Source organism: Spirochaetia bacterium, assembly GCA_022482625.1.
Classification (GTDB): domain Bacteria; phylum Spirochaetota; class Spirochaetia; order Sphaerochaetales; family Sphaerochaetaceae; genus Pleomorphochaeta.
Genome location: JAKVOU010000001.1, coordinates 1,095,250 through 1,210,592 on the forward strand (window position 1 = coordinate 1,095,250; position 115,343 = coordinate 1,210,592).

The 115,343-nt window shown below is 44.0% G+C and carries 104 protein-coding genes, 5 tRNA genes and 1 pseudogene (2 of these 110 only partly in view); 44 read left to right on the top strand and 66 right to left on the bottom strand.

Annotated features, from left to right (window positions below; translation table 11 throughout):
• The 17 genes from LKE40_04935 to LKE40_05015 form a co-directional block, all read right to left on the bottom strand.
• A protein-coding gene (locus LKE40_04935) for a hypothetical protein (protein ID MCH3916801.1) crosses the window boundary here: on the bottom strand, positions 1-235 show its 5' portion. Its footprint begins 50 nt before the window's first position; the window shows 235 of its 285 coding nt (coding positions 1-235); the start codon lies at positions 233-235; the stop codon falls past the left edge of the window.
• A 139-nt stretch (positions 236-374) separates the two neighbouring features.
• A complete protein-coding gene (locus LKE40_04940) occupies positions 375-1,526 on the bottom strand; it encodes a leucine-rich repeat domain-containing protein (protein MCH3916802.1) in 1,152 nt (383 codons plus the stop codon).
• Between the two features lie 33 nt (positions 1,527-1,559).
• Positions 1,560-1,793 carry a hypothetical protein gene (locus LKE40_04945; GenBank protein MCH3916803.1) on the bottom strand — a complete coding sequence of 78 codons (234 nt, stop codon included), beginning with the start codon at positions 1,791-1,793 and terminating at the stop codon, positions 1,560-1,562.
• 75 nt (positions 1,794-1,868) lie between these two features.
• Complete coding sequence (locus LKE40_04950) at positions 1,869-2,321, bottom strand: PTS sugar transporter subunit IIA (protein ID MCH3916804.1); 453 nt, start codon at positions 2,319-2,321, stop codon at positions 1,869-1,871.
• Positions 2,322-2,342: 21 nt separating this feature from the next.
• A complete protein-coding gene (locus LKE40_04955; protein ID MCH3916805.1) occupies positions 2,343-2,825 on the bottom strand; it encodes a universal stress protein in 483 nt (160 codons plus the stop codon).
• Positions 2,822-3,526, bottom strand: coding sequence for a V-type ATP synthase subunit D (locus LKE40_04960; protein MCH3916806.1), 705 nt, complete (start codon positions 3,524-3,526; stop codon positions 2,822-2,824). Before LKE40_04960 ends, LKE40_04955 begins: the two co-directional genes overlap by 4 nt.
• Positions 3,527-4,942, bottom strand: coding sequence for a V-type ATP synthase subunit B (locus LKE40_04965; protein MCH3916807.1), 1,416 nt, complete (start codon positions 4,940-4,942; stop codon positions 3,527-3,529).
• Complete coding sequence (locus LKE40_04970; GenBank protein ID MCH3916808.1) at positions 4,929-6,710, bottom strand: V-type ATP synthase subunit A; 1,782 nt, start codon at positions 6,708-6,710, stop codon at positions 4,929-4,931. Before LKE40_04970 ends, LKE40_04965 begins: the two co-directional genes overlap by 14 nt.
• Positions 6,695-7,312, bottom strand: coding sequence for a V-type ATP synthase subunit E family protein (locus LKE40_04975; protein MCH3916809.1), 618 nt, complete (start codon positions 7,310-7,312; stop codon positions 6,695-6,697). The genes LKE40_04970 and LKE40_04975 overlap by 16 nt, the downstream gene beginning before the upstream one ends.
• Before the next feature lie 13 nt (positions 7,313-7,325).
• Positions 7,326-7,625 (bottom strand): V-type ATP synthase subunit F, encoded by a 300-nt coding sequence (locus tag LKE40_04980; protein ID MCH3916810.1) that lies wholly within the window; start codon positions 7,623-7,625, stop codon positions 7,326-7,328.
• Between the two features lie 5 nt (positions 7,626-7,630).
• Positions 7,631-7,975 (bottom strand): ATP synthase subunit C, encoded by a 345-nt coding sequence (locus LKE40_04985; protein MCH3916811.1) that lies wholly within the window; start codon positions 7,973-7,975, stop codon positions 7,631-7,633.
• Positions 7,976-7,995: 20 nt separating this feature from the next.
• On the bottom strand, positions 7,996-9,978 hold the full coding sequence (locus tag LKE40_04990) for an ATPase (protein ID MCH3916812.1): 1,983 nt from the start codon (positions 9,976-9,978) through the stop codon (positions 7,996-7,998).
• Positions 9,975-11,063 carry a V-type ATPase subunit gene (locus LKE40_04995; protein MCH3916813.1) on the bottom strand — a complete coding sequence of 363 codons (1,089 nt, stop codon included), beginning with the start codon at positions 11,061-11,063 and terminating at the stop codon, positions 9,975-9,977. Before LKE40_04995 ends, LKE40_04990 begins: the two co-directional genes overlap by 4 nt.
• 8 nt (positions 11,064-11,071) lie before the next feature.
• Complete coding sequence (locus LKE40_05000) at positions 11,072-11,383, bottom strand: hypothetical protein (protein MCH3916814.1); 312 nt, start codon at positions 11,381-11,383, stop codon at positions 11,072-11,074.
• Positions 11,384-11,546: 163 nt separating this feature from the next.
• The gene (locus tag LKE40_05005) at positions 11,547-14,840 is read right to left on the bottom strand and encodes a hypothetical protein (protein MCH3916815.1); all 3,294 of its coding nucleotides are present in this window, start codon (positions 14,838-14,840) and stop codon (positions 11,547-11,549) included.
• Positions 14,841-14,871: 31 nt separating this feature from the next.
• Positions 14,872-15,669, bottom strand: a complete 798-nt coding sequence (locus LKE40_05010) for a molecular chaperone (GenBank protein ID MCH3916816.1) — start codon at positions 15,667-15,669, stop codon at positions 14,872-14,874.
• A 250-nt stretch (positions 15,670-15,919) separates the two neighbouring features.
• Positions 15,920-16,516, bottom strand: coding sequence for a TetR/AcrR family transcriptional regulator C-terminal domain-containing protein (locus LKE40_05015; protein ID MCH3916817.1), 597 nt, complete (start codon positions 16,514-16,516; stop codon positions 15,920-15,922).
• Positions 16,517-16,688: 172 nt separating this feature from the next.
• Between LKE40_05015 and LKE40_05020 the strand changes: the two genes are divergently transcribed.
• The 4 genes from LKE40_05020 to LKE40_05035 all read left to right on the top strand — a co-directional run bounded on the left by LKE40_05020 (position 16,689) and on the right by LKE40_05035 (position 23,885).
• A tRNA-Pro gene (locus LKE40_05020) sits at positions 16,689-16,762 on the top strand.
• 619 nt (positions 16,763-17,381) lie between these two features.
• On the top strand, positions 17,382-18,383 hold the full coding sequence (locus LKE40_05025; protein ID MCH3916818.1) for a restriction endonuclease subunit M: 1,002 nt from the start codon (positions 17,382-17,384) through the stop codon (positions 18,381-18,383).
• A 4-nt stretch (positions 18,384-18,387) separates the two neighbouring features.
• The gene (locus LKE40_05030; protein ID MCH3916819.1) at positions 18,388-22,383 is read left to right on the top strand and encodes an Eco57I restriction-modification methylase domain-containing protein; all 3,996 of its coding nucleotides are present in this window, start codon (positions 18,388-18,390) and stop codon (positions 22,381-22,383) included.
• Positions 22,384-22,799: 416 nt separating this feature from the next.
• Positions 22,800-23,885: a glycerol dehydrogenase gene (locus tag LKE40_05035; protein MCH3916820.1), complete on the top strand. Its 1,086-nt coding sequence runs from the start codon at positions 22,800-22,802 to the stop codon at positions 23,883-23,885.
• A gap of 94 nt (positions 23,886-23,979) precedes the next feature.
• Here the strand turns inward: LKE40_05035 and LKE40_05040 are convergent, their stop codons facing one another.
• On the bottom strand, positions 23,980-24,483 hold the full coding sequence (locus LKE40_05040) for a hypothetical protein (protein ID MCH3916821.1): 504 nt from the start codon (positions 24,481-24,483) through the stop codon (positions 23,980-23,982).
• Between the two features lie 31 nt (positions 24,484-24,514).
• Positions 24,515-24,775: a hypothetical protein gene (locus tag LKE40_05045; GenBank protein MCH3916822.1), complete on the bottom strand. Its 261-nt coding sequence runs from the start codon at positions 24,773-24,775 to the stop codon at positions 24,515-24,517.
• Between the two features lie 198 nt (positions 24,776-24,973).
• On the opposite strand from LKE40_05045, the gene LKE40_05050 reads away from it, so the two are divergent.
• On the top strand, positions 24,974-25,927 hold the full coding sequence (locus LKE40_05050; protein ID MCH3916823.1) for an IS1595 family transposase: 954 nt from the start codon (positions 24,974-24,976) through the stop codon (positions 25,925-25,927).
• Positions 25,928-25,979: 52 nt separating this feature from the next.
• Here the strand turns inward: LKE40_05050 and LKE40_05055 are convergent, their stop codons facing one another.
• The gene (locus tag LKE40_05055) at positions 25,980-26,531 is read right to left on the bottom strand and encodes a TetR family transcriptional regulator (GenBank protein MCH3916824.1); all 552 of its coding nucleotides are present in this window, start codon (positions 26,529-26,531) and stop codon (positions 25,980-25,982) included.
• A gap of 132 nt (positions 26,532-26,663) precedes the next feature.
• Between LKE40_05055 and LKE40_05060 the strand changes: the two genes are divergently transcribed.
• Positions 26,664-27,155, top strand: a complete 492-nt coding sequence (locus LKE40_05060; protein MCH3916825.1) for an HD domain-containing protein — start codon at positions 26,664-26,666, stop codon at positions 27,153-27,155.
• Here LKE40_05060 and LKE40_05065 read toward each other — a convergent pair.
• The gene (locus tag LKE40_05065; GenBank protein MCH3916826.1) at positions 27,152-27,898 is read right to left on the bottom strand and encodes a hypothetical protein; all 747 of its coding nucleotides are present in this window, start codon (positions 27,896-27,898) and stop codon (positions 27,152-27,154) included. The two genes, LKE40_05060 and LKE40_05065, sit on opposite strands and share 4 nt — an antisense overlap.
• Before the next feature lie 160 nt (positions 27,899-28,058).
• Between LKE40_05065 and LKE40_05070 the strand changes: the two genes are divergently transcribed.
• The 3 genes from LKE40_05070 to LKE40_05080 all read left to right on the top strand — a co-directional run bounded on the left by LKE40_05070 (position 28,059) and on the right by LKE40_05080 (position 31,187).
• Positions 28,059-28,724 (top strand): TatD family hydrolase, encoded by a 666-nt coding sequence (locus LKE40_05070; GenBank protein MCH3916827.1) that lies wholly within the window; start codon positions 28,059-28,061, stop codon positions 28,722-28,724.
• A complete protein-coding gene (locus LKE40_05075; GenBank protein MCH3916828.1) occupies positions 28,678-29,625 on the top strand; it encodes a tRNA threonylcarbamoyladenosine dehydratase in 948 nt (315 codons plus the stop codon). The genes LKE40_05070 and LKE40_05075 overlap by 47 nt, the downstream gene beginning before the upstream one ends.
• A gap of 554 nt (positions 29,626-30,179) precedes the next feature.
• The gene (locus tag LKE40_05080; GenBank protein MCH3916829.1) at positions 30,180-31,187 is read left to right on the top strand and encodes a hypothetical protein; all 1,008 of its coding nucleotides are present in this window, start codon (positions 30,180-30,182) and stop codon (positions 31,185-31,187) included.
• A gap of 111 nt (positions 31,188-31,298) precedes the next feature.
• Here the strand turns inward: LKE40_05080 and LKE40_05085 are convergent, their stop codons facing one another.
• Genes LKE40_05085 through LKE40_05100 form a run of 4 tightly spaced genes read right to left on the bottom strand, consistent with a single transcriptional unit; the run spans position 31,299 to position 34,967 of the window.
• On the bottom strand, positions 31,299-31,835 hold the full coding sequence (locus LKE40_05085; GenBank protein ID MCH3916830.1) for a hypothetical protein: 537 nt from the start codon (positions 31,833-31,835) through the stop codon (positions 31,299-31,301).
• Entirely contained in the window at positions 31,813-32,649 is an 837-nt protein-coding gene (locus LKE40_05090; protein ID MCH3916831.1) for an acetyl-CoA hydrolase, read from the bottom strand. Before LKE40_05090 ends, LKE40_05085 begins: the two co-directional genes overlap by 23 nt.
• Positions 32,650-32,651: 2 nt before the next feature.
• Entirely contained in the window at positions 32,652-33,590 is a 939-nt protein-coding gene (locus LKE40_05095; GenBank protein ID MCH3916832.1) for a flavodoxin family protein, read from the bottom strand.
• 30 nt (positions 33,591-33,620) lie between these two features.
• A complete protein-coding gene (locus tag LKE40_05100; GenBank protein MCH3916833.1) occupies positions 33,621-34,967 on the bottom strand; it encodes a hypothetical protein in 1,347 nt (448 codons plus the stop codon).
• Between the two features lie 218 nt (positions 34,968-35,185).
• Here LKE40_05100 and LKE40_05105 point away from each other — a divergent pair, with 218 nt between their 5' ends.
• Positions 35,186-36,085, top strand: a complete 900-nt coding sequence (locus tag LKE40_05105) for a LysR family transcriptional regulator (GenBank protein MCH3916834.1) — start codon at positions 35,186-35,188, stop codon at positions 36,083-36,085.
• Positions 36,086-36,216: 131 nt separating this feature from the next.
• Here the strand turns inward: LKE40_05105 and buk are convergent, their stop codons facing one another.
• The 12 genes from buk to LKE40_05165 form a co-directional block, all read right to left on the bottom strand.
• A complete protein-coding gene (gene buk, locus LKE40_05110) occupies positions 36,217-37,296 on the bottom strand; it encodes a butyrate kinase (GenBank protein ID MCH3916835.1) in 1,080 nt (359 codons plus the stop codon).
• 9 nt (positions 37,297-37,305) lie between these two features.
• Complete coding sequence (locus tag LKE40_05115) at positions 37,306-38,205, bottom strand: phosphate butyryltransferase (GenBank protein ID MCH3916836.1); 900 nt, start codon at positions 38,203-38,205, stop codon at positions 37,306-37,308.
• A 12-nt stretch (positions 38,206-38,217) separates the two neighbouring features.
• Positions 38,218-38,796, bottom strand: coding sequence for an indolepyruvate oxidoreductase subunit beta (locus LKE40_05120; protein ID MCH3916837.1), 579 nt, complete (start codon positions 38,794-38,796; stop codon positions 38,218-38,220).
• Positions 38,797-38,798: 2 nt separating this feature from the next.
• A complete protein-coding gene (gene iorA, locus LKE40_05125) occupies positions 38,799-40,559 on the bottom strand; it encodes an indolepyruvate ferredoxin oxidoreductase subunit alpha (GenBank protein ID MCH3916838.1) in 1,761 nt (586 codons plus the stop codon).
• A 327-nt stretch (positions 40,560-40,886) separates the two neighbouring features.
• The gene (locus LKE40_05130) at positions 40,887-42,179 is read right to left on the bottom strand and encodes a hypothetical protein (GenBank protein MCH3916839.1); all 1,293 of its coding nucleotides are present in this window, start codon (positions 42,177-42,179) and stop codon (positions 40,887-40,889) included.
• 434 nt (positions 42,180-42,613) lie between these two features.
• Entirely contained in the window at positions 42,614-43,480 is an 867-nt protein-coding gene (locus tag LKE40_05135; GenBank protein ID MCH3916840.1) for a hypothetical protein, read from the bottom strand.
• The gene (locus LKE40_05140) at positions 43,473-43,889 is read right to left on the bottom strand and encodes a YbgC/FadM family acyl-CoA thioesterase (GenBank protein MCH3916841.1); all 417 of its coding nucleotides are present in this window, start codon (positions 43,887-43,889) and stop codon (positions 43,473-43,475) included. Before LKE40_05140 ends, LKE40_05135 begins: the two co-directional genes overlap by 8 nt.
• Positions 43,889-45,154, bottom strand: a complete 1,266-nt coding sequence (gene lysA, locus LKE40_05145) for a diaminopimelate decarboxylase (protein MCH3916842.1) — start codon at positions 45,152-45,154, stop codon at positions 43,889-43,891. The genes LKE40_05140 and lysA overlap by 1 nt, the downstream gene beginning before the upstream one ends.
• The gene (locus LKE40_05150; GenBank protein ID MCH3916843.1) at positions 45,151-46,380 is read right to left on the bottom strand and encodes an LL-diaminopimelate aminotransferase; all 1,230 of its coding nucleotides are present in this window, start codon (positions 46,378-46,380) and stop codon (positions 45,151-45,153) included. The genes lysA and LKE40_05150 overlap by 4 nt, the downstream gene beginning before the upstream one ends.
• Position 46,381: 1 nt before the next feature.
• Entirely contained in the window at positions 46,382-47,305 is a 924-nt protein-coding gene (dapA, locus tag LKE40_05155; GenBank protein ID MCH3916844.1) for a 4-hydroxy-tetrahydrodipicolinate synthase, read from the bottom strand.
• A 37-nt stretch (positions 47,306-47,342) separates the two neighbouring features.
• Positions 47,343-48,116 (bottom strand): 4-hydroxy-tetrahydrodipicolinate reductase, encoded by a 774-nt coding sequence (gene dapB / locus LKE40_05160; protein MCH3916845.1) that lies wholly within the window; start codon positions 48,114-48,116, stop codon positions 47,343-47,345.
• 98 nt (positions 48,117-48,214) lie between these two features.
• Positions 48,215-50,650 (bottom strand): DNA topoisomerase 3, encoded by a 2,436-nt coding sequence (locus LKE40_05165; protein MCH3916846.1) that lies wholly within the window; start codon positions 50,648-50,650, stop codon positions 48,215-48,217.
• Positions 50,651-50,803: 153 nt separating this feature from the next.
• Here LKE40_05165 and LKE40_05170 point away from each other — a divergent pair, with 153 nt between their 5' ends.
• The 6 genes from LKE40_05170 to purU all read left to right on the top strand — a co-directional run bounded on the left by LKE40_05170 (position 50,804) and on the right by purU (position 56,867).
• Positions 50,804-52,792: a sel1 repeat family protein gene (locus LKE40_05170; protein ID MCH3916847.1), complete on the top strand. Its 1,989-nt coding sequence runs from the start codon at positions 50,804-50,806 to the stop codon at positions 52,790-52,792.
• A gap of 84 nt (positions 52,793-52,876) precedes the next feature.
• Complete coding sequence (locus LKE40_05175; protein MCH3916848.1) at positions 52,877-53,047, top strand: 4Fe-4S binding protein; 171 nt, start codon at positions 52,877-52,879, stop codon at positions 53,045-53,047.
• Between the two features lie 193 nt (positions 53,048-53,240).
• Complete coding sequence (locus tag LKE40_05180) at positions 53,241-54,344, top strand: endonuclease (GenBank protein ID MCH3916849.1); 1,104 nt, start codon at positions 53,241-53,243, stop codon at positions 54,342-54,344.
• Between the two features lie 62 nt (positions 54,345-54,406).
• Positions 54,407-55,756 (top strand): exodeoxyribonuclease VII large subunit, encoded by a 1,350-nt coding sequence (gene xseA, locus LKE40_05185; protein ID MCH3916850.1) that lies wholly within the window; start codon positions 54,407-54,409, stop codon positions 55,754-55,756.
• The gene (xseB, locus tag LKE40_05190) at positions 55,757-56,014 is read left to right on the top strand and encodes an exodeoxyribonuclease VII small subunit (protein MCH3916851.1); all 258 of its coding nucleotides are present in this window, start codon (positions 55,757-55,759) and stop codon (positions 56,012-56,014) included. It abuts the gene before it with no gap.
• Entirely contained in the window at positions 55,989-56,867 is an 879-nt protein-coding gene (gene purU, locus LKE40_05195; protein MCH3916852.1) for a formyltetrahydrofolate deformylase, read from the top strand. The genes xseB and purU overlap by 26 nt, the downstream gene beginning before the upstream one ends.
• Here the strand turns inward: purU and LKE40_05200 are convergent.
• The 4 genes from LKE40_05200 to LKE40_05215 form a co-directional block, all read right to left on the bottom strand.
• Entirely contained in the window at positions 56,851-57,309 is a 459-nt protein-coding gene (locus tag LKE40_05200) for a DUF523 domain-containing protein (protein MCH3916853.1), read from the bottom strand. The two genes, purU and LKE40_05200, sit on opposite strands and share 17 nt — an antisense overlap.
• Before the next feature lie 128 nt (positions 57,310-57,437).
• On the bottom strand, positions 57,438-59,126 hold the full coding sequence (locus tag LKE40_05205; protein ID MCH3916854.1) for an ammonium transporter: 1,689 nt from the start codon (positions 59,124-59,126) through the stop codon (positions 57,438-57,440).
• Positions 59,127-59,460: 334 nt separating this feature from the next.
• Positions 59,461-60,171 carry a pseudouridine synthase gene (locus tag LKE40_05210; protein ID MCH3916855.1) on the bottom strand — a complete coding sequence of 237 codons (711 nt, stop codon included), beginning with the start codon at positions 60,169-60,171 and terminating at the stop codon, positions 59,461-59,463.
• 64 nt (positions 60,172-60,235) lie between these two features.
• Positions 60,236-60,913, bottom strand: a complete 678-nt coding sequence (locus LKE40_05215; GenBank protein MCH3916856.1) for a carboxymuconolactone decarboxylase family protein — start codon at positions 60,911-60,913, stop codon at positions 60,236-60,238.
• 29 nt (positions 60,914-60,942) lie between these two features.
• Here LKE40_05215 and LKE40_05220 point away from each other — a divergent pair, with 29 nt between their 5' ends.
• From LKE40_05220 to LKE40_05230, 3 genes are read left to right on the top strand one after another with little or no spacing between them, the layout of a single operon-like run.
• Complete coding sequence (locus tag LKE40_05220) at positions 60,943-61,884, top strand: CBS domain-containing protein (protein ID MCH3916857.1); 942 nt, start codon at positions 60,943-60,945, stop codon at positions 61,882-61,884.
• Between the two features lies 1 nt (position 61,885).
• Positions 61,886-62,218 carry an iron-sulfur binding hydrogenase gene (locus tag LKE40_05225; protein MCH3916858.1) on the top strand — a complete coding sequence of 111 codons (333 nt, stop codon included), beginning with the start codon at positions 61,886-61,888 and terminating at the stop codon, positions 62,216-62,218.
• On the top strand, positions 62,212-62,952 hold the full coding sequence (locus LKE40_05230; GenBank protein ID MCH3916859.1) for a PHP domain-containing protein: 741 nt from the start codon (positions 62,212-62,214) through the stop codon (positions 62,950-62,952). The genes LKE40_05225 and LKE40_05230 overlap by 7 nt, the downstream gene beginning before the upstream one ends.
• Before the next feature lie 150 nt (positions 62,953-63,102).
• On the opposite strand, the gene LKE40_05235 is transcribed toward LKE40_05230, so the two are convergent.
• Positions 63,103-63,816 (bottom strand): Bax inhibitor-1/YccA family protein, encoded by a 714-nt coding sequence (locus tag LKE40_05235; GenBank protein ID MCH3916860.1) that lies wholly within the window; start codon positions 63,814-63,816, stop codon positions 63,103-63,105.
• Positions 63,817-63,905: 89 nt separating this feature from the next.
• Positions 63,906-64,085 (bottom strand): 4Fe-4S binding protein, encoded by a 180-nt coding sequence (locus LKE40_05240; protein ID MCH3916861.1) that lies wholly within the window; start codon positions 64,083-64,085, stop codon positions 63,906-63,908.
• Between the two features lie 127 nt (positions 64,086-64,212).
• Between LKE40_05240 and LKE40_05245 the strand changes: the two genes are divergently transcribed.
• Both LKE40_05245 and LKE40_05250 read left to right on the top strand, forming a co-directional pair.
• A complete protein-coding gene (locus tag LKE40_05245) occupies positions 64,213-64,905 on the top strand; it encodes a hypothetical protein (GenBank protein ID MCH3916862.1) in 693 nt (230 codons plus the stop codon).
• 9 nt (positions 64,906-64,914) lie between these two features.
• A complete protein-coding gene (locus LKE40_05250; GenBank protein MCH3916863.1) occupies positions 64,915-67,185 on the top strand; it encodes an AAA family ATPase in 2,271 nt (756 codons plus the stop codon).
• Positions 67,186-67,339: 154 nt separating this feature from the next.
• Here the strand turns inward: LKE40_05250 and LKE40_05255 are convergent, their stop codons facing one another.
• Positions 67,340-69,211, bottom strand: coding sequence for an IS1634 family transposase (locus LKE40_05255; GenBank protein MCH3916864.1), 1,872 nt, complete (start codon positions 69,209-69,211; stop codon positions 67,340-67,342).
• A 345-nt stretch (positions 69,212-69,556) separates the two neighbouring features.
• Here LKE40_05255 and LKE40_05260 point away from each other — a divergent pair.
• The 3 genes from LKE40_05260 (at position 69,557) to LKE40_05270 (ending at position 69,825) form a co-directional block, all read left to right on the top strand.
• A tRNA-His gene (locus tag LKE40_05260) sits at positions 69,557-69,628 on the top strand.
• 42 nt (positions 69,629-69,670) lie between these two features.
• A tRNA-Lys gene (locus LKE40_05265) sits at positions 69,671-69,743 on the top strand.
• A gap of 10 nt (positions 69,744-69,753) precedes the next feature.
• Positions 69,754-69,825: transfer RNA gene (locus LKE40_05270), tRNA-Gly, on the top strand.
• 142 nt (positions 69,826-69,967) lie between these two features.
• On the opposite strand, the gene LKE40_05275 is transcribed toward LKE40_05270, so the two are convergent.
• The 3 genes and pseudogenes from LKE40_05275 to LKE40_05285 all read right to left on the bottom strand — a co-directional run bounded on the left by LKE40_05275 (position 69,968) and on the right by LKE40_05285 (position 71,578).
• A complete protein-coding gene (locus tag LKE40_05275; GenBank protein MCH3916865.1) occupies positions 69,968-70,318 on the bottom strand; it encodes a hypothetical protein in 351 nt (116 codons plus the stop codon).
• Positions 70,319-70,456: 138 nt separating this feature from the next.
• Positions 70,457-70,974, bottom strand: a pseudogene (locus LKE40_05280) (carotenoid 1,2-hydratase).
• 253 nt (positions 70,975-71,227) lie between these two features.
• Complete coding sequence (locus LKE40_05285; GenBank protein MCH3916866.1) at positions 71,228-71,578, bottom strand: hypothetical protein; 351 nt, start codon at positions 71,576-71,578, stop codon at positions 71,228-71,230.
• Between the two features lie 797 nt (positions 71,579-72,375).
• Here LKE40_05285 and LKE40_05290 point away from each other — a divergent pair.
• From LKE40_05290 to rpoN, 9 genes are all read left to right on the top strand, one after another.
• Positions 72,376-72,960 carry a hypothetical protein gene (locus LKE40_05290; protein ID MCH3916867.1) on the top strand — a complete coding sequence of 195 codons (585 nt, stop codon included), beginning with the start codon at positions 72,376-72,378 and terminating at the stop codon, positions 72,958-72,960.
• A 289-nt stretch (positions 72,961-73,249) separates the two neighbouring features.
• Positions 73,250-73,335: transfer RNA gene (locus LKE40_05295), tRNA-Leu, on the top strand.
• Between the two features lie 143 nt (positions 73,336-73,478).
• Positions 73,479-74,051: a manganese efflux pump MntP family protein gene (locus tag LKE40_05300; GenBank protein ID MCH3916868.1), complete on the top strand. Its 573-nt coding sequence runs from the start codon at positions 73,479-73,481 to the stop codon at positions 74,049-74,051.
• 76 nt (positions 74,052-74,127) lie between these two features.
• On the top strand, positions 74,128-74,934 hold the full coding sequence (locus tag LKE40_05305; protein ID MCH3916869.1) for a YmdB family metallophosphoesterase: 807 nt from the start codon (positions 74,128-74,130) through the stop codon (positions 74,932-74,934).
• A complete protein-coding gene (locus tag LKE40_05310) occupies positions 74,900-75,337 on the top strand; it encodes a SoxR reducing system RseC family protein (GenBank protein MCH3916870.1) in 438 nt (145 codons plus the stop codon). Before LKE40_05305 ends, LKE40_05310 begins: the two co-directional genes overlap by 35 nt.
• Positions 75,338-75,340: 3 nt before the next feature.
• Positions 75,341-75,904 (top strand): LPS export ABC transporter periplasmic protein LptC, encoded by a 564-nt coding sequence (gene lptC / locus LKE40_05315; GenBank protein MCH3916871.1) that lies wholly within the window; start codon positions 75,341-75,343, stop codon positions 75,902-75,904.
• Positions 75,894-76,520, top strand: a complete 627-nt coding sequence (locus LKE40_05320; GenBank protein ID MCH3916872.1) for a hypothetical protein — start codon at positions 75,894-75,896, stop codon at positions 76,518-76,520. Before lptC ends, LKE40_05320 begins: the two co-directional genes overlap by 11 nt.
• Positions 76,513-77,262, top strand: a complete 750-nt coding sequence (lptB, locus tag LKE40_05325) for an LPS export ABC transporter ATP-binding protein (protein ID MCH3916873.1) — start codon at positions 76,513-76,515, stop codon at positions 77,260-77,262. Before LKE40_05320 ends, lptB begins: the two co-directional genes overlap by 8 nt.
• A 2-nt stretch (positions 77,263-77,264) precedes the next feature.
• Positions 77,265-78,698, top strand: coding sequence for an RNA polymerase factor sigma-54 (rpoN, locus tag LKE40_05330; protein ID MCH3916874.1), 1,434 nt, complete (start codon positions 77,265-77,267; stop codon positions 78,696-78,698).
• On the opposite strand, the gene LKE40_05335 is transcribed toward rpoN, so the two are convergent.
• The 8 genes from LKE40_05335 to LKE40_05370 form a co-directional block, all read right to left on the bottom strand.
• The gene (locus tag LKE40_05335) at positions 78,679-82,020 is read right to left on the bottom strand and encodes an AAA domain-containing protein (GenBank protein ID MCH3916875.1); all 3,342 of its coding nucleotides are present in this window, start codon (positions 82,018-82,020) and stop codon (positions 78,679-78,681) included. The two genes, rpoN and LKE40_05335, sit on opposite strands and share 20 nt — an antisense overlap.
• A gap of 6 nt (positions 82,021-82,026) precedes the next feature.
• The gene (locus LKE40_05340) at positions 82,027-84,435 is read right to left on the bottom strand and encodes a hypothetical protein (GenBank protein ID MCH3916876.1); all 2,409 of its coding nucleotides are present in this window, start codon (positions 84,433-84,435) and stop codon (positions 82,027-82,029) included.
• Positions 84,435-85,733 carry a DUF2357 domain-containing protein gene (locus tag LKE40_05345; protein MCH3916877.1) on the bottom strand — a complete coding sequence of 433 codons (1,299 nt, stop codon included), beginning with the start codon at positions 85,731-85,733 and terminating at the stop codon, positions 84,435-84,437. Before LKE40_05345 ends, LKE40_05340 begins: the two co-directional genes overlap by 1 nt.
• Positions 85,734-87,704 (bottom strand): AAA family ATPase, encoded by a 1,971-nt coding sequence (locus tag LKE40_05350; GenBank protein MCH3916878.1) that lies wholly within the window; start codon positions 87,702-87,704, stop codon positions 85,734-85,736. It abuts the gene before it with no gap.
• Positions 87,704-88,969 (bottom strand): hypothetical protein, encoded by a 1,266-nt coding sequence (locus tag LKE40_05355; protein MCH3916879.1) that lies wholly within the window; start codon positions 88,967-88,969, stop codon positions 87,704-87,706. The genes LKE40_05350 and LKE40_05355 overlap by 1 nt, the downstream gene beginning before the upstream one ends.
• A 605-nt stretch (positions 88,970-89,574) precedes the next feature.
• On the bottom strand, positions 89,575-90,393 hold the full coding sequence (locus LKE40_05360; GenBank protein MCH3916880.1) for a TetR/AcrR family transcriptional regulator: 819 nt from the start codon (positions 90,391-90,393) through the stop codon (positions 89,575-89,577).
• Between the two features lie 220 nt (positions 90,394-90,613).
• Positions 90,614-90,979, bottom strand: coding sequence for an HPF/RaiA family ribosome-associated protein (locus tag LKE40_05365; protein ID MCH3916881.1), 366 nt, complete (start codon positions 90,977-90,979; stop codon positions 90,614-90,616).
• A gap of 153 nt (positions 90,980-91,132) precedes the next feature.
• Positions 91,133-91,288 carry a hypothetical protein gene (locus tag LKE40_05370; protein MCH3916882.1) on the bottom strand — a complete coding sequence of 52 codons (156 nt, stop codon included), beginning with the start codon at positions 91,286-91,288 and terminating at the stop codon, positions 91,133-91,135.
• Between the two features lie 107 nt (positions 91,289-91,395).
• On the opposite strand from LKE40_05370, the gene hprK reads away from it, so the two are divergent.
• From hprK to holA, 4 genes are read left to right on the top strand one after another with little or no spacing between them, the layout of a single operon-like run.
• A complete protein-coding gene (hprK, locus tag LKE40_05375; GenBank protein MCH3916883.1) occupies positions 91,396-92,379 on the top strand; it encodes an HPr(Ser) kinase/phosphatase in 984 nt (327 codons plus the stop codon).
• Between the two features lies 1 nt (position 92,380).
• Entirely contained in the window at positions 92,381-92,644 is a 264-nt protein-coding gene (locus LKE40_05380; GenBank protein ID MCH3916884.1) for an HPr family phosphocarrier protein, read from the top strand.
• 9 nt (positions 92,645-92,653) lie between these two features.
• Positions 92,654-93,271 (top strand): hypothetical protein, encoded by a 618-nt coding sequence (locus tag LKE40_05385; GenBank protein ID MCH3916885.1) that lies wholly within the window; start codon positions 92,654-92,656, stop codon positions 93,269-93,271.
• Positions 93,268-94,329, top strand: a complete 1,062-nt coding sequence (gene holA, locus LKE40_05390) for a DNA polymerase III subunit delta (GenBank protein ID MCH3916886.1) — start codon at positions 93,268-93,270, stop codon at positions 94,327-94,329. Before LKE40_05385 ends, holA begins: the two co-directional genes overlap by 4 nt.
• Positions 94,330-94,340: 11 nt before the next feature.
• Here holA and uvrC read toward each other — a convergent pair whose 3' ends face one another.
• Positions 94,341-96,179 (bottom strand): excinuclease ABC subunit UvrC, encoded by a 1,839-nt coding sequence (uvrC, locus tag LKE40_05395; GenBank protein ID MCH3916887.1) that lies wholly within the window; start codon positions 96,177-96,179, stop codon positions 94,341-94,343.
• A 54-nt stretch (positions 96,180-96,233) separates the two neighbouring features.
• Here uvrC and LKE40_05400 point away from each other — a divergent pair, with 54 nt between their 5' ends.
• Positions 96,234-97,505 (top strand): radical SAM protein, encoded by a 1,272-nt coding sequence (locus LKE40_05400; GenBank protein MCH3916888.1) that lies wholly within the window; start codon positions 96,234-96,236, stop codon positions 97,503-97,505.
• A 15-nt stretch (positions 97,506-97,520) separates the two neighbouring features.
• Here LKE40_05400 and thyX read toward each other — a convergent pair whose 3' ends face one another.
• Positions 97,521-98,342: an FAD-dependent thymidylate synthase gene (thyX, locus tag LKE40_05405; protein ID MCH3916889.1), complete on the bottom strand. Its 822-nt coding sequence runs from the start codon at positions 98,340-98,342 to the stop codon at positions 97,521-97,523.
• Positions 98,343-98,367: 25 nt separating this feature from the next.
• Positions 98,368-99,090 carry an RsmE family RNA methyltransferase gene (locus LKE40_05410; GenBank protein MCH3916890.1) on the bottom strand — a complete coding sequence of 241 codons (723 nt, stop codon included), beginning with the start codon at positions 99,088-99,090 and terminating at the stop codon, positions 98,368-98,370.
• A gap of 106 nt (positions 99,091-99,196) precedes the next feature.
• On the opposite strand from LKE40_05410, the gene udk reads away from it, so the two are divergent.
• Positions 99,197-99,811: a uridine kinase gene (udk, locus tag LKE40_05415; protein MCH3916891.1), complete on the top strand. Its 615-nt coding sequence runs from the start codon at positions 99,197-99,199 to the stop codon at positions 99,809-99,811.
• Positions 99,812-99,836: 25 nt separating this feature from the next.
• Here the strand turns inward: udk and malQ are convergent, their stop codons facing one another.
• Complete coding sequence (malQ, locus tag LKE40_05420; GenBank protein ID MCH3916892.1) at positions 99,837-101,369, bottom strand: 4-alpha-glucanotransferase; 1,533 nt, start codon at positions 101,367-101,369, stop codon at positions 99,837-99,839.
• Positions 101,370-101,504: 135 nt separating this feature from the next.
• Here malQ and LKE40_05425 point away from each other — a divergent pair, with 135 nt between their 5' ends.
• From LKE40_05425 to ispF, 3 genes are read left to right on the top strand one after another with little or no spacing between them, the layout of a single operon-like run.
• Positions 101,505-102,005 (top strand): CarD family transcriptional regulator, encoded by a 501-nt coding sequence (locus tag LKE40_05425; GenBank protein ID MCH3916893.1) that lies wholly within the window; start codon positions 101,505-101,507, stop codon positions 102,003-102,005.
• A 3-nt stretch (positions 102,006-102,008) separates the two neighbouring features.
• Positions 102,009-102,821 (top strand): 2-C-methyl-D-erythritol 4-phosphate cytidylyltransferase, encoded by an 813-nt coding sequence (locus LKE40_05430; protein MCH3916894.1) that lies wholly within the window; start codon positions 102,009-102,011, stop codon positions 102,819-102,821.
• On the top strand, positions 102,814-103,281 hold the full coding sequence (gene ispF, locus LKE40_05435) for a 2-C-methyl-D-erythritol 2,4-cyclodiphosphate synthase (protein ID MCH3916895.1): 468 nt from the start codon (positions 102,814-102,816) through the stop codon (positions 103,279-103,281). The genes LKE40_05430 and ispF overlap by 8 nt, the downstream gene beginning before the upstream one ends.
• Before the next feature lie 54 nt (positions 103,282-103,335).
• On the opposite strand, the gene LKE40_05440 is transcribed toward ispF, so the two are convergent.
• Together LKE40_05440 and fusA are read right to left on the bottom strand one after the other, a co-directional pair.
• Positions 103,336-104,043, bottom strand: a complete 708-nt coding sequence (locus tag LKE40_05440; protein MCH3916896.1) for a hypothetical protein — start codon at positions 104,041-104,043, stop codon at positions 103,336-103,338.
• Positions 104,044-104,282: 239 nt separating this feature from the next.
• Positions 104,283-106,394, bottom strand: coding sequence for an elongation factor G (fusA, locus tag LKE40_05445; protein MCH3916897.1), 2,112 nt, complete (start codon positions 106,392-106,394; stop codon positions 104,283-104,285).
• Positions 106,395-106,649: 255 nt separating this feature from the next.
• On the opposite strand from fusA, the gene LKE40_05450 reads away from it, so the two are divergent.
• Positions 106,650-107,051 (top strand): HIT family protein, encoded by a 402-nt coding sequence (locus LKE40_05450; GenBank protein MCH3916898.1) that lies wholly within the window; start codon positions 106,650-106,652, stop codon positions 107,049-107,051.
• A 70-nt stretch (positions 107,052-107,121) separates the two neighbouring features.
• On the opposite strand, the gene LKE40_05455 is transcribed toward LKE40_05450, so the two are convergent.
• The 3 genes from LKE40_05455 to LKE40_05465 all read right to left on the bottom strand — a co-directional run bounded on the left by LKE40_05455 (position 107,122) and on the right by LKE40_05465 (position 110,936).
• Positions 107,122-107,631 (bottom strand): flavin reductase family protein, encoded by a 510-nt coding sequence (locus tag LKE40_05455; protein MCH3916899.1) that lies wholly within the window; start codon positions 107,629-107,631, stop codon positions 107,122-107,124.
• 66 nt (positions 107,632-107,697) lie between these two features.
• The gene (pheT, locus tag LKE40_05460; GenBank protein MCH3916900.1) at positions 107,698-109,398 is read right to left on the bottom strand and encodes a phenylalanine--tRNA ligase subunit beta; all 1,701 of its coding nucleotides are present in this window, start codon (positions 109,396-109,398) and stop codon (positions 107,698-107,700) included.
• Positions 109,398-110,936: a phenylalanine--tRNA ligase subunit alpha gene (locus tag LKE40_05465; protein MCH3916901.1), complete on the bottom strand. Its 1,539-nt coding sequence runs from the start codon at positions 110,934-110,936 to the stop codon at positions 109,398-109,400. Before LKE40_05465 ends, pheT begins: the two co-directional genes overlap by 1 nt.
• A 245-nt stretch (positions 110,937-111,181) precedes the next feature.
• Between LKE40_05465 and LKE40_05470 the strand changes: the two genes are divergently transcribed.
• Positions 111,182-112,876 (top strand): alpha-glucosidase, encoded by a 1,695-nt coding sequence (locus LKE40_05470; protein MCH3916902.1) that lies wholly within the window; start codon positions 111,182-111,184, stop codon positions 112,874-112,876.
• Between the two features lie 59 nt (positions 112,877-112,935).
• Here the strand turns inward: LKE40_05470 and LKE40_05475 are convergent, their stop codons facing one another.
• Both LKE40_05475 and LKE40_05480 read right to left on the bottom strand, forming a co-directional pair.
• Positions 112,936-114,915: a dehydrogenase E1 component subunit alpha/beta gene (locus LKE40_05475; protein ID MCH3916903.1), complete on the bottom strand. Its 1,980-nt coding sequence runs from the start codon at positions 114,913-114,915 to the stop codon at positions 112,936-112,938.
• A gap of 250 nt (positions 114,916-115,165) precedes the next feature.
• Positions 115,166-115,343 carry the end of a flavin reductase gene (locus tag LKE40_05480; protein MCH3916904.1) on the bottom strand. Its footprint extends 329 nt past the window's final position, so the window shows 178 of its 507 coding nt (coding positions 330-507); the start codon falls outside the window, past its right edge; the stop codon is at positions 115,166-115,168.

Genomic DNA, 115,343 nt, shown 5'->3' on the forward strand with positions numbered 1-115,343 from the left:
GCGCAACCTCCTCAGCCAGCTGCCGCTGCGAATTCAAATTTGCAGAAGAATAGACGGAAAATGAATTACTGAACGGATTGACAAAGGCTTCAGGTTTTTTTTCTTCCTTGGTCACTTTCGATGCCTTCGCGTCTACGGTCTTGTTCAGTTCTTGAATTTCCTTTCCTGCGCAGGCTTCGAAGCAAACAGTTGATAATATAAGGACCACAAGCAAGCCAACCCATCTTACTTTCATGTTCCACTTCCTCCTGTCTAGATAGTACTCAAGATAACACTCAAAGGTCAAATCTCTTGCAGATATATTTTCCCTTATATCTCATCTTCACGTATCAACTATAGCACTCAGGAAACAGTCAGCCTGCTGACAAGGAAAACTACAGGTATTTTACCAGGTCCTTGTAGGGAGACTGACGTATATAGCTCTCACAAAAACTATCCTTCGACACAAAAACTGACTGAAGCCGTTCACATCCATCAAGAAAGTTACTGCCGATAGCTTTGACTGAAGCCGGCAAGGCTATGGTCTTCAAGCTTTTGCAGTTCTTGAGGGCTTTGTCACCGATTGATTCCACCCCTTCAGGCAGTTCAAGATTCTGCACGGAACTACATTCCATGAAAGCCCCCTCACCTATTGTCTTCAGACTCCCTGGCAACTTTAAATCACGCAAAGAGATGCAGGAAGAAAAAGCAAAGTTTCCAATTGATTCCAATTCAGGTGGCATGATAACGGACGCCAATGACGAACAACCATGGAAAGTCATTTCAGCAAGATCCCTCAGGTCATCAGGCAACCGTACTTCCGTAAGTGCAGCACAATCTGTAAACATATCATCACCCATCAGATGCAGTCCATCTGGCATACGTACCGACTTCAAGGTTGCACAGCCTCTGAAGGCTGCTTTTCCTATAGTCATACAGCCCTGCGGTATCTCAATTTCTTCAAGTGACAGACAATTTACAAAAGCCGTTTCGCCTATCGTGCGGAGAGTCGACGGCAATTTGAGTTTCTTCAGTTCCGTACACTCTGCGAAGCAACTCTCTCCTATTTCTTCCAATGTCTCAGGAAGGACAACTTGTTCAAGTTTAGAACAATAGGCAAACATCAAAGAAGAAAGCTGATGCAAGGAAGATGGTAAACTGATTTGGGAAAGAGATGTACATCCTGCAAATACGGAACTTCCGACCTCGGACAGCCCATCCTCCATATCCACCCGCTTGAGTTTCGTGCATTTTTCAAATGCAGCCTTTTCTATGCATTTCACTTCCTTGGGAATAATGATATTTTTCAGCTTTGATTTCTTGAATGCTTTCTCCTTTATGATATCCACACTTCCATTGAACTTTACTTCTTTAAGTGTCTTGTTTTTCTTGAAAGCACCGGGTTCAATGCTGGTAATATCAGGAGGAATAGTAAAGACCTTGTCATTTCCATCCTTAGGATATTTGACAAGTACCTGCATTGTCTTATCATAGACAACACCCTTGACCCGGACAAAGCAGACACCGTCTTTAAATACATATTTCAACTTATGCTCCTTGACCATATGATAGTCGAAAAATCATTCTTCATCATCCCAATAGGTATCAAACTGTCCCCAGAAGGGATCAAAAGAGGTCTCGACACAAGCAGAACAATAATAATCCGCCTGCCAATTCTCAGGGATCAGCCCATCTTTCGGATCATAGAAAGAAAGGACAGCTTTTTCACCCTTGCTTGTCCTGATACCTTGGGCATCCAGTTCCTGCTGTGTAAGACCACATTTTGCACAGCAACATTGCCGTTCGTCATTCATCTCTGGTACACCTAAAAAAACAGACATGAGGTAACGCTTTACCCTCATGTCTGTCCCTATATCTTACATACACAATTACTCTGAAAACAATTGCAAGACTTCTTTGGCACTCTTGCATTGCTCAAGCATACGTCTGAAGACCTGACTGGAACAACTACGTGCTATCGCAGCCAAAACTTCAACATGGGCAGAGGCAGCACTTACTGGCGCCACTACCAGAAAGAAGAGCCTGCTTTTCAGGTTGTCAGGAGAATCAAAGTCAATCGGCACCCTTGAGACCCCAACGGCAAGACAGATTGAATCAACTGCCTCACTCTGGGCATGTGGAATACAGATCCCTTTCCCAATGCCAGTAGAACCTAAGGATTCCCTATCCAATACCGATTGCAGGACAGCATCTTTCTGTTTTGCATCAAGACCCTTCCCTGCCGCAAGGACACCCACAAGTTCTTCAAGGACACCGGCCTTGTCAGTAGCTGAAAGAGGTACCTTGATCAAATCCTCTCTCAGAATATCCACCAAATTCATTTTGTATGCTCCTTCCCAGTCTTATTCGTCAAAGCTATTCCAGACATCTTCTTCATCCCTGACAAGCATGACAGGACACGTTACGGTCCTTACCATACGGTCAGTTTCACTATTGAGATCATCAAGTCGGCTACGGATAGTTGACATACCACCAAGGACCAGAAGATCTATTCCGTTTTCCTTGATATAATCACGGACAATCCTATGCGCCGACCCCTCTTCAGTGATACATGATATAGCAACATTCTTCATTTTTGCAAGCTTTGTTGCATGCTTCAGATATCTTTCTGCATCCTTATGCAAATCCCTTTGATAGGCAGATCGCTCTGAGTCAATAAAAATACCGGATTTAACCAGTTCTGACAATGCCCGAGTATTGACGACATACATGGCATCAAGCTTTGAGGCATCTTGCTTAGCTAGCAAAATGGCATACATGACAGCCGACAAGGAATCTTCGGATCCATCAACATAAACCATGATGTGCTTGAACGGTACGCTCATTTTCCAACCTCCCTTGGAACAGGTTCCACGACTTTTGCCATGGTCAGCTTCTTTCCGCTTTTTCTGCGATCGGCAGCCAGACGTTCCTTTTCCATCCGATCCTTGACATTCTTGAGAAGAATGAAACTTTCCCTCTCACTTTCCTCAATCCTACCCTTCATGTATTTGATGGTTTCTTCTGTCTCAGGAATTGAAATCTTGTCAAGCGCATTTACCTTCCTGATCGTCTTCTTGACTTCCCTGCTCAGCCGCATGATTGAGACCTTCAGTTCAGCAAGGCGTCCCATCAGTTCAAGGCTTTCAGAAAACCGCTGGATACCCAGTTCAGCAAGCAAAGTGGCACTCTCTTCGGAAAAATAGGGCCCATGATCCTCAAAAGTCGTATCCACGACAGGAACAGACACACCCATCACCTTGCGGCTTTTTACTTCAATGGTATATTCAATGTTGGTAGCACCACTGAGATTGCCTACTTTCAGCCTTCCCATCTCCATGATAGCCCGTCGTAAGGTATCCCACGCAGTATCAAGGGACTTGTCGACACGGGTCTGGTAGTCAACAGCTTGGTCAACCAGCGCCAGTAGTTCAGACACAAGAATCTGCCGTTTCTGGTCAAGCAACTCATAGCCGAGTTTTGCAAACTTCAGGTTACCTTCCAGTTTCATCAGATTGCTCCGAGTAGGAGCTAACTTGTTGTCCATCTACTCTTCTGCCTCCACCCAGTGTTCTTCGATCTCATCTTCACTCAATCGCTGCAATTCTTCAGCAGGCAAATAGCCAAGGGCCTTCCAGCCGATGTCCAGAGTTTCCTCAATCGAACGGTTTTCATCAAATCCCTGGTTGATGAAATGCTTCTCAAAATAATCACCGAACTTGATATACTGCTTGTCAATCGGAGTCAGTTCTTCTTCACCGATGACAGAAGCCAGGTTCCTGACATCCTGCACATGGGAATACGAGGCAAAGAGCTGGTTTGACAGATGGGGATGGTCAGCCCTAGTCATTCCTTCTCCGATACCGTCTTTCATAAGTCGAGAAAGTGACGGAAGAGGATTGATCGGCGGATAAATCTCTGCAGCATGCATCGATCTGTCAAATACGATCTGTCCCTCGGTAATATATCCGGTCAAATCGGGAATAGGATGCGAAATATCATCATTAGGCATGGAAAGGATAGGCAATTGGGTAATGGAACCGGTACTACCTTCTACCTTACCTGACCGTTCGTACAACTCAGCCAAATCAGAATACAAGTATCCGGGATAACCTTTCCTTGATGGGATTTCGCCTCTGAGTGTCGAAATTTCACGGATTGATTCACAGTAGTTCGTCATGTCGGTCATGATGACAAGCACCTGCTTGTTTTTCTCAAACGCAAGATACTCTGCCAATGTCAGAGCTGTACGTGGTGTAATTGTCCTTTCAATGGAAGGATCATCTGCCAGTGAAAGGAAAAGTGCCACATTACCGATTACCCCGCTATCCTCAAAGGAAGAAATGAAGTATCTGGCTACATCATACTTGACTCCCATGGCGGCAAAGACAATGGAAAAATCATTGTCACTGCCCCGTACGGTAGCTTGACGTACAATCTGAGCTGCAAGCTCATTGTGTTCCATGCCATTGCCACTGAAGATCGGCAGTTTCTGTCCCTGAATCAAAGTAGTCATACCATCAATGACAGAAATACCTGTCTGGATGAAATTCCTCGGATAGAGACGGGCCGTTGGGTTGATCGGCTCGCCGTTGACACTTCTGTCCTCGGCACCTTGGGGAATGGGAGAACCATCCCTGCTCTGTCCCAAGCCGTTCATGACTCTTCCAAGCATACCCTCTGACACCGGCAATGTAAGCGGATGTCCCATGAAATGCATGCCTGTCCCCGGCATGGTCAGTCCACTGGTCCCCTCAAACACCTGTACACATACTACATCATCACTGGTATCAAGTACTTGTCCTGACCTTCTTGACCCATCAGGAGCAATGACCTCAACAAGTTCCCCATATCCGATAGGATGGGTATTCCTCATATACACAAGGGGGCCGTCGATCTTACTGGCTCCCAGATACTCCCTGCCGGCCAGCAAAGCCTTATCAAGACTTTCATTCTTCTTCATAAATGCCTCCAAGCTTGTCAATGCTACGTTCAAGTTTCAGTTCCAACTTGTCTATCTGGGAAACATCATCATTGGGAACAACGGATTTCATCTTCTGGATATCCTGCACAGCCTGCAGTCTTCTCAGCTTGATCAAAGGAACACCCTTCTTGATGGCCTCACTGCCCTTCTCCCAGTACGTAACGATGCACTGCAGCATCTTGACCTGCTTCGCAACAACACAATACCGGTCAATCTTATCAAAGGCATTCTGCTGCAGGAAAGCATTCTTGAATACACTGCACACTTCAATGATGAAGTTCTGGGAATCCGGCAGGGCATCTGCACCGACCAGCTTGACGATCTGCTGCAGCCGGACTTCCCTCTGGAGCAATTCCATGATAATCTGACGGTTTTTCTGCCACGTATCATCACTGTGAGAATTCCACCAGTCTTTCACATCAAGCAGATATTCACTGTAGCTGTCAATCCAGCTGATAGCCGGATAATGCCTTGCAGAAGCCAAAGCACGGTCCAACCCCCAGAAACAACGCACAAAGCGCTTGGTATGCATAGTAACAGGTTCACTGAAATCACCGCCAGGAGGAGAGACTGCTCCAATTACGGAAACGGATCCCTCTTCTTCACCGAGCGTCTTCATCAGACCTGCACGTTCATAGAACTCTGCAATCCTCGTTGCAAGGTAAGCAGGGAAGCCTTCTTCTGCAGGCATCTCTTCCATACGTCCGGAAAGTTCACGGAGAGCTTCTGCCCATCGTGAGGTAGAATCTGCCATGACTGCCACGGCATAACCCATGTCCCTGTAGTATTCAGCCATGGTAATTCCCGTATAAATGGAAGCTTCACGTGCTGACACCGGCATATTGGATGTATTTGCTATAAGAATTGTGCGTTCCATCAGGCTTTTGCCATTTTTCGGATCAATAAGCTGTGGAAACTCACGCAGGACATCTGTCATTTCATTCCCGCGTTCTCCACAACCGATATATACGATGAGGTCAGCATCACACCACTGTGCAATAGCATGTTGGGTCATCGTTTTTCCAGTTCCGAATCCGCCGGGAATGGCGACCGTACCACCTTTTGCAAGCGGGAACAGGGTATCGATTACCCTTTGACCTGTTATCAACGGTGCATGGAACGGCAACCTATTCTTTACAGGCCTAGGCTTTCGTATGGGCCATTTCTGTATCATGGTTACCTTGAAATCGGTACCTTTGGTCTGAGAAATGGTAGCAATGATATCCTCGACGGTATAATCACCTTCTTCTACGATGTCGGTAACGATCCCATCAGATGCCGTAGGCGGTACCATGATCTTGTGGACAATCGTCGTAGTTTCCTGTACGGTTCCCAGCATATGTCCAGCAGCAATGGCATCACCAGGCTTGGCAACAGGTACAAAATGCCATTTTTTCTTATGGTCGATACCATCAAAGGAAAGTCCTCGGGAAATAAACGTACCGCTGGCTTCCTCAAGCTTCTCAAGTGGTCTCTGTATGCCATCATAGATTGAACCGATAATCCCAGGCCCGAGTTCTGCACACAGCGGCATACCTGAACCATAGACATTATCGCCGGGACAAATTCCCGTTGCATCTTCATATACTTGGATGGTTGCTTCAGTATCAAACAGCTTGACGACTTCACCGATCAAGCGTTGTTCACCGACCCTGACCAATTCAAGCATTTCAGCATCCGTAACGTCAGTAACAGTGATGACAGGACCATTGACGCGTTTAATGTGTCCAATTACTCTTGTGGGCATGAGCCCTCCTGCACGGCTACTTTCAGATCGCGGTCGAAGCGACGCATACGCACATCGACCTGGTTGTTGAACGAAATCTTGCCATTAAGGGAAGTAGCCACAACCCCTGGAGCAAGCAAACGTCGGGAATCAAGTTGCAATGCAATTGTCAGATCATATTTGTCCAAAGCCATTTTCTCAACTTTTCTGAGCATTTCCTCATTCACCGGTGTCGAGATACAAAAGGAAATCTTAGCCTTGTCAAGACCAAGGCCAAGTACTGCCTCCAGAATCCATGAGCAAAGCACTGCTTCGCCTTCTTTCCCTTGCAGCGTGCTGAGTACTTTTTCCCGCACATTTTCCAAAAGCTGGGTATACCTTCGATTGAGAATCTCAAGCTGCACTTTCCGGGCAATACTTCTTTTTGAAGCTTCAAGCTTCAACCCTTCGGTTGCAACTCTACCTGTATAGGACTTTTCTTCCAACATTACATCGTGCTTTGACTTTTCCACTGCATCTGCAATGATCTGGTCAGAGCGTACTTGGGCATTCTGTATGATTTTTTCAGCCTTTTTCTGGGCTTGTGCAGTTATGCCTCCCAACAATCCATTGTCCGTGTTCACAACATTTCTCCATTCATAAACTTATGCCAATTGCATCATTCACAAGCGAACGCAGATCTTTGCTCTTCTCCCCGCCAGGTCCCGGAATGACAACCACCAGAGGAAATGTCTCGGTAAAAAGATATTTGTCGACGATGGAACTGATCATATCCGCTACCGGTTGCGTAATGATGATTATCCCATTGTTCGTATCGCTGATGGCTTTGTCCCAAGCAGCCTTGGCCTGCGTAGGATCAGTCGCCTGCATGCCGAAGACTCCGACCAAAGAAAAGCCAAGTACGGTGTCTTCGTCACCGATGACAAAATACTGCATGGAAGTTATACGTGTCCCAGAATCATCAACGCAATGATGAAACCGAAGATGACAAGACCTTCGGCCAGTGCGATGAAGATCAAAGCCTGTGAGGCAATCTCAGGTTTCTCGCTGATTGCACCCATAGCAGCTGCTCCGACATGTGCAATGGCAAAACCTGCAGCAATAGCGCCACAGCCGAATGAAATAGCTGCAGCCAGACAGACTATACCGACACTGCTTGATGCAGCTGCGGTTGTAGTTCCAGCTGCAAACGCACCAGGGGCAAAGAGAAATCCTGATGCAATCAGCATAAGGAAAGTGGCAATGAATGAAAGTGAAACTTTTCTCTTAAAAGCAATTTTGGTCATGATTGACCCTCCTGTCATTACTATGATCGATCCTTGGACCGCAAGCTAACCGGTGAGTATGCAATCCCAGTACCGTTGAAAAACTTAGTAAAGAATTCGTAGTAGTTGAGCCTCAAGGCTTGAATGCCTGTGCTCAGCCCCTCCAAAGCGATGACCAGCGCATTGCCGGCCACCAATATGGCAATACCACCTATGGAATGAAGCCCTGGTATTTCTGCCAGGCTTTCAAAGGCACCCATCAGACTGACATGGGCAATACCTAGCCCTGCCACACGGAAAAACGAAAGGGTATTTGACAGATAGCCGGTAAATGTCTCCAGCAATTCGATGAGCCACATCATCAGGGCATTGGCAAGGAACGGCCCGAAGGGCTGTACTACCTTCCCAGCTTTCCTGTCAAGGATATATTCAAGAGGCCTTCTGGCCAACATACCCAAGGCTGCGGCAAGCAGAACCCATGCAATCCATGGATCTGATGGGAATGACTTGAAGCCACTGTAGGTATAACTGAAACCAATATAAAGCCCGACTATGTAGATAGCCACACCACTGAAGCCCTGACGGTCAAAGAAAAGTTTAATCCAATTCTTTTTCCTTATGAGATTGGTCCAGTTGATGCCTAATCCGACAAAAATGACAATAAGTCCATAGTAAATTGAAATTCCCAGGATATCATAGATATTCTGTACAGGTGTACCTGGCAAAGGATGTCCCATGACCACCGAATGGTAATTGAACCACAAGGCCGGGACCGGAAATCCGAAATTCGATCCAAAAAGTATTCCTCCGATAATAGAAGCAATACCGACATATTCAATCAGCGTACATACGCTGCGGGGGATGATACCATCCTTCATCTCAGGATGCTTGCTGTAGAGACGTCCGGTCAGCCACCCGATCAGCAGTATGACTATGCCTTGCCCGATATCAGCAAACATCAACAGGAACATCGTCATGTAGGCTACAGCAACGAAAGGTGTCGGATTGACCGTGCCATATTCCGGTGTACCATAGTTCCTTACAATTCTCTCAAACGGCCGAAGGACTGCAGGGCTTTTCATTGCAACAGGAACCGTTTCCCGAGGAACTTCATTCACTTCCGTCCAATCAATGATGCATTGTCCGTTGCTGGACGTCTCAATTGCAGCCTCAACCTTATCTGCCAGGTATGAAGGGACCCAGCCGGAAAAAAGAGTCGTATTCTTGGTATAGGAAAAATAAGAACGGATCTGGTCACTCAACTCATGCAGACGAAGGTTGCACCACATGACTGTCAGTTCCTGCTCATGCTCTCCGATCTTATCTGCGACCTGCTGTTCCAGTTCCGTTTTCTTTGCAATGGCATCCTCAATACGCTTGTCCAGATTGGCTTTGACCCTCTCATCGCCTTCCTGCTGCACAATGCGGTCAGCAGATTCAGTCCAACCGAAGACTTCCATGGCATCTGAAACATTCTGCGCATCCCGGCGTAAAGTCATCGTGGCAATATGTCCATCCTTTTCACTGATGACTGCCCCATATTCGCCCAGTCGTTTCTTCAAGGCATCAAGATTGCCAGTAATGGTTCCGACTCTGATATCAACATAATCATTCTGCCCTTCCTGGAGGTACCTGCGCATTTCCGTAAGGCTCTGCTCAAGTTGGCTGTACGTTTTCTGTTGGTCTTTCAATGTACCAAGTGAACGGGAAAGCTTGTCAAGCTGGGCACGGTAGTCCTTCAGATCCAATGATGTCATTTCCTTGACATCCAATTGGGAACTGCTCGGGACAGGCCGTCCTCCTTGCCTGAGCAGGTTGCCGATCCTGTGACGTGTATCAATGATACCAGCCTTGCTGACATTGGGATTCCTGTGAGAAAGCTTTGCCAGTTGACTGGGGGGAAGATTCTTTATCTGGACGAAATCCAAGGCACCCAGTTCCAACAGAGCCTTGATGACTTCGTCGCTACACTCTTCCAAAACCACAGCCGTAATCATCCGCATATCTTCGGTAAAGAGACTCATGATGCATTCCCCTTGTTGCCATCATCGGCAATGCCATAGTATTTTGCACCCAAAATGCCACAGACCATACTGTATTGTGCTTCCTTGAAGTAAAAATAGGCCAGTGCAACCCCAATGGTAAAAGGATTGCCTTCCAGGCATCTGATAGCCAAGGCTTTCCTCCTTTCTACAAGAAAATGCTCTACCATCCGTGTCTGCTCAATCAAAGGAACAAGCTTGTTGTCGACGACACCTTTTTCCTGGACAGTCTTTGCCAAATCAGGATAACGTCCCTGCAACAGAGCCTGGGCATCCCGTGCATCTTTCTTTTGATCTATATAGTTCTGCACACCCTTATCTCTGTAAACCGTGCCATAAGGATAAAGCAAACTACGCAATTTTTCAGCTTCCATCTGATGAAACCAACCATATCGGACAAGCATCAGCAAATTCTTCAAATCCACTTCCATATTGAACAATTGCACGGCAACGGTCTTGTCATTACCATCAAGGGCCTTGTCAGCTTTATTCATCTGGGCATACCATCCCCTGTCAAGAGCTGATTCCAAATCAAACAGGCCATCCCGTTCAATGATATCGAAATCATATTCCTTGAAAATAGGTTCATACCATGTATGTGCAACGCTTGCGACAATCTGGTCATAAGTCATTGCATTGACAATTCCCAGCAGGTTTATGTCATTGACGAATTTTTCCTTGATGAGATATGAGGTCCTGTATGTAATAGGACGATGGTGTACCGCCGATGAATACCACAACCTCATGGCATTCTTTATATTATCCAATTCCAGACGGGATATCATACAGAGAACTACATCCCTTGGCTTGTCACTTACTTGCCTACCGATATCCCTATAGTCTGCTACCAGTTGCTTGGCAAGTGCCAATTCAACCATCTGGAGATCTCCGGTTTTATCATATGCAGTAGCAGCTTCATCATAGCCATGGTCCTTGAGTACGCCTATTGCTTCCACCAATCCACCAGCCTTCTGCAGGTCACTTTCCAGACTACTCTGCCTGATAACACCAATACGTGCCCGAAGTTTTGCGTTGATATAACTATAGTTGTTTATTGCACTCTTCATACCTTGTCCTAGTACACTGATGAATTGCAGATTTTATCTGCCAGTTCACCAGAAAGCTTGTTGATCAAATCAGGTTCATCTACAATCTGCTTTTCCAGCTCTTTCTGATAAGCCGCAAGTTTCTCTGCATTGTCGTTCATCAAGATCTTAAGTGCTGCCTGGTTCTTCTCCCTTTCTTTTTTCAATGCGTCCTTGACCAATGCGGCAGCCTTAGCTTCTGCATCACTGACTATGCCACTGGCTTTCTTCTGTGCATCGTCGACAATTTTGTCTGCGTCGTCTTCAACCGAAAGGATCTCATTGATGATTTCACTTTGCATGGAAAACTCCTTACTGTCAAATTATTCTGCTTTAACCGTTTTATGTCAACAAATGTCACTCAAAACTTCTTACAACGACTTGTCCTGTATCATGGCAACTGCCCAAATGACCCTACATACATTATCTGTTTTTTTTAACAAATTCCTCCGTCTGCACATCAGCTCAGAACTTGCTCAGATCCAAATATTCGGGTACTGGCCCGAGATCACTTTCTGAAGCAGTCCCAGTCTCACTGGCAGCCGAAGCCCCCGATTGTCCTGCAGGATAAAGGAAATCCAAAAATGCCTGTTCGGTAGTTCTCTTGACTTCCTTAAGGACAAATGCCTTTTTGTAATCACTCACGGCAATATCACCGAATACCTTCAGATTGGCATTCTGAGTAGACAAATCCGAGGTCGTAACCATAGTATCAAGTGCGAGCAGATCCTTGCCTGTATCTTTGGGAATACTGAAAGATTCAAGTTCTATGACGGAATTGTCGTCAGGTTTCTTTTCCCTTACGGAGAAGCATACTGCATACCAACCATCCGTACCCTTTGCATCAAACATGTAGTCACCCACAGGTACGTCAGTAAGCATATATCTCCCATTGTCATCAGTAAAGAGATAGAGTTTCGCATCCTTGGTCATTGTCTTTTTACCGTCATCTCCGGTCTTGGCAAAGTAAACAGGAGCAGAATATTGCTTCAGTGGAGTTCCGTCACTGTTATTCAGCACGCCGCTGACGGTAAAGGAAACAGGAAGTGAAAGTTCAATATAATAACTTTCCCTCAGTTTCGGTTCAAGCTTATAAGCAAAAGTCCCACTACCGGTCATCAGCGAATCAGCATTTGCATAGATAATCAGATTATTAGCCGTATTTGCAGTAAGCGAAGTATAGGCAGAACGTCCAAGCAACGATGCCAGCTGCGCAGGAGAGGCCGTATTTGTCTTTCCCACAGAAACAGAATGTCCTGCAAGTTTCCCAGCAGGCTTTATCAACAAGAAATTGGAAGCTCCCGTCCTATTGATGGCAAAATGAGGACCAGCAACCAAGATAGCCGTACCGAGGGAAAGACTGGTTGCATGTGTACCGAAACTGTCACTCATGCTGTCTTTCAAAGCCAAGGAATAGAAATCACTTATATGTGACCAGGAAAGGCTCAGCGTCGGTGCAGTAGAATCAGCATCAAGCAATTGCAGGCCACCCAAGCTCATCTGGACGGAATCCTCTGTACGCGGAGTCCAGTTCACGGAAACAGCAGCGTCTCCACTTGAATTGTAACTGGCACTTGAAGACATCTTGTCACCGTATGACATTGACACACCGACCTGGAAGCTGATATCAGGAGACGACAGTTCAGGGGTCGAGGCTGACACTACCATTGAACCGACCAGGTCAAGGCCTGTCTGAGGAGTATACGAAACGTTCATGTTTCCTGTCCATGAAAACACGTCCGATTCATACGTAAAGGAAGCTGAGGTCGAAATCGGAGGGATGTTTCCATAGTCAAGGGTATAACTGAGGCTGCCATAATAGCTGACCGGGCTATAGACCTCCATGGTATCAAGATCATATATCGGCAACGTGACCTGCGCCGAAGCCAAGAGATTGCCGATCGGAGTCACGAACGTATGATTCAGATGCTGTTCGAATGTAGGAGTATAGCCATCCAGGATTTTCACTATCGTCGACCCCTGAAAAGAACCCGCGTAAGTAGCCAACAATTCAGAAAGATTTACCTGCATGATCCCGGACTTGAAAGCAAACGACGTATTAAGCGTAAACCAATGTGTCAATCCTGCATTGAGATAGAATCTTGCCTGGAAATCATCAGGATGGTATTCATACCATGTGCCGTCAAGATAGGGCAACTTAAGCAAAGAATCCGTACTGCTGGTTACCTCTGTCTTGTCTATTGCGGCACTGAATCCATATAGATAATCACCCCTTCCCAACAACCTTGTATCATACGGGATGGTATATTCGTCATATGTAGTCTCAAAGCTGTCATCGAGAGGTTCAAAAGTAAACTTGACATAGTTGTTGCCTGTAATGAGCGGCAGATCAATGAACTTGTACTCGCCTTTCTTCTTTACGGCCGAATAGACCTTTTTGCCATTGATTGTCACAGTCACTTTAGCATCATGCTTGAGAACAAAATCTTTTACGAATTGAGGCCCGAGGTCCCTTTCCTTACCATAGGAATAGGATTTCTCCACAGAGAAACCGATAGGAGTACCTGTTGTGGAAAGATAACCGCCTGTCTGTCCGAATGTAACCCGCAGAGATTTGTCCGGTATGTCGAAATATCCGACCCAATCACTGACCGATGCAGAGAAGGGACCTGAATCTTCCGAAAAGAATGTATAGACGAACTGATTGGAAAGATCAAAGGCAATACCCTTTATGCCGATTGCATGATGTACGTTCAGGTTTATATCCCATGGAGAATCAGCAAAGAGAGGCGAATCTTCGCTGATGTCCCTATATGTACTCAGATACAGGTTCATGGAATCACTGAAAGGCTCCGGTTTAAGTACCTTTGCATCATAGATACCAAAGGAATCGTTCCTAGTAAGCATATTGGATCTATTGGTAAGCGAGATTATCTGCAAAGGCATATCAGCAACATCAAAAGTCAAATGCACGGTAAACTGTATGACATCTATCTTCGCCTTGACACCGAGACCGGCAAGGCCGTCGACAGTAAAATAGGCATTGTCAAAAGCTGAAAGCCTCGCTGCGGCTTCGTCTGTTATCTTCCCAGAAATCAAGGCAAGCATGCCCTTTTTGTTTATGGATGCAACTGAATCAGCAACCTTTACTTCGACATCTCCGACATTCAGGTCGTTTACATAGAGAGCCATGTAATAGGTACCATCATCAATCAGCGGAGAGGTATCCTGACCTGCAACATAAAAATCATCAAAGAAACTGGCATCACGTTCAAACAAGCTGTTACGTACAGGATGCAACCTGTCGTATTCGGCTTGACTCTGTACACCAGCCTCCAACATGGTAGGAACATCAGGTATCCCAGAAGGTGCAGTATCACCGAAACTGAAATCAAAATCTGTATCCGATGACGGTGAAGCAGGAAAATTTCCTTCGACAGTTTTCTGTGAAGAAACTGCAGGTAATTCTTCCTGCACAACAGGTTCAGGTTCTTTTATCTTCTGTTCCGGAGGCATCTCTGGCACCACAACAGTCTTGGCAACAACCTGTTCTACAGTATTATCGGATCGGCTGAACTCAACCAATGGCAATGAAGATGGCCGCAACCTGTCATCAATATTTACATGACCATCAGTTCCAAAAGAACGTGATTCTGTAGGAAAAATAGGTTTTTCTGAAGGCGAAGCAATCGGTAGATACTTACTATATTGAACAGAAAGTACACCCATGGCTGTCAATAAACAAACAAGGAATATAGTTCTCCCGACGTGTCGTTTTTTGAATCGTCTCTTGGGCATGCTCCATGTACTACCTTATATCTGCGACCAATCAGTCTTCGCCATACTTGATATTCGAAAACTTATATGTTGTACCGGAGTCCCTAGACAAAACAATCGGCCAAGGTATCTGCAACGTAACAGTTTCTCCTGCAAGTATGTTAGAACCTGAAAGTCCCGCAGTCGCCTCATCTCCGGACAACAAGACCTTATTGCCCTTGCTATCCATAACTGCAAAAGTCGGATTAATCATTTTTTGATGCACGGTACCAAGGTTGGAAATCGTAATTGCCATGGTATTCTCAAGATGTTGAGAGGCCTTTCCATCTTTATCAGTAACTGTCACTTCTTTTGTAGACGGAGCTACTTTTCGCAAAGCAATACGTTCAATTTTCTGAGAGGGCTCGACATAAGCACTTGTTGAAAAGATATAAAGGAAATTGAACATACTCTGGTTATCAGCTGCCTTACCTTTTGAATATAATATCTGTTCCGCCTTGATCCTGAATGACAACTCTCTTGTTACCGTAGATGTACCACGATACTGGACTCTGACCACTTGGGATGTCTGTGGAGGAATCAGACACTTGTTAGGAGTAATGGAAAAATAGGCATCAGCCGGAGCATTGACTTCTTCTCCGTTGATATTATGGGAACGAGTCAATGCTGAAATCTGAACAGCTATCGTATCCTCACTGTCATTGACGATGGTATATGTCTTTGTGTTTCCTGCCCCCGTAGGCGAAAAAGTCTGTTCCATCGGAGAAAACTGAAACGCGGACAACATCACGCTTGAAACCAATGCCACGACTATCGTAGACACCAACCTTCTTACTATTCTTCTATCCATTGAATTTTCCATCCGTTTTTCTTTTATTCTAGTGGACAACCCGGTTTTTTACAAGAAAAATACCTGACATTCAGAATCCTAGGCACATAAATCATCTTGTAACTTATGACATATTTTATGCTTATTAAGAATATTATTCAAGTAAAAATAGTAAAAAAAGTTAAAAATCCTTTTTCCAATATTAAATTATTGGATTTTGCCCAAGAAAATAATATGCAACTGATGTCAAATCATATGTTTGGTCAAGTAACTATGCTTCACGCTTCGATTGGTAATGCCTATTGGATTGGAGTATTCCTTCCAGCCCTAAGACCTCCCTTCTCAAGGATTCACCGAGAAGCAATGCAATCTTATCTTTCGGCAGACTGGTATCGACCGTCATACCACAGCGAATCCATTCCAGGACATAACCGACATAAGCATGTTTATAGAATTGCACGACTCTTTCAACAACCGTAGCATCTATATCCCTTGCGTAACCTTGAAGAACGATATATCGCCTTAATATATCACTGGTCTTGTCCAGCAAGAAACGTTGTAACACATCCCTACTGAGACTGTAGTAGACATTCTGGATAGTCTTGCTGTTCTTGCTCATATAGGTTTCAAATACTAAAAAAATCTGGACGATATCAGCTTGGTCCTGTACTGATGCCAAAAGCTGTTCACTTTCATTATTGAGCATCCAATAGACCAGTTCATACATATCGTTGAAATGGTAGTAGAATGTCTGCCGATTGATTCCACAAGCCTTGGCGAGTGCGGTCACCTTGATCTTGTCCAGATACTCATTTTCCATCAGATTTACCAACGTATTCGCCAATAATTCCTTTGTTTTAGTACCCATAGTTTAGTTTCCCCCTAAGTCCTATAGTTGTTTGCTAACGGTAAGTATGGTAACACACAGATATCAGTATTGCAAGCTTACTTAGTAAAACCTTGCCTGCAAATTCGAACCGGACATTTTGTTTTGCCCGTTGACAAAAATCTCTGATTATGGTACTTCTCCATGAGTCGGACGGGCTGTAGCGCAGGGGTTTAGCGTACAAGTCTGGGGGACTTGGGGTCGGCGGTTCAAATCCGCCCAGCCCGACTTTGGTAGCCTTTTCAGCGAGGCTACTTTTTTATCCTTTCGTGACCAGATTTGTAAACATGAACCCAAATAGCAATCCCTGATTCAAATTATACTATTAGTACTTTTAGTTACCAAAATACAACTCTAGCTCTTATTCCTGTTGCGTAGACTTATATTATCCATATTCTTGATAACATCAACTCCAATCCAATATAAACCATTGTATGCATAGCAATCTCTTCTTGTATGTGTTAATTTGCCCATATCATATGAACTAACACTTGAAAACCAACAAAAAGATTTCTTCATATTGCCTGAAAGGACAGATTCATTATCTACTCCAACATAAAACGTAAAGTTAACGGAAAAAGGATGGGATTCCATGTTTAAAGTTCAGAAAGGTTATCTAAAATGGACAGAGAAAGAAAAAATGAAAATTGTACCATTTTGAATAATATGCAATGCTGGTTTTTCATGATATACTAGCAAAAGCTTAATACTAAAGCAGAAATCAGTCCTGCATCAATATGCAAAAAATCTTGTTGATTTGGAAATAGATTTTATACAACTATTTCTATTTCATAAAAGAAAAGGATATTTCTGAGTTACACTGAATAATGTTAAACAGGAATAGAGATTGAAAACGAAAATATTGGAACACCAACTAGGGGAAAATCCTGATATAAATGAAAACAGTATTCTAAGAATGAACCCAGAACTAATTTCTATCCTACTCAAGGATCGATCATCTGGAAAGAATATTCTGTGGATGACCAACAATTATGCAAGTCACGGAGCTGGGTATGAAGAAAATTCTGAGATAACAATACCATCGATAACTGGCAAAAACCACAACATAATTAAACCCCGAATTAGCAAATCCAAGCTGGAACAGTTCCATAGAATCAGGGATAAGGCTGAAGTTTTTACCCCATCTTGGATTTGCAATAAACAGAATAATCTTATTGATAATGCATGGTTTGGAAGATCAAATATTTTTAATATCGAAGATGATAATGGCTGGTCAGTTACCACAGTCCCTATACCATTTGCAACAGAAGGGGAAAAAACATGGAGAAATTATGTACTAGCTCCTAGACTTGAAGTTTCCTGTGGAGAAGCACCCTATCTAGTAAGCCGTTACGACACGACTACCGGCAAAATGATTCATGTAAAACAGCGGATCGGACTTTTGGACAGGAAGCTTCGGGTAGTATCTGAAAATACCACGAGACGTGATATTTGGCTTTTATGGTCAATGAAGGCTGTACAAAGCATTTATGGGTATGAATGGCAGGGAGATAATTTATTGCTTGCTCGTGAGAATATTGTTTTTACTTATATTGACTATTATAAAGCCCGTTTTGATGGGCAATTGCCTCCTTTGTCCATTCTCACAGAGGTAGCTGAAATCGTTTCATGGAATCTGTGGCAAATGGACGGCCTTAAATTCGTTATTCCTTGCTCATGCCATGAAAATGTTACAATTGAAATGGAACTCTTTGGTGAACGAGTAACTAAAACAGCCTGTGAAGGATGTACTTCCGGGGATATTCACAAACATAATGGTATATATTGCAAAATAAAGGATTGGCAAAAAAATGAAACCTTTTCTGCACTTTCCATGCTTAGGAGGTAGAATTATGGCAAAAGGATTTGAAGCTGCTTTCTCTTATCTACTTATCTATGTTTTTACAATTAATGATGAGAATCATAGAGGTTGCCTCAAAATAGGGAAAGCTTCTCTTAAACTTGATGATGATTCGCAATATGCATCCCTTCGTACTCCAAACTCTTCACTGCTCAATAAGGCTGCTAAACAGAGGATTAATTCCTATACAAAGACAGCAGGAATTAACTATCAATTACTCTATACTGAACTTGCTGAAAGGCAAATAAATGAGCATGATGGTATTTATTTGAAATACTTTGAGGATCATAAGGTTCACGAGGTATTGAAGAATTCAGGTATAAAAAATGCCCAATTCGATGGTAGTAAAGAGTGGTTCCGGACAGATCTTGATACAGTAAAGAACGCCATTAAGGCTGTAAAAGAAGGTCGAAAATCTCTCACAAGTGCTGAAATTACAACAGACCATATTCCAATTGAATTTCGTCCGGAACAAAAGGAAGCCATCAATATGACCATTGCTCGATTCAGAAAGGGGAATAAGATACTTTGGAACGCCAAAATGCGTTTTGGGAAAACGCTTAGTACCTTGGAGGTCATAAAAGAAGAAAATTTCAAGAAGACTTTAATTCTTACTCATAGGCCAGTTGTTGATGAAGGATGGCATGAAGATTTCAACAAAATATTTTGGGATTCAAATTATACTTATTTTGAAAAAGGAACTAAAGAAGCCTCCATTCAGCAGTACATATTGGAAGATGTTCCTTTTGTGCTTTTTGCTTCCATTCAGGATTTAAGAGGTTCTATGAAAGTTGGTGGAAAATTTGATAAGAATGATATTTTTTTTAAGACTAACTGGGATTGTGTTGTCATTGATGAAGCACATGAAGGGACCAAGACATTTCTTGGTGATGAAGTATTACAAGAAATAATTAAAGAAAAATCTTATGGCAAAACCAAGCAAATTTATCTTTCTGGTACTCCTTTCAATTTGGTCAATGACTTCAATGAGGATGAAGTATACACATGGGACTATGTCATGGAACAAAAGGCTAAGTCTGAGTGGGATATCATTCATTGCCTTGACTATAACCCTTATGAAGGACTTCCGAAACTCAGTATATTCACCTATGACATTGCTGATGCAATTCCAGGATACGAGGATATTGAGAATAAGGCTTTTAATTTTCGAGAATTCTTCCGTGTCTGGACAGGAATTGTTCAAGTTGATGGTAAACTTGTTCCGCAGGAATCTGCCATTGGGCGATTTATCCATGAAAATGATGTAAAGAGTTTTATAACTCTGTTGCGTTTGAAAAATGATAATTCTAACTATCCATTTTCCAAGGATACTTATCGGGAGTACTTCAGACATACTTTGTGGATGCTTCCCGGCGTGAAGGAAGCTTCTGCTATGGAACAATTGCTGAAGGAAGACAAGGTCTTTGGCAATTTCCAGATAGTGAATGTTGCAGGAAATTCTCCATCAGGAGAGAGCGAGAATGCCTTAGAGCGATTGAACAACGCAATCTCTGAACATCCAGAACAAACCAGAACGATTACTCTTTCTTGTGGTCGCCTTACTACAGGTGTTACTGTTAAACCGTGGACAGCAGTTTTAATGCTTTCAGGAACTACTTCTACAGCAGCTTCAATGTACCTTCAAACAATATTTAGGGTACAGTCTCCAGCTAATATCGATGGCAAAATTAAAGATCGTTGCTATGTATTCGACTTTGCACCGGACAGAACACTTCAGATGGTTGCAGAGGCGGGAAAACTTGGAACAAGGCCAGGTACCAATACCGACGAAGCAAAGATGCGGGAATTCCTTAATTTCTGTCCTGTAATCTCAATTCAGGGCTCAAAGATGAAGAACTATGATGTTAATTCTCTGCTTCGACAACTTAAACGATATTATGCGACTCGAGTTGTTCAGAATGGATTTGATGATATAAAGCTCTATAATGATAAGTTGCTCAAGATGACTGACTATGATAAAAACAAGTTCGAGGAACTTAAGAAAATAGTAGGTCAATCAAAAGCTACCGATATCAAAAAAACAATCATCATTTCTGAATCAGGCTTGGGCCCGGAGGAACAGGAAGCAGCGGAAGAAGCTGAAAAGAAAAAACGCCAAAAGAAGGAACTGACTGAAGAGGATAAAGAGGCTTTGAAGAAGCTTAAGGAGGCTAAAGAAGCAAAAAGTAAAGCTATATCGATTCTCAGAGCAATTTCCATTAGAATTCCTCTTCTTATCTATGGAACCGAAAAAGATATAGATGAAAATATTACCATAGACCAGTTTGCCGACTTTATCGATGAGGAGTCTTGGCAAGAATTCATGCCAAAGGATGTGACAAAAGAAAAATTTAATGGATTCTGTGAGTATTATGATAAGGATATTTTTATTGAAGCAGGAAACCAGATAAGAAGAAAGGTAAAGGCAGCTGATAAACTTAATCCAACTGAACGAGTAAAAAAACTTGCCCAGATATTTGCAACCTTCAAGAACCCTGACAAAGAAACGGTCCTTACTCCATGGCGTGTGGTCAACATGCACATAAGTGATTGCTTAGGTGGATATGATTTCTTTGATAATAAACATGTGGAAATGATTCCTGAACCTAGGTTCGTTGACCATGGTGAAATTACTACAAATACATTGAACAACACCAATGCACAGATTCTGGAAATTAATTCCAAATCTGGTCTTTATCCTTTGTATGTTGCTTATAGCATTTACAGGAAGCGATTAGAAAGTGTTTCAGAAAATGGGCGAACTGAAGAAATACAAGACAAGTTCTGGCGCCAAACAATAGAGGAAAATGTTTTTGTTATCTGCAAGACAGAGATGGCAAAATATATCACTAAAAGAACTCTCTTAGGATATAAAGAAGGAAAAATTAATGCTCACTACTTTGAAGATCTAGTTAATCAGTTCAAAAATAAATCAGATCATGCTACCAGGAAAATCATAAGCGCTACATACTGGGGAAAAGTATCAGGAGGGGAAATGAAATTTGATGCTATTGTAGGGAATCCACCGTATCAGGCATTTTTGGGAGGCGCAAGTCCTCTTCCAATTTATCATTATTTTGTAAACCAAGCAAAAAGGCTTAAACCACGATATATCTCAATGATTACACCTGCAAGATGGTTTAATGCAGGAACAGGTTTAGACGAATTTCGTAACGAAATGTTACATGATAATAGAATTATCGAATTATATGATTACATAGATGCAACATATTGTTTCCAAAATGTCGAAATTAAAGGAGGCATACAATATTTTTTATGGGATATTAATTATCATGGCGATTGCAATATTACTTCTCATTACACTGATGGAAAAGTGTTTAAATCGAAACGGCCTCTTCTTGAACCTGGAATAGACAGTTTCGTTCGTGATAGTAGAGTAATTCCAATACTTAAAAAAGTTAGAGAAAAGAAAGAAGATCCTTTTTCTTTGATTGTTAGTTCAAGGGATCCTTTTGGGTATGATATTCGACTTCCTGGAAGTTATAAAATTGCTGAGCATAAGTATTCTTTGCAAAAAGACTCAATCAATACAGTTGAGTTTTATTACAATGGTTGGCGAAATAATGGAGTAGGCTATGTCAGTCTCAATAGTATTGGATCAAACAGTCAATGGATTGATTTTTATAAAGTGCTAATTCCCAAAGCTTGGGGAACAGGAAACGAAAGAAAGGACTGGCTTCATCCCTTTGTTGTAGGACCGCATTCTGTTTGTACAGAAACATATCTTGTAGTTGGTCCATTCAAAGAAAAAATAGAAGCTGAAAATGCAGTATCATATATAAACACCAAGTTTTTTCATTTAATGGTATCAATTTTGAAAATTTCTCAGAATGCAGCAAAAGGAATATTTGAATTTGTGCCAGTACAAAATTTTTCTAATCCATGGACTGATAAAGACCTTTATAAAAAATATGGATTAACACAAGAGGAAATTGATTTTATTGAGTCAACAATAAAACCGATATAGGTAACACAAGTGGCACAATATTGAAAGTCATTAGACGGACAATATTCTCAGATTTGTTTTAACATCAAGACAAAGAAAGTACTGATACAAAAACCGTTGCCGTTAAATTTGTTATATTTCTGGCAAATTTATCGATACGTTCAGCTTAAATATTTTACCGCATTTTATAGAAATCCGCCCAGCCCGACTTTGGTAGCCTTTTCATTAAGGCTACTTTTTTTTGTCTTTTTACAAACTATCTGTTCATATGATTTTATCTATCCTCCAACGACCTGAATCATGTTCTCCTTATCTGTATATGTTTTTTTCTCTGATTTCCTTCAATTGAAAGGAAAATTACAAAAAAAGGATTGACTGACAGGAAAAATAAAGATATTTTTTTATCTATAAAAATTTAGTAAGAGGAGCATACCGATATGTTAAAACTGATGCGTGCACCATCAAAATACGTGCAGGGCAAGGATGCATTCCTTCATACTCATGAACTGACAAAAGACATGGGTTCATCTTTTCTTTTCATCTGCAGCCGCAGCGGCTACAAACAGGGAAAACCAAAAATTGAAAAGAGCTTCGAAGGCAGTGATGCAAAGCTTATCTTCGAAGTATTCCATGGAAAAAGTTCCATCGGCGAAATCAAGCGTATGCAGGAAATCGTCAAAAGCAACGGCATTGAGGTCGTTGCCGGTATCGGAGGTGGCAGTGCCATAGATACGGCAAAGGCAACTGCATACTATGAAAAACTTCCCGTACTGATCATGCCGACCGTCGCCGCAACTGATGCGCCTTGTACCGGCTTGTCAGTAATCTACAACGATGACGGTTCATTCCTGAAGTATATCTTCTACCCCAAGAATCCTGATGCAGTCATTGTTGATTCATCAATTATTTCACAAGCTCCTGTAAAGTTTCTGATCGCAGGTATGGGCGACGCGCTGGGAACTTACTTTGAAGCACGGGCATGCCTGCGTGCAAATGCCCCGAGCCTGGAAAACGGTGGCATTACAAAATCAGCTATGGCACTGTGCAAACTGTGTTACCAAACGCTATTGGAAGATGGTGTAAAAGCGAAATCAGCTGTTGAAAAACAGCTGCTCACTCCTGCCGTTGAAGCAATCATTGAAGCCAACACCTATCTGAGCGGTGTCGGTGCTGACAATGGAGGCCTCGCTGTCTCCCACTCTGTCTATAATGGTTTCACATCCTTGGAAGAATGTGAGCATACGATGCATGGCAACCTAGTAGCATTCGGTACCATTGCCCAACTGCTCATCGAAGATGCCCCGATGGAAGAAATAGATCAAGTGGTAAAGTTCTGCATTTCTGTAGGCCTTCCTGTGACCTTGGAAGAAGTCGGCGTTAAGGATGTAGCAAGAGTACACCTTGCAACACACAAGGCATGCGCTGCTGGGGAATCTATCCATAACATGCTTCCTGATGTAACGGAAGACCAGCTATATGATGCCCTGCTTGCAGCAGATGCATTGGGCAAGACTTATCTTTAAGCCTTCACTGCCATAGATCTAGGTCGGGTTCTCCGGATAACCGGAGAACCTTTCCTCTCACACCACCGTATGTACCGGCCTGGTATACGGTGGTTCAACCAGATTCGAATCCCAGCGTTAGCTGGCAACTTTCACGTACACGTCTGTCTGTCTCCATTCTCCTGGCATGCGCGGCTTCGATGTCAAGCAATCCGTACTCTTGGATTATCGTCGATTTCGGAATGAATGCATTGAGCACTGCCTTGCTGAAATACCAGTGCCTGTTGCTGGAATAGGCATGGAAGTCGTTCAGCTTCCACCTGTCCTGAGGCAGACAGAGCTTCTTCAGCATCTCCTCCCTTCTCCCAGGCTTCTTCCATTGCTTCCATAGACATTGGCGGATTCTCCTGTGGATCCATGGGACTATCTTGTCCTCAAGGTATCCTTTGATGGACCCTCCTGCATAGTAGCTTATCCATCCTCTGACGTAGGCGTTGAGCTCCTTTGTCATCGTCCTGACTGAAATCCCCCTGCTCCTTCCGGTAATCTCCTTGACCCTCCGCTCGAATTCCCCGGCCTTCTTCACCTTGGGCCTGCACATCCCAAGCAGCCACTTCATCTGCACTCCTGCCTCGCGGTCGGACTTCGTCTTATTTGGCAGATTTGTCCGGCAGTCTTGCCTTGTATGAAATTCCTGTCCGTTGGCTCGGGACTTTGCCTCGGGCTTCCTTCAGACCCACCACCGCTGGTACGCCCTTGCCTCTGGCTAGCAGTTCAGGTCTGTTTCCTTCCTCCTGTATCGCAACATACAACGGACTTTCACCATCTGGATAACACCCATGCCGGGCAAACCAAAAAAGAAGGCCTGCAATTGCAAGCCGTTCTTTTTTTTCTTTGGCTCTGTTTTCCAAGTGTATTGCTAAGCGCTTGAAGCGACCGTCTTTTTGTAATATACTCAACATATGTTATGTAAAGACAAAGAAACCATCAGCCTTGAAACATTGGCGGAAATGCTCGGGAATCTATCGGAACAGGACCGCCAGAGGGTCATTGCATTGGCCGAACTGGCAACGGATGCTCCCGACAAGCATCGGGACAGTCACGAGGACATGCCGCGTTGTCCCCACTGCTCCGGTGTCCATGTCCGTCGCAACGGCTTCGTCAGGGGCAGGCAGCGGTATCTCTGCGGGGATTGCGGGCGTACGTTCGGGGCGACCACCGGTTCTGTGCGATACAAGAGCAAGCACGGCAAGGAAACCTGGGAGGCCTACCTGGAGGCATTCGCCCTGAGGCTTCCCCTGCGGGAGGCCGCACGCAAGTGCGGCATAGCGCTGAGCACCTCGTTCTTCTGGCGGCACAAGATCCTCGATGCACTGGCGGCGGGATCCACGGGGAACTTGCTCAGCGGCCGGGTACAGGAGGACGAGACGTACATCCAGGACAACTACAAAGGCAACTGCGATGCGGAAAACAACTTGGGAACCAGGGGGAAGCGGCATCGGAGCCCGGCATACAAGACCCATAGGGTGACGGGCCATCGTCATGAGAGAGGGAAAGCGACCCATACGAGGGGCTTGAGCAACCAGAAGGTCTGCGTGCCGTGCGCCATCGACGAGCAGGGGAAGACCCTGGCGAAGGCTGCCGGCAGGGGGATGGTGCAACCCCGCTACCTTTCCTTTGTCCTGGCCTCGCACCTGGGCGATGACGTGGTGATGGTGACCGACAAGAGCCGGGCAAGCCGGGAATTCTGCGCCTCGGATGGCCTGCCGGTGGTACAGCTGAAGACGGGCATACAGGGATGCCCGGTACGAGGGCGATACAACTTGCAGAAGGTCAACAGCCTGCATAGCCGTCTTCGGGGGCTGCTGGCTGGATTCAGGGGTGTCTCCACGAAATATCTTGACAACTATCTTGCCTGGAATGGCTTCGAGGTCGAGACCCCCGGATCGAATCGCCTGGATCTGAAAACCGTATTGCTGGACAAGATGCGGACAATCGGAACATGTTCAACCTATTGGGGGATATTTCACAAGCCTCCCTTGCCTTTTCCCACTGTTGGCTAGCCCTGCAATACACTCGGAAAACAGAGCCTTTTCTTTTATATTTCTGGAAGCTTCAGGCTCCTGGGAAATGAAGCAACTGGGCAAGCCTGATGGAAAGCATCGTACCTACCCCGATAAGCTGTTGGAAAAATTCATCAGGAGGCGCAACCGGATAGTGGGAAAGCCATCTCAGCAAGGCCGAGACAATGAAATCGGCAAGAGCATCGGAAAACGGATAGGCATCGCCGTCAAAGTCATCACCGAATGCTGAGATTATCGTCGGCTGCAACACTTTTGACAAATAATCGCGCAAGCTATGCGGCCCGGTAATTTCAAAAGCCTTGGTATAGAAATTCTGATGGTCATACATATATTGCAGGAAATACTCTGCTGCCTCAAAGTTCGCAAAGGTTCCCCATTTCTCGAGAACGGGGTCAACGACATCGGTTTGGAATATCCAGTTGAGCAGTTCATATTTATCTGCAAAATGATAATAGAACGTCTTCCTATTGATTTGACAGGCTCGGCAAATATCAGAAACTGAAATCTTACTGAAGGATTTCGTTGCCATCAAATCCTTCATGCAGTTGGCAATTGCCGTCTTCGTCAACAAATTATTAGCCATGGATTACATCTTAATGGGGGTCTTGGAATATGTCAACAATCAAAGTTTTTTGTCTGCAGAAAAAGCTTGACATAAAAAGTAACAGAACAAGCCAGTCTTGTAAAGTTTTTGACAGGTCGTTAGAATGGGACCGTGTTATATCTGAAACGTACACCAGAAGAAAAAGCCTATTTCAGGGATCAGGTATTTTATCTGTGCAGGCAGACACGGCTGATGGACACAAGGGCTTACTATCATCATCTTGGAACGTCAGTATTGCGCCACAGCATCAATGTAGCTTACCTGAGCTATGCACTTGCCCTGATTCTGCATATAAGGATCCACGATCAGGAACTTATCAGAGGGGCCCTTCTGCACGATTATTATCTTTACGACTGCCATGAAAAAGGAAATCCCGACAAAAGGTTCCACATATTCAGACATCCAGGCAAAGCCCTGTACAACAGCGAAGAAGAGATGATGCTGAGCAAGAGGGAAGCAGATATCATCCGCAAGCATATGTTCCCGATGACGCCGGTCCCTCCCCGATATCGAGAAAGTTTTCTTGTAAGCATTTCAGACAAGTGCTGTGCACTTTATGAACTGACTACGAACATCTACAGGATTGCACGCAGGAAACTTTAGAACAATACATCGGCACTGACAAATACGGACGCAGAAACATAGTTCCCTGGTTGTGGCCCGGAAGTGATGTTTGCATCACTATAAATCAGTTCAATGGAACCGAACATAGTATCCATCATGGCAGCATGACATACAGTAGCAGAGCTACCGATGGTAAAATCCCTTACCTTCCCAATCACACCACAACAGGAATTGAACAGTTTTACTTCATCATATTTCTTGCGGACAGCAGAAGGAGCAGAAGTATCCAACGAACGCAAATAGGCATATGGATATACTGTCTTATCTACGGGATAGGGAGGTCGGGTTCTCTGTTCAAAGTCCTTCCGGTCTTTATATATATCCATCTGACGAGGAAAACCACAGACTTGCATCTTCAGCAATGTCTTCTCAGTAATTTTTCCCGGATACAATCCCAGATGTATCATATTTACGATGAAAGCACCATGCCCATCTGCTGAAGAACACAAAAAGGCCGGAAGTTCCGCAGTATTTCCCAAGCTCATCACAGGATAGCCCTCCCATATGCAGGTACCGGTCATATGGGCATCTACCCCAATGACGGCGGCAGCACCGCCCTTTTTATCCAATCTTCCTACAAATTCCAAACCGTTGTCCATCTTGCATGTCTTATAGAGATAATCAGCTCCTTCTTCCTGTTCAGCCTGGAGCAATAGGCTATATATGGCAAGCGGATCTGATTCCCATTCTTTCAATCCCAGACTATCCAGGAACATTCCCATCTTCTTCCCTCCTCAGGCTGCATTACTATAGCATAGGCAACAGTTGATGAAAACCATAAATGCCTGTACCATATCTTGCAATGGAATGGAATGTGCATTTTCAGGTTCTCCCAAACATATATTCAGAAGGAACCTGCAATGAAGAAAAGGAGATCCTCTGATGTTTGACTGTCACAGACACCTTACCGCAACAGCACCCAGAAAAGATGCACTCTATTGCAGCAGTACGACAACACAATGGAAGTTTTCAGCGCCTTACTACAGTCTCGGATTGCTGCCGGATGGGAAACCGGCAGACAAGCAAGGCTTATTGACAAAGATGGAACATCTGCTGGCAAGCCATTCGGACCTTGGTATCGGAGAAGTAGGCATTGACCGGCGCTTCCCTGACATAGACAACCAAGTTTCACTTTTTTGTGCCTGCCTTGAACTGGCAGTCCGCCACAGACGTTTCCTTACGCTTCATTGTGTAAGGGAAACAGGTTTACTGCTTTCCCTGCTGGAAGAGAAAGACTTGCCACCGCTTGTCATTTGGCATGGTTTCACCGGTAGCATTGAAACAGCAAAGCAGGCGGCTCGACTCGGTATCGTCCTGAGCATCGGGCCGCAAGTATTGAAAACAAAGCTTAAAGAGCACCTGAAGACACTTGCATCCATAGGTTTCGTCATAGAAACAGATTGGGAAGGGCCAGATGACAAGGGGTATCTCAACAGGCTTGAAACACATCTGGCATTAATGTCCGAACTTTCCCATGACGGACATCTTGAGGAGAAATGCAATGCAATCAGAACAATTCTTGAGGATATCCAGGCTGATCGGAGATGAATACGTAGCACAGTTGCAGACAAGAAAAATTCTTGTCGTCGGTTTGGGAGCAGTAGGTGGCATGTGTCTCGAAAGCCTGGCAAGAAGCGGCATAGGCACAATTACCTTGGTCGACTTTGACATCATATCCATCACGAACCTCGGACGTCAGATCCTGGCAACCCATCAGACCTTAGGCAAAAAGAAAAGCCTCGTTGCAATGCAACGTGTCATGGATATAAATCCAGAATGCAAAGTAAAGGCACTTGACCTATTCTGCAATAAAGAAACTCTACCTGAAATCTTTTCTGAGCAGTATGACCTCGTCATCGATGCTATAGATTCCCTTAATCCAAAATGCGACCTGCTCCAGTATTGTTATGTGCATGATATCCCGATTGTAAGCAGCATGGGAGCTGCTTTGAGAAGGAACCCTTTCCTTGTCAGGACTGCTGACCTGTTCGATACATATGGCTGTCCCCTTGCAAAGCAAGTAAGGAACAGGTTGCGCAGAAGAAATGTCGGAAAAGGTATTTCGGTAGTCTTTTCTCCTGAAATTCCCCGTTTTACTTATAAGACGCCGGAAGAAGAAACACAGGTAGCATACAATGAACAGTCACCGGGCAACGGAAGAACAAGGAATGTCCTCGGCTCTCTACCCACGGTTACCGGCATCTTTGGACTGAACCTGGCACACCTAGCCTTGTCAAAGCTTACTTGCCCTGAAATATTCACAGGAGAAGCAGCCTTCGATGCACGGACAAAAGTAAAGACGACTGCTCATTCAAAACGCAATACGCCCCAACCAGAAGGGTTCTCAAAATGTCTCGGAACTGCAGGTTCAAAAAGCAACAATCCTTCTGCAACAAAATTACCTCTAAGTGCAAACGGAGCATCTGCCGATGTGACCAATTCCCATTGAGCCAGATCCAAGGAACCCGTCAGGCTCCATTTGCATCCTCCCAGATGGTTTTCCAATATCTCCAGTTTTCTGGGAATGCCTGCAAGCAATGTCTCTTCCACAAGTGACACTCCACCATCTCTCCTGAGTATGCCCATGGCCCACCCGGCAGCGGAAAAACCAAGTGTCAAGCTAGCATCATCATGCATGCCGGCAAGACACATTCCTACATGGCTGTCTTCAAAAACCTGATCATTGTGATGACAGCACATACGTTTTAGGACAGGTTCTCTTACCACAAACCTAAACGACAATCTGTCCCTTTCATGACAAAGTCTGAGAGACGCTTGTATGGAACCTTCACAAGGAAGCAACTGACACGGCAACATTTGTTCCAAGGTTCCTTTCCTGACCAAATATTCTTCCATTCTTCCTCCTTTGCCCATTGTGCCTTATCTTGTCATTTTATCCAAGCAGTCTAGAAACAAACCGAAATCCCATTTTCGTTCCATACAGAAGTAGCAGGAGTCCTGAAAACTATCTGCCACTTCAGACAAAAGGAGAATGGGTGTCCGATGAAAAAACAACGTCTGGCAACAGTACTACTGCTGGGGTTATGTATACTCCTTACCTCATGTGACGAATCCCAATCTGCGGTAAAATGGGGTACGCTAAAGTTGCGTTTTGTCTGCAATACATTCATGACAAAGGATATCCGACCTGCCGATCAAGCCATGAAAATTGCAAGCTATCACATGGAAGGCAATGGACCTGACCCTACAGATGTTTTTTCCATTGATACCGTTGAAGAAAATCCATCAGTAGCACATCTGTCCATGGGAAGATGGGATATAACGGTCCAAGCTCTGAACGAAGAAGGAAAGATCCTTTCACAAGGAAAGGCTACTACCATAGTCAAAGGGAAAATTACAGAAATGGAAGTAGAACTCAACACGTTTCCAGGAACAGGCAGTTTGTCTGCTTCCTTTTCTTGGAAACCTCTTTCTACGGACATTCCAGATTTCTCCCTTATTCTTACTGCAGTAGATGGGACAAGAATCAAAGACTTGTCTCCTGCATGCAAGAATTCCATTTGTGGAACAGCAACCGTCAACGTAGATAAGCTAGCTGCAGGCAGCTACCTCCTGCATGCAAAGCTTGAGGACAATGGGATATGCATCAGTACTTCCGTAGTACCGGTCAGAATCATCGAAGGAACACAAAGTTCCTGTCCAGGCATAAAAATGTTTATCGGGAACCCATCAGAGCAATTCACGGTCCGCAGTTCCATCAACAATCTGATGCCCCTCAATGGTACCTTGATGTATTTCCCTATCAGACCAAAAAAAGGAGAAAATGTAAACTTAGAATTCATGCCAGAACCCTTCGGCAATACAATAAGTACAACCGCCTTTACATACAGTTGGTACCACGAAGGTAAACTTCTTATGCAAGGCAAAGAAAACTGCTGTACTATTACTCCGGAACCAGGGACACAAAGGTATGATGTCATTGTCACAGTTCAAGGTATAGGCTGCATAGGCGCTGCTACTTTTCTCGTATCACAGCCCTTTCCCCATTAAGATCTGATAGACAATTGGGCGAACTCCTCCCCTGTAAAAAAACAATCCTTTCCTGGTTATTTCACAGGAAAGGAAGAATACAAAAAACAAAGGATTTTCCTATCAACCTTGCTAGCTTTTGTCTGCCATGCAAGCTACCTTCATGGCAACAGGAACAAGTACAAGTGAAGCAAGATATAAAATCACATACAGGAGTATGAATGTATGTAAAAACGAAAACAGGAAAGCAGGAAAAGCACGCACATTGTAGGCAGAAAGCACCGATCCGACAATGGAAACCGATACAAGTGCAGCAGGAAGATTACCCACCAGATGACCGGCCAGGCTGCTCGGATGACAATGACACTTGGTGGCAAACCGTCTCATCCACCCCTGGATGGGAAAAACCAGGTTGACAAGGGTTCCTGTAAAAGCAGCAATGACAATATTGATCCAGAAGTTTGCAGTCCACATCGGCGTGCCGGCAAACAAACAGGAGGAAGTAGTCATGACAACACCCAAGGGTACATTCTCCACTATATTGAAAATCGCAGTAGATTTGATGGACATCCCATCCCTATGCATGCTTTCTTTCGGATCCGGGCATAATTTTCCGCCTTCCTCACGACAGGCAGAAAACCTAGAATTAACGAAGTGTCTGATAGCCATGATACTGCGTCAGATTATCCGATGTCACATAATCAGCAAGAAAAATGCCAGTAATGTTCTGATAAGGCAAAAGATAGGGAAAATCAGGAGTCTGTGCCCAATCAGGTTTCTTTATCACAGAAGCACCCTTTTCAACGACTTCTTCCCATTCTTCCGGACCATCAAACCAGATTTCCACTGCCCGGACATAACGGCAATCATTGATGTCCTGCTTGACAGCACTGGAAAGCAAACGGTTTACCCTAGTATCTTTCTGAAAATAGGGAACCACTTCTTCAAAGAACCATTTGTCCCCACATTCTTTTGAAATGCCCTCAGGGTAGGAAATCAAAAACTGCCATCTGTAGTTCGGTCCATCCTCGATGGTACGGCCTTTACCTTTCAGATCACTTTCCCAACAAAGAGGAACGAAGGCAAATACAAACGGGTGGGCAGTAGTACCATTTCCCTTGCTTCTCCTTGCCTCGTCACCTGTAGGATTGCCTTCGGCAGCATTCTCAGGGATATTACCCTGCCATTTGAGGACATCAGTAGGGAAATACTCCTTGATGGTACGGCATGACATCTCAGGGAGATTCTCATCGACCAGCCAATAGTGCTCTGTCAGCTGCATCCTTACAGTACCGAAACGGCCTTCCTTGTCTGGGCTGGGAAGTGCATTGTAGAATGCATATTTCGTTACATAAGGAGAAAATTGAGAGATACTTTCCGGCACATGGTGAGCATAAAGCCAATGAAGTAATTTGACCCGATACTCTTCCTTTACCACATCGACATAGATCAATGACCTCATGATATTAAAATCAAATGCCATGATTACATCTCCCTTGCCGGCTTCAAAGGTACAATAAAGTCTTTGTATTCCTTGACCCAGTTCTTATACTGTTCAGTTTTTACTGTTGCATTCATACGACTGTTGTTGGTATTGATATCATTTCCATGCATCAGCTTGCCGCTAAGCGAATCATGGGCATGTTCCAGTTGTTCAGAGGGAAAATCAAAGGTATACTTTTCCCCATCCCTCTTGAGCTCTCCGACCACACCGCAGAGGCAGCAGACAACCTTGCCGTCATCCCTGATAAAGAACTGTCGGCTATGGCAATGAGGACAGATACCGGCTTCTCCACAGTACTGGGCATTGGCGATATCTTTTGCCGCTTCTGCAAGATTTTCACCGATTTTATGAGCCCGATGTACCTTACACCTATCAGAAAGGATACCCAATGACCAGCTGAATACATCATTGTCAATGACCTTCCACATCGGTGTAAGGGCAAGCATTGCCATATCGGTCTGCACCTGGGTCATCCAATCGGACCCACCTATGCCCATAAAGGAAATAACCTTATCCTTGAGAATCCTCGGATCCGGTTTGATGCCATTCATTTTTCCTGCAATCTCGGTAGCCATGGTATTGTTTCCCCTATCCATCCGTGGACCAAAACGGTCGACGATATCATGGAAAGTTCCACAGGTACCTTTTTCAAAAATCGGCGTCGTTATGACAATACCGTCTGCATCGAGCATCTTATCCAGAAGCCATTCGAAATCATCCTTCAGGGCACAGCGGTTTCCTTTTCCTGAAAAAAGACTATTCACGCAAGTAACACAACCTGTGCATTGCTTTATATTGAGATCCTGGATATGGATGAAAGAGACTTCTGCACCCTTTTCCTTAGCTCCTTTCAATGCTTCCTTGCACATACAGTCATTGCTGCCATTCCGCGTGCCAAATGAAATTCCTAAAACCTTCATTGTTGTTTCTCCCTAATCCATTCAATCTGTTCAAATCGTGCACTTTACGATGTAAAGGCCATCCATGTAGGTATCGAGATAAATAAATCCTCGGTCATCTACCAATACATCTTCCGTAATTGCCACTTCGGGTCCAGGGACCAGATTCCCCTCTGCATTATCAAAAAGCTTTTTCTTAGGATCAGGTGGCATAAAATAGGCAATTTCCTTAGGCACAAAAGGATCGGATACATCGTAAATCCTTAGGCCTGCGTTGAAATAACAGTCATATACCCGGTCGTCTCTTTTCTCATAGACATCAGGTCCGATTACATCAAAGACATTGTGTGGACCAAAGGGACAACGTACACCATCTACGATATTGAAGTTGCTGCCATGGGTATAGCCTTCAGGTACCTGTGGGTACGGAAAGACAGATACCAGACTCGGGTGAGCCATATCCGTCAGTTCCACGATTCCCATCATGTTCATCGGCTGTGTCACGATTTTCTTGAAAAGGCCTTCTGTTGCTTCGTTGCAGAAATACCTTACCCGTTCTCCCTCCGTCGTAACGACAGCGTAGGGACGGTCTCCCAGCGGAAGGGCTGTATGGACAGGTGCTCCTGCTGCACCGCCACCGAATGGAGGATTGAGCGGAAGAAGTCCCATCATTTTTGGATTGGTATGATCTGACACATCAAGTGTAATGAACCCTTTGTTTGCATACGCCATATAGACAACATCACCCTTGCATACACATGCATGAAGGAATGGGGCAGAAAGTGATTCAGCCGAACCATAGCGGGTATTGCCGGCAGAAACCTTATTGTTCAGATATTGTTCATCTGCCCACCAACGCCCGACTTCCGTAGGCTTCGTAGGATCCTTGATATCGACGATTCTCAGTATGAAACCGTTGTATCCCTCACAGGCCCCGACCACATAGACATACCGTCCGCCATTATAGCAGAAACGATGCACACCGCCGCTTCCATTGCAGGCAAATTTGGAAAGAAGCTTAGGATTTTCGGGGTCAGTCTTGACATCCCAAATGGAAATTCCACCCCAGAAAGGCAAACTTGGCGCAGTACCGTGCAATTCCTTCATGGTACCGCCGTGTGCAGTAATCAGCAGGCCATCGGCCAGCTGTATCTTCGGAAGGCTCTGCCCGTCTGTCATCCCTGGCAGGAAAAAGCCTTCTACCCATTTGACCTTCCGTGGTTTTGATGGGTCAGTGACATCCAATATATTGAACCCGTTGTGGCGGAAGCAGGCCGCATATAGATAGTATTTTCCATTGGCTTTCTGCAGAGCCATCTGGAATCCAGGTTTCCCATTCAGATCATCAAATCCGACAAATTCAATATTCTTCGCAAGTATTGTGTCTCTTTTGCTCATAGCTACATTTCATCCTCTATGATGAGTGTAAGCCTTGTTCTGTTTGCTGTGAAATAGCAAATGCAACATATATTCATAACATTAGCATTATGACTTTGCCATAAATACCGAAAATCATACATTCTACAGAATCGAATCATATCGGATATAATTATTCCACTAGACAGAAGTAAGAAAAATCCTCACTATGAAGCAAGGAACATGAGGAGTCCAGACCGATGACATACCACCAGATACATTGCTTTTTGGAAGTGGCAGAACTCAAAAGCTTCACACGGGCCTCTGAAGCCCTTAATCTCAGCCAACCGGCAATCAGCAGGATAATTACAGCCATGGAAAATGAACTGGGAATCAGACTGTTTGAAAGGAACAAGGACAAACCTATTGCACTTACTCCTGCCGGAAAAGATTTCTATTCATTTTTCAACAAGTTCATGATGGAATTCAAGAAATTGCTTTCTGAGTACAGTATGGAAAATGGGAAAAAAGTACGTATATATCAGCTTGGCTATCCCTCAGGCTGGAGTATTACAAATTTTTATGATGGTGTCGTCAATCAATTCCACCAGCTTCATCCTGACAGTGCCATTGAAATAATAAGCTATGATTTGAACCTGCTCAAGGAAAAGTTGCTTTCGGGAGATTTGGATTTCATCCTTTGCTTCAACAGTTATATCAGGGAAACGAAAAGCGTATCATCCCGCAAGATCGTAGATCTGCCACGACTGGTCCTTTATTCGGACGTTTGTATCGAAAAGTATGGGAATTTCACCAAGCCAAGTGATTTCAGCGGTATCCCGTTCCTTATCCCAAGTGCCTGCAATACCGAGAGCATGGCAGAGGATATAAAAAATGTCATGGAAAAGAATGGCATTGATTCCATCATTGAATTTCATTCAAACATGGACAATATCACCACTTTGGTAGAGAACGGAAGCGGTGTAACCATGTTCGATGCATGGAGCCGAAACCTCAAGATGGGAGGTTTCCATTCCATGCCGCTGGAACCTAGCCATTCCGTCATGCTGTCCTTTGCAAGGGTCGACAACTACAGGGTAATCGATGACCTTGTACAGATCATAAACAAGAATGCCTTTCTGCAGAAAAAGAGCAAATAAACAACATGATCTTTTGTCTAGCAGGTTTAGAAAAAAAATAATCTGGCAGGCAGAAAACATCATAGGGAAAAGTCGATATGGACAACAACAAACCATCCTTGTTCCCTGCCAGCCATAAAACTAACCAAAAATCAGTGTGAATTCACACTTTTTACGAACTCATAGGCTTTTTCTTCGCCTCTAAGGACTCTCAGACCACCATATGCAAGACTTTCCATCTCCTTTTCACCAGGATAGACCACCACAGGAGCTATGAATCGTACATGCTGTGTAATGAAGTCTACGATATAGTGGGAATAGGCAATACCACCTGTCAGTATGATGCCGTCAACCTTTCCGCTGACATAGATACTGAGTAATCCGACATACCTTGCAATGTTCAATGCCATGCCATCGTAGAACAACTTTGCCTTCGCATCGCCGGCCGCTATCTTTTTCTCAATTTCCCGGCCATCAGTCAATCCGATATCAAGCAACAGGCCACCTTTTCCATGCAATAGTTTCAACAACTCATCATGCGTATACTTGCCGCTATAGCAGATATCCACAAGCTGGTAAGATGGGATATCACCGGCACGTTCAGGAGAGTATGGACCGTTCTCATCAGAAACAAAATCTTCTATCGTACCATTATGGTGCAGGCTCAATGTGATGCCTCCGCCCATATGTGCAACGATCAGAGTACAGTCCCTGTAGGCCTTTCCCTGTTCCTTTGCATAACGTATGGCCGCAGCCCTCATGTTGAGATTATGGCCCATGCCCCTTCTTCTCGTTCCAGGGAAGCCGGTTACCTTGGCCAGATCAGTCATTTCATCAACGGTCACGGCATCATAGATATATGCAGGAATGCCATATTGTCGGGCAATGCGGTCGGCAATCACGGCACCCATATTCGATGCATGCTCGTTCACAGGTGCATGCGTCAGCTGCCAGACCATATCCTCATTGACCTTATAAGCCCCGGATTTTACAGGTGGAAGCAGGCCACCCCTCGATATTACGGCAGAAAGGGATGCATATGGTATACCGTGTTCTGCAAGTGTCGTTGCAACGACCTTCTCTCTCATCGGAAGCTGATCCATTACATTCCTGTAACGTCCCAGTTCCGCGAGACTATGGGAAACATTTTCAGTAAAAACGGGTTTCTCATCATCATAGACTGCAATTTTCGTTGAAGTAGAACCAGGATTCAAAATCAAAAGCCTATACATCGCCAACTCCTAGACCGCAAGGGAAGAAATAAGTATCGACAGATACTTTTCTTCTGCTGAAGCTCCGCGTGAACTCAGTACCACCGGGCAACTGGCACCGACGACGAAGCCGGCCATCCTTGCCTTGCAGGTTACTGAAAGCATCTTGCCCATGATGTTTCCCGTATGGATGTTCGGCGCCAACAGGATATCGACATCACCAGCCACAGGACTGCTGAAACCCTTCATGTCAGCGATTTCCTTATCCATGGCACAGTCATAGGAAATCGGACCATCGACGATACAGTTCTGTATCTCACCTTTCTGGTTCATTTCCTTGAGTGCATGTGCATCGACAGTCTCGATCATCTTCGGGTTCACTTTCTCAACACAGGCAAGCACTCCAACCTTGGGACATTCATATCCCATCTTGTTGAACACAGCTACTGTATTTTCAATAATCTCTTTTTTTTGTTCCAGAGTCGGATAAGGTACCATACCTCCGTCCACAGGAGCAAGAAGCTTATGATAGCCTGGTACTTCAAACAAGGCTACATGGCTCATGAGCTTTCCTGTACCAAGTCCATGTTCCTTGTCCACTACGGCCTTCAGCACGACCTTCGTATCGGTCTTGCCTTTCATAAGGAAGTCCGCTTTGCCTTCCCTTACCAATGCAACAGCCTTCCGGCTGGCTTCAACGGAATCCGCAGCATCGACAATCGAGAAGTCTGCAACATGCCCAAGATCCTTTAGTATCTGCTCGATTACACCTGCATCACCGACAAGAATCGGTTCCACAAGTCCTGTATCCTTGGCCCTGCAGACGGCTTGCAGGGTGTGTTCATCCCCTGCAGCCGCCACAGCCATTTTCCTGCATGTAGCACTGAGCTTCATGCGGGCAATCAATTCATCAAATGTCCTGACGATCATATATTTCCCTTTCTAACCGACTGAATCCAATCCAGCCTGGAATGCTTTCAGATTCAAATCAATGAACTTCGGCTTGACACATTTCTTCAAGGCTGCATCCCAATCAAGCTGCTGTAGCTGCATCAGTTTCACAAGGGCTCCCAGCAGAACGATGTTCATCGCCTTCTTGTTGCCAAGGTCTCCGGCAATCTTGCCGGCATCGACGACATAGGTCGTTGCAACTTTTGACAGCTTTCCTATGATATCATCGGGATATACATCCTTTCCACTGGCAGTCGTAGCAGTATCAATCTTGAAATTGTTGACAACCACATGGCCATTTTCCTTCAAATCGTCAAGATATCTGGCTGCTTCCATGATTTCAAATGAAACAAGGATATCTGCAGAACCTTTTCCGATGATAGGCGAATATACCTTTTTGCCAAACCTGACCTGGGTCGTAACACTTCCGCCACGTTGGGACATACCATGTATTTCACTCATCTTGACATCATAGCCACCGGCTACCAATGCAGCAGACAACACCTTGCTAGCAAGGATTGTTCCCTGCCCTCCGACACCACAAAGGATGATGTTCTGTACGTTTTCCATACTCAGCCCTCCACTTTCCTTATTGCATGCGTCGGACAGACCTGCATACAAATATCACAACCAGTACATTGGCTTAAGTCAATACTTACTTTCTTGGTTGCCTTGTCATAGACCAATGCCGGACATCCGGTCCTCACGCAGGTTCTGCATCCGATGCATGTTTCTGTATCAACATAGTTTTTTTTCACCGAACTGCCGAATTCCTGCTTGTCAATCTCGCTGAATTTCTTCAAGGCACAAGGGTACTTTGTGATGATCAAAGCCGGTTCATCAAAGCCCAAGCCCCACTGCAGGGCCTTGCGGCAGTCACCAAGATGCAAGGGATTGATAGTCTTGATATGCTTCACACCAAGAGCTTCTGCCACTTTTGCTATATCAGTCAGAGGAGCCTCTTCACCCATGATATTATAACCTGTACCTGGGTTTTCCTGATGTCCTGTCATAGCAGTAATACGGTTGTCCATTACCACCAGAAGCACATTGCTGTTGTTATAGACGCATTCCAGCATACTGGTCATGCCTGAATGGAAGAAAGTTGAATCACCCATTATGCCGACCACACGTTTGTCACTTCCACTTTTCTTAAACATCTTTGCCATGCCGTGTGCTGCAGAAAAGCCAGACCCCATACAGAATGCAAAATCTTTGGCCCTTCCAAGAGCATAGCAACCGATATCGCTGGAAAATACTATATTCTTCAGTTTGAGCATCTCAACATAAATTCCCCGATGGGGGCATCCTGCACAAAGTACAGGTGGCCGCTCAACCGTTCCGAAATCTTCATGGGAAATGGGCTTGGGTTCAACCCCCAGCAAAGCACTTCGGAGAATATCTGGGTTAAGTTCATAGAGCCTAGGCACCTTTTCCTTGCCGATACAGCTGAGGCCTGCAGCTTTCATCTGATTTTCCATATAAGGTTCAAGTTCTTCAATGACATAGAGAGTCTTGACTTTTGAGGAAAAATCCTTGATTTTTGCCATCGGAAGAGGATTCGTCAAGCCGATCTTCAAATAAGAAGCAGCGTCACCGAAGACTTCCTTTGCATACTGGTATGACACTCCCGATGTAACGATGCCGACATCTCCGGTATTCCATTCGACGGTATTCAGCGGGCAGTCATTGGACAGCTCTTCAAGTTTCTTGAAACGTTCCATGACATCAGCATGCAATCCATAGGAAACCGCCGGTACGGGATTGTACCTTCTCTGCTTGACATATGGGACGTAAGGAACTTCCTTCCTTTCATCTGTCTCTACCAAGCTTTTGCTATGGCAGACCCTGGTAGTCATTCTGATCATTACCGGTACATTGTATGTTTCGCTGATCTCCATTGCCTGCCGTACAAAATCCTTTGCTTCCTGTGAGTTCGATGGCTCAAGCATAGCAAGGTTTGCTGCCGTTGCATAATAGCGGTTATCCTGTTCATTCTGTGAGGAATGGCAGGAGGGATCGTCTGCGGATACGATGGCAAGCCCTCCTGTTACTCCTGTATATGCCACTGTAAAAATAGGATCGGCAGCAACATTTACTCCGACATGTTTCATGGTTGCGATAGACCTGGCACCACCGACGCTTGCACCGATTGCGGCTTCAACTGCGGTTTTCTCATTGGGAGCCCACTCACTGGTCACTTCAGGGTATTTACCCGAGACGTTTTCCAGAATTTCAGTACTGGGAGTCCCAGGGTAACCGGAGGCGAACTGCACACCGGCTTCCCAGATTCCCCGGGCTATGGCTTCGTTACCACTCATCAATTCTTTCATGTTAGTCCTCTTTTCATCTACAGATTCTCTTTCCTTCTTCATCAAAAGGAAAACAACATTCCATGATTCAATTTTAAGTCAGGCCTCTGAAATTGTGAAATATCAATTGCGGCATAGTAGCATAACAAAAACATTATAGGCAGCATGGTACAGGCAAAACGATGGTCCTGGACCAGAAAGATATTGCTTCTGGCTACAGAAAAAGCCCTATGGACTGTCAGACAGGACTGAGATTCCATAGGGCAATTGCAATTGAACAGTCAAAACATCATCAGAGAAAGCACATCGGGCTGCCTGCTGCAACTGGGCTATTCCCCTGTGTGTATCTCAGCACAATCCGGGGAATTTGATGCAGAGCAAGGTCAGTACCAAAGTACCTATCGTAGTGTTCAGCACCGTGCATATGCCGACATACTTATATGACTGCCGGGCATTCGTCTTTGCAATCTCATTTGCAGCGATATATCCTGCATTCGTAGGCAATGTGTCAAATGTAGTAGCAGAGAAAGATGCAATCCTGTGGAATGCATTCATGTTTACGCCCAGACTCTGGAACGTAGGAGTAAACATCGGAAGTCCTGCACCAAGACCTGCAGGGCCAGAACCACAGATCAGAGTCATGACCATCAGGGCGAACATTGCTATCAGCAACGCCGGGCCGTTGATCAGGGTCAGTTTCTTCGAAAATATAGCAAAGGAATTTGTTATGGCCACAACAGAACCGAAACCAGCAACCGCCCCTGCCTGACAAGAAACGACACAAGCATTTGTACATGCATTCTCCAACGCTTTGAGAATGTCTTTGAGTCCCTTCAGCTGTTTGGCAAAAATGGCAATCGCAAGGATACTTCCGACCATAAGAGCAAAGTTGACATTGATCTTGAAGGCATTGAACAGTACAAATACTACTACCATCGGAATGAGGGCAATAAGCGGATTCGGAAGTTCCTTGTCAGTAGAAGCAGCTTCGGCACCGACTGTGGTTTCAAAGGTATGCCCACCTGCAATCTCTTTTTTCGCAGCAGTATTCAGATACATCACATTCAGGAACAGGATCAACGTACCGGCAATGAAACCAGGCAAGGCAGCAGCCATCGACGAAGTACCAAGGTACCACATTGCCTGAACATTCTGGATTTGAGGAGAACCAGGCATTGCAAGAGCTGACGTAGCTATGCATCCCAAGATCATACCAGGTACCATATAGCGCGGAATATCTGATTCTCTGCAAAGTTCCAAGGTAAGAGGTGTCATGACAAACATAAGGACTATTGCACTTACACCGCCATAGGAAAGCAAAAGGCCAGAAATGAAAACAATCAGAATAGTCGCAAGAGGTGTCAGCTTATCATGTTTTCCCCTGAATATATTGGAAACTCCTCTTGCAATGCTGGAAGCAGCACCGCTGGTTCCATAGATTTCTCCAAATACAGCGCCCCATAAGAAAATCGGCAATTGTCCGATAAGAAAACCACCGACACCATTCATGTAAGTAGTCAAGTAGCCATCAGTTACAGAAATACCGTTGAAAATACAGACAATCATACTTGCTACGGCTCCGATAATGAGCAACGGCCATCCTTTGATGACGAAATAAATCAAAAATACCAATGAAAACAAAATGCCTAGAATCCCTATTACCATTTTCCCTGACCAGCAATCGTCATAAGATTGGACTGATCTCCTCCCATAGATTAATAGAATTTTATTCCTTATTAGGTATTATATATTTGATAAATAAGAATCATGAAAACCTCATCACACATCAATACCTTACGAATAACGAATGGATAAAAGAAAAAATATAGTTTTTCCTTCTTACTCACTCGTAAAACAGTAAGATGTAACTTGCTATTTGTGAAATAGTATTTTATTCATTATGTCATAACATATTCATTATAAAATGGATATAAAATCCTATAAGAAATACACAGGACAAGAAAAATTCGGTTAATAAAATAAATCCCGAAAGAGTAAATAAATAATAAGCCAACAATCAGAATACATTGTCGGCTTATTCAGCATTTTGTCATTACTTTCTAGTTTTAATTATCTTATGATTCCAACAGAAAAAAAAAGAAATCCGCAAATTCCTTGTTGTCCACAAGAAAATCAAAATTACGTAGGAGCCCCGCATCAAACATACCAAGCGAAGGGTTTTCTACCACCTTCTCAAGATAGCTTTTCAGTTCATCAATATTACGTATGACTGGATGATGATCGGAAAGCAACCTTTTGATTGATAATGCACTGCGTTGACGTTGTCCATGCCTGAACTGTAGATAAGCCTGGTAGAATGATGTCTCGAACGGGGGTTGGCCTCCATAGGCCTCCACAGACTTGCCAAACGCTATCTCGTCTTCCTGACAGGCAAAGAATTTCAGATGAAGCCGTCGGCTAAGGTCACTACTGCTACCAAATAAATATTCAGCGGTAGTAACAATTTCCTTTGTATCAGCCTCATCGTGCCTGCGATTCAGCAAAAAGAACAACCGCTCCAGACACCCTGCAAGTTTTGTTGCATCAAAATATGACGTAGGATCTGATCCTGGAGCAAAGGCACCACCATCCCTCATTCTCTGTTCAAGTCGTTTTCTATAACTGCGATACAAGTCAATCTGCGTTTCTTCATCTTCCAAACTGGCACGGAAATCGACAATCTCACTATCATACGGATCAAGCTTGAGAGCCTTGCGGGCATAGTGCCTGATCAGTTCAACATCTTCATTGTTCCGGAGTGCTTCCTGAGCCTTTGCCAGAAAAGCCTCGGCCTTGGTTTGGGTTCCGAATCCCGTCGCCTCAATCATCTTGCGATAACGGTTGACTTTGAACGCAATAGTATCTTCCGTATCAAAGGTAGAGGCATTGGCCCGCGCAAAACCTTCGAATTGCAAAACCTTGCGCTCTATTTTTTCATTCATTCGGACTACTCTTTTCCATATACCCAGAAAGACTTTCCTGCACAGCAGAAGGAATAGATTGAATTTTCCCTGTATCAGGATCAATGCAGGCAAGTCTTACTATAAGATCAGCAAGCAATAGTTCTTCCCGCATTATTCTCTGATGTACGGTCATCGAAAACCGCTTCATAGAAAACACTGTCGTACGGACAGTCAGATGATCACCCAGTTTTCCCGGATGATCATAACTTACTTCAAGTTTTCTGACAACAAAGCTGAATTTTTCTTTCAGCAAGTCATTCAGACTAAAATATTCATTTACCATTTCGCTGCGTGCATGCTCAGCAAAATCCAGATAATGGGGGTGGTAGACCACACCTCCACAATCAGTATCACTGAAATATACAGTAACAGGAAAAACATGTTCCATCAGACCTCCACCTCTGCTCCGTCAAAGCGGAGCGTAGCAAAATAATCATCGATTGTCTGACGCCGTCTGATCATTCGGACCGTACCGTCACCAGCAAGCAGATATTCTGCAGGACGGAGTTTCGCATTGTAGTTGAAGCCCATTGAATGCCCATGGGCGCCGGCATCATGCAGAACAAGTATGTCGCCTTTCTCAATCTTGCACAACTGCCTGTCAATGGCAAACTTATCATTGTTTTCACAGAGGCTGCCTGTCACATCATACACATGGTCCTTCGGCAGTTTTTCCTTTCCCACTACGGTAATATGGTGATATGCACCATAAAGGGCCGGTCGCATAAGGTCAGCCATAGAAGCATCCAAACCGACATACTGCTTGTATTTTGAAGTCACATGGCGGACCCGGCTTACCAAGTATCCATAAGGACCGGTAATATATCGGCCGAGTTCAAAGGCAATTTCAAGCGGAGCCAAACCGGCAGGAATGATAATATCATCGTACAGCTGGTGGATTTTTTCACTGACATAGCCGATGTCCATAGGTTTGTCATCGACTTTATAAGGGATCCCTACCCCGCCTCCTAAGTCCACGAATGAAATCCTCACACCTGTCTCTTCCTTTATTTTAAGGCAAAGTGAAAATATCATATGCGCAGTTTCAACGATATATTCAGGATTCAGTTCATTTGAAGCTACCATGGTATGCAACCCAAATCGCTGGCATCCCTTTTTTTTCATGATCCGATAAGCTTCGGTGATCTGTTTGCTTGTAAGACCATATTTTGATTCGACAGGATTACCTATGATGGCATTGCCTGTCCGTTCCGCTCCTGGGTTGTAACGGAAACAGATAGTAGAAGGCACACGTCCCAAAGCATGTTCCATTGCCTCTATATGGGTAATATCATCCAAGTTGATCACAGCCCCCAGTTCATAGGCCTTGACGAATTCCTCATCAGGGGTATCGTTGCTGGTCATCATGATCCTCTCACCGGAAAGGCCACACTTATGGCTCAAGAGCAATTCAGGAAGCGATGAACAATCTGCTCCATACCCAAGGTCAAACAAACGTTTGAGAATGGAAGGATTCGGGCAAGCTTTCACTGCATAATAATTTCTGAAGGAAGGCGCCCAAGCAAAAGCATCCAAGAATGCTTTTGCATTGTCAATGATGGCCTTTTCATCATAGAGGTAAAACGGAGTCTGAATCTGCTGTGCCAATGACAGCAGTTTTTCGTCGCTGCAGGGAAGATCAAGATGACTCATTCCATATGCTCCTTGATTGAGGCAATTGCCTTTTTAACATTTTCCTGATGCCCATAGGAAGAAACCCTTACGTAGTGCTCTCCCGATGGTCCGAAACCACCCCCAGGAGTAACAACGACATGGCAGGTATCAAGCAGATAGTCAAAGAACGCCCAACTATCCATTTCATTCGGAGTCCTAGCCCATATGTAGGGACTGTTGTCTCCGCCGAAACAGACTAAGCCGACCGATTCAAGTCCTTCCCTGATAATCCTGGCATTCTCCAGATAATAGCCAACCAGCGCCTGACATTGGGCCAATCCCTCTCCCTTGAGAGCAGCCAATCCTCCCGCCTGCGCTATGTTGCTGGCACCATTGAAGAAAGTACATTGACGCCTATTCCACATACCATTGAGCTGTCCTGGTACAGAATCTTCCACGACCAAGGCTTTTGGTACGATTGACCAACCAAGACGCACACCGGTAAAACCTGCACTCTTGCTGAAGCTGTTGATCTCTATGGCACATTCCTGTGACCCTTCAATCTCAAAGATTGTATGTGGCAATTCCTGATTACTTATATATTCGCTGTAGGCTCCGTCAAAAATAATCACGGCCTTTTCCCGGCGGGCATAGTCGACGAACTGCTTCATCTGGACCTTTGTCATGACGGCTCCTGTAGGATTGTTCGGAGAACAAAGGTAGATGAGATCGACATGGCAATCGGGAACCTGTGGAATAAATCCGTTTTCCACATTACAGGGAAGGTAGACGAAGTTGCTATAACCACCGATGGCCTTGTCATATACTCCGCTTCTTCCCCCGACCACATTGGAATCGACATAGACAGGATAGGCAGGATCGGCTACTGCAACGATGGCATCCTTGGCAAAAAGCTCCTGGATATTTGCGGCATCAGACTTGGCTCCGTCAGAGACGAAGAACTCCGTTTCCTCAAGTTCAACACCATAACGGTCGGTATACATTTCCCTCAAGGCCAGCCGCAGGGAAGTATCACCCTGCTCATCACCATAGCCGGTATAAGTTGCACGGTCTGAAAGCAAATCAAGCTTATGCTTCATAGCAGCTACCAGTGCAGGAGGCAAAGCCTCAGTCGTATTGCCGATACCGAGTTTCAGCAATTCCACCCCAGGATGTTTTTCTTGCCATGCATTGCACCGTCTGCTGACTTCAGGAAAAAGATAGCCAGCAGCGAGCAGGCCGAAATTTGTATTGAGATGCGCCATACTACCTGCCCTCTCCTATACCAGGAAGCCTGTCCTTCAGATCATCGATAACCTTGAAAAGCTGCTGCCGATGATCAGTCTGCTCATCCAATGTGCACAGAGGAAGCCTGAAGCTTTCAAGGCACCATCCGAAATGCGCAAGGGCAGTCTTTATAGGAATCGGGTTCGTTTCAACGAAACATGCCTTGAAGAAAGGAGCAAGCAGATCATTGATAGCCTGGGCCTTCTGCCAGTCACCGGCAAGGGCAGCATGTATCATATCGCTCATCTGCTTCGGGAAAAGGTTTGAAGCAACGGAAACGACACCATGGCCTCCGGCCTTGATAAGATCAAGACAGATGTTGTCATCACCGCTTAGTACGGTAAAGTCCTTGCCTTCCGTCCGGACAATGACATCCTTCATCTGCTCCAAATTACCGCTTGCTTCCTTGACTGCAACGATATTGCTGCAATCCTGTGCAAGCCGGACAAGTGTCTGCGTTTCGACATTGACACCGGTCCTTCCTTTGATGTTGTAGACGATGCAGGGAATATCCACAGCATCTGCAATTGCCTTGAAATGAAGATACAGACCTTTCTGAGTCGGTTTGTTATAATACGGATTGACCAGCAAAACAGCATCTGCACCGTGGTTCTGTGCATGACGCGAAAGCCTGATTGCCTCTGAAGTGGCATTGCTTCCCGTACCGGCAATGACCGGTACCCTGCCGTTGACGTATTCCACTGTAAGCTGGATGACCCTGTCATGTTCCTCATGGGAAAGCGTCGGGCTTTCGCCGGAAGTCCCGCAGGGAACCAATCCGTCAATTCCACTCTCAATCTGATAATCAATCATTCTCTTGAGGGAATCGGTATCAACATTATTCTTTTCCGTAAAAGGTGTCACCATTGCTGTGTAGACACCATGTGGTATGGTTTTTATCATCTGTGGCTTCCTCCTGGATATAATCCTAAGCTTTGATTTATTCCGTGGTATTCTCTTCTACCAGACTGGCAACAAGATCATCCAATGTATAAAGTCCTTTCTTTTCTATGATCCATTCTGCAGCGACCAGAGCGCCTTTTGCAAAACCTTCACGGGTCCTGGCCCGATGTATCAATTCAACCGTATCAAAAGGTGAATCAAACGTTACCGTATGTGTCCCAGGATCCCATCCGCCTCTAGTTGAGGATACATGGATCTCTCCCTGTTCACGTTTTCGATCCAATCTTTCGGTAACAAGGGAATCCTTGCCTTTGAAATTGTCCAGCAAAGTCTGTCCCAATAGCAATGCTGTTCCTGAAGGACTGTCCTTTTTTTCCATATGATGACTTTCATGAAGCGAAACATCGTAAGTTCCTAAATTACCGAACAACTTGGCTGCATAGGCAACCACTTGTCTATAAAGTGCAACTCCTACTGAAAAGTTGCTGCTATAGATAAGCGAACATTCAGGATAGGCAGAAAGGAATGCCTCCACTTCAGGAAGTCTGTCATACCAACCGGTAGTTCCTATTACTGCAGGAATACCTTCACGTGCATAGTAGTTGATATGTTCTTCCACGGAAGCAGGATTTGAAAAATCAATGATGACATCTGCTTTGTTACTGAGGGCTCCGGAGGCAAGATCCAAACCTGTGACAAGCGGACTGGGAGACCACGGGTCGACGACCGCAACAATTTCGTGCCCCTCATCTTTTGCCAACTGCATGATTTGTTTGCCCATACGACCGAAACCTACAATTGCTATTTTCATTGTATACCTCGTTGGAGGTTATAGTAGCAGACTACAACAACAATGTCTAGCAATAACAAAATGTTTTTTTAATAACACGGAATAAGCAAATCATAACATCATTTTCGTTTTTTATGGTCCCTTTTCTCACTTACACGGATGTAATCCGCAAAAGTCGCCTGTTCCTCTTCTGCATGATACCGATGGATACTGTCTTTTGGGAGTGAAATCTGCAAGCCGGACTTTCTCATGGGTCTCGAACGGTCAAGACGACTCTGTCTTACGACTTCCGTCTCCTGTCTGGTCTCAAAAGGATCCACATACACCGTATTGACCGGTGTAACCGTGGATCGTACGACCACCTTGCGATGGACCGCAGTTTCTGAATTTGTCTTTCGATGGACAGTGACTTTTCCTGCAACGCGAGCAACAGGCTGGGAGGTCACAGGTTTCGGTTGCTGTCTGCCAAGATTTGAAAAATATGCAGCCGAGGACGAAACCGATGCCGCAATCTTCACTTCTTCGCTCAGAGGAGCCGGCACACGGACATCAGAAACCTTGTGTATCGTCATGACTTTTCCTTCTTTCTTCAACATAGCCCGTTTCTGGGCCAGCTGATCTTCAGAAAGAGGGACTCTTCGGCTGACTATCTTTTCTTCATATCCACAGGAAAGCTTCTGGCAGACAAAATGCACAGCACCCTGTTCATCAATAATCTTCATCATCAGGCTATGGCAATAAGGACATTCCTTGCTTTCCTTGAAGTCCGGAGCATATCGGTCATGGGAAACCTTGATCTGACCAACCAGCGTACGAGTCACTTCCTTGATATCTTCTACGAAAAGGTTCCAGTCGTCCTTACCTTTGCTGATGGCAGCAAGGCGATCCTCCCACTTGCCGGTAAGCTCAGGAGAACGAAGCAGCTGCGGGGCAAGACGCACAGTTTCCCTACCCCGTGCAGTCGGAACAAGTTCATTCTGTCCGTTTCTATCGACATAATGGTTGGAAATAAGCTTCTCGATGATATCTGCACGTGTTGCGGGAGTACCAAGACCAGCTCCAAGATATTTCTTGGCCTGTTCATCCTCTACGAAACGACCGGCATGCTCCATGGCAGAAAGCAAGGTAGCATCACTATAACGATGGGGCGCCTCAACAGCCATTCGTCTGAGTTTCAGTTTTCCAAGCTGTACAGCATCCCCCTCGGCAAGCTTTGCAAGCATGCCATCTTCATTATGCTCATCCTTGGTGTTACTACTTACCTGCTTCCAACCTAATGCAACAGGATCAGTTGACCGTGCAACAAAGCGATATCCTCCCACGGTTATCTCGGCTGTCGTCGTCACATAGACATAATCAGGAAGCAGTACTTCAAGGAAACGTACAGCAACAAGCTTCCAAAGAGCCTTTTCATCTTCACTAAAGCGCGAAAGATCAACTTTTTGCTCAGTAGGCAGCAGCGCATGGTGGTCAGAGACCTTGTCATCCTGTATAAGCCGGGAAAGATCCTCACGGACCTTGCCATGAAGAAGCTTGATTGCCGCAGGTCCCAGTTCGGTATTGGAAAGCGCAAGCAGACGATCAGGGAAAGTCGGTACGATGTCATGGGTCAGATAGCGGCTGTCAGTTCTTGGATAAGTCACGATCTTATGGACTTCATACAAACGCTGCAGTACATCAAGCGTCTTTTTGGCACTGAATCCCAAGCCAGTATTTGCATCACGCTGCAACTCTGTCAAATCATAGGCCAAGGGAGGAGCCTCACGTCTTTCCTGATGATCGATTTTGGTAACTTTACCTGCCTTGCCTTCCAACTCCTTCATCAGCCTGCGGGCTTCATTCTCTTCTGTGATCCTTACACTGTCCTCCGTCGGATAAAGACTTGCCTGGAAAGAGTCGAAATCACCTTTGAGCGTCCAATAGAATGAACCCTCGAACTTTTCAATTTCTTCTTCCCTGTCACAGAGTATCTTCAGCGTAGGTGTCTGGACACGTCCGGCACTCATCCTGGCATCGAACCGGCAAGTCAGGGCCCTGCTGACATTCATACCCACATACCAATCCGCCGCGCTGCGGCTTTCTGCGGCATGGAAAAGATCAAGAAAACCGTCACCGTCCTTGAGGTTTGCGAATCCTTCCTTGATCGCTGCATCGGTCTGGCTACTGATCCACAGACGTTCTGTCTTTCCTTTCCATCCGGCCTCTTCCATGATCCAGCGGGCGACAAGCTCGCCTTCCCTGCCGGCATCCGTGGCTATGATCAAGCCGTCTATGTCACTTCTCTGCATCAATGCCTTTACTACGTCAAACTGCTGGCGGGAATCCTCAATCGGTTCTTTTTTCAATTCCTGCGGCAAAATAGGCAAAGAAGCCAGACTCCACCTCTTATATTGTGTTCCATAGCTTGCAGGCGGAGCCAACTCAATCAAGTGCCCCAAGGCCCAGGTAACGACGTACCCATTGCCTTCGATATAGCCATTCGCCCTGCTTCTGCATCCCAATGCTGCTGCAAGTGTCCGCCCGACGCTTGGTTTCTCAGCCAATACAAGCTTCATCTTCTTTTCTCCTCGGATAATCCCTATCTTCCTTGCTGAACTTTAGTCTGCCGTCTGCCGTTTTTCAAGTACTCTCCTTGCAAAGGGCAGTAAAGGATGCTACCCTCTTGCTGACAGACCACCTGATATCCATATATATAAAGGAAGGCTACGATGCCTATACATACAAACAAAGACAAAGATACGAAGTTCCTGACAGAAACAGATTCACTGATCAGCCAAGGCAACACAGAAAAAGCCGAAGCAATATTGAAAAAACTCTGCAGACAGGGAAATGAGGAAGCAACAAGGAAACTTGCAGACTTGCTGATCGGACAGGAAAAGACTACGGAAGCCAAGGACTTGCTTGCATCCTGTACTGAAGATGCATCACAGTACCTTTTGGCTACAATTCTTGAAAAAGACGAAAAGAGTATCAGCCAGGCCGTTGAAATCTACAGCCAGCTAGCAAAGAAGGGTAATCCGGAAGCCTCATGGAAACTGGGACGTTGTCTTTATGACGGAGACGGCTGTACGGAAGACCTTACCAAGGCAATGGAACTGCTCACCTTCGCCACCGGACACGGTATCAAGGAAGCAGAATACTACCTGGGATTATGCTACTACTACGGAGACGGTACGGAAAAAGACATCGTCAAGGCAATAGAACACTTGGATATTGCCGCGACAGAAGGCAACGCCAATGCAGCGTACACGCTCGGTACCATCTACGAAAGCAATGATACGGTAAAAAGGGACGAAGCAAAGGCAGCTGCTTATTATCAGAAGGCAACGGAAGACGACCATAGCCTTGCCCAATACCGTCTTGCAAATCTGTATTACAGCGGAGAAGGCGTAGAAAAAAACATGCAGAAAGCATTCAATCTGTTTACAGATGCCTCTACAGGTGGACTTGCTGACGCCATGGACAGCCTTGCCTACATGTACCATCAAGGACAAGGCTGCAGCAAGAGCATACCTATGGCCTTCCAATGGTTCAAGGAAGCCCATGAACACGGATCAGCGAAAGGAACCTTCCATCTTGCCCTGTGCTATTTCAATGCAGATGGTGTAGCTGCAGACAAAGGACTCGCCATACAATTGCTCCATGAAGCAGCTGATGCAGGCATCAGTGATGCCAACACGATTCTCACACAATTGAAAAAAGCAGAAGAAGAAAACAAGAAAATACACCCGACAAAAGATAACCTGCAACAGTTCATGGAAAAGGCTGAAAGCGGTGACGCCGAGGCTATGCTTGAACTAAGCAACTACTATCTGTCACATATTGAGGACAAAGAAAACATCCGCAAAGGCATCGATTATCTGAAAAAGAGTGCTGACAATGGAAACACTGATGCACAGGTAAATCTCGGTGTCTGCTACTACACGGGAAAATTTGTTGAAAAGGACAAGGAAAAAGGCATACAGTATACACAGAAAGCCGTCAACCAGAAGAATATAAGAGCCTACCACAACATGGGAACCTATTTGCTGTCCGGCACGCCGGACATAAATCAAGTCAGGCAGGCCATGACCTTGTTCAGCGATGCGGCAAAACTTGGCTATGCACCATCGATGTTCCAGATGTCCCGTTTCTTTGACGAAGGCAGAATTCTTCAGAAGGAACCACAGAAAGCGGCCTATTGGCTGGCTGAAGCGGCAAAACGAGGCGATGCAAATGCACAGTTTAATCTTGGACGATGTTTTGAAGCCGGCCACAATATGGAACAGGACATGGAAAAAGCTGTCTTTTGGTATGACAATGCTGCAAAACTTGGCAATGTGCTGGCAATGGACCGTATGGGAGATCTGCTTTTCAACGGCACACAGGTACAGAAAGACCAAGAAAAGGCTGTCAGCTATTATGATATGGCAGCCGTACGGGGCTTGCTCCATGCAATGAATATATCTGGATATTGCCACCTGAATGGCATCGGCTGCAAGCAGGACATACAGCAGGGTATCAAGATGTGGGAAATCGCAAGCCAGAACAACTATCCTGATGCGCAGTACAATCTGGCTTGTTGCTATCTTCAAGGTATCGGAGTCGAAAAAGACGAGGCAAAGGCAAGGGAGCTGATGGAAAAAGCAGCAGAAAGCGGACAGGTAAAAGCAAAAGATTTCCTTCAGGCTTCTTCCGGTAGCAAACAACCCGATTAATGGTTTTCTCTTTTATTTAGAACTTGACTTGGACAAGGCTCGCTCATATACTTAATGCAAATAATTTATTGAGGAGTATCTATCATGGCCTACAAAATTACTGATACCTGCGTTGCTTGTGGAACCTGCGCTTCAGAATGCCCCGTCGGTGCTATTTCTGAAGGTGATATCTATAAGATTGATCCAGATACATGCATCAGCTGCGGAACCTGCGCTGAGGTATGTCCTACCGGTGCAATCGTAGAAGACAACTAAGCTTCTTATCTGCAACGACAGAAAAAAAGGAAGGGAACCTGGAATAGACTAGGTCCCCTTCTTATATAGTCAGGAATAGAAACTATCAGCTCTTCCCACAAAAGAGCTCCAGATGATGTTACCTTAGATGGCAAAAAACTTATTTTGTAAAAATACAATTGCTCTATTTCTATCCAAATGATAGACTTGCCCCATGAAGATAAAGCGGATACTTTCAGTAATCGGAGGAATTGTAATTGTCCTCCTTCTTATCATTGCAGGTTATTTTCTGTATGTCATGCACCAATATTACAGGATTCCTGATAAACAGCCGCTTGAAATCTACAACCCCGTTGCTACGGCCCCTTTGGAAAAAGGAAAGGCATATACAGCTGTTACCTATAATATAGGGTTCGGAGCCTATGATCCTGAATATAGTTTCTTCATGGAAACAGGGACTATGGACAACGGACAGAAAACAAAAGGGAAATACGGCAAAGGCAAAGACAAGGAAACGATCCTGAAAGATACCAACGGCTGTGCAGAAACCGTACAAGCCCTCAGCCCCGATTTCGTACTGATCCAAGAAATGGACAGAGACAGTACGCGCAGTTATCATGTTGACCAAAAGGCAATCTTTGATACTGCATTGAGTGATTACTCATCAGACTATGCAATCAATTTCCATACTGCTTATCTCATGTTTCCGCTGTATGATCCACATGGAGCCTCGTTGGCTGGTATCGCAACCTATTCAAGATGGCACATCGAAGAAGCGGTACGCATGAGTTATCCTATCGACAATTCTTTTCCACAGCGATACATGGATTTGGATCGGTGTTTTTCAGTACAACGACTACCGGTGAAAGGCGGCAAGGAACTTGTCTTGATCAATTCCCATATGAGTGCATACGACAAGGGAGGAAAAATCAGAAAATTACAGCTCGAAAAGCTCAATTCCTTCATGCAGGCGGAATGTGACAAAGGTAATTATGTAATTGCAGGAGGAGATTTCAACCATGCACTGGGAAAGGAAGTCCTTACCTGCTTTCCGTCACAGGAAAAGGTTCCCATGTGGGCAAATGTACTTGAAGATAGTGACTTGGCCTCTTCCATGCATATCTGCAAGGCAGACAATGAGTTTGAAATACCCACCTGTAGAAGTTCTGACCTGCCATATACGAAAGGCATAAATTATTCTACAGTCATAGATGGTTTCCTGCTTTCCCCTGGTATCAGCGCTACGGCACACAACATAAGCAATGACTTTGCCTACAGTGACCATCAGCCTGTCCGTCTGAGCTTTACGTTGGAATAATAATACCCCTTGAAAAAAAAGGGCCAAGAGTACCACAATTGACCCATCGGAGGAACCGCAAGGTGATCAACAATGACAATCTGTTGCTTCAAGGTATGCTGAGTGTCTCGGAGCTTACTGAACTGATCAAACAGACCTTGGAAGGGGGCTTCTACAATCTGCAGGTAACAGGAGAGGTTTCCGGTTTCCGACCATCTTCCACAGGGCATTGGTATTTCAAGCTCAAAGACAACAAAGCATCTATTGATGCTGTCATGTTCAGAGGCAATACTTTTCGGGTAACCGTACCTCCGAAAGATGGCGACGAAATAACTGTGACAGGAAGTATCTCCGTCTATGCCCCACGAGGAACATATCAGATAAAAGTAGACTCAATTGTCCAGACCGGCCTGGGCGATATTCTCAGGCAACTTGAAGAGCGAAAGCAACGTTATAGCCAGCTAGGCTGGTTCGATCAAGACCGCAAACAACCAATCTGTCGTTTCCCGCAACGCCTAGGCGTCATTACCAGCCCAACGGCGGCTGCATTGCAGGATATTCTGCAGGTAACTGCACGGCGTGCTCCTGATCTGGATATCATCATAATTCCGGCAACCGTACAAGGAAAAGAAGCAGCAGCGTCGATTACCAATGCTATCCACATTGCAGAAGACCTGAAGCTCTGTGATCAACTGATCATAGCCAGAGGAGGAGGTTCCGTCGAAGACTTACTGCCCTTCAGTGACGAAACGGTACTGCAGGCTATCCTTGCATGTACCATTCCTGTCATTACCGGCGTAGGACATGAAATAGACTGGGCGTTGTGTGATTATGTGGCAGATATGAGAGCCCCTACTCCCTCCGCGGCCGCTGAACTTGCAACGAAAGGCATCTTTGAAGCAAGGCAACAGAGAGAATCAGTGGAAGAAGACCTGAAGCATTCCATACAGAACAAATTGCTGCTGACAGAACAGAAACTGCACGCCTATGACCGTCAATCCCTCAGCACGACTATACGTTCCAGACTTGACAGCTGCCAGCTGATAAGTGCAGGACTGGAACGGGACATGGAACTGTATATGGAACGTTATTTCAATACACGTCAATCCAAGCTCCAACAGTATGACTGCAGAAATCTTGCAAAAGCACTGCTTGCACAGCTTGAAGGACAACAGGCCCGTTGCAAGCTGACTGCAGCCAGCATTGCAGAAACAGAACAAAATCTGCTAAAATCTTTGGAACACAGAATAAGGCTGTCTGCCGGAATAATCAGTTCACTAGGCCCCCAAGGCTTGTTGGACAAAGGATACGCAATTGTCAGTGACCATAAAGGACAGATTGTCAAATCCTGCCGTCAGGCAAAACCAGGAACGAACCTGACACTGAAACTCAGTGACGGAAGTCGGCAAATACAGGTAAAGGAGGACAGGTAAATGACATTTGAAAAAGACTTGGAACGCATGGAAAAGATTGCAACTGCGCTCAGGTCAGACAACACCAGTCTGGAAGATAGCCTCAAATTGTTTGAAGAAGGCATGAAACTCTCACATGACCTGGAAAAGCGGCTTGAAGAAGCAAAAAGAAAAGTCAAACTTATCATGCAGGACAATGAAGGCGGTATTGAAGAAAAGGATATGAAATCAGATAAAGAAGGAGATAACGAATTTGCTTTCCAAGGAAAAGAAAAATAAAATCATCTTTCTCATCAGCTGTGAGGATAAAAAAGGTATATTGGCCAGAACTGTAAACTTTTTCTATGACAGGGATTTCAATATCCTTCATTGTCAGCAGTATACGGACAGCTATGAAAACATGTATTTCATGCGAATGGAACTGGATATGGATGACCTGAAGACGACCAGAGCCCAGCTTGAAACAGATTTCAGTGCATTTGCAGTGGAAAACGGCTTCCACTGGTCCTGCCATTACAGTGATTATGTTCCACGGATGGCAATTCTCTGCAGCAAGACAAGCCATTGCGTCTACGATCTTATTGCACGTAAAAACCAAGGGCAACTCCATTGTGAGATTCCCCTGATCATTTCAAACCATCCAAATCTGGAAGGATTGGCATCCAGCTTCAGAATCCCATACTATTACCTTCCGGTAACAGGAAATACAAAAGGCCAACAAGAGGCCAAAGTAAGACAGCTGCTTGAAAAATTCGACATTGACCTTGTCGTCCTTGCACGGTACATGCAGATACTCAGTGAAGAATTCATCGATGAATGGCAAGGCAAGATCATCAATATACACCACGCATTCCTCCCTGCGTTCCAAGGAGCGAATCCATACCTCAAGGCTTACCAACGAGGCGTAAAAATCATAGGAGCCACAGCCCACTATGCCAGCCGCGACCTTGACCAAGGGCCTATCATCGAACAGGAAGTACTGAGAGTCAACCATGAACTGACCCCAGATGGCCTCAAGGAAGCTGGCAAGGATGCCGAAACCAGAGCTTTGGCAAAAGCTGTCCAGGCACACCTTGAATCGCGGATCATCATCTATAAGAACAGAACAATTGTCTTCAATGCCCAGCATTGAGGTATTTTCTCAGTCCGTCCAGCTGGAGTTCTGAGAAAACAGCGATTCCATGTGCTTTCAGCAATGAGGCTGTAATACCATCTGCCCTTATCAGAGTGCCTGAGAACGTACCATCATAGACAGTCCCGTTGCCACAGGAAGGTGACCGGCTTTTCAGCAAAGCACAGTTACAACTGTTCTTCTCTGCACATTCCAATGCCAGCCTTGCACCCAGTTCAAAATCCGAAGTCATATCCCTTCCATTCTTATCAATGACGCGACCATCGCACAATTCAGCAGGAGAACGAGGAATAGCGAGACCAGCCGCAGTTTCAGGGCAGACAGACACAAAACTGTCTTGACCTATTTCTTCCATGAACCGGCAGACAGCTGTATCAGCAGCTCCTTTGCCGTCGTATCGGCAAGCGATTCCCAACAAGCATCTTGAAATCAATATTTTCATGGTCCAAGGATACTCCATGACAAATTTGACAGCAAGCAGGGATCCAAGCAAAAGGGTAAAAAAAGCCGCTTCCGGCTAGCAGTTTACCAGAAGCGGCCAAGTAACAATATTGAAGGTCAGTAAATCAATCAGTCATCCTGCAAGGCATCATAGCCTGTTTCGCCAGTTCTGACCTTTATGACATCCTCAACATCATAGATGAAGATTTTTCCATCACCATAGTGCCCGGTGTACAACACGGATTTGGCTGTATCAACCACCGTTTGTACAGGAACCTTTGAAACCACTACCTCGACCTTGATCTTAGGCAGGAGGTTCATCTCAACAGGGACACCACGATAGTATTCATTACGTCCTTTCTGCATACCACAGCCCATTACATGGGTCAAAGTGATACCAGTTACTTCTATATCGTTCAATGCCTTTTTCAAGGCCTGGAACTTAGACTGTTTGGTAACAATGACAACCTTGGTCAACTTCGCACCAGTGCTCACGTCCTTGACGGAAACAGCAGCAGCGGGAGGAACATCACCAGTCTTGAAGCCATTTTCAACTTCTGAAGGATAGCCAAGGCCATTGACCATCGGCATAAAATCTGCATAAGCACTTTCAAGTCCATGCTCTTCAAGGTCAAGACCTGCAATTTCTTCTTCAGGTGAAACACGAAGTCCGATCGTCTTGTCAATGATAGTGAAGATGATAGTCATCGTAACCACAACCCAGATCATGACACTGACGACACCCAGCAGCTGTATCAGAAAGAAATGAACACCACCGCCGTAGAAAAGACCACCGTCTACAGCCAGCAACCCAGTCAGCAAGGTTCCTGCTGCACCACAGACACCATGTACGGCAACAGCACCGACAGGATCATCAATCTTAAATTTCTTTTCAATGACTTCTACGCCGAGTACAACAAGGATACCACAGACGATACCGACGATAGCTGCTCCTACAGGAGAAACTGCATCACAGCCAGCAGTTATACCGACAAGGCCAGCAAGAGCACCGTTCAAAGTCATCGATACATCAGGCTTCTTATAGCGAACCCATGTAAACAACATAGTGGTACAGGCAGCCACAGCAGCCGCAAGGTTAGTCGTAACAAAGATATGGCTGGCACTTTCGATTGTTGCATCACCGGTCATGGAAACGGTAGAACATCCGTTGAAACCGAACCATGCAAACCAGAGGATGAATACACCCAAGGCGCCTAGGGTCAAACTATGACCGGGAATGGCCTGAGGTTTGCCGTTTTCATCAAATTTTCCAAGCCGTGGTCCCAATTTGATTGCGCCGACAAGAGCAGCCACACCACCGACCATATGGACAGCAGTAGAACCTGCAAAATCGTGGAAACCAAGAGAAGAAAGCCAACCGCCACCCCAAATCCAGTGACCACTGACAGGATAGATAAGAGCACTGATAATCACAGAATAGATACAGTAAGCAGAAAACTTTGTCCTTTCAGCCATGGCTCCTGATACAATCGTAGCAGCAGTTGCACAGAAGACAGTCTGGAAAATCAGGAAAGCATATGTCGGGAAACTGCTGTCATAGTTTCCGCGTACAAAGAAATCCGGGACACCGATGAATGGCAATGAACTACCATCTTTTGTTACACCGAACATCAATCCAAAGCCAAGGATCCAGAAAACCGGTGTTCCAAGCGAGAAGTCCATGAGATTCTTCATGATGATATTCCCACTATTCTTTGCCCTTGTGAACCCTGTTTCAACCATGGCAAACCCAGCTTGCATGAAAAATACCAATGCAGCTCCCAACAATACCCAAATAGTGTCAACTGAAGAAAACATTTCTTCCCTCCTGAATAAAAGGACGCGCAGGCTTCAAACAACCCGCACGTCTTTGTGCTCATCCCTACACCCCACCCGAGGTGTTTCTTCTGGTAAAATAAAAAAGGCGACGTGAGCCATTTGAACTCACATCGCCTTTGATGTATGCGCTATTCATACTATCTTTTGACCGTTTTTGTCAATCAATCTGATACAAAAAATAATAAAAATATATAAATTTATTTTATATTTTATTACAATATAAATAATTAAATTTTATCATTTTCTACAAACCTTGGCTAACTAATAAACTGGTCAAAAGGGCCATCTGCAACAGAACACAACAAATTTGACATTATCCCACACAGATATCAACCAATTCTTCACTTATCGGATGCCGAAATTTTACCTCCGTAGCACGTAAGCCAAGCTGGGTCCCGGGCTTCCCTCCATACAGCAGGTCTCCATCGAGAGGATGCCCGCTCCATGCAAGATGAGCTCTTATCTGATGACGGTACCCATTGTTCAACCTACAGCTGTAGCGATTGTTTCCCAAATATACAATACGGGTCTCATACCATCGTCCAGAAGCTTTCCTCCCTATTATCCGAGAACATCCCGAAGTTACAGGAGCAACTCTCTGACGCCCTTTCCCGTACGGACGGAACATACTGCCGACAATAACTTCAACACCTCCTGATTCCTTTGGATCTTCCAGGTCATAGCTTGGAAAGCCCTCAGGAACAGGTTTCTTTTCTTCAGTAGAACAGATGGCAACATATTCCTTCCAAAAAAGCCCAGCCTTCTGTGCATAGGCCAGCTTATCAAAGCATTCCTTGTTCCGGGCTATCACCACAAGTCCGCTTGTATCAGTATCCAAGCGATGCAATACCCCGTTTTCCCAGGCATTATAGCCAGAAAAGGAGCAGACCTCAGGATAGCGTCGGCTGACGTGACCAAGGAGAGTATCTGCCTGCGATCCGTCATGTTTCAAAGGAACGGTCCTGAGACCCGCAGGTTTATCCACGACAAGCAGGTCATTATCTTCATATACTACAGTAAACATCCGATCATCCATACAAAAATTAAAACAATCCTATCAAAGATAGTAACAGACCCTATGGTTTTTGTCATTCGGGATTGCTACCAAAGAGTCTTGCCACATGGGCAGAAAAAAAAGCAATAATTCCAAAAGGGACAAATGTCAGCAACATGGCAAGCTCATAGCCGAATGTACTTCTGGAATCCTTTTTGGACTTATCACCGCCGAAGCGACTGGAAAAGGACCCCATGGGAATACCATAAGTATTACCGACCATAATAAGTCGTATTGCCCCTAATATGGCACGGGCATTTTTCCGACCATACGTTTCTACAATCCTGTCAAATGCCTTTTTTGAATATTTTCCCCTGCTATCGGCATAATGCTGGGCAAACAACAAAGCTTCTTTCTCCTGGTCAGGGGCATGAGAAAGTGCTCCCTCAAGCAATTGTACTACCTCACCATCAGCAAGTCCTGCTTCCAGAGCAATCCGTGTATGTACATAGGTACAGAGCGGACAGCCATTTACTTCCGTAACAGCAAGCATAATCCGCTCTTGGAATTTCAAATCAAGGGCTCCAGACCGTTTGCCAGCTTTGAAATCAGGCAATGAAATAATAGCCTTGTAGAGATTACGAAACCCCTCCGAGGGGCCATAGAGTTTTTTACCTTTCGTTGCATCCATTAAATTTCTCCGTGGAGTTATGATACCATGACCATTGCAAGCAGTCAGTGATAAAGTTCCGAAACGATTTTTTTGTTTCAAACCATCAATTTCTGGTGTATACTTGTCCCATGCAAGAAATACCTATCAATACCTACTCCTCCCCGACGGTTATCCTTGACCTCATCTACAGATTAAAAGTCAAAGATGTCATGTCCAAGGATCTGGAAACAGCCGGGAAGGAAACCAGTCTGAGGGAAATACAGAAACTGATGAGGGAAAAGAAAATCACAGGAGTCCCCATCGTACAAGGGAAACGTCTGATCGGCCTTATTTCAATGGATGATATTATCCAAGCGCTGGACAAGGGTTACATTGAAGACCCCTGCTTCGACCATATGTCCCGCAATCTGATTGTTCTCGAAGATGATATGCCCATATCTTTCGCAATAAGTTATTTTGATCGCTTTTCCTTCCATCGTTTTCCAGTACTGAACAAGCAGAAGGAACTGATCGGGATGATTACAAGCAGGGACATCACCTCTACGTTGCTGGTCGAAATCAACAGGGAAGTTGAAGACCTGGAAAGAAAAAACAGCAACAATTTCCCTTCAAACCCAGGTTCCATAGACGGAGAACTTCACTCCTATGCCATAATGAAGCATGATTTCGAAAATGCCGGTTACGCAAGCACACAGATAAAGAAAAAGCTCAAGAAGGCAGGCGTGGCAAGTGCAATAATCAGAAGAGCTGCAATTGCTTCCTATGAGCTGGAAATGAATATCGTTGTCCATTCTGACGGTGGCGAACTGCTGGCAAACTATACGCCTGACAAACTTACCATTACAGCAATGGACAGAGGACCAGGGATACCGGACCTGGAAAAAGCACTTACTCCAGGTTTCTCCACAGCCACGGATTGGATCAGATCCTTAGGATTCGGTGCAGGCATGGGACTTCCGAATGTAAAGAACGTCAGTGATGACTTCGCAATTGAAAGCGGGCAGAAAGGTACAAAGGTGACCTGCGTCATCAATCTTACGCCCAAGACAGCGTCCAAGGAGGACAAATAGCATGACCGTAGCAGACATTTCAGCAATCAAAGGTATCGAAACCGTATACATGGGTAACAAGGATGCAGAAGTCACCACCGCATATACAGGTGACCTGCTCAGCGATGTAATGGGAAATGCAGAAGAAGGATGTGTACTCATAACAGTGCAGGCTCACAAGAACACTATAGCAGTGGCTTCCCTTTCTTCCATGCCTGCCATAATCACCTGCAATGGCAGGGAATGTCCCCAGGATATGATCGAAGCTGCAAAGAAAGAAGAGATTTCATTGTTCACGACCGATGAAAATCAATTCAATGTATCTGCAAAGATAGCCAAGGCCCTTGGATGCTAGCTGTCCTGGATCTGCACAACCACAGTTGTCTTTCTCCTTGTGGCAGCGATGACCTGACACCAGCTTTGCTTGCCGTAGAAGCAATGGAACAGGGCATCAACATACTTGCCCTTTCTGACCATAACTGTTGCAGGAACCTGCCCACCTTCAAGGAAGCATGCGAACTTTGTTCGATCATGCCGGTCTTCGGCATGGAAGTCAACACGATTGAAGATACCCATATCCTGGCCCTGTTCGGGAATCTGGACGATGCCATGGAATTCGGTACCTTCATAGAAACCTTGTTGCCTGAGATCAACAACGACCCGAAGCTCTTCGGCAACCAACTCGTCGTTGATATCGAAGGCAATATCAAAGAAACCTATAAAAAATCGCTTCTGACGACCTGTGGTATTTCAATTGAGGACCTGGTCAGTGAAGTGCTCAGCAGAGACGGCCTTGTCATACCGGCCCATATAGACAAAGGTGCAAACAGCATCCTTTGCAATTTGGGTTTTCTGCCTGATCTTCCGTTCTCTGCCCTTGAAGCAATACAACCGAAGAAACACAAAGATATCTACAAGCAAACAATTCTGACAGGATCTGATGCCCATTACCTGCAGCATGTAGGAAGAAGAGCATGCCAACTGGAATTGCCATCCATTGACTGGGAAGGCCTCAAGCAGGGGCTTCTGGATGGACATGTCTTTTATAAAGGCGATTTTCAACAGGAAAGTACAGAAAAAGCTACCTGAATTTACAGAAATGCTGATTCAACCGATGCTATAGCCTTGTACAAGATACCTGCAGACAGCACCATCAGGCAAAAGCCTCCTTATACTTTTTAGGCAAAAAAAGGCCTTCTTCCATGAAGAAGGTCCTTTTATTGATACCCTTTTTCATAATCAACTGTCAGAACGTCCGAAAATCCTCAGCAGATACAGGAAAATATTGATGAAATCAAGATAAAGGGTAAGAGCTCCATAGATGCTCGCCCTATGATAATCAAGTTCACTCATGCTATAGCCATATTCATCATTGGTCCTCTTGATCTTCTGTACGTCCCACGCAGTAAGACCAAGGAAGACAAATACGCCGATGACACTGATCAGCAAATCAAACATCGTTGACCTGAAGAGGAAATTGACCAACATGGCAACAATCAATCCCCAAAGCGCCATACCTGAATAATAGCCGATTCCACTAAGGTCCTTATGCGTCGTCGTAGCATAGAATGACATTCCGCCGAACATCAAAGCAGCCACGAGAAAGGCCTTGAAAATCGTAGGCACTGAAAATGCATAGAACAGTGTACTGAACGTCACTCCTGTTACAAATGCATAGCCCAGGAACGTAAAGGTAGCCCTGTTGCGACTCATGTCCTGAATGCGCGCTGACAGATAGAAGACCAATCCGAACTGCGCAATGAACAGGAATATGAGAAAGAAGGGATTACGCAGGAACAGGGTCATCAATCTCTGATTGGCTGCTATTCCATAAGCAGTCACCCCTGTCACTGCCAGCCCTGCAGTCATCCATAGATATACGTTTCTGACAATACTCCGTTCTCTCGCCTGGATATTACCGAGCATTGAAGCCAAATTTCTATCCTGTGACATATTTTATCCTCCGTACACTCCTTATAATTTCATACTTTCCAATCATTTCGTCAAGGGTTATGGCAAATCTTCACACCAAAGCCATATTCCTATCTGGTGAAAACCCCGTAGGGACAGTAGTGCAGGCATCTGCCGCAGTTAATACATTTTTCAGCATCTACTGTCGGCTGGGAAAAACCCTGTTGTTTGATAGCATGTGAAGGACACACCCTTACAGCCGGACAAGGATGGTTCTGAGGGCATAGCCCTTTCCTGATTCTGATACTCACTTATTTCCTCCTGGAACAAAATCAACGTCTGTTGTGATACTACAGAAAAGGCATTTCTAAGTCTGTGACAAATGCACATATCCGCCGAAAGCTAGCCAATCCCATACAGCAATGTTATACTGGAGATATGGAAAGAAAACGTGCAAGATGCTTATCCCTGTTTCTGCTTATTCCCTTTTGTCTGTCCGTCTTGACAGGATGCATGACTACCTCAGTCAATGAAGCCGAAAGACAGGAGGAAATCAGACAAACAAGGATTACTTTTTTCCGTAATTCCTTGTGGATGGTCAACGGCAGCCTCATGGACAATGAGGATATTTCTCTCCTGACAGACGGAGACAGCAATCAGCTTGACTTAATGAAAACACAAATCCCAGGATTACAGGACATCGAGACACTCAGCCAGTTGACCTATACAGGGTTCAGACAGGCTGTAATAGAAGCCGATACACAGTTGCAGGCAACAGCATCCCTCATTGATTTTCCCTCTCTCTCTCCACAGCTGAGCGGAAGCTACGTACCGAAGCAAACAGGTATAGAACTGCTGGTCAAACAACACAAGGACAAAGTAGATACGCTTCTGGATGCAATCCTTGATGAAAAACTCAAGCCTGCCTATACTCTTTTCCAAGAAATGACAAAGCAATATGACATCTACTCTGATTCAATAGGGCAACTAGGCAGGCAGACACTGGCCCCCTTGAAGAAAACATTCAGAACCACTACGAAAACTTTGTTTGAATCAATCTACTACAGCAAGGCAAAAGCCAATGAACAGGAATTACTGCAACAATCCGGTGGAAAATTGCCGATAGAATGAGGAAACAGTATGGAAAGTAAATTGGATCTGTTTGAAGCACATGCTACATCCTCTGCCCAGCCGCTTGCCTACCGCATGCGTCCAAGGACATTGGATGAATACATAGGGCAGGAACACATTGTAGGTGAAGGACGATTGCTGAGAAGGGCAATCAAAGCGGACCAGCTTTCTTCGGTCATCTTCTATGGCCCTCCAGGCACAGGGAAAACCACTCTTGCCAGGGTAATAGCAAACACTACAAAAAGTCATTTTTCTACATTGAATGCCGTCTTGTCCGGTGTATCTGAGCTTCGCAAGGAAATTACCGACGCAAAGGAAAGACTTGCATTATATGGCAAGAAAACAATCCTTTTCGTCGATGAAGTCCACCGTTGGAACAAAAGCCAGCAGGATGCACTGTTACCCTGGGTAGAAAACGGCACATTCATACTGATCGGCGCCACTACCGAGAACCCTTTCTTTGAAGTCAATGCAGCCTTGGTTTCCCGTTCCAGGATCTTCCAATTGAAAAGTCTGACTGATACAGACCTGGAGAAAATCGGACATCAAGCACTGACAGACAAGGAACGTGGCTATGGAAACTATGCTGTCAGCTTTGAAGCCGGAGCATTCGAGCATTTGGTCAAAGTAGCAAAAGGCGACGCAAGGTCCCTGCTCAACGCACTTCAGCTGGCAGTAGAAACTTCAGTCGAGCCATTTCCTCCTCCGGTCGGAACAAAGATCTACATTTCAAAGGATGCTGCAGAGCAAAGCATACAGCAGAAAGCGGTGCTCTACGATAAAGAGGGAGATTATCATTTTGATGTCATCTCTGCCTTCATAAAAAGCCTGAGAGGCTCCGATCCTGATGCTGCTCTTTATTGGCTAGCAAAGATGATTGATGCAGGAGAAGACCCGCGTTTCATTTTCCGTCGTATGTTGATCAGTGCCGCAGAAGATGTCGGGCTTGCCGATCCTAGGGCAATTCAAGTCGTCGAAGCCGATGCCGCGGCATTCGACCGGATAGGCATGCCTGAAGGCAGATTCCATCTTGGACATGCAGCACTCTACCTTGCGACCTGCCTGAAAAGCAATACAACCCTTTCTCTATTTGATGCATTGGCAACAGTACGGGAAGAAAAACAGGCCGACGAAGTACCGAACCATCTCAGGGACGCAAGCCGTGACAGCAAGGGGTTCGGGCATGGAGAAGGTTATCTGTACCCTCATGCCTATAAGGACCATTGGGTAGCCCAACAGTATCTTCCCACATCCCTGCAGGGCAAGGTTTTCTATACACCGGGCAACCTAGGGTATGAAGCAGAAGTCAGGGACAGGGTGCTTTCCCATAGGGAAGCACAACTGGAAGCGACACAGACGGATGCTTTCCCTGAAAACCTCACCTATTCACCTGGGGACAAGGCCAGACAGCAATGGTTGTCCCGTACTACCAGTGAAAGGGGACGTCTGATTGAACTTACGAAGCAGTTGCTTTACCAAAACCTTCATTTTACCAGAAGTGACCGGGTCCTTGTACTCGGTGCAGGGCATGGACTGCTTCTGTGGGAAGCCTTCAGGAAAACTCCAGAAGGCTATGTCTGTGCCCAAGTCCAGACAAAGGAACAGCTTGATCATATTACTCACTATGCAAGCACGTTGGACAAGGTGCTCCGGCCTTTCGTAGCCATGGATAGCAAGGAACATTTTCTTGCTACCCTTGACCCTGCCTTGAAGTTTGAAAAGATAATAGGCAGAAACATCTTCAACAAGTTCGAAGAAACTGAACAGTTGCTGCCATTGCTGAAAGGCAAACTTGCTGCTGGCGGTGTCATGGCTTTTGCCCAGACGGTTCCAGGAGAAGGGTCTCGCCTATCAGATTTTGTCACCGACAATAGTAAATTGCAGGCATTGCTCAAACAGGCTGAACAAGTGATCTTCAAGCATGATCAGTCAGGGTTATCAGGATGGAATGACCAGGATCTGTCTGCGGCGTTCACAGAAAAAGGCCTGTACTGTACGGCAAAGGCCATTGATCAATCAGAATTACGGCATGTTCTGCAAAGTGACATAGCACGTTGGATAAGCGGAACCTATGCAGAGGCATGGCACTGTGCAGGTATTGAAATCGACCTTGAAGCAGTAACCAAGGAACTGGTGACCTACATTGCAGATAAAAATCTGAAATGGAACCATCATATACTGATTCTTGAATCAGCAACAAAAAAAGAAAACCTATTGAAATCTCAAGATAAAAACAAAAATACGGATGAATGGCAAGAAGTACACAAAAAAACACACTGAGGGCCTTCGCAGGTATTTTTGGGTTTTTGTATCCAAAGGGCTAGACAAAACCATATCCTGTCTTTAACAGCTACAGGGGCTTAAAGAAGGCTATAAATACTACTGCTGTAAGTATCTATGGCCCTTTGACAAATGTAGAAAAGTTGTGGGCACTTTAACCCTTTTTCATCTTTCCTATGATATTTTTCAAGTCACCTTTTGTCATATATTTTCGTTTGAATTGGGTTCCCAGCTTTTTATCAAATGCTTCCAGGATGTCATCATAATAATCAAAGACATACATGTTGTTTTCGAATTCAGTCCCTGAAGCCTTTTGAAGACTTTCAATGATTTGCAGTGTCGACCATCTTGATTCAACTGCCTGTTCAATCAGTCGTGTGATTACCAAAGACACAAAACACGAGAGGAAATGGGCCTCTATGCGCTCTTCCTTGCTATGGAAGACAGGCCTGAAGTTCAAATAGCTCTTTGTTATCTTGAAGGTCTCTTCTATTTCCCATAAGCCCCGGTACATTTCAATGATATCAAGGTCACTTACAGTCTTGTTCAACTGGAAGTAATTATCCTTCAAGAACCTGCTTTTCGCATTCAGCGGTCTGTCACCCGGCTCCAGGCCGATTACATTTGTGCAGATGACATAATACCCGTCAAGCATTTCATCTTCTTCCAGTTTCTGTTCGTTGAAGTAGGGTCTTATGCAATCTGCCTTTGAAAGGGATTCCCCGTCGGCTGCAACGATATCAGTCTTGATATACTTATTGCTGCCATAGTTGTTCATGACCGCAGTACTTCCGCTGTCAACGAATCTCATGGCCTTGTTTATCGCATCTTCCCTGTCCTTCTTCGCCTTGTCTGCAAATTTTTGACTATAATAGACGATCTGCCTTTCATTGATTGATACCTTGCTTGTTTTCCCGGTCTCCTTGTCCTTGACATTGATCCTTGCAGGATGAAACCTCGCCTTCATTTTTACCCGGGGAGTACTGCCTGTTCCCGGCGTCCTCCCTTTCCTTATCTTCTCATACCGCTGTTCCTTCTCCGGGACATCAAGGCAGATGTAATCATCCTGGTCCTTTACCCAGCCTTTCATCTCTGCATCAGCACCCCTTACCGTATGGCTTATTACATAGCCGTTATGATCAAGGAGGATGTTCCCCCTGTTGTCACCCGTCATCATGCCTTTGTCTGCAACGACGACAATGTCTTCCATTTGAAGGTCATCCCTGATCGTTTCCATATTGGGCTGGAGTGTCAGGCAATCATTGGTATTCCCATCAAAGAGCCGGTAACTTACAGGCACGCCCATGTCATCCATGAAAAGGCCCATCTGGATTATCGGGCCGGGACGATGCTCCTTGGAGACGCCCCCTTGCTTCATCCCCTTGGGATCGTCGATCTCAAAGTAGTAATTGGTGACATCATAGTACATCAACGTGGTATCCCTCTTGAACTGCTTCTTCATCTGATTGTTCAGATGCCTTACCAGGCCTGACCTCCACCGGAACAGATAATCCAAGGTCCTGTACACATGCTGCAGTTCAAAATCCATCGGTTCGAAGAAGGTTTCCCTGCTGCTGAAGGTCCCCAGCTTGGAATCCGGGTTTATGATCCTTGCATAGATGAGCATCTGGAAAACCTTGTCCATGTTGAATGTGATATCGGTTGACCTCTTTCTGCTGTTGATGAACTTGTCGAGTTTCAACTTGTGGTAGAAATGGGAAATGATGATGTATCCCAGATTCTTTCTGTTGCTGAAGTCAGTTTTTTCTATTTGCTGTTTGTCAAGGAAATCATGGATCCTGATTTTGACCTCGACTTCTTCGTCCAGATAATTCTTCTCAGAGGTTTTCTTCCTTGCAATCTCCTTGAAGTGAGCTACCGGATCATCATACACATCCAGATAATCTTCAACGAACCCCAGATCTTCAACGATCCTTTTCTTTTGGACCCCATGCACCCGATACGATTCCCGTATGTACATCCGGTGTTTGTTGGAACGTTTTTGTGGAATTACGGACAGATACATACAAAGCCCTTCCTTCTTGTTTGGTCTGGTACAACGGGAAGTATGGCAGATTCCCCATGTTTATGCAAGAGTCCCCTGTGTGTACAATTAATCTACACCTAAAAAATATAAAAAAGATATTATCACTTACTGAGAAAGAAAATGTTTCCTGTTTTTGAAAAAGTAGCTGTCAAACAAGGGAAATCTCAAGATAAAAACAAAAATACGGATGAATGGCAAGAAGTACACAAAAAAACACACTGAGGGCCTTCGCAGGTATTTTTGGGTTTTTGTATCCAAAGGGCTAGACAAAACCATATGAATACGGCATATTCATACGGGTTGAATGATATAAGCCATTTCGTGGTGGAAGTAGTTCAATGGTAGAGCGCCAGATTGTGGATCTGGTTGTTGAGGGTTCGAGCCCCTTCTTCCACCTTCACAGGCAAATGTTTGTCGGCATTGTCTGGCTATTTATTTGGGCTGCTAGCTCAGCTGGTAGAGCAACAGACTCTTAATCTGTGGGTCAAAGGTTCGATCCCTTTGCAGCTCATCTATTATATGCGAAAGTAGCTCAGTGGTAGAGCTCCACCTTGCCAAGGTGGATGTCGCGGGTTCAAGTCCCGTCTTTCGCTAGACAAGGCAAGTGATGACAGTCCAAGGAATCACTTGCCTTTTTTATTACATTCGCCTGCAACAAGATTCAGATATATATCTCTTCTTTTCCAGACAAAGTCGATTCACCTCAAAAAAAAGATCCTCTGGATTTTCAGTTTACTATACAAGGGCCTTGAACAGGTTCGATATACCCTGCTTACTTTTTTCGTTAAGCACTCCACCCAACAGCTCGGCAAAACATACCCCTACTGCAGTTTCTTCTGCATTCTTGACCCAGCACAATTCCCCGAAATAGGCAAAATTTATATTTCCTTCAACAACCAGTACAATGGTGTAGCATTCTTTCTTTTTCCCATATACATGCAATGACCATCCCGATGATGATTTCATGCCGATTTTCTCAATGTATCTTGTCGTCTTTATCTCATAGTCAGTAAGCCGTATGATCTTTCCATCAGCAGGCATATACGTTCTATCCTGATAATTGCTCTGAGGAAATGTAAACAGCATCATCTCTTCATCATCATAGAACCGCAAGGAAAACCATTCCCAATTCGTTTCCCGTTTCAGGATGGAACAGGTACCACCTTGTTTATCAAACCACAGCTTGCCTTTCACTGGAATCGTCTTCCCGTCGTACGTCAATTCACCAGATGTCGGCATATTGGTATAGGAATAATAGAATGTGATCTCTCTTTCTCCTGGCAATCCCATCTGTAGCTTACCGTCATCACACTGCCAGATTGCTCCTTTGCCATACCATGATTTCATATGCAAGCTAAAATCCTTATGGGAAAGGTCAACCTGCATATGATCCTTCTTCTTTGTCACGGAAGCGATGCCTTTATAAGCCACCTGTTTGTCCGTTATCGTAATATCGGAAGGAAACAACTGCATTTGCTGCAGATAATGATGGCATCCTGTCTGCATATCCGTGAAAGCCACCATCACGACCTTAGGGGTCATTTGAAACAAAGATGAAGTAAGGTAAACTGGCAGGAATACAGGTTACCGTCTTCATCTGTAAGCGTACCTGTGACATACCACCATTCCTTGCATTTCCTATGAATTCCCCATGCCTGATCAAAGCTTCCATGATTATCAGGATCATATCCAAGTTTTTTCACAGGATATCCTCTTTTTGTTACATGCAAGCTCAGGATCATGTCTGCAAGATATATGGCAGAATCAACAGCTTGCTGTGTACCAAGACCAAAGCCTCCTGCATCATTGCCGACATAATATAGATGCCCTATCGGGGCTATCTGCTTGGGATGTAGGTCTCGCACTGGCCTTACAGTTGGCTACACCATATGATTCACCCCCCACGGTTCCCATTGCATCCGTATCTACCGCAACACATTGGCAGGTGTTACCAATTCGGTCCTGTAGATATGGTCAAACAGATCTGGTTTTATCTTATGGCCGACAGCTGATACATACATATGCAAGATGCGTCCGTACGTCTATATCGGGATTCGGATAGCAAGACATGACTGCATACACAAGCTGCTTACCTGGCGGCGCTGTATTCGGGTACAATGATGTCGTCCCTAGATATACATAATTATGGAATTCTCCGTCTGTACCTTCGGACTTTGCCTTGAATTCTTCATAGAAACCAAAACCACCTTCGGAAAATATTACTGTCATCGGATGTCCAGGTACACAGTCATCAAGGAACCACCGGTAACCAACCGATGCAGGCACAAGATCTGCAGTCATTTCAAAAGCCCCTTCACACAGATGCAATATCTGTGTACGGAACATACCAGGGAAAGGTCCAGACCTATCAATGAATTAAGGAACCGGAGTCATGTCAAGCTGCTGTATCTCTTTTTCCGGCATGTGCAGCATCTTCTTCATGAATTTGCCGATCCTAGCCGATCCTAGCCAATCCGACGGTATCAAACGGGGAAATACGCATTGCATGGAACATCGTTAGCTTTTCCCCTTTCATCTTTGCAACACGTACTTCTTCTTAGAATAACCTGTTTTTCATGATCAGCAGGGCAATCACTTCAAACATAACAAAGCTCATTGCTATAGGACAATTTTCTGTACCAGGCAATCTTGGGTTGGAAAAATATGTAATAGGCTTCATTGCTTCCACCATCTGCTTTCTAGTTTTGATATGGACCGAAAACAACTTTATAGAATCTCCTGAGACGATGGCTCAACTGACCTATAATTTCCTGAAAGGTTTATAATTTCCCTGTCCATAGCCTGATTTCTTAACTAAAAAGACAAATAGTGTTTTGAAATTTTCTATAATACTATCAAAAAATACATATTCAAATGTCATAAGCTGATAATTATATTTTAGAGAATATAGTACTAGCACAATAGAGTACATCAAAATAACACAATACGCAATTCTAGGTATAATTGAATTATGTACGTTAGTATTGCTAGGTATACTTCTCAAATTGCCAAGAACTAACAGTATCAACCTAATTAAAATACAATAAATAAAAAAAACTATTGACATAAGTTGCACACAGATTTATTGTATATATAAATAGCTATAGAAAGATAATTTAATTTAGAACGGAAGAGGTATACATATGAAAAAACTAATTGCATTGCTACTAGCCGGTGCCATGATGGTTACAGGTATATATGCAGCAGACAACGCAACCGGCCATTTGCCAGACGAAGCAAAACTGACCTTGGAATCAAAGATTCCCGGTTTCAGTTACATGGGACTTAGCACGAATTTATTCTATAAGTATTCACCGACAGATTTTGAAAATGAAAACAGTTCAGATTTAACAGTAAAACTCAGTTTGACAGATGAGGAACAGGATGTTGCTTACCTAAATGTGCTCACCAATTACATGAACGGAGCAACGGTCACCGTTTCTGGCACGGCTCTACAAGGCGGTACCCACAACACATCAAGTTATATCAACTATACGGCAAATTTCTACTATGTTCCTAATTCAGGAAGTACTGCTAATAGTTTAGCAACTGGAACGATTGATACTTCTTCGACATCATCGACTACCCTCGATGTTCCCACCAGGACTTCATCAAGTGATTATGCACGGACCAGATATCTCATCAAAGTACAACTTGCAGAGGAATATTCCTCCGTAATTCCAGATATATATACAGGTACCATTACTTTCGCCTATGCACTTAATTAGTGCCTGACATAAACTGACAAGCGTACCGAAGAGGCCCCATCATTATTGACGGGGTTTTTTCTATCAGCATCTTTTCTTTCCCCAAAAAAATTACATAAAGACTTTTTGATTGCCATGACCAGTCCCGTTTCTTCTGTTTTATTTCAACAATCGGGCAATATCATTGTGTCACTCACAAAATCAATCAGACAAAAGAAAACAAAATCTTACTTGACTCAATCTGAAATTGAAGATATTTTTAGGGTCACAGGCTGGTATTTTGGACAAAATCCGAGATTTCAGATAGCCTGCCCAGATGGCGGAATTGGTAGACGCGCTAGGTTCAGGTCCTAGTGTCTGTTAAAGGACGTGCAAGTTCAAATCTTGTTCTGGGCATATGTGTGAGCAACGACATTGCACGTAATCCACAGAAGTGGATTGCGTGTTTTTTTCTCAACAGGGAATAAGTATGTAGTTACCTGCTTCATGCATTATCGAGACTGATATGATATGACATACAGGGAGGAATTTTACCTGTCATGGGAACGACTGAACTTATTCTGATTGCCATAGGCTTGTCAATGGATGCTTTCGCAACCTCAATCTGCAAGGGCCTATGCATGAAAAAGATTAATTATGGACAGACTTTTATCATAGCCCTGTTCTTCGGAGGGTTCCAAGCCCTCATGCCCCTGCTTGGTTGGTTCCTTGGAAGCCGGCTGCAATCCATCATTTCCACCTATGACCATTGGGTGGTATTTGCACTGCTGTCCTTCATAGGTATCAGGATGATCAGGGAATCATTGGCAAAAGACAAGGAAGAAAACTGTACTGTCAGACTTGACCTGAAAGAGCTCCTTATGCTTGCAATAGCAACAAGCATAGATGCCCTTGCCGTCGGCATAGGATTAGCCCTGCTCCCTGGTATGGATATAACACGGGCAATCCTTGTCATCGGATTCATTACTTTCGCCATCTCTTTCGTCGGTGTCATGATAGGCAACAGATTCGGTACGCGTTTCAAAAACAAGGCAGAAACTGCGGGGGGAATCCTATTGGTACTCATAGGACTGAAAATCCTACTCCAGCATCTGGGTTTCATCCATTTTTGATACAAGGATGGCTAGACTGACAACCATGTTGCCCTTGATTGAATGACAGATGCATTGTACTCTTCAAAGTATGAAAATGAGAATATTATGCCTGGGTGAAATCGTAGGCAAACCGGGAGCAACGGTAATTAAAAGCCAACTCAGAAAACTCAAGGCTAAACGGCATATAGATGTAACAATAGCAAATGGCGAGGGCATGACCAATGGGTTCGGACTTGGTAAAAATCATGCAATCAAGCTGTTGAAAAGTGGCATTGACATCATTACCGGTGGGGAAAAAATCTTCTATAAGATTGATATGGTCGACTTTATCAGCAAAACAGGCTATGTACTCCGTCCGGCAAACTATCCGCCGAATGTGCCGGGAAAAGGTATCAAATACCTTGAAGTCGGAGAAACAAAGCTCGCAATCATCAATCTGCTCGGCCTTTCTGATTTTCCGCGCCTCCATCTTGGCAACCCCTTTTCACTGGCACAATACATGGTAGACAAAGCAAAAGAAAGTACGCCTTATATATTGGTACAGTTCCATGCTTCAACGACGGCTGAAAAAAATACAATGGGCTATCTGCTGGCAGGAAAAGCAGGTGCTGTCGTCGGGACACACTCAAAAGCACTGACCAGTGATGCAAGAATCCTTGAAGGAGGTACCGCCTTCATTACAGACAACGGAATGTGTGGGTCAACTCTTTCCGTAGGAGGTTTTGAAGCGACCAATGAAATTGATCAGTTCATCACTGCGGTACCAAGACGAAGCAAGGAATGTTGGGATTCCCTCCAATTGCAGGGAGTTATCGTAACATTAGGTGAAGATGGAAAAGCAGAGGGAATAGAAACCCTCAGAACAGATGTCCATGAAGGTAGTGGTAGCAACGATGTATGAAAAAGTAGAAGTAAAACAAAAGAACAATGACGGTACGGTCGAAGTGGCCTGCCCTACAAGTGCCTGCAAAGGATGTAAAGGCAACTCATTCTGCAACGTCAAAGGCAAGACTTTTCAAGCCATGATTGATAAACAACTACAGGCGGAAATAAAGCCAGGGGACAAAGTCAACGTATACCTCCCGCCTGCAAAGACAATAAGAACGACTTTCATCACCCTGATGATACCTTTGATGATGTTCCCACTATTCTATTTTCTGTTCCCACTCAAGGCAGATTTTGCGAGGTTCCTTGTTTCGGTAGGAGGCGTTGGTGTAGGTTTTGCTGGAGTCGGCATCTATTTTCATCTCAGAAAGAAAAGATACTACCCTCATGTCATTTCCCGAGAAGATGACAGGATTTGAAAAATGGCAAGAAGGTGCAAGGTCCGGTGGATTTCTCTGGTAATGCTTTGTGCCATGGCTCTTGTCTTGTCTGCGTCCTGCTCCTTTGTTGCCCAAGACACAGATGCAAGGCCAAAACCGGCACAGCATCCGGACCTTCAGCTTACTGACGGCAGTTATACACTTTCGCAAGCAGGAACAGCACCTGTAACTGTAGTAGCCAAAAATATAGAAATCTATGGGAAGGCACATAAAGCCTTGATGGACAACCTCAGCTTCACGCAATATGATAGTGACGGCGTCTTGAAAATGCAAGGTAAGGCTGATTACTGTAGTCTCGATACAGACAGCTACAGTGCGCAGCTGGATGGCAACATTTTTCTTGAATTGCCTGAAAGAAAATTTTCAATAGATTGTTCATCGTTGGATTGGGACAACTCCTCTAAAGTGCTCTCCAGCACAAAAGGCAAAGTATCGGTAACATTCAACGGAAATGATACGATAACAGGTACTGGTTTTTCAGGTAATCTTGCAACAAGGACATTTGAATTTGCGACACTTGAGAAAGGAGAATTGCATGAAGAATAAGCTGCTGGTTTCTGCCATACTGCTGAGCATGTGCATCATGCGGCTTTTTGCTGAACCTATCTCCTTTTCGGGTGGCTATACGCAGCTCAAGATGCAGCAGGACCACCAGGTCATCCAATTGAAGGAAGGAGCCCATGTCACTATCGGGTCCCTTTCAATCGATGCAGATACCATAGAGATAAGCGGAAAAGACTATGCCCTGCTTACCTGCAGCGGTACCGTTCTGGTCAAGGATAGTGACAAAGGGCTGACCATCAGATGCAATGAGATTTCCTACGACAGGTCTTCCCAGATAATCAGAGTCAACAGTTTCATTGAACTTGACGACACTTCCGATGCCTTGCATGCAACCGCTTCAGGGCTCAGCTATAACCGCGGGTCTGGGAAGATTGACCTGCAGGTTGCCGTAAAGCTTTATCATGATGCAGATGGCAAGTTGATGAAATGTAATGCTGACTACCTTTCCTTCGATACAGAACAGAACAATCTTGCATTGCTGGGCAATGCAAAGGTAACCTATGCAAAGGATATTTATGATGCCCAAGCCATCAGCGTAGATCTCAAGGACAACAGGATTACGATGGATGGTTCCATCAGGGGGACTGTCAATGACTAGACCGCAGAAATTTTCACATTTGCTTGAAATTAAAAATCTGAAGAAAAGCTATGGGAAAAAACAAGTAGTCAAAGGTATTTCCTTTTCTGTCAGAAGCGGCGAGATCATAGGTCTGCTTGGTCCCAATGGAGCAGGAAAAACAACTACCTTCTATATGGTCGTAGGTTTTCTGAAAGCCCAAGGCGGGCAGATTCGGATAGATGGAGAAGACATTACCAAACTGCAGATGTACCAACGTTCACAACGAGGCATATCATATCTGCCACAGGAACCGAGTATTTTCCGAAAGTTGACAGTAGAAGACAATCTTCGCCTTGTCATCCAGACACGGACCGATCTCAGCAAAGCAGAAAAAAAAGAAGCAGAAGAAAGACTGCTTGAAAATTTCGGCTTGCAGGATTTGCGCAAGCAGTACGGTGACACACTTTCAGGAGGAGAACGTCGTAGGACTGAAATTGCACGGGCTTTGGCCATAAATCCCCATTTCCTGCTCCTTGATGAGCCTTTTGCAGGAATTGACCCCAAAGCAGTAAGTGATATAAAAAGAATTGTGCGCCAACTTTCCCAACGTGGCATCGGTATCCTGCTTACTGACCACAATGTCAGGGATGCCCTTGCAATAACCACTTGTTCACATATAATAAACGAGGGTACCATCTTGGTAAGCGGCGGCAAGGAAGAACTGCTTGCCGATGAGGTTGCAAGGGACATATACTTCGGTACAGCTTTTGAGGAGGACTAGGCATGGCATTGACATTGGAACTGGCAACGAAGCAATCACTGACGTTGTCTCCATTGATGCTGCAGCGCCTGGAACTCATGGCCCTTCCACTGCAGGACCTGCAGGCAAAGATCCAAGAAGCAGTTGAATCGAATCCTGCCCTTGAGATCCCTGCCAATTTCGAAAAATCCCTCGACAGGATTACCGATACATTGCCTGCAAAGGTGCAAGGAGACGACTATTCTGATTCTTCTGCCTACGGCAGCGACCTTGCCACCTCAGCAACATATGACCGTGAAGCTTCAGATCGCAAGCAAAGCTTTATGGAAAATGCCCTTGCCTCGGGCGAAACTTTGATGGAGCATCTCCTTGAGCAGTTGCATACTGATCATCTCACGGAAGAAGAAAACCATGTAGGTGAACTTATCATAAGCAATCTCGATGGACATGGTTTCAACAGGACCGATCCTTACAGTTTGCTTTCTCCAGTCTCGGTTACGAAATCTGAAGAACCTACTGAGCAGCAAAGGCAAACGATAGAACGGATATTGAAAAAGGTACAGCGTTACGAACCGATTGGATGTGCAACTTCCGATTGGAGACAATCAGTTGTTATCCAAGCAGAAGAAAAAGGACTGCAAGGTTCACAATTGGAAACGTTCGATATGCTGGTGCATTTTTTCCTTGAAAAAATCAGGGAAGGAAAAAGGGTACAGGTCTGCAAGAAACTGGATATCACAGAAACACAGCTTGATGATTATTTGGAACTACTGAAAAGCCTTACCCCTTATCCAGGAAATGCATACGACAGTGCCCCTGATTCTTTCATCATCCCGGACATATCAATTCATGCAAAAGACGGAAAACTGGAAATGACCACCAGTGCAGCCAATCTTCCGGACCTTGAGATCAGCCGTGACTTCATAGAATTAGGAAGGGACATCACAGATAAAGAAACCAAAAAGTATATCAAGGACCAACTGGCAGCTGCGAAGGAATTGATTACTCAAATCAAAATGCGAAACGGCAACATCTATAAGCTGGGACTTATTCTCTTGGAACGGCAGAGCGAATACTTTCTCAAAGGACCGCTTTATCTTAAGCCACTGACCCAAAAAGAAGTTGCTCAGCAGATGGATGTACACGAAACGACAGTCTCCCGGCTGGCAAATTCCAAGTGGATTGACTGTGATTGGGGCATAGTTCCGGTCAAATCACTTTTTTCCGTCGCAGTAGCAACAGGAGATACCCCCGGCAGCAACGAAATGAGCAAGACAGCCATCAAGGAAGTAATCAAGCAGATACTCGAGGCCAATGAGGGCAAGAAGGCACTCAGTGACCAGAAAATTGCCAATAAGCTAGAAGAACAAGGTATAAAGATTGCACGCAGGACAGTTGCCAAGTATAGGAAAGAATTGAATATCGACACTGCATATATCAGGAATGCAAACCTCTAGAGTTGTCCTTTTGGATTCTTTTTACTACTTCTTTTGCACAGCCTTCTATATCCTCCATAAGTTCAGAAACCCAGAAACGACATATTTGCCATCCACAGGCTTCTAATTGTGCATCTCTCATATAATCATCAATCTTACGGTTTCCAAAAGAATCTTGATGAAACTTAGCTCCATCGATTTCAATATCAATTTTTATTGTGTCAATATAAGCTAAATCCAAACGACGACCAACACTTGGTACCTCGTATTGTGTCAAGCAAGTTATACCATTGTTTTTTAGAACATTGAAGAAACGTTCTTCCCATATAGATTCAAAACGAGGGCGTGAGATATTTGATATAGTCTTTGTTTTAGGATATTCAGCAAGTTTTTCTAAAACTTTTATATTGGAATTTCGACATCTCTCCCTATCGCCTACCACCAATAACAACGCTTTTGCACGGCTAATTGCTACATTGTATAAATACCAATTACTGGAATCAGTAATATACCATGCCTTGCCACGTGTACAAATAATTTCATCATTATATGCCAGAACAAAAATAATGACATCACATTCGCCACCTTGAAAAGAACTTATTGTATTACAAGTAATTGTATCACCATCAAGTTTTTTCTGCTGAAGCATTTCCTTTAGCTCATCGACTACTCGTCTTAAAGGACTTAAAATACCAACCATTCCTTCATATTTATTCGACACAAGCAATTGTACGTAACTAACTGCTTTAAGCAATTCTTTTTCATAGTTATTCTTAACATCAAGCCATTCAATTCCTCTCTTAAAACCAAGATTAGAAGGATAATGAAAAACTTTGTTGGCCGTCCTACCTCTTAGTTGATTTGCATAAAACATATCATTTTCAAAGTTTACAATATCCTCATTACAGCGAAAATGTTCTTTCAACATAATACTTTTACCAGGCATTGCTTGGTAAGCACTATTATGTAAATATTGAAATTTTTCCAATGATTGCAATCGTTCATGACAAAATAAATAGTCATGTTGTTCCTGTGACATATTAAGAATAGGCTGCAATTGTTTCGTATCTCCCATAAAACAAGCACGTTTGGCGCGGAATAAAGCGGGAATAATAGATACTACATCACACTGAGCAGCTTCATCAATTACTACTTGGTCAAAAATTGCAGGTAAACATGGCGCTGTATATTTCAAAGACAAAAGACTCATTGCCCACGCGGGGCAAATTTCCTGAAATTTAGAAAAAGTACCCTTCATTATTGCAATATCAGTTGGTTTTGAAGATTGTAATAAATATAATTCCTCCTTGTTTCTAAACTTGGCCTGTAAAGAAGAAATACTTGACATCTCTTCTTCTGTAATACGTTCTCCATCTTCATGTCTTTTCTCAAGATATGCGCCTGTTGCACTCTTATTCAACTGCATCAAAATCTGTTTCAGTCCATTCTTTTCTGTTGCGGTATCTTTATTTTGGATTTCAACTTGTTGCCATGCAGATTGACGCTCAATTATATCTTTTCTATATTGAGTATAAAGTCCTATGCAGTTATCAATAGCTATCCTTATTGTTTCTTTGCTTTTCCCTTCAATACATGCTGTATAAAATTGTGGATATGCTGCTTTAAAAAAAGCAACTGCTTTGTCATGCTTTTTTTGTCGGAATAAATGCCAGATAAGAAAAAAAATACCATTATGCTTAGAAAATGAAAGATTTTTGGAGTGTTGTTTAATTACACTGGTCTCATATGAAAGATTCAAAGTATCAATATTAGGTTCTTTTAGTGCATCTAAAAATTTTTGGCAAGATTGACTTTCAGCCTGTAATGCAAGACATAGCCTCCTTGACGCTGCATCTTCCAAAGCAAAACGTTCCTTGATTTCTGTATAAGCTTGCAATGTATTGTTTAATAATTGCAAATCCTTGGCATATGCATAATCATTAAGCAAAGACAAAGTTGCTTTTTCGATTTCAGTGTCCTTACCATACCAAGGATTTGAAGGAAATTTATCAGTTTCTACAGAACAGAACTGAATCAGTGGAATCTTATGTGCAAATAGCGAATCAGCTCTGTCTCGAATTGCATCGACTGCTTTATGATTTTTGCTAGTAAAAAGCACAGATTCCCCATAAAATTGGCAATTTGCAATCAAATTTGTTGCAACTTGTGATTTGCCTGTACCGGGAGGACCACAAATCTTGAAAATAGAATTATTAAGAGCACCTTCGACGGCTTCAATCTGTTCTTGGTTGCTCTCAATGAATGGTATGGCATTTTTTTCTGATCGTGCAGAACAAACCAATGGAGTTTTTCGATAGACATATGCAAGAGCAGTCTGATCCAATACCTTGCCAGGAAGACTACTGATATATTTAAGTTCCCTTATAAGAGACTTCGTATACCTGGTTTCTGAAATCACATAAAAGACAACGGTATTTGACAGACTCGATTTTCCCGTAAGTATGGTATCGGGCAAAATTTGATCCAATAGATTAGGATCAAAGCTATGTAACTTAGATATGTCAGATTCAGCATATATATCCTGCACAGCATAAAAAAGATCAACAAGTCCTCTATTCTCTTCTTTATGTCCATACGTACTAATTGTATGCAGAAATCCTTTTTTTCTTTTCTTATTCAGCTTACACTCTAACCAGAAATTGTTAATAGCACAATGTTTCATCTGCAATTCAAAGGTAATTGCATTTGGCTTGTCGGGACTTTTTACTTTTACAGGAATAACCCCTACCGGTACAATAAGAGGCTTTTCTTTTCTACTTATATCCAGTAGCAATGGATAACCCAAATATACTTCTTGATTTTCATCCAATTTAGAATAAAACCTGTGAATTGCATTGCGATCCTTTCTTTTGAATGGAATTGTAAGTTCCTTTGTGTCGCCTATTTCATCCAAAGGACGTAGCCAATTTCTTTCCATACGTTCAGGCAGGAAAAAACTAATATCACGATTATCCGGGAAAAGTAAATGATTTGGTAATTCCTCTGATTGAACACATTGAATATAAAAAGATAAAAGATTCTTAAAATTTATCCATTCATTATCGGAAACACAATGTCTTTCATCTATCACAACTTCATTTAATTTCCTATGGCTAAGCTTTTGCCAATGTTCAAGGCCCTTTTCTGTCAGTTGATATTTTCCATATACATCATTTTCAATAAGATTTTCCGCTTCAAGAGATCTGACCACAGTAAGGATTGAAGCCACAGGTGTTACCTGAAGAATAATCTTTTTTAGTTCATCTAAGCTGACCGATTGGCAAAAGCCTTTTTTATCTTCATTCCAGTATTGTAGATAATTAGTTAAATCTTCTCCCTCCATACTTTTTCAATCCTCCAGTGGAATTCCTTCAATAGTTCCTTGGTTGTCCAAGTAATCCAAAAGCGTTTTATATAATATTTTATTATTGTAAAAATAAGCAAAATAGCCATTATCTATGCAAACTATCTTTTTATATAAACCATCGGTAGAATCTTTCTTGCAGAACTCAGGATCCCAAAATCTACGCTTTAACAAAAACAACATACTCAGCAAAGTATATCTGATATTAATAGGTTCTCTGTTCTGCAAATAAATAATAAGACAGTCAATCAAACTATTCATACATTTTTCACACAAAGAAAGCGAAATTTCTTTTGCACCCAAGAAATTCCTATGATACATCAGCAATTGATAAAGACTTCTGAGCCAATTGTTGAGACTATCATGATATTCCAATCTGTTCACTAACAACTTAAAAAAGCGAACCAAGTCCTCTTCCTTTTCCAACAAATTGATACATAAAGATAGATACTGAGCTTTAATCGGACATCTTTTTTCTGCAGCCGATTCAACTTCCTTCAATAGTTCATAGATAATATTTCTAAAAAACGGCTGATCAGTTCCTTGATAAGTCCACGCAATAATGGAAACAATCTGATCTTTATATTCTGGGTAATCATCATACCATGCAGCAAGTTGAGTAAAAAATCTCTCAATAATTTCCTGACTTTCTTTTTCAGAATACCCTATTCCATGAGGATATCGATAGTATGGATCATTTCCGAACAAGTTTTCTCTGACAAATCGATCGACACCTATGTTGTTTTTATTAGGCCACCTTGATCTATTGAATTGGTAATTCCAGATTCGTTTTTTGCAAGAGGCTGTGTTAAGTTCCCATTCTTTAAGAATATAATCATCAATATATCCTTTTGACCGCACAAGGGATACTTCAGGAGGATAGCCCCGTTTCATCTGACTTCTCAGACTGTTCAATGTAATTATGCCTTCGTTGTCATCATAAGCCAATGCAAGTTCTTTCCAATCGAGGGACACTTGAGAAAAAGGTCTTTTCCCATTTACAAGACCACAAATAATATTTACCTGAGCTCTTCCTTGTCCAGGAATCATTTTGGGATAGAGCTTTAATGGCCAGTCTTGATGCGTATCTTCTTTCATATTGAAATGTTGTTCCAGTTGTTTCAACTGTTGGTCAACATCCGCATTATCTCCCATATGAAGAAAAAACTTAACAGATTTTTCTCCTTTGCCGATGCTTATGCCATCTATGTAGGCATCTTTGTCATCCTTATAATATACTTCCTTACCTCCGGGACAACGGTTATTTGCCTTAATCAAAGTCGTATATATAAGTTCTCCATTATGCTGTGTTACAAGATTGAGCGCACCGCACTCATCAAAATATGGTACCATGTTCCTTTCAAGGTATGAAACAAATCTAGTACAGCCTCTGGAAAGAATAGATTCATCCTCTACAAACAATAAATTCTTGCTGTTTCTGAAAAAAGTCCTAGACCACTGATTTCCGAATATGACACATAAGCTTACCTTTTCCTGCAATGAACCACCAAGCAAATCATTGACCTTCTCTTGAATTGCATCAGGTATTTTTTTCTGATTTATCACGAATGATTTCAGCTTATATTTTCCTTCTTGTTTGGTTACAAGCTGATCTATTTTTCCTCCTTGTAATACCTTTACTGCTAGTTTTTTCTCAGCAGCAGATAAACTTGTATCTTGGAATCTAAAGGAATTGGAAAGATTAAAAGTATACTGTCCTGGATACGCATCTTCATTTATTTTTCCGTGTGCATTTCTAAAGTTTTTTCTACAAGGCACCAACCGTCCATCAATATCTTCAAGTTCCAAACAAGTAACGAGTACACTTCCATGAAAGCAGTCAGCTATAGCAATCAAATCTCCCTTTTTCAACCCTAGCTTTTGCAGTTTTTTTTCAAGGCCCAAAAAAATGGCAATTGAACGCCAAAGCAACTTGGTATGCATGCGATTACCAAATTCAAAGAGTAAAAGTTCCTGTCCGTTTTCACATAAGGCATCCGGAACAGGCAAAACAGTCAATGCATTGTCGGTAATTTCAGGTAATAATAACTTTTGTTTTTCAAAATACTTATGAAGATATGATGATAATTTATTCACATAGGAAAAGTTTTCATCTTCCTTGAGATTTATTAAGGCAGTAGCCATCTCTTCAATAGTCTCCACTCCTTCTGTATCAACAGTCCACGTCCATGGCGATAGGATGAAGAATTCTTCCAAAACAGGAGCATCAGGATCAATCAAATATTGTTGTTTGTTTTTGACAGCCGGGCAAGCAACAAAACCATGTCGTAAGGCAGAGTCAAACAATAGATTGCTTTGGTTATCATATTCTGACAGATTATAGCGATAGAAATGGACCGAACTAAAAATATCATATACGTCTACGACCTTCATTATTGAATCTCCCGTAGAAGAGAAGTATATTGTGTGTGCAACCTAGCAAATATCTTTTCAAAGAAGTCATCTCCAAAATCTATTCTCTCCGCATTACAACATTGAGGAATCAGTTTTGTCAAAACATCACATATTACCATAGTTCCGTTCCTGTTTATCTCAATACAAGATTTTCCAGATGGTATAAAACAAAACACTAGAGAATCTATGACTTTATTGTTATACCTAATACTCCATTCAGCTCCCTGTCTGGCAATAGACACGATACCCCGGCCTGTAAAAGCAATCTTCTCTTCAAAATATTTGGAATGATAAATCAGCGTCTTCTGCTGTGGCTGTGGAAAAAGCCATACCTCCGAAAAAAACATACGATGCCAAATAGGCTCCCTTAACTTATAACCATAGAATGAGAATATCGCAAGTTCCAGAATATCAGAAAGGAAAGCCGTACGATGTTCCCAGATAGTCTCAACCAGTTTTGTTTTTTTCAATAAGAGCACATATTGTTGCCAAATACACCGATAGTTTGGGTTATTCTGCAATATATAGTTCGGATGCGGTAATCCCCGTAGTTCACTGATGGTTTCAAAATATGACATAGAAAGGTAATATTGACAAATTGATAGAAGTTTTCTCACTGCTATGACACGCTCATGGTTAAGCAAAGAAGGCCTTTTACGTGCAAGTTTCGTTACCAAGTCAATGTAACGTTCACATTCATTTCTACAAAGCTGAAGAAAAGCTTTGACAACTCGGTTTTCTACAGTATCTACTGTTTCTTCCCTAATAACAGCCAACACCTTTTGTCTATCTCCGGCTTTTTGTCCTACGGTATAACCTGGTTGTCTAGTAAGCCAACGGATACATTGGGCATCAATCTGCTGGGCTTTTCCAAGAAAAATCTTACTACGCTTCCTATGCAATACCTTGTGCAGATTATTCAGCACTACATCAATATTTCTTACATACCTTTGGGCTATGACAGTAATCTGACGCTGAGGCGGAATACTATTATCCATATCATAGAGATGGGTATAGACATTTTCCCACGAAAGAGGAAGTGCCTTATTTCTATTGATAGTGTCACTGTTACAAAAACTTTCAGCATAAGCACGCACTTGACTATACCGATCAACCAAATTTATAAAAAAATCAAATTCATCTTTCAAAGCTTCTGTAATTTGCATAGATGAATGGGCACTGAGGTACGCATGTAGCTGTTCACGTTCCTGACAAAGCAAAATTGTATCTGTCGCCGAATCAGATGATGCATCAAGGACATATTCGGAAAGCAACATTTACCGAATTACCCCTTTCCACTGGAAAAATGCTGTTGATGTATCTTTTTTGGCAGTCTCAAATGCTTGTATTAGATCGTTATCCTTTGTTGCATTTTCCACAATACGAGCTACATTATCCAAAACATCCCTGACATTTCCTTCATCTTTTTCCAACCCATTCAATTTCGGCAGAATTTTCATTTCAATTTGATCTGCAAGGGCATATTGATATTTAGCACTGGAATTTTCAGCAGGATAAGCAATAATGTACTTAGTAATTGCCTGCCAGACCCTATGGCCAAAAGGACGTCCGACTTTGTTCAGTTCATTATTGATTTGTTCCATTTCAGTTCCTATCCTTTCTGGAATTGCACCCATAGTATTGGACTGCCATTGTTTCCAAGCCGCAAGGCTTAAATAAGTATTTTCGTGATATTTTTTTTCAAAGCCGCTGATATCAGCATCCCCTGTAAGCTTATCAGGTTTACCGAACCTCAGCACATTGGAACGGTCAATTACCTTATCCGAAAGAATCTGTGTCGTTTCATCTTCATTCATCGTTCCAATGAACAGAGTATTTCTTCCGATAAACAAATGCCGTGAATTCATAGAATCTTTCAAAGCACCGCATTCAATTTCTATTTCAGCTGCTCTCCGGTTAAATGATTTTTCGTTTTCTTCCATTGATTTTCCAAAATCATCATCGACAGCTCTTCGCACTTCAAGCTTGCTCAGTAAATCACTAAAATAATATTCAATTCGTGCAAGATTCATTTCATCGAGCAAAACGATATTCATAGGTAAAGTTTGTTCTTTACCCTTAAAGGAACATCCTTTATTGTTATAAACATCAAATTGCCATAACAATCGGGATAATTCAGTAGCTTTGAATTTTTTCTGCATATAATTATAGAAGCCAAGCAAATCCTGGGGACTATCCCATCTCGGCTGAACAGCAATTTGGATAAAATTCATGCCAGCTGCCTTCGCGTATAGCATAGGCAGCAAGCTTTTGCCTGTACCAGATATTCCAGCTAAGACAGTCAACGGAGAACTATCGGCAACCTTAAGGCTCGTATGGAAAGCCTTGATTGTCCGTTCATTAAAAATAATATGGCTGTCACCTAGCCTTTGCATAAATTCTTCCAGCCATAATTCCTCCTGTTGAAACGCTCTTTCTTCTTTTTTCTTGTAATCATCAGTAATATATGGTCGGTCCAGATCTTCCCAGACCTTGCTTTCTGCTTCTTGTTTACCCGCAAAACCTGCAAATTCAGTTTCCAGCGAAGTAACCTTCTTCGTCAGATCATCATGTTGAGTATGCATCGTCTCTAATTCAGCCTGTCTCTCCGCAATATGCTTGGTCAAGTTCTGATCCTGTCTTTCCAATTGCTTACATTGATTTTCTAAATCGGCTTTTTTGTGTTCCAGTTCATTAATATCCTTGTGTAAATCCTCAAGTCTATCAGCAAGCAATTTCGTATCTTGCCTCTGACGGACAATAGTTGACATAAGATCACTTGATTCAACTTTTAAACGATTTCTTTCCAACTCTACAGCATTTTTTTCATTGGTTTTTTCAAGCAAACGTTTGTCAATTTCTTCCAGTTGTTCCTTGACTTCATCAAGTTTGGTCTCCGCATTCTTTGTATCATCGGCCACTTGGCTCAAATCAAGTTTAGCCTGAGTAATTTGTCGTTTCATTTCCTCATAGGTATCAGCATTATCTGTCATCCATTTTCGTTGGAACTCTCCTTGAGCAATTAAGCTGTTTGCCTGAACTATTTCAGCTTCCATGTTTTTTTTCTGTTCCTCAAGGTCCAAGAGTGTCCGATTAGCTGCTCCAATTTGTTCTTTAAGCATGTCGCGTTTGGCATAATCCGGAAGTTTCTTTATCTCGCTGTGATAAACAACAATGACAAAAAGAACAATAGCTACCAAGATAAACATACAGGTCATCGCAATGTTAAAAAGTAAAGATACTGACATCAGTTATGCTCCCCTTCACTTTCTTGTACAGGAGAAACACTTTGTCCTACATTTCCTGCTTCTTCACTCACATCCTGTGAGATACCTTTCTGAGATGAAAGTTGAGTAAGCTTGTCTTGCAAACCCTGTATTTTTTCATTAAGCACAGCATATGTAGCATTTTCTTTTTTATTTTTATCTTCTAAGGTCTCATTTTGTTTCACTAAAGTAGTATTTGCTGCTTGCAAATCTTTTTGTTGAGAAGATAAATCAGAAATATTCTTGTTATATTGCGCAATTTCAGCTTCTAGTTTCCCTGCTTTTTCTGCAAGACTTGTAAGATTTGTATTTTTATCTTGAACCTGAGTCAATAAGCTTTGGTTACGAAGTTGCAAGCTGCCTATTTGTCCATTAAGATCTGAAAGTGAAGTCGTTGAATCTATAATCTGCTTCGAGAGAGTTTGTTGTTGATTTGTCAATTTTGTAATTTGAGTTTCCAACAAAGTTTTCGTTTGCTTCATTTCAGCTATATCCTGTTGAACTTTTGTGTTATCAGATAGTAATGCATCCTGTTGGTCCTGCAACTGGGTTGCCTGCTTTGTCAAACTGGGAAGGGATGTCAAAAACTTATCCTGTTGTTCTTTTAGAGTATTTAATTCTGTTCTCAGAGATGAAATTTGATCAGTCAAAATTTTTTTATTTTCAATCAAAGTTGAAATGGATACCTTGTATGCATTTTGATCCTGTAGTAGTTTGGCAACCTCATCGTCTAACTCACTTTTTCTATCATTTAAGCTTTTAATGTCCGATGCAATCTCATCATTTTTCCCTTTTAAGTTTGTTTCTCGTTCTAGAAGTGTAGCTATTTGGTTTTGAAGATCAACATAATCAATATTTTTTTGATCATATTGTTTTTTGAGTGCATCAATTTTTTTCTGAAAAGCTGCATATTCATCAGCTTTTTCTTGGCTTTCAGTCAAATTTTTTTGTCTTGTTGCAATCTGGTCATCCAATTGGGCAATCTGTTTCTTTAACATAGCAATTTTATCATTTTCAGAAGTTTCCAATTGCTTCATTTCATTTTCGAAAGAAGTTTTTTCTTTAGAGGCAGAAATCCTGAATTCTTCCAATGAATTTTCCCATGTAAAATATGAATTGAAAGCTTTATTCAATTTAAGAATGCCACAGATACCTACAGCAATAGTAAATGCTGCCACTATATAGATAATACGATTAGTATACGTCATAGCATCATTTCGTGTTTTTTTCATCAGCAACCTAGCCAAAATTATGTAATATAGTAATTGTAGCTCAGTTATCAATTGCCAATCAAGTAAAAAAACATATAAATAACGATAAATTAGGGTCTATATAGGTACTGCTGTTTTATTTTCAGCAAAAACGACAAATTTTATTTTGTAGTAAATTAATAGTCAGCTACTATTATCTTCATGTTATGTCTTATATTTCATATAAATTACGGTAGCTGACAAATTTTGGATTCATAATACACAGGCACAAATACGATAAAAAGCAACTTGCCCAATCAAGATATCTGTATCTCCATGGACAATATTATTCCAATTCATTCTAAGAAAAATTTTATACTTATTCTCTCATAGACCTTACAACAATACCCACAAAGATAGCAATATCCCCGTTCGACATTCTACAGCAAAGTCAATCTCATTTCTTTTTTCAAAAAAGCAACTTCATATTGATTTCTAAATTAGGTAAGAAATTATTAAAATCATTTCCAAGGCATGCCAGAATTTGATAAAATTTCTATCACTTGGCTGATTTTACCACTCCATTATAGAATGTTTTTTTTAATTACTTTTTTCTTATTACAATGCATAAATGTTCCGAAAGTTGTTACAACGGGTTAATCTTATTTCTTCTTCTTTCCCTTTTTACCTTTCTTTTTCTCTTCCTTGTCCTTTGCTTCCTTTGACTTCTTGTCCTTTTTACCCTTTCCTTTTTTCTCTTTCAAGACATCAGCAATATTTTCTTCCGATTCCGATGAGGAAACGGTTCCGGACTTTCCGGAAGCAATGGCTTGAGAAAAGCCAGCAAGATAATATCTTAACTGATTGAGAATTTGTTGTCTGATTTCAATTCTTTTTTCATTCATGTCTTCTTCAGACAGACTTCTGTGCAATGCTTCTTCAACCTTGACCAAGGCATGATAACTGACAGCCAAGTTACGTTGGAAACTGAATATATCCTTTACCGCCTGCTTGTCCAGACCATTCAGGTCCGAAGCAAGCATTTCATCAATTATGGTGTCTTCCTTTTGCTCTTCAGCCTCCCGCAAAGGAACATACCAGGGGCTGCATCCTTCCCTTTCCAGCAACATCGGCCTCATCGACAGCAACTTGAGCAAAAGGGAATCGGGTTGGAGCAACTGAAACATATCTTTCTCAACAAGCATACAGAAATCCTGATGACTTTTGATTACAGTAGTTTTGACTAGTTTTTCCAATTGATCAAGTCTTGCAATATATGCATCATCCAGCAAAGCAAGGAACAATGATTCTTTCGTAGGGAAATACTGGAAAAGATTGCCGTTGGAAATACCGACTTCCTTTGCTATGTCAATCATACGGACCTTGGCGTAGTCATCCCGTGCGATATAGAGACGTGCAACAGATTTTATTTTATTTGATTTTACTATTCTATCTTCTTCACTCATAGCATGCCTACTCATTCATAAGCTCCTTTCCGGTTTCCCAGTAAAATAACTCACAGTCACAATTACATGATAATCCCTTTACAAACTTTATATTAAACATCGACAAACAAATTGTAAATACAACTATCACCCTCAAAAGGCCGTTTGATGGAAAATTTCCCTATTTGATAAAAAGCAGGAGAAAGCCGAGCCCCCTCCTGCAATATTTCAATGATTCCCGATTAAGCAGATGTAGCTAGGCCTGGGTTGCAAGTTCCTCCATAGGCAGGCGTTCACCCTTCTTGCCCTTGACCCGACCCTTTTCACGCTTGACGGTAATAACCAACTTATCGACGATGTTTTCAATACCCTCGTAGAGCTCATAGCAATCTACTCCGATAATTTTCACCGTTCCCCAGGAGAAATGCATTTTGGCATCGATATGATAACCTTGTCCGATTTTTTCACGAGTCATGACAAATTCCAAGTCATGAAGGTAATCCTTTGCAAAATCCAACTTGGTAAGTTTCTTGTCCAGAAATTTCTGTGTTTCTTCACTCGGATTGTATCTCACGCCTCTTACTGTAATGTTCATACGCTCAATTGCCATTGATGTTGCCATTGGATATGGCAAGCAGGCTTTCCTCCATTGCATAAGTTTTTTACCAAGGATCCAACGGATCCCGTCCTCTGCCGATAAAAAGAATTTCACATCGGCGCCATCAAGACATTACTTCTTCACTCACGCTCCCTTTTCTGCCATGCAGGTCAATATTCAAAAGGCCAAACGGCCAATCTGTACCAAGAGCAACTTACTGACTGGAGGCCAGCCGCTGCGCCCGATAGAAACAACTGCAGGTATTTTACCTGCCACAACTGCTTCTATATAAAAGATACGGCCTCTTGCGATTTCTGTCAAATAAACTTTCATAAGCCTGTTTTCCATGTGGAAGAAAACAAATGTTAAGTTTAAACTTCACAGGCAAGTTTTTTTTTGCTATACTGAGGTCCATACTGCTTGGAAACTGGAGGGTATATATGACAACTTGTTCAATCTTAGAATTACTTGACATTGACCTGAAAGAAAAAAACAAACTGGAACTTTCCTGCATAGCAGGCAGAAGTGGCTTGTCCAGAAAACTTACTTCAAGCAAGATAAGCCGTCCCGGCCTGCCGCTTGCCGGTTTCTTCGAAGCATTTGCAGAAAGTGCTGTCCAAGTCTTTGGACATGGCGAACAACGATACCTTGATATGCTTGAAAAAAAAGGCGACTACAAAAGCATTGAAAAAATGTTTTCCTATGAAATTCCCTGCTGCATATTCTGCCATGGCTACACACCGAGCGACAAATTCATCAAGATGGCAGAAGATGCAGGCATCCCTATCCTGCGTACACCGCTTTATTCCTCAGATTTTTCCAGGAACCTATACCAGATGCTGGATGAGATATTTGCCCCTACAGAAACGATCCATGGGGTATTTGTTGAAGTCTATGGCATTGGTGTACTTATTCTTGGAGACAGTGGAGTCGGCAAAAGCGAAACTGCTCTTGAACTGATCGAAAGAGGACATCGTATCATCAGCGATGATACAGTCAAGCTACGCAATATCAGCAATACATTCCTCATCGGAAGCGGTGAAAATCCAATGCTTGCCCATCACATGGAAATCCGAGGAATCGGAATCATAAACTTGGCTAATATCTTCGGAGTAGGAGCAATACGAGATAAAAAACAAGTACAGCTCGTCGTCCATCTTGAAGAATGGGACGCAACAAAAGACTATGATAGGGTCGGGGAAGACACCATGAGTGAAACTTTCCTAGGCATTTCCATACCCAAATTAATTATACCTGTCAAACCAGGCCGAAATATCCCGATTATCATCGAAACGGCTGCCAGAAATGAACGTCTGAAGAAACTTGGTTATCACAGCGCAAAAGAATTTGACCAGAGTGTGCTTAAATGGTTTGAAAGTGAAACTGCAAAAAAAATGTACTACATAAACGAGGAGAGCATCTGACATGGTTACACGCAATCTGGAAGTCTGCAACAGGGCAGGCATCCACGCCAGACCGGCTGCCATGATTGTAAAGGTTGCAAACAAATTTGCAAGCAACCTTTATATGGAAAAAGAAGACATGAAGATCAACGGAAAATCAATCATGGGAGTAATTACACTTGGTGCAGGTTATAAAAGCAAGATCAAGATTACCTGTGATGGAAAAGATGAGGCTGCAATGGCTGACGCCTTGGAAAAGCTCTTCAAGAACCGTTTTGAGGAATAAGGGTAACCAATGAAACAGATTACTCCAAGACAAAAGGAAATCCTTGAATACATAAGGGATTTCATTAGAGAAAATGAATTCAGTCCCTCAACCAGGGACATAAGTGAACATTTTCATTTTTCAGTGAAGGCTGCATATGATCATCTGCAGGCACTGGAAAGCAAAAGCTTGATTTCCTCAATACCAGGTATTTCCAGGTCGGTAAAAATCATTGATCCCCAGTTTTCTCCATATGAGGATGTCATGTCCATTCCGATCACAGACAGCGAACTACATGAAACAAAGAAAAACGGGAAAAATCTCCTTTACCTTTCCAAGAAACTATTGCCTGAAGAGGATTCATGCGAGTACATCATCACGATGATCAAGGATGATGCACTTTCAGATGAAGGCATCTACTATGGTGATGTTGCAGCAATCAAGCTTACTGATAAAATTCATGAAGGACAAATCGTTTTGGCAGAAAGCAAGCAACTTGGCCCTCTTGTTCGGTTCTACCATGAAGAAAAAGGTATTCCATATCTGACCGTATCGAACATATCGCTTTCATCCATCCCTTTGACTGCAGACATTGAAATCAAGGGTACGCTTTCCCTTCTGTTCAGACAATTCAGGGACCTCTCATGAGTCAAAGAGTCTATCTGTTGCTAGGTCCGGAAGCTGGAGAAAAGGCAGAGCGTGTATGGCAAATCAAGAACCAGCTTACAAAAGAGCTGAAACTACAGCCTCAGGTATATAAATTCTATCCTTTCGAAGGAAAGGACAATGAGTTGTACATCGAGTTGAACAATATCGATCTGTTCAGCCCACATAGTCTTGTCATCCTAAGCCAGGCAGAAACGATGAACGAACAGCAGGCAAAGGATTTGCTTGCCTATGTGCAGGCCCCTTCTCCATCCTCAACGCTCATCATCCTCAGTGATGAAACCAAATTGCCATCAGCAACAATGACCAGGATACAAAACCAGATCAAGCAGCAGTTCCCACCGGAATCCTTTGCTGTTTTCTGGGAACTGAAAGAGGAACAACTTGCAGGCTGGGTAAATACTTTCTTTGCCCAGCAAGGACTGCTTATAGACCAACCAGCAACAGAGTTGCTGCTTGATCTGGTAGACAACAATACCATGGAACTGAAAGTTACCTGCAGACAGTTGGCATTCTTCTGGCAAGTCAACGAAAAAGGCAACAGCATCACTGAAAATGATATTGAAACCTATGTCCATCATACAAGGGAAGAAAATGCCTTTACCTTGTTCGCGGCCATGGCAAGCGGCTCACTCAGTGAAGCCATCGGTATAGCTGATGTTATCTTGGAACGGTCAAACAATGCCCAGTATACCCTCATCGGTGGTCTGATATGGTGCTGGAGACGGTTGCAGAGCATTGCGGAACAACTTGAAACAGGGAGCAACCAACGGGAGGCATTCCAAGAAGCTACAGTCTTGGGAAAAAGATCAAGTATTCGCCGTCCTTCTGATTTCAAGATTTACACAGCAGCGCTGAACCGCTACGATGCAGCAGCATGCAGAAGAATACTTGCCCTGCTCTTTTCCGCAGATGTCATACTCAGAAAAGAAACAGGTGACCTGCAAAAATTGGAATTAGAAAAACTTGTCATAGATATAATGGTAAACAAAGGCAAGAAAATCCCTGAGCTACGAGGGGCGACTTTTGCTGTCTTGTAGCAGAAGCATCTTCACAAGCTCAGCTTGTCAATCAATCTTTTTGCTACAGGAACGGGGATACCTGCCTGTGAAGCAATTTCCTCAGGCGAACTTGCCAATATGGCATCGACACTTCCATAGACCTGCATAAGTTTCCGACTACGTTGTTCTCCTACGCCTTTTATGCTTTCAAGCAAGGTAAAAGCAACTTCCTTGCTCCGCAAATTCTGGTTGGCAGAGGTCGCAAAACGATGGCACTCATCACGGATTGCAATAAGCAGTTGCAAAGCCGGGGAATGTTCCGGAAGCAACAGGCTCTCTCCCTCACCGGGAAAAACGATTTCTTCCAAACGCTTTGCAAGGCCAATGACCGGTATCTCGCTCATACCTAAATCATCCAAGACACCTACTACAGCGTTCACCTGCCCCTTTCCGCCGTCAATGACTACCAGGGAAGGCCATTGTAATCCTTCATTCAGTATATCTTGGTACCTTCTGGTTGCAGCTTCCCTCATCGACTGGAAATCATCAATCTTGCCACCTAAACTTCTTATATTGAATCTTCGGTAGCCCTGCTTGTCCGGTTTCCCGTCCCTAAAGGAAATAAGGGAAGCAACGGTGTACTTGCCAGACAATTGTGCAATATCAAAACCTTCGATCAATACAGGCAATGAAGGCAAGTCAAGTGCCTGCTGCAAAGCCTCAAGTGCAACGCTGTTGTCTGTACTGCGTAGCCGCTTTTCAACATCCCTGGTTGCATTCTCACCCGCCATTCGAAGGATACGATAGTGCTTGCCATCAACCGGCTTCAGTACCTGAAGCTTCCCTCCCAATTGCTCATCAAAGAATCTTGCTATCGACATACTGTCAATATCATGTGAAACATAAAGCTGTTTAGGAAGTCGCTGACCATCCGCATAGTACCGAAGAAGGAACCCTTGTAAAGTTTCAGTCTCATCACCAAGCGTCTCCCCTCGATACAAGGCACGTCCCATCAAGGCACCATCTCTCACTTGCATCAAGGAAATGGAATATAATGGGCCTCTCATTTCGATTGCCGCATAATCCCTTGCTTCCTGCTGCTGATCCTCCACTGTCTGATTCGTTGCCATGGTAACCAAGGCCCGTAAAAGATCCCTTTTCTTGGCAGCCTCTTCAAACTTCAGCTCTTTACCAAGACTCAGCATTTCCTTTTCGGTTTCCCTGATAAGCCGGTCATTGTCCCCGTTAAGGAATTTCTTTACCTTCTCTACGGATTGGGCATAGGCCTCCTTGCTGATCATCCCACAACAAGGAGCAGAACAGCGACCGATATGATAATACAGACAGGGATGGTCACGCCGCTTCATCGGTGAAGCACACTTACGGAGCCTGAACATAGTATTGACAAGTTCAAGGTAGGTATCAAGGCTCCCAACGCCTGGATAGGGCCCGAAATACAGCGACCCATCTTTTATCAGCCGACGGGTCTTGAAGACTTTCGGAAAATCCTCTTTGGTAATCCTAATCATCGGATAACTCTTGCCATCCTTGAGATCTATATTATAATGCGGATTATACTTCTTTATCAGGTTGTTTTCCAACACCAATGCTTCATACTCATTACCGGTAATGATGTGCTCAATACGATGGATTTTCTCTACCAGTGCGGCAGTCTTTGCATTTCGTCCCGAAAGGAAGTAGCTCATTACACGTTTTCTGAGATTTTTTGCCTTGCCGACATAGATGACGGTCCCATCCTTGTCCAGCATCAAGTATACCCCGCTGTTTCCAGGCAAGGCCTTTGCCTGATCTGCAGGCTTGAGGAACTGTTCAGCGACGCTTTCTCCCAAGCTGGCAACCTCAGCATTGTTTTCCCTGACATACTTCATACTCCAAAGCATAGTCATTTTGACAACAGTGGGCAAGCTTGCTACACTGTAGCAATGAATTCAATCAGCACATATCCTGTTTACCTTTCACTCCCTGAGGATAGGAAAAAGGAAATTGACAGGCTTGTCCAAACATATCATTTTACCTATCAGCAGGAAAAATTCCTTGCAGACAGTTCAGCCGACCTGGCTTTGTGGCAACAGGGCTTGCTTGGTGACCATGCCGACATGGAACAGGCAAAAGGCGAAGGCAAGCAGAAAGCAGGCAATTTCTGCAGACTGTTACAGAAAAGCATCGACAGACTGCGAAAAGAACCGACAGACTATAGTAATTTCATCCCACCTGAAATACATCCTGACAAATACAAAGACATCATGGACATGGACGACCATATAAAGCTTCTCGGCAGTTGTCCTTGTCCTAAGGACGGGGAATTGACCCGCTGCTGCAACCTCAAGACCCTTGATGCCGTACAGCAATGTGCCTTTGCCTGCAGCTATTGTTCCATTCAGTCGTTCTACCAAAGCCACGAAATACGGGTCGTAGGCAACCTGAAGGAACGCTTGGAAAAACTTGAGCTTGATGAAGGCACTTGGCATATCGGAACAGGACAGTCATCTGATTCCCTGTTATGGGGCAATGATTATGGTACGCTTGATGCCCTCAATATTCTCTGCCGACGTTATCCTCAGCTGATCATCGAGCTTAAGACGAAAAGTGCAAGGACCGATTGGATGGATACAATCAGGCTTGATGATCATATTGTTGCCTCATGGTCACTTAATGCTGAGACAATTGCGAAGAAGGAAGAACGGCTTGCTTCCCCTGTAATAGAAAGACTGAAAGCAGCAAGAAAAGCTGCGGACCATCACATACCTATAGGATTTCACTTGCACCCGATTGTCATGTTCAAGGGATGGCAGGAAGAATATGGCAAATTGGTAGAAACAATCACAGAAAACTTTGCTCCGGAAGAAGTAGTCATGGTATCCCTCGGCACACTCACCTTTACGAAAAGCGTGCTTCGCAAGCTTCGCCAAGAAGGGCGCCCAAGCAGGATACTGCAAATGGAATTAAGTGAAGTTGCCGGCAAATATTCTTACCCGCTCCAAACGAAGGAAATATTCTTTCCATTCATCTATTCACTGTTCCCTGAGAGCTGGAAACAGGAACATACGAAGCCTTTCTACTACCTCTGCATGGAAGATCCTTCCTTATGGATGCCGACCTTCGGCTACAGTTACAGGAACAACAGTGTTTTCGAACAGGCAATGAGGACAGCTTATACGGAAAAGGTACAGACGATTGCCGCCTCAAAGCACTGAAAAATTACACGGAACCTATAGCAGCTTTGTCTCGAATATCTCCTTGGCACGTCCCTTAAGAGGGCACTCTTTCCCATCAAGCATCAGAGAGAGAGCCTTGCGCTCATCCATGGAAAAGGTCTCGGCACCCAGTACATGCTGTTCAAATGCTTCGGTAGCAATAGGACAGACGAGTCTTACGATCTCAAGGATCTGCTGGGCATAAGCGCGGATTTCATATTGGGCATGGTCATCCAGCCTAAGTTTCAGGAAATGGAACAAATTGCGCAGATCCATCTGCCAATACCATTGCGTATACATGGAAAGCGGCAAATCAATCCTTGACAATTCCCTTGCTATTCCTTTGTCCAGCATCTGGTGGTAATTTTTGAATATCTGCTGCTCATCTTCTTCCATCCGGGCCAAGACAAAATCAGCAGTTTCATCATCGACACACTCATTCTTCCGCCCTTGTTTGTTATCCTCGCTCTGGAGATTTATATGCTCACGGTCAGGACGATAGCATTCATCAGCCATCACACTGTACCGTCCTGAGATTTCGTTGATCCTGCCTGTCCTATGACGTACCCACTGTCTGGCAACAAAAATAGGCATCTTGAGGTGAAAGGTAAAATTGACCTGTTCGAACGGAGAGGAGTGGTCATTCCTCATCAGATAGTTGATCAATCCCTTATCCTTGCGGTAGCTTTTTGTACCAGCTCCATACGAAATCCTTGCACTCTGGACAATTCTGTCGTCACCGCCAAGATAATCAACCAATCTGACAAAACCATGATCAAGGACAGGATATTCCTTGTCAAGAATTGCTTCCGCTGCTTCCACTACACAATGTGCCATTCTTATTGCTCCTTGCTTTGAAACATCATAGATACCCGAGTCTTCCTAGCAGCACGGCTATTCCGGCACTGCAGGCAGTTTCGGTTCTCAGCACCCTGCTGCCCAAGGTTTTCGGTTGGAATCCTTTCTGAAGCAACAGTTGCCTTTCTCTCTCACTGTAACCTCTTTCAGGTCCGATTGCCAATACAACCGGCTGATGATCTTCCTTGTTTTTCCATTGGCTCAACGGCGCAGCGCCTATGACATTGTCCAGCATAATCAGGTTCCCGCAGGAAGGCAACTGATGCACAGCCACATCCAGGCTATCGGCAAAGACAACCTTGCTGACTCCTGTTTTTGCAGCTTGCATGGCCCCATCAAGAAGTACGGATTTATAAGTCCCATCAAGATAAAACGATGCTTTCGCATAAGATTTCTCACTTAAGTCGGCACCGTTGATCATAATGGTTGATACTCCTAGGGAAACAGCTTCCCGAAGAATCCTTTTCATACAGATAGGACGCACCTGACTTACCAACAACATCACAGGATAAAGTACAGATGAATGTTCGTCTTCAGGCTCAAAGGTAAAGTCAATCCCGTCATCCATACAGGAAATCGTGGCCGTTCCTGCAGGACCGTTGACAATTCCACAGGAAAAACAATCACCTATGCCAAGATGCAATATCTTCCTGATATGTCTTGACCGTGAATCATCAGCAGGGAGATGGTTAGTCTGTTCCAACTGTTCAAACAGTATGATGTTCATGGCCAGACGATAACATATTTTGCCTTGAAGGTACATATTTCCCTGTAGTGTAGTTTTCATACAGCACAGGTTGCGTTATCATGGATACCTGCCGGAGGCAGCAGTCATGGATGTCAAAATCATCGGAATTACAGGTGGATCAGGTTCAGGGAAATCTACAATCGTAAGAAAAATCAGTGAGGTATGTTCTGATTTTGTCTTTATTCCTCAGGATAATTACTACAAAAGTGCCTCATTCATCAACAATGAGAACATTACGGCTTTCAACTTCGATCACCCTGATGCCTTTGATATGGAATTGCTCCATGCACATCTCAACAGGCTGAAAGAAGGAAAACCCATTGATATGCCACTCTATGATTTTGTCCATCACAGGCGGAGGGACGAAAAAGTCCATATTGAACCACAGCCTCTGGTTATTGTCGAAGGGCTGATGGTCCTCTATGACAAAAAGATCAGAGACTTGCTGAACTTGAAGATATTTGTCGATACTCCGGCTGACATACGTTTTATCCGCAGGTTACGCAGGGATATTGCAGAACGAGGCAGGACTCTTGAGAGTGTCATCACCCAATATGAAGAAGTAGTCAGGCCAGGTCATTTCAATTTCATCGAACCCACGAAGGAATACGCTGACATCATCATTCCTGAAGGCGGACACAATGAAAATGCACTCTCTGTCCTTATTTCCTTCATCAAGTCAATTTCCCAGACTGACTGAACAGGAGAAAAAGGGAAATGGCAAGCTAAGCTTTGCCGTCGTATCGTCCATACCGGTCAATCATATCTTTCAACCGTTCCATCCGCCATTGATCCACCTGTAGACGCGGCATCCTCCAGCTCCAGTTGGATGTACCGCAGGTCGAAGGTACATTCATCCTCCCTTCACTGCCAAGTTCAAGCAGATCCTGTATCGGCAATATTGCCCAACGGCTGTTGCTCATCAACATGGCCCTTAGCATCTCCCAGACAATTTGGTCATCAGGACATTCCAGATAACGTCGTATTGCATCTTTTGTCCGTCCATCCAGCTTGTCATACCAACCACGTGTCGTATCATTGTCATGTGTTCCCGTATAAACGGCGGAATTTTCAATACAGTTATGCGGCAAATAGGCATTGGAAGCATCAAAGGCCCCATCCTTGCTGAATCCAAAGGCAAACTGGAGGATCTTCATGCCCGGTAGCCGGTTGTTGTCTCTCAGCTCCTCTACATCATCGGTAATTACACCCAAATCCTCGGCAATGAAAGGAAGGTCAGGTCCGAGTGTCTCCCGAAGATGGTCAAGCAGCAACTGTCCCGGTGCCTGTACCCACTTGCCATGGATAGCCGTTTTCTCACCCTGCGGGATTTCCCAATATGCACTGAGTCCACGAAAATGGTCAATCCTGATACTGTCACATAGCTTCAGGGTATTGCGTATCCGATCAGTCCACCATGCAAAATTTGTCTTGATATGGTTATCCCAGTCATAGACGGGATTGCCCCAAAGTTGTCCATCAGCAGAGAACGCATCAGGAGGGACACCGCTTGAAGCGGTCTGCTGCAGGTCGTCATCCATTTTCAGCAACTTGACATTGCACCATGCATCGACACTGTCAGAAGCTACGAAAATAGGAATGTCTCCGATGATTCTTATGCCATGTTCATTGGCATAGGCTTTCACCTTGGCCCATTGCCGGAAAAAGAAATACTGTATTACCTTTACATTCAGTATTGCATCCCTATATTTCTTCTGCAGGGATGCAAGTGTGCTGTCTTTACGTCGTTTGATATCCTCAGGCCATTTGGAAAACCAACGGGAATCGCCATAAAGCCGGCACAGGATGACATACAGGGCATAATCATCCAGCCAAAAACTGTTTTCCCTACAGAAAGCCACAAATTGCTTTTCAGTGCTTCCACCCTCTGCAAGAAAAGCAACGGCAGCCTTATCAAGCAACGGTTCCTTGACACTCCTCACGCGTCCGTAGTCAATACGCTGGGGGAAAAACATCCCAGAAACCTGCAGGACATCTTCCAAACCAAGGAACCCCTCGGCAGCAAGTTCGTTGAGATCTATAAGCAATTCATTCCCAGCAAAGGTACTCCTGACTGCATATGGGCTGTCTCCGAAACCTGTAGGCCCAAGCGGCAACACCTGCCACAAGGTGACATGCATGCATGAAAGCAAATCTATGAACTTCAAAGCATCATCACCAAGGCTTCCGATTCCATGTACAGAAGGCAAGGAAGAAGGATGCATCAAAATACCGCAGTTGCGTCTGTATATTTTCATGCTTGTACAGTACCAAATTGTTTGTCTCTTGCCTACTGGTCCATGTCTTTTCTAACAAGAAACAGCTATTACAAGTGCTCCTTGCTTGTGGCACTACAGTTGTTATTAATCAAAAAAAAGAGTATAATTATCAACATGAGTGCAGCAAAAAAAGAAACTATTTTTTCCATTGGTGAACATGTCGTCTACCCTTTGCAAGGAGTGGGAATCATCAAGAATATTGAGGAACGTACATTCAGAGGAAAAGTTATTCAATACTATGTCATCTATCTTGACATCTCCGATATGACGGTCAGGATTCCTATTGAAAAAAGCAAAGAAATGGGCATCCGTCCTATTGTCAAACCCGCAGAAGCAGAAGCTGCCATAAATTCGATTACAAAAGACTACAAACCCACGCCTGTCGACTGGAAAGCCCGTTATCAGATGAACGTCGACTTGCTGAAGGAAGGTTCCATTGCTTCAATTGCAAAAGTAGTACAGACATTGTACCACAGAAGCAAGATAAAGGAATTGCCAGTACAGGAAAGGCGCTTGTATGACAGTGCACTGAGAATACTTATTGACGAAACGGCCTATTCCCTGGGAAGAGACAAGGAAGAAATCCAGTTGCTTATATTCTCAAAGATGGAGTAGTCGATGTCAATTCCAAGTTTTTCTGCCATCATCGCAGCAGCGGGCAATAGTGAAAGATTCAATGGGAATGCTTCTGTTTCTGTCAAAAAAGAATATTTGAAAATCGGAGAACATACGATTCTCTACAGGGCGACAAGACCATTCCTGGAAGTCCCTAGCCTCAAAAGCATCATAGTCATCTGCCCTCCTGGGCAAAAAGAGGAATGTGCCATAGCCTTGGAGGAAATTTATGAACACTGTCCCGTACCTGTAGTACTATGCAATGGGGGTAAAACACGTCAAGAATCGGTTTTCCTTGCCTTGCAGATGCTACAGAGACTTGAACAGCAGGTTTCTTATGTTGCCATCCATGATGGCGCAAGACCATTTTTGGAAAGTGACCTTATCATCCGAGGACTGGCAACGGCCTGTGTGTACGGAGGAAGTACACCTGCTACGGCAATAACCGATGCCGTCAAGAGGATAGATAACAACGGAACCATAACAAGCCATGAAAACCGAACGGGTCTGGTTTGTGTCCAAACTCCTCAGATTTTTGATTTCCAAAAGATTCTTCTCGCTCATGAGCAGGCAAGAAACAATGGCAAGATTTATGTAGACGATACAGAAATCTATGCAGATTTCAACCAAGAAGTCGGAGTATTTGAAGGTAATCCAGACAATCGCAAGATCACATTCCTAGATGACATTCCCGATGCAAACGCACAGATTGCTGCATATGCAAAGGCAAAGGAAGAAGGCCTCAAGCAAAGTAAGATAGACCAGGAATTCCGCAGGTACCTCAACCAAAGAAAGGAACCGGAAAGCAATGCTTAGAATCGGTGAAGGATGGGATATACATAAGCTGGTACAGGGTGCTCCTCTGAAAATCGGAGGGATTACTGTTCCGTCCGCCAAGGGAGAATCTGCGCACAGTGACGGCGATGTATTGCTGCATGCAATCATCGATGCAATCTTCGGTGCCTTTGCAGACGGTGATATCGGTTCCCATTTTCCGGATACTGATCCTAGCTATAAGGATTGCAACAGCATGGTCCTTCTCTACAAAACATTGGCACTGCATCCTTTTGTTCTAGCTAATCTCGACTGTACAATCCTCCTGCAGGAGCCGAAACTACAGCCTTTCATCCTTTCTATCCGACAAAAGCTAGCAACTGCGCTGAAAGTGCCGACGTCTTCAATTTCCGTAAAAGCCAAGACAGCAGAACACATAGGGGCCGTAGGTGCCGGCGATGCTATCATTGCAAAGGCTGTCATCCTTTTGGAAAGCAAATAAAAAGCAGGAAAGCGCTTTTTTGCTCTCCTGCCAATTACTATCAGAAAGAATATCTTATTTGGTTATCAACATTGTCTTTGGATCAAGATTGACCCCCAAAGGTTTCTTCATGATTCCTTGAGGACCCTTCACCAGAGTCATAAGGACCTTGTCATTGGCATCGTTGAAACGAAGCCCAACCAACAAATCAATTACATCCAGATACGGTCCCATTGTCTCAGGTACACCGAATTGGTCAACCTTCACATCGGCACGTACAGGTGAGACACTGAACCAAACCTCAACGTTAAGTGCTTGGGCAAAGGCCTTGATTTTCCGTACATCTTCCAGATTGGCAGTCGTAAGCTTATATCCATCAAAGAGGATTGCATCGGCCTGGAATGAGCCATGCCGAATCAGCGTCTCCAAACTTGCAAGTATCTTGTCAGTTGATACTGAATCCTGAGAAAAATTCATGACTACACGATTTGATAGGATGTTATTATAAACAGAAGAGGCATCCTCCAGGCTCTTGCCCTCGGCTACCTCTTTGAACACCTCCTTGTACCAATTGATGACATGTTCAACATTTCCGCTGAATGAAACATGGATGACATGCTCACCCCTGAACAGTTTGTCCGTTGCAAGGTGTACCAGGCAAGCAGTTTTTCCGACACCATGTCTTGAAACCAGTACACCGAGGTTTCCGCGTCCCAGGCCGCCGCCTATGGACTCTTCAAAAACCCTGAGAGGACTGATTTTTGTCAATTCTTCTATTTCCATGTATTGCACCTCCGAGATGAATATTCTCAATTGCATTATACCACATAAGTGAAAATGTGGTAGAAATTGTTTTATGATTTTCCGAAAGCAGCCCATAGCGTGATATAATCGGGGATTTTAATTCGTATACTATTATATTATCCAAGCTTGTACACCTACTGTCCAATAACAAAAAATTCAAAAAAAGACCGGCTGCCAATACAGGCACCCGATCTTCTAAGCACTGATATAACAGAGAACTATTTCTGTTCTTCACGCCGCTTTTTCTGATAAGCAAGCTTCAGCTCATCAGATATGCTGGCCGGAACCTTACCATACTTTGCTAGTTCCATGGTGAATTCCGCCTTACCCTGTGTAAGGGAACGGAGCACTGTAGAGAAACCGAACATCTCTGAAAGAGGTACTTCAGCTTCAACAGTGCAGTTGACGTTATCATCCTCGGTTGAAGAAATGATCATACCACGCCGTTGGTTGATGGCACCGAAGATATTGCCTTGGAATTCAGAAGGTCCCTGAATTTCCACATGCATGATCGGCTCAAGAATAACAGGCTTGGCTTTCTCAAAAGCCTCACGGAATGCACCGAGTGCTGCAGTCTGGAATGCCATATCGGAAGAGTCAACGGGGTGCCATGCGCCATCATTGACAACTGCACGGACATTGACAATCGGGAAGCCTACCTGTGTACCACGCTTGAGAGCCAACTGGAATCCCTTGTCACAGGAAGGAATGTATTCGGTAGGAATAGCTCCGCCCTTGACCTCGTCAACGAACTCATAGTCCTTGACTTCCTCACCTTCAGCAGGAGCCGGAAGAGGTTCTATGTATCCTGCGACACGGGCATACTGACCGGAACCACCAGTCTGCTTCTTATGCGTATAGTTGAAGTCAGCTCTCTGGCTGATTGCTTCACGATAGGCTACCTCAGGCTTACCAGGAGTCACCTCGGCATTGTATTCCCTCTTCATTCTCTCGATGTAGACATCCAGATGCAATTCACCCATTCCCTGGATGATGGTCTGGTTTGATTCAGGGTCAACATAAGTACGGAACGTCGGGTCTTCCTTGGTAAAGCGGTTGAGTGCCTTGGCCATATTGTCAGCAGCTTTTTTATCCTTTGGTGTAATTGAAAGGGAAATGACAGGCTTCGGGACAAACATGGAAGACATGGAATAGTTGAGCTCCGGAGAACAGAACGTATCACCTGAAGCACAGTCAATGCCAAACAAGGCAGCAATTTCACCGCAGCCGGCTTCCTGGAGATCTTCCATGGTATTGGCATGCATACGGATGAGACGTCCGACCTTGAACTTCTTGCGGCTACGGGTGTTGTACAGTTCATCACCTTTCTTGACCTTACCCTGATAAATACGGATATAGGTCAACTGTCCATACTGTCCATCCTCAAGCTTGAAAGCCAGGACAACAGCCGGGAGTGTATCATCCGACTTAAGGACAACCTCTTCTTCATTCTTGTCCAAATCAAGAGCCTTGTTGGTAACCTCTGTAGGATTCGGCAAATATGCATTGACAGCATCCATCAAAGGAGGAATGCCCTTGTTCTTGTAAGCTGAACCGATGAGTACGGGACAAAGCTTCAAGGCGATGGTTGCTTTCCGTATAGCCTTGACAATGAGGTCATTGGTTACATTCTCTTCCAGCATGGCTTCCATCAGGTCATCATCTACCATTGAGATGACATCAAGCATTTCTTCCCTTTTTTCCTTGGCTTCATCCAAAAGCTCAGCAGGAATCTCGGCCTCACGTTGGTGGATACCATCAGGGTCGGCATCAAAGTAAAGCGCCTTCATGGTTATCAGGTCAACCACACCCTGCAACTTGTCTTCCAAACCAATAGGAATCTGCAGAAGTACTGCATTGAGACCAAGTTTGTCAATCAACTGCTGCTTTACACGATAGGGGTTGGCTCCCGTTCTATCACACTTGTTTACGAATGCAATCCGAGGAACATGATAACGCTTCATCTGGCGGTCAACGGTAATTGACTGTGACTGGACACCAGCTACAGAACAAAGGACAAGGATTGCTCCATCAAGGACTCGAAGGGACCTTTCAACCTCAATCGTAAAGTCAACGTGTCCCGGAGTGTCGATAATATTGATTTCATGGTTTTTCCACATTACGTTGGTTGCAGCAGATGCAATGGTAATGCCACGTTCCTTTTCCAATTCCATACTATCCATGGTAGCTCCGACACCATCCTTGCCACGGACTTCGTGAATTGCATGAATTTTATTGCAATAATAAAGGATACGTTCGGTAAGAGTTGTCTTTCCCGAATCGATATGGGCGCTGATACCTATGTTTCTCATGTCTGCCAGGTTGCTCATAAATAAACCTCTTGTAATAGAATATGTTTCAGTCCCAGGTAGCACCTGTGACATCATTTCGAATTATGCAAAACCAAGGCTATTGGTTTCCAGTAGAATATTTTCAGCTACTGTTCCATGTCATATGGCCTATGCCTATGCAACAAGGAACGCATACCGGATGGATAATAAAACAAAGATTCTTTTTATGCAATCCCCTACAGGAAAGCTTTTAAGTCTTTTTATTCATGGTCTACGATGATATAATGACAAAGTATGGATACAGTATTCGATAAAATCATAAAGGGTGAAATTCCCTCAGTAAAAATTCATGAAGACGAGTCATGCGTAGTCATCATGGATATCAATCCGGTTGTCAAAGGCCATTGCCTTGTGATAAGTCGCATAAGTTACCCCAATTTCACTGATTGTCCTACAGCCCAGCTCAGCCATATGATGGAAATAGCAAAGTCAGTAGACAAGAAACTGAGGAAGACAACAGGCTGTGAAGGAACCAATATCGTCATCAACAACGGTGCTGCTGCAGGGCAGGCAATACCTCATCTGCATATACATGTAATTCCTCGCTTTTCTGCAGGGACAAAAATCACCTTCCCTCATGAAAGCTACAAGGACAACAATGAAATGCAGAAGCTGGGTGCCCAGCTTAAGTTCTGAAACTTTCCCATGGTAGAAAACACAGACAGTCCATCTGCCTGCTGTTTCCTGCCGCATGAATAAATATCAATCATATCTTCCTGTATGCTTTTTCTATTTCACCGAAAAAAAGTACATGATAATCGTTGTCTGCATAGCTCTTTTCCTTGATGTCTGCAAGAAGAGTTGCAGGTTCCATTGCTTGCCGATAAACTGTCTTGCATTCAAAAAACAAGTGACAAGCGGAAAGAACAGGACAGTCAATTGACTGTGCCGGTTCAGTTTCAAGTCCTGTCCGTGCAAACTTATCCATATCCCTGCCGGACTTTGTCCCGAAGAAGGCAAGTTCTTTCTTCAGGCAACCATCTGCAGGAACACTGACAGTAAAGCAACAAGACTGATCTATCAGAGAATAGGAAAAACGGGAATAGCGGACCATAACCGTCAAAATAGGGCAATTCCAGATCCGCCCGATTTCAGCCCATCCGATTGTCATGGCATTGACTGCCTTGCCATTCCTGACCGTAAGGAAGGCACCGCCGTTGCCAAGCTGCCTGATCAGTTCAGGAGCAGCCTCTTCATATGGAATTTCTTTGATCATATAAGCCTCCGCACAGGAAGAAGAAAAACACTTCCTCTTCCTGGCAATTCTGGTTACAACTACAGATTATCCATGGATTTCCAGCAAGTCATCTACGTCCAGTTCACATGCAACCGTAGGCATTCCACATCCCCAATTCTCCAAGACCTGGGGATGGACTTCACCGAAACAACCAATGACTTTATCACCGGAAACAACCTTTGCACAACGACCTTCGATGAAACGGGAATCACCATCCAATGGAGCCAAAGTATAATCAACTTTAAGGAAATACATCAAATTATAGACCAAAGAGCTTATCTCATTGTAGCCCATGACGGAATCAGCTGCCAATAATCCCAAAGAATCCCGGGTAATGGTACCACTGTTATCTTCCGGATACAGATAAGCAATCTTCCCTACTTCAAAAATCTTATGAGGGAATGAAGCACTGGCACTGACACCTTCGCTCTCAAGCAAGCTTGGCAGTACCGACGGCCTTACATAGCCGTAGTTTTCACTCATTGGGTTCGCAATCTGTATATAGTCCTTGCCATCGACGCACATGTTGTCAATGAATTCCTTCTTGGAACCGAGGTAGTTATACATCATTTCCTGGAAGCCAAAGCCAACCATGATATCTCTGATTTTCCTTGAAAGCTCTTCTACGGGAGAAAGACGCCCCATGGTAAAGTCATGCGGCAGCTCCGGAATAAAATTTTCAAGCCCGTAGCCGATGATGACATCTTCGACTAAATCTGCCGCATGAAGGAAATCATCACGGTATTCAGGCACTGTGGCATAAATTTCATCACCTTCCTGTATTGCATAGATTCCCATCTTCCGCAAAGAAGCGATGACCTGTTTGCCTGTAAGCGGCTCACCTAATGTCCTATGCACCTCTTCCATGGTACACTTGATCGGTGACTGATAGTAAAACGGGACGGTAATTTCCTTACCAAATTCAGTTTCTTCATCAAAAAAGACTTTTACCGGTAGAATGGTGAATCCCATATCAACCATGTCACAGGACATGATAGCTGCAACCAAAAGCAAATTCCTGAGGATAGGACCGCTCATTTCAATGAACAGGTTCTCATCTCCCACTTTCACGGCTCCTATCCTTGCACTATTGATTACCGGAGGAAAAGACAATGTCTCGCCCTTGTCATCGAACAAGTAAGGATAAAGCGGATCATTTTCAACCAAGGGACCATACTCGATACCTTTCGGATGTTTCTTGCATATCTGCCGAAGCGTCAATTCCTCATCCATCCCCAACGGGATAAATTTTGTCTGATCAGGATCGGCCGCCTCATAGTGGACCGGATAGTTAATCAGATCACTGCGGTAAATACCCATGGCAATGGTCTTGCGCTTCCTTCCATAGTTGGTACAGAGCTTTTCCTGACTCTGAATCAAGGTCAGCAAATCATCCTCAGTGACTTTATGTCCGGTAACAGCAAAGCCAATCGAGTACTTCCTTTTCTCGGGAGCATGCTTCACATACATGCACCGGCCCTCATTGTCCATGGTTTCCTGTATCGTTGAGAAAAAATCATACAGGGGGACTTCTGAAGTCTTGTAACAGTTAATCTGCCTTGCTACACCGGCCGCAGACCAAAGGTCAGGCCTGTTGGTATCATTCAGTTCAATCTTTATGATTCCATCGCTATGTCCGTCAAGTTCGGCCTTCGCGACAGGAAATATTGCCTCAAGTTCTTCGTCCGTATAAGGTTTGCCGAGCAATCTGAAAAAATTCTTTTCTGTGGTTTCAATCTTAGGCATCAGTTCCCCCTCCTGTTACGCACACTTTCGATATCAGGCGTAAAAAGTTCCCGCAGATCATTGAGTCCAAGATGCATAAGCGCCATTCTGTCAATGCCAAGTCCCCAAGCGAGGACCGGCACATCAATGCCCAACGGTTTGGTTACTTCTGGGCGGAAGATGCCACTTCCTCCCAACTCGAACCATCCCAGCACAGGATGCTTGATGTGTACCTCAATGGAAGGTTCCGTAAATGGGAAATAGCCAGGTACATATTTGACTTCCTCGGCTCCCGCAATCTCTTCAGCAAAAAGCTTGAGCAAGCCAAGCAAAGTCTTGAGATTGACATCCTTGCCAAGCACGATACCCTCAGTCTGATAAAAATCTGCACCATGGGTCGCATCAACCTGATCATAACGGAAGCAACGGACAATGCCGAAATACTTTCCTGGAACTTTTGCCTTGGTCAGCTGATGGGCAGAAAGTACCGTCCCCTGGCTTCGCATTACCTGACGTCGCGTGAACTCATGGTCAAAGGCATATCCCCAGCCTCTTGAACCCGTGTTACCGCCATTCATATGGGTCTGTGCGACATTGGTCAGCCAAGGTTCCTCAATTTCCTTGCAATGGCGAGGTTCCTTGATATAATACACATCATGGATATCACGCGCACTGTGGAACTGCGGCATGAAAAGTGCATCACCGTTCCAGAACTCGTTTTCTACCAGAGGACCGTCAAATTCCTCGAATCCCAAGGAAATCAATTTGTCCTTTACCCATTGCAGATAAGCACCATAAGGATTGTGCCTGCCAGGAATCAACCGTGAAGTCGGGGCATTGAGTCCATATGGACGGAAGGAAGCCTCCTTCCAACTGCCGGAAGACAGGATATCCTGGGTAACTGCACCCAGCTCTTCACCGCTCAGATGTGCTGCAAGCACAGCTTCCTTGGCCGCTGCACCCTCTTTTGTCAATTCATAGACAATTTCTTCCTTTTCAGTCATCCTGAAGGGAACACTGCCTATACCTCGTTTCTTTGAATTCCTATCAAGCAATTTCTGTTGGACAGGTTGCAGGTCTTCCTTGTCGATAGGGTTTGCAAGGCCTTTTCCCAGTAAATCGGCAAGCATCTGCTCTTCTTCAGGGAGCTTGTCACTGACAAGCAAAGCCTGCTTCTGCTCATTCATCTTTGCAACTCTCGCCTTGGAAAGTGCACCGAAAGCTGACCCTACAGTACTCTTTTCCAATCCTAGGGCTTCAGCAATTTCGGGAAGCGTGGCAGCGCCATGCTCACCCAAGTATGTAAAGATGCGTCGGGAAGGGGTACCTGTCTTCTGTTGTTCACGACCAAGTTCTGTCAACTCAAAGAGAATGCGGGTCTTTCGACTCATTTCCGCCACGTAGCCTTTCGCACCAAGCCAGCTGAAAGCTTGGTTGCATTGCCCCACATTGTAACCCAGTTCTGCAATGATTCTGTCCGAGGTAATCGGTTCACCCGGACATACATGTCTGAGCAGACGGACTTCAAGGGGATGCAATTTCTTTACATCAATGTCCATTGTTCACTCCATCTCCGGCTCACTGCACAAGTAAGCCGATATTTCACCTTATACTAGTAGAACCACAATAAAATGAAAAGGGTATCTGACAGGAGGAACAGAAAAAAAGCAGGCCGTACAAGGCCTTCTGGAAAAAGACCTCTCATCTGACTTCATGATTTACAGTGATATAAATAAAAAACAATTGCCGTAATTGGCACAACCAAGTATAGTTTATCAAAGAACGGATAACTGAGGTAATAATTATGGAAGAAAGAAAATGGTGGAAAGAAGGCATTGTCTATCAGATTTATCCACGTAGTTTCATGGATTCCGATGGTGACGGTATCGGAGACCTGAACGGGATCACCTCAAAGCTCGACTACCTGAAATATCTTGGTATCGATATCATCTGGTTATGCCCTATCTACAAAAGCCCGAACTATGACAACGGCTACGATATCAGTGATTATCAAGCTATCATGGATGAATTCGGCAACATGAATGATTTCAATCACCTGCTGAAAGAAGCCCATGCACGAAAGCTTAGGATAATCATGGACTTGGTAGTAAACCACACCAGCAGTGAACACGAATGGTTTATTGAAAGCAAGAGTTCCAAAGACAATGACAAGAGGGATTTTTACATATGGCGAGACGGCAAGGAGGATGCAGATGGCAACAGGGTTCCACCGAACAACTGGGGCAGTGAATTCGGCGGTCCAGCATGGCAATATGACCAACAGACCGGACAATACTATCTCCATCTTTTCACACCGCAGCAACCTGACTTGAACTGGGAGAACAGACAGGTCAGGAATGCAGTATATAAGATGATGACCTGGTGGGGCAACAAAGGTATCGATGGATTCAGGATGGATGTCATCACCATGATCAGCAAAAAGCAAAGTCTGCCGGACGGTGAACCAAAAGGAAAATATGGAGATTTTTACCCTTATTCCGTAAATGGTCCGAGAATTCATGAATTTCTCAAGGAAATGAACGGCAAGGTAATTTCCAAGTTCGACTGGATGACTGTCGGAGAAGGCCCGGGAGCTTCTGTCTTTGATGCTCAAAGATATACAGGATCTGACCGTCATGAACTGAACATGATTTTTGGATTCGATCATGTCAACATCGGAAAAGACAAACCAGGAAATGATTATGACCTCGAACCTCTTGACCTCGTGGAATGGAAAAAAATCTGGGAAAAATGGCAAATCGGACTGGAAGGAACCGGATGGAATTCACTTTATCTGCAGAACCATGACCAGCCACGCAGCGTTTCCCGATTCGGGAATGATGATCCGAAATATTGGCAGGCAAGTGCAAAAATGCTTGCTTTGGTACTCCATATGATGAAAGGAACCCCTTACATCTATCAGGGAGAGGAAATCGGTATGACCAACAGAAGATGGAAGGACATGAACCAATTCAGAGATGTAGCCGCCTTGAACGGTTATACATATCTGCAGCAGGCAGGCTACAGTGAAACGGAAGCCCTTGCTCTTGTAGCGAAGATGTCAAGAGACAATGCACGGACACCGATGCAATGGACTGATGGAAAACAGGCCGGTTTTACCACAGGTGACAAAACATGGATAGGTATCAACGAGAATTGGGAAAAAATAAATGTCAAGCAACAGCTCAGTGACCCATCTTCAATACTTCAGTTCTACAGGTTGCTGATAAACTTCAGACATAACAGCAGGTTGGTCTGCTATGGGAAATTCACGCTTCTCGAAAAAGAGGACAGGAACCTATTTGTCTATACAAGGGAACTTGAAGAAGAAAAGATGTTGGTCATCGCCAATTTCACAAACCAGAAGCAACCATACGGTCTCCCTGATGAATTCGTAGATGGTAGAATCATGATTTCAAATATGGATAGGATCAAGTTAGACAAAGAACTGGAACTTTCCCCTTATGAAGCAATGGCTATCATGAAAGCAAAAAACTGACATACCGCAATACATCAGCAGGACAAAGGGCAACAGAAGTTTTCCCCTTTCTCCTGCTGCTACTTGCCACACGTCTTTCGTATAGCAGTCAGGATCTGTTCCAAACCAGGACAGCTTGCTCTTTCCAGTTCTTTTGAAAACGGAACAGGAAGTTCCAATCCACCCAATCTGACAATCGGAACCTGCAGGGCAGAAAAAGCCTCTTGGTTTTCACAGATAGTGGCAGCAATTTCGCTGTCCGCTCCATAGCAGAGCGGAGCTTCCTGTACGATGACGACCCTACCGGTCTTGATTGCAGAAGTAATGATTGCTTCCTTATCCAAAGGTTTCAGGGTACATAAATCCACTACTTCACAGCTGATGCCTTCTTCTGCAAGCTTCTCTGCAGCAATTCTGCATAGATGGGCCTGATATCCGTAGCTGATCACAGTAACATCATCTCCGGGTGTAACCATGGCCTTCCCCAAACTCATCAGGTCATCTTCCGTACCTACGTTTCCTTCCATACCATAGAACTTTTTTTGTTCAATGAATACCACAGGATCATCATCGCGGATAGCTGCCTTAAGCAGGGCTTTTGCATATCTGGGACACGAAGGTGCAACGACTTTAAGGCCAGGGACATTCAGGACCATTGCCTCAAGGCTCTGCGAATGTTGGGCCCCGTGTCCGGTACCGCTGCCCATGGGCAGACGAACTACCAAGGGACAGTTGAATTGTCCCGCACTCATGAACCTGATCTTACTGGCATGGTTTACCAAAGCATCACTGACAAGCGTCAGGAAATCACCATACATGATCTCTACTACAGGCCGCAGTCCAAGCAGGGAAGCCCCTACGGCAACACCTGCAAAACCTTCTTCACTGACAGGAGTTTCAATCAGCTGGTCTTTCGGTATGTTGAGATACAGATCCCCTGTTACCTTGAAACATCCACCATAGAGTCCGATGTCCTCTCCCAAAAGGACGACATTCCTGTCTCGCAAGGCTTCTTCCCGCAAAGCTTCACGCAGGGCCTCACGCCCTGTTGCCCGATGCATGCTGGCAAAAGCAGGCATATAACTCACAGGAGGTGCATACGTATAGCTGAAAGCCTCATCAAGTCCCAACACTTCTTCTCGGGTCGCTTTTGCTTTTTCAAGGGCCTGCAGGACCTCTTCATGTACCCGGGCATATAATTGTTCATATCTTTTACCATCCAAGACCCCCTGTTTTTCCAACAGTCGCCTGCATCGTTTTATGGGACATCTTGAAGACCAGACTTCCTCTTCTTCACGGGACCGATACCGACAATCATCACTTTTTGAATGGCCATTGAGACGATAGGTCATACACTCAATGAGATAAGGCTTATGTGTCTTCAGGATAAGCCTGCGGGCCGTTACGACAGCTTCATATACAGCCACCAAATCATTTCCGTCAACCCTGACACTCGGAATTGAATAAGCTGCACCCCTGTCGGCAATACGTGCTACTGACACGACACGGTCAGCCTTGACACTCATACCATAACCATTGTTCTCACAGAAAAACAGTACAGGCAGATGTTCCACCGAGGCCTGGTTCATTGATTCATGGACGGCACCTCGGCTTGAAGCCCCATCACCGAAAATGGCAACACTGATATTGTCTTTTCCGAAATGCTTGAGAGCAAAGCCAAGACCAGTGGCAATAGGTACGCCACTGCCTACCACAGCGGAAGAACCGGGATTCCCATGCGCCCGATCACTCATATGCATGCTTCCACCGAGACCTTTGCTCAGCCCATTGCGAGAACCGAACATTTCACTGAACATCCGGCTCAGGTCACTTCCTGTCGATACCGTATAGCCATGGCAACGATGTGTCGGCACAAACCAATCACCTGGCTGCAAAGCCAAGGAAAGTCCTGCTTCGGTTGCTTCCTGCCCAATGTTCAGGTGGGTCGTACCATGCAATTCTCCCTTTGAAAAAAGCAAAGCTATCTCCCGCTCAAACAAACGGGATTTCAGCATTATTTCCAATCCCTTCAAAATCAATTCATCAGTCAGATCAATCACCCCCACTTGATATCCCGCGCAATCCTTATAACATACAAGAAGCCACATTAGTACAATGTATACCGCTGGAAGCCAAAGATGCCTAGACCTATTCCTCAAAAAAAAGCTAAACAGTAGGTACCTTATAGCTATAAGCCCGTTTATGCAAGTATATGGGAATCAAATATAACAGTAATAGAATCTATCAGTGAAAAAACATGGAAGGCTCCTTCCCAGAACCCTCCATACAGTTAATTTGCATACCAGCAGTTCAATCTGAACAGAACACCTTGTCAATTGAACCAGTATAAAGGGTATGGTAATCTCCTTCTCCATACCATTTGTCATTGACCCACAATGGAGAAAATCCATTGGAATCAATTGTAGATTGATAAACTTTAGTGCAGCAGAATACCAGATTTGCCTTATCGAAAGTAATCATTCCGTTG

What these genes read in the sequence shown, in the direction of transcription:
- LKE40_05035 (MCH3916820.1), top strand. Translation starts at nt 22,800, where the DNA reads ATGTTAAAACTGATGCGTGCACCATCAAAATACGTGCAGGGCAAGGAT.
- LKE40_05365 (MCH3916881.1), bottom strand. Translation starts at nt 90,979, where the DNA reads ATGGCAACATCAATGGCAATTGAGCGTATGAACATTACAGTAAGAGGC.
- LKE40_05170 (MCH3916847.1), top strand. Translation starts at nt 50,804, where the DNA reads ATGCCTATACATACAAACAAAGACAAAGATACGAAGTTCCTGACAGAA.
- iorA (MCH3916838.1), bottom strand. Translation starts at nt 40,559, where the DNA reads ATGAAAGAATTGATGAGTGGTAACGAAGCCATAGCCCGGGGAATCTGG.
- LKE40_05345 (MCH3916877.1), bottom strand. Translation starts at nt 85,733, where the DNA reads ATGTTGCTTTCCGAATATGTCCTTGATGCATCATCTGATTCGGCGACA.
- LKE40_05040 (MCH3916821.1), bottom strand. Translation starts at nt 24,483, where the DNA reads ATGAAGTGGCTGCTTGGGATGTGCAGGCCCAAGGTGAAGAAGGCCGGG.
- xseB (MCH3916851.1), top strand. Translation starts at nt 55,757, where the DNA reads ATGACATTTGAAAAAGACTTGGAACGCATGGAAAAGATTGCAACTGCG.
- malQ (MCH3916892.1), bottom strand. Translation starts at nt 101,369, where the DNA reads ATGAAAATATACAGACGCAACTGCGGTATTTTGATGCATCCTTCTTCC.
- LKE40_05050 (MCH3916823.1), top strand. Translation starts at nt 24,974, where the DNA reads ATGCCGCGTTGTCCCCACTGCTCCGGTGTCCATGTCCGTCGCAACGGC.
- LKE40_04945 (MCH3916803.1), bottom strand. Translation starts at nt 1,793, where the DNA reads ATGAATGACGAACGGCAATGTTGCTGTGCAAAATGTGGTCTTACACAG.
- LKE40_05030 (MCH3916819.1), top strand. Translation starts at nt 18,388, where the DNA reads ATGGCAAAAGGATTTGAAGCTGCTTTCTCTTATCTACTTATCTATGTT.
- LKE40_05470 (MCH3916902.1), top strand. Translation starts at nt 111,182, where the DNA reads ATGGAAGAAAGAAAATGGTGGAAAGAAGGCATTGTCTATCAGATTTAT.
- LKE40_05220 (MCH3916857.1), top strand. Translation starts at nt 60,943, where the DNA reads ATGCAAGAAATACCTATCAATACCTACTCCTCCCCGACGGTTATCCTT.
- LKE40_05465 (MCH3916901.1), bottom strand. Translation starts at nt 110,936, where the DNA reads ATGGACATTGATGTAAAGAAATTGCATCCCCTTGAAGTCCGTCTGCTC.
- LKE40_05450 (MCH3916898.1), top strand. Translation starts at nt 106,650, where the DNA reads ATGGATACAGTATTCGATAAAATCATAAAGGGTGAAATTCCCTCAGTA.
- LKE40_05210 (MCH3916855.1), bottom strand. Translation starts at nt 60,171, where the DNA reads ATGTTTACTGTAGTATATGAAGATAATGACCTGCTTGTCGTGGATAAA.
- hprK (MCH3916883.1), top strand. Translation starts at nt 91,396, where the DNA reads ATGACAACTTGTTCAATCTTAGAATTACTTGACATTGACCTGAAAGAA.
- LKE40_04965 (MCH3916807.1), bottom strand. Translation starts at nt 4,942, where the DNA reads ATGAAGAAGAATGAAAGTCTTGATAAGGCTTTGCTGGCCGGCAGGGAG.
- holA (MCH3916886.1), top strand. Translation starts at nt 93,268, where the DNA reads ATGAGTCAAAGAGTCTATCTGTTGCTAGGTCCGGAAGCTGGAGAAAAG.
- lptC (MCH3916871.1), top strand. Translation starts at nt 75,341, where the DNA reads ATGGCAAGAAGGTGCAAGGTCCGGTGGATTTCTCTGGTAATGCTTTGT.
- LKE40_05180 (MCH3916849.1), top strand. Translation starts at nt 53,241, where the DNA reads ATGAAGATAAAGCGGATACTTTCAGTAATCGGAGGAATTGTAATTGTC.
- LKE40_05005 (MCH3916815.1), bottom strand. Translation starts at nt 14,840, where the DNA reads ATGCCCAAGAGACGATTCAAAAAACGACACGTCGGGAGAACTATATTC.
- LKE40_05165 (MCH3916846.1), bottom strand. Translation starts at nt 50,650, where the DNA reads ATGAAGCTTGTATTGGCTGAGAAACCAAGCGTCGGGCGGACACTTGCA.
- LKE40_05400 (MCH3916888.1), top strand. Translation starts at nt 96,234, where the DNA reads ATGAATTCAATCAGCACATATCCTGTTTACCTTTCACTCCCTGAGGAT.
- LKE40_05070 (MCH3916827.1), top strand. Translation starts at nt 28,059, where the DNA reads ATGTTTGACTGTCACAGACACCTTACCGCAACAGCACCCAGAAAAGAT.
- LKE40_05360 (MCH3916880.1), bottom strand. Translation starts at nt 90,393, where the DNA reads ATGAGTAGGCATGCTATGAGTGAAGAAGATAGAATAGTAAAATCAAAT.
- LKE40_05140 (MCH3916841.1), bottom strand. Translation starts at nt 43,889, where the DNA reads ATGGAACATGTTTTTCCTGTTACTGTATATTTCAGTGATACTGATTGT.
- LKE40_05080 (MCH3916829.1), top strand. Translation starts at nt 30,180, where the DNA reads ATGAAAAAACAACGTCTGGCAACAGTACTACTGCTGGGGTTATGTATA.
- lptB (MCH3916873.1), top strand. Translation starts at nt 76,513, where the DNA reads ATGACTAGACCGCAGAAATTTTCACATTTGCTTGAAATTAAAAATCTG.
- LKE40_05065 (MCH3916826.1), bottom strand. Translation starts at nt 27,898, where the DNA reads ATGGGAATGTTCCTGGATAGTCTGGGATTGAAAGAATGGGAATCAGAT.
- LKE40_05385 (MCH3916885.1), top strand. Translation starts at nt 92,654, where the DNA reads ATGAAACAGATTACTCCAAGACAAAAGGAAATCCTTGAATACATAAGG.
- LKE40_05425 (MCH3916893.1), top strand. Translation starts at nt 101,505, where the DNA reads ATGAGTGCAGCAAAAAAAGAAACTATTTTTTCCATTGGTGAACATGTC.
- udk (MCH3916891.1), top strand. Translation starts at nt 99,197, where the DNA reads ATGGATGTCAAAATCATCGGAATTACAGGTGGATCAGGTTCAGGGAAA.
- LKE40_05205 (MCH3916854.1), bottom strand. Translation starts at nt 59,126, where the DNA reads ATGTTTTCTTCAGTTGACACTATTTGGGTATTGTTGGGAGCTGCATTG.
- LKE40_05305 (MCH3916869.1), top strand. Translation starts at nt 74,128, where the DNA reads ATGAGAATATTATGCCTGGGTGAAATCGTAGGCAAACCGGGAGCAACG.
- LKE40_04960 (MCH3916806.1), bottom strand. Translation starts at nt 3,526, where the DNA reads ATGGACAACAAGTTAGCTCCTACTCGGAGCAATCTGATGAAACTGGAA.
- LKE40_05000 (MCH3916814.1), bottom strand. Translation starts at nt 11,383, where the DNA reads ATGCAAAGTGAAATCATCAATGAGATCCTTTCGGTTGAAGACGACGCA.
- LKE40_05250 (MCH3916863.1), top strand. Translation starts at nt 64,915, where the DNA reads ATGGAAAGTAAATTGGATCTGTTTGAAGCACATGCTACATCCTCTGCC.
- LKE40_05115 (MCH3916836.1), bottom strand. Translation starts at nt 38,205, where the DNA reads ATGATCGTCAGGACATTTGATGAATTGATTGCCCGCATGAAGCTCAGT.
- LKE40_05430 (MCH3916894.1), top strand. Translation starts at nt 102,009, where the DNA reads ATGTCAATTCCAAGTTTTTCTGCCATCATCGCAGCAGCGGGCAATAGT.
- LKE40_05320 (MCH3916872.1), top strand. Translation starts at nt 75,894, where the DNA reads ATGAAGAATAAGCTGCTGGTTTCTGCCATACTGCTGAGCATGTGCATC.
- LKE40_04980 (MCH3916810.1), bottom strand. Translation starts at nt 7,625, where the DNA reads ATGCAGTATTTTGTCATCGGTGACGAAGACACCGTACTTGGCTTTTCT.
- LKE40_04985 (MCH3916811.1), bottom strand. Translation starts at nt 7,975, where the DNA reads ATGACCAAAATTGCTTTTAAGAGAAAAGTTTCACTTTCATTCATTGCC.
- LKE40_05095 (MCH3916832.1), bottom strand. Translation starts at nt 33,590, where the DNA reads ATGAAGGTTTTAGGAATTTCATTTGGCACGCGGAATGGCAGCAATGAC.
- ispF (MCH3916895.1), top strand. Translation starts at nt 102,814, where the DNA reads ATGCTTAGAATCGGTGAAGGATGGGATATACATAAGCTGGTACAGGGT.
- uvrC (MCH3916887.1), bottom strand. Translation starts at nt 96,179, where the DNA reads ATGAAGTATGTCAGGGAAAACAATGCTGAGGTTGCCAGCTTGGGAGAA.
- LKE40_04950 (MCH3916804.1), bottom strand. Translation starts at nt 2,321, where the DNA reads ATGAATTTGGTGGATATTCTGAGAGAGGATTTGATCAAGGTACCTCTT.
- LKE40_05410 (MCH3916890.1), bottom strand. Translation starts at nt 99,090, where the DNA reads ATGAACATCATACTGTTTGAACAGTTGGAACAGACTAACCATCTCCCT.
- LKE40_05235 (MCH3916860.1), bottom strand. Translation starts at nt 63,816, where the DNA reads ATGTCACAGGATAGAAATTTGGCTTCAATGCTCGGTAATATCCAGGCG.
- LKE40_05055 (MCH3916824.1), bottom strand. Translation starts at nt 26,531, where the DNA reads ATGGCTAATAATTTGTTGACGAAGACGGCAATTGCCAACTGCATGAAG.
- LKE40_05340 (MCH3916876.1), bottom strand. Translation starts at nt 84,435, where the DNA reads ATGAAGGTCGTAGACGTATATGATATTTTTAGTTCGGTCCATTTCTAT.
- LKE40_04970 (MCH3916808.1), bottom strand. Translation starts at nt 6,710, where the DNA reads ATGCCCACAAGAGTAATTGGACACATTAAACGCGTCAATGGTCCTGTC.
- LKE40_05380 (MCH3916884.1), top strand. Translation starts at nt 92,381, where the DNA reads ATGGTTACACGCAATCTGGAAGTCTGCAACAGGGCAGGCATCCACGCC.
- LKE40_04995 (MCH3916813.1), bottom strand. Translation starts at nt 11,063, where the DNA reads ATGAAGAGTGCAATAAACAACTATAGTTATATCAACGCAAAACTTCGG.
- LKE40_05245 (MCH3916862.1), top strand. Translation starts at nt 64,213, where the DNA reads ATGGAAAGAAAACGTGCAAGATGCTTATCCCTGTTTCTGCTTATTCCC.
- LKE40_05090 (MCH3916831.1), bottom strand. Translation starts at nt 32,649, where the DNA reads ATGGCATTTGATTTTAATATCATGAGGTCATTGATCTATGTCGATGTG.
- LKE40_05150 (MCH3916843.1), bottom strand. Translation starts at nt 46,380, where the DNA reads ATGGCGCATCTCAATACAAATTTCGGCCTGCTCGCTGCTGGCTATCTT.
- pheT (MCH3916900.1), bottom strand. Translation starts at nt 109,398, where the DNA reads ATGCCTAAGATTGAAACCACAGAAAAGAATTTTTTCAGATTGCTCGGC.
- LKE40_05285 (MCH3916866.1), bottom strand. Translation starts at nt 71,578, where the DNA reads ATGTTCCGTACACAGATATTGCATCTGTGTGAAGGGGCTTTTGAAATG.
- LKE40_05120 (MCH3916837.1), bottom strand. Translation starts at nt 38,796, where the DNA reads ATGGAAAACGTACAGAACATCATCCTTTGTGGTGTCGGAGGGCAGGGA.
- LKE40_05255 (MCH3916864.1), bottom strand. Translation starts at nt 69,211, where the DNA reads ATGTATCTGTCCGTAATTCCACAAAAACGTTCCAACAAACACCGGATG.
- LKE40_05015 (MCH3916817.1), bottom strand. Translation starts at nt 16,516, where the DNA reads ATGGGTACTAAAACAAAGGAATTATTGGCGAATACGTTGGTAAATCTG.
- LKE40_05105 (MCH3916834.1), top strand. Translation starts at nt 35,186, where the DNA reads ATGACATACCACCAGATACATTGCTTTTTGGAAGTGGCAGAACTCAAA.
- dapB (MCH3916845.1), bottom strand. Translation starts at nt 48,116, where the DNA reads ATGAAAATAGCAATTGTAGGTTTCGGTCGTATGGGCAAACAAATCATG.
- LKE40_05350 (MCH3916878.1), bottom strand. Translation starts at nt 87,704, where the DNA reads ATGTCAGTATCTTTACTTTTTAACATTGCGATGACCTGTATGTTTATC.
- LKE40_05075 (MCH3916828.1), top strand. Translation starts at nt 28,678, where the DNA reads ATGCAATCAGAACAATTCTTGAGGATATCCAGGCTGATCGGAGATGAA.
- LKE40_05175 (MCH3916848.1), top strand. Translation starts at nt 52,877, where the DNA reads ATGGCCTACAAAATTACTGATACCTGCGTTGCTTGTGGAACCTGCGCT.
- thyX (MCH3916889.1), bottom strand. Translation starts at nt 98,342, where the DNA reads ATGGCACATTGTGTAGTGGAAGCAGCGGAAGCAATTCTTGACAAGGAA.
- LKE40_04990 (MCH3916812.1), bottom strand. Translation starts at nt 9,978, where the DNA reads ATGAGTCTCTTTACCGAAGATATGCGGATGATTACGGCTGTGGTTTTG.
- LKE40_05230 (MCH3916859.1), top strand. Translation starts at nt 62,212, where the DNA reads ATGCTAGCTGTCCTGGATCTGCACAACCACAGTTGTCTTTCTCCTTGT.
- LKE40_05440 (MCH3916896.1), bottom strand. Translation starts at nt 104,043, where the DNA reads ATGGAAATAGAAGAATTGACAAAAATCAGTCCTCTCAGGGTTTTTGAA.
- LKE40_05290 (MCH3916867.1), top strand. Translation starts at nt 72,376, where the DNA reads ATGAAAAAACTAATTGCATTGCTACTAGCCGGTGCCATGATGGTTACA.
- fusA (MCH3916897.1), bottom strand. Translation starts at nt 106,394, where the DNA reads ATGAGCAACCTGGCAGACATGAGAAACATAGGTATCAGCGCCCATATC.
- LKE40_05335 (MCH3916875.1), bottom strand. Translation starts at nt 82,020, where the DNA reads ATGGAGGGAGAAGATTTAACTAATTATCTACAATACTGGAATGAAGAT.
- rpoN (MCH3916874.1), top strand. Translation starts at nt 77,265, where the DNA reads ATGGCATTGACATTGGAACTGGCAACGAAGCAATCACTGACGTTGTCT.
- LKE40_05010 (MCH3916816.1), bottom strand. Translation starts at nt 15,669, where the DNA reads ATGGATAGAAGAATAGTAAGAAGGTTGGTGTCTACGATAGTCGTGGCA.
- LKE40_04955 (MCH3916805.1), bottom strand. Translation starts at nt 2,825, where the DNA reads ATGAGCGTACCGTTCAAGCACATCATGGTTTATGTTGATGGATCCGAA.
- LKE40_05310 (MCH3916870.1), top strand. Translation starts at nt 74,900, where the DNA reads ATGTCCATGAAGGTAGTGGTAGCAACGATGTATGAAAAAGTAGAAGTA.
- LKE40_05085 (MCH3916830.1), bottom strand. Translation starts at nt 31,835, where the DNA reads ATGGCTATCAGACACTTCGTTAATTCTAGGTTTTCTGCCTGTCGTGAG.
- lysA (MCH3916842.1), bottom strand. Translation starts at nt 45,154, where the DNA reads ATGAGTCATCTTGATCTTCCCTGCAGCGACGAAAAACTGCTGTCATTG.
- LKE40_05100 (MCH3916833.1), bottom strand. Translation starts at nt 34,967, where the DNA reads ATGAGCAAAAGAGACACAATACTTGCGAAGAATATTGAATTTGTCGGA.
- LKE40_05225 (MCH3916858.1), top strand. Translation starts at nt 61,886, where the DNA reads ATGACCGTAGCAGACATTTCAGCAATCAAAGGTATCGAAACCGTATAC.
- LKE40_05370 (MCH3916882.1), bottom strand. Translation starts at nt 91,288, where the DNA reads ATGAAAGTTTATTTGACAGAAATCGCAAGAGGCCGTATCTTTTATATA.
- LKE40_05200 (MCH3916853.1), bottom strand. Translation starts at nt 57,309, where the DNA reads ATGAAAATATTGATTTCAAGATGCTTGTTGGGAATCGCTTGCCGATAC.
- LKE40_05275 (MCH3916865.1), bottom strand. Translation starts at nt 70,318, where the DNA reads ATGCTGTTTACATTTCCTCAGAGCAATTATCAGGATAGAACGTATATG.
- LKE40_05300 (MCH3916868.1), top strand. Translation starts at nt 73,479, where the DNA reads ATGGGAACGACTGAACTTATTCTGATTGCCATAGGCTTGTCAATGGAT.
- dapA (MCH3916844.1), bottom strand. Translation starts at nt 47,305, where the DNA reads ATGATAAAAACCATACCACATGGTGTCTACACAGCAATGGTGACACCT.
- LKE40_05455 (MCH3916899.1), bottom strand. Translation starts at nt 107,631, where the DNA reads ATGATCAAAGAAATTCCATATGAAGAGGCTGCTCCTGAACTGATCAGG.
- LKE40_05135 (MCH3916840.1), bottom strand. Translation starts at nt 43,480, where the DNA reads ATGAATGAAAAAATAGAGCGCAAGGTTTTGCAATTCGAAGGTTTTGCG.
- buk (MCH3916835.1), bottom strand. Translation starts at nt 37,296, where the DNA reads ATGTATAGGCTTTTGATTTTGAATCCTGGTTCTACTTCAACGAAAATT.